This window comes from Pseudomonas fluorescens (assembly GCF_902498195.1).
In the GTDB taxonomy this organism is placed as follows: Bacteria; Pseudomonadota; Gammaproteobacteria; order Pseudomonadales; family Pseudomonadaceae; genus Aquipseudomonas; species Aquipseudomonas fluorescens_BU.
In genome coordinates, this window is record NZ_CABVIY010000008.1 from 56,483 (window position 1) to 167,732 (window position 111,250).

Annotated in this window: 116 protein-coding genes, 1 other RNA gene and 1 pseudogene (2 of these 118 cut by a window edge); 62 read left to right on the forward strand and 56 right to left on the reverse strand. The window is 61.0% G+C overall.

Going from position 1 to position 111,250, the window contains the following annotated elements:
* Both pepP and F8N66_RS26260 read right to left on the reverse strand, forming a co-directional pair.
* Positions 1-143 carry the 5' end (the start) of a Xaa-Pro aminopeptidase gene (gene pepP / locus F8N66_RS26255; RefSeq protein ID WP_150772919.1) on the reverse strand. Its footprint begins 1,192 nt before the window's first position, so only the first 143 of its 1,335 coding nucleotides appear in the window; the start codon lies at positions 141-143; its stop codon lies beyond the left edge, outside the window.
* A 26-nt stretch (positions 144-169) separates the two neighbouring features.
* A complete protein-coding gene (locus F8N66_RS26260) occupies positions 170-727 on the reverse strand; it encodes a YecA family protein (protein WP_150772920.1) in 558 nt (185 codons plus the stop codon).
* 194 nt (positions 728-921) lie between these two features.
* On the opposite strand from F8N66_RS26260, the gene F8N66_RS26270 reads away from it, so the two are divergent.
* From F8N66_RS26270 to F8N66_RS26285, 4 genes are all read left to right on the forward strand, one after another.
* Positions 922-1,131: a TIGR02449 family protein gene (locus F8N66_RS26270; RefSeq protein WP_007982902.1), complete on the forward strand. Its 210-nt coding sequence runs from the start codon at positions 922-924 to the stop codon at positions 1,129-1,131.
* Positions 1,128-1,445 (forward strand): cell division protein ZapA, encoded by a 318-nt coding sequence (locus F8N66_RS26275; protein WP_150772921.1) that lies wholly within the window; start codon positions 1,128-1,130, stop codon positions 1,443-1,445. Before F8N66_RS26270 ends, F8N66_RS26275 begins: the two co-directional genes overlap by 4 nt.
* Positions 1,446-1,476: 31 nt before the next feature.
* A non-coding RNA gene (gene ssrS / locus F8N66_RS26280) (6S RNA) lies at positions 1,477-1,655 on the forward strand.
* 84 nt (positions 1,656-1,739) lie between these two features.
* Positions 1,740-2,345, forward strand: a complete 606-nt coding sequence (locus F8N66_RS26285) for a 5-formyltetrahydrofolate cyclo-ligase (RefSeq protein ID WP_150772922.1) — start codon at positions 1,740-1,742, stop codon at positions 2,343-2,345.
* Between the two features lie 37 nt (positions 2,346-2,382).
* Here the strand turns inward: F8N66_RS26285 and F8N66_RS31565 are convergent, their stop codons facing one another.
* Positions 2,383-2,538, reverse strand: coding sequence for a hypothetical protein (locus tag F8N66_RS31565; RefSeq protein WP_191623060.1), 156 nt, complete (start codon positions 2,536-2,538; stop codon positions 2,383-2,385).
* 195 nt (positions 2,539-2,733) lie between these two features.
* On the opposite strand from F8N66_RS31565, the gene F8N66_RS26290 reads away from it, so the two are divergent.
* A complete protein-coding gene (locus tag F8N66_RS26290) occupies positions 2,734-3,186 on the forward strand; it encodes an EVE domain-containing protein (RefSeq protein ID WP_150772923.1) in 453 nt (150 codons plus the stop codon).
* A gap of 143 nt (positions 3,187-3,329) precedes the next feature.
* On the opposite strand, the gene F8N66_RS26295 is transcribed toward F8N66_RS26290, so the two are convergent.
* Entirely contained in the window at positions 3,330-3,737 is a 408-nt protein-coding gene (locus F8N66_RS26295) for a flagellar basal body-associated protein FliL (RefSeq protein WP_150772924.1), read from the reverse strand.
* Positions 3,738-3,887: 150 nt separating this feature from the next.
* On the opposite strand from F8N66_RS26295, the gene F8N66_RS26300 reads away from it, so the two are divergent.
* Positions 3,888-4,865, forward strand: a complete 978-nt coding sequence (locus F8N66_RS26300) for an NADPH:quinone oxidoreductase family protein (RefSeq protein WP_150772925.1) — start codon at positions 3,888-3,890, stop codon at positions 4,863-4,865.
* 51 nt (positions 4,866-4,916) lie between these two features.
* On the opposite strand, the gene F8N66_RS26305 is transcribed toward F8N66_RS26300, so the two are convergent.
* Positions 4,917-5,534, reverse strand: a complete 618-nt coding sequence (locus tag F8N66_RS26305; RefSeq protein ID WP_150772926.1) for an energy transducer TonB — start codon at positions 5,532-5,534, stop codon at positions 4,917-4,919.
* 331 nt (positions 5,535-5,865) lie between these two features.
* Between F8N66_RS26305 and glpT the strand changes: the two genes are divergently transcribed.
* Positions 5,866-7,215, forward strand: coding sequence for a glycerol-3-phosphate transporter (gene glpT, locus F8N66_RS26310; RefSeq protein ID WP_150772927.1), 1,350 nt, complete (start codon positions 5,866-5,868; stop codon positions 7,213-7,215).
* Here the strand turns inward: glpT and F8N66_RS26315 are convergent.
* The 6 genes from F8N66_RS26315 to F8N66_RS26345 form a co-directional block, all read right to left on the reverse strand.
* Positions 7,191-7,859, reverse strand: coding sequence for a gamma-glutamylcyclotransferase (locus F8N66_RS26315; protein ID WP_150772928.1), 669 nt, complete (start codon positions 7,857-7,859; stop codon positions 7,191-7,193). The genes glpT and F8N66_RS26315 overlap by 25 nt on opposite strands.
* Positions 7,860-8,141: 282 nt before the next feature.
* Positions 8,142-9,110, reverse strand: a complete 969-nt coding sequence (locus F8N66_RS26325; protein WP_150772929.1) for a CDP-6-deoxy-delta-3,4-glucoseen reductase — start codon at positions 9,108-9,110, stop codon at positions 8,142-8,144.
* On the reverse strand, positions 9,110-10,576 hold the full coding sequence (ubiD, locus tag F8N66_RS26330) for a 4-hydroxy-3-polyprenylbenzoate decarboxylase (protein ID WP_150772930.1): 1,467 nt from the start codon (positions 10,574-10,576) through the stop codon (positions 9,110-9,112). The genes F8N66_RS26325 and ubiD overlap by 1 nt, the downstream gene beginning before the upstream one ends.
* A gap of 141 nt (positions 10,577-10,717) precedes the next feature.
* Positions 10,718-11,977: a transcription termination factor Rho gene (gene rho, locus F8N66_RS26335; RefSeq protein WP_003206716.1), complete on the reverse strand. Its 1,260-nt coding sequence runs from the start codon at positions 11,975-11,977 to the stop codon at positions 10,718-10,720.
* A gap of 247 nt (positions 11,978-12,224) precedes the next feature.
* Complete coding sequence (gene trxA / locus F8N66_RS26340) at positions 12,225-12,554, reverse strand: thioredoxin TrxA (protein WP_003206727.1); 330 nt, start codon at positions 12,552-12,554, stop codon at positions 12,225-12,227.
* 121 nt (positions 12,555-12,675) lie between these two features.
* Positions 12,676-13,383 carry a FadR/GntR family transcriptional regulator gene (locus F8N66_RS26345; RefSeq protein WP_150772931.1) on the reverse strand — a complete coding sequence of 236 codons (708 nt, stop codon included), beginning with the start codon at positions 13,381-13,383 and terminating at the stop codon, positions 12,676-12,678.
* Between the two features lie 255 nt (positions 13,384-13,638).
* Between F8N66_RS26345 and F8N66_RS26355 the strand changes: the two genes are divergently transcribed.
* The 5 genes from F8N66_RS26355 to ppx all read left to right on the forward strand — a co-directional run bounded on the left by F8N66_RS26355 (position 13,639) and on the right by ppx (position 18,234).
* On the forward strand, positions 13,639-14,424 hold the full coding sequence (locus F8N66_RS26355; protein WP_150772933.1) for a transporter substrate-binding domain-containing protein: 786 nt from the start codon (positions 13,639-13,641) through the stop codon (positions 14,422-14,424).
* A gap of 22 nt (positions 14,425-14,446) precedes the next feature.
* A complete protein-coding gene (locus F8N66_RS26360; RefSeq protein WP_150772934.1) occupies positions 14,447-15,115 on the forward strand; it encodes an amino acid ABC transporter permease in 669 nt (222 codons plus the stop codon).
* The gene (locus F8N66_RS26365) at positions 15,112-15,762 is read left to right on the forward strand and encodes an amino acid ABC transporter permease (RefSeq protein ID WP_150772935.1); all 651 of its coding nucleotides are present in this window, start codon (positions 15,112-15,114) and stop codon (positions 15,760-15,762) included. Before F8N66_RS26360 ends, F8N66_RS26365 begins: the two co-directional genes overlap by 4 nt.
* Positions 15,749-16,486 carry an amino acid ABC transporter ATP-binding protein gene (locus F8N66_RS26370; protein ID WP_150772936.1) on the forward strand — a complete coding sequence of 246 codons (738 nt, stop codon included), beginning with the start codon at positions 15,749-15,751 and terminating at the stop codon, positions 16,484-16,486. Before F8N66_RS26365 ends, F8N66_RS26370 begins: the two co-directional genes overlap by 14 nt.
* A 245-nt stretch (positions 16,487-16,731) precedes the next feature.
* Positions 16,732-18,234, forward strand: coding sequence for an exopolyphosphatase (gene ppx, locus F8N66_RS26375; protein WP_150772937.1), 1,503 nt, complete (start codon positions 16,732-16,734; stop codon positions 18,232-18,234).
* Positions 18,235-18,389: 155 nt separating this feature from the next.
* Here ppx and ppk1 read toward each other — a convergent pair whose 3' ends face one another.
* Together ppk1 and hemB are read right to left on the reverse strand one after the other, a co-directional pair.
* Positions 18,390-20,612: a polyphosphate kinase 1 gene (ppk1, locus tag F8N66_RS26380; RefSeq protein ID WP_150772938.1), complete on the reverse strand. Its 2,223-nt coding sequence runs from the start codon at positions 20,610-20,612 to the stop codon at positions 18,390-18,392.
* Between the two features lie 18 nt (positions 20,613-20,630).
* A complete protein-coding gene (hemB, locus tag F8N66_RS26385; protein WP_150772939.1) occupies positions 20,631-21,644 on the reverse strand; it encodes a porphobilinogen synthase in 1,014 nt (337 codons plus the stop codon).
* A 207-nt stretch (positions 21,645-21,851) separates the two neighbouring features.
* Between hemB and F8N66_RS26390 the strand changes: the two genes are divergently transcribed.
* Positions 21,852-22,484 carry a DedA family protein gene (locus F8N66_RS26390; protein WP_150772940.1) on the forward strand — a complete coding sequence of 211 codons (633 nt, stop codon included), beginning with the start codon at positions 21,852-21,854 and terminating at the stop codon, positions 22,482-22,484.
* On the opposite strand, the gene F8N66_RS26395 is transcribed toward F8N66_RS26390, so the two are convergent.
* Entirely contained in the window at positions 22,465-23,700 is a 1,236-nt protein-coding gene (locus tag F8N66_RS26395; protein ID WP_150772941.1) for a sterol desaturase family protein, read from the reverse strand. The two genes, F8N66_RS26390 and F8N66_RS26395, sit on opposite strands and share 20 nt — an antisense overlap.
* A gap of 115 nt (positions 23,701-23,815) precedes the next feature.
* Between F8N66_RS26395 and elbB the strand changes: the two genes are divergently transcribed.
* Positions 23,816-24,484 (forward strand): isoprenoid biosynthesis glyoxalase ElbB, encoded by a 669-nt coding sequence (gene elbB, locus F8N66_RS26400; RefSeq protein WP_150772942.1) that lies wholly within the window; start codon positions 23,816-23,818, stop codon positions 24,482-24,484.
* 90 nt (positions 24,485-24,574) lie between these two features.
* On the opposite strand, the gene F8N66_RS26405 is transcribed toward elbB, so the two are convergent.
* A complete protein-coding gene (locus F8N66_RS26405; RefSeq protein ID WP_017341414.1) occupies positions 24,575-25,030 on the reverse strand; it encodes a YaiI/YqxD family protein in 456 nt (151 codons plus the stop codon).
* A 112-nt stretch (positions 25,031-25,142) separates the two neighbouring features.
* Positions 25,143-27,041 (reverse strand): cytochrome c/FTR1 family iron permease, encoded by a 1,899-nt coding sequence (locus tag F8N66_RS26410; RefSeq protein ID WP_150772943.1) that lies wholly within the window; start codon positions 27,039-27,041, stop codon positions 25,143-25,145.
* A gap of 325 nt (positions 27,042-27,366) precedes the next feature.
* Here F8N66_RS26410 and F8N66_RS26415 point away from each other — a divergent pair, with 325 nt between their 5' ends.
* The 4 genes from F8N66_RS26415 to F8N66_RS26430 are packed head-to-tail and all read left to right on the forward strand — an operon-like array spanning position 27,367 to position 30,521.
* Entirely contained in the window at positions 27,367-28,764 is a 1,398-nt protein-coding gene (locus F8N66_RS26415) for a COG3014 family protein (RefSeq protein WP_150772944.1), read from the forward strand.
* A gap of 15 nt (positions 28,765-28,779) precedes the next feature.
* Positions 28,780-29,151 (forward strand): YcfL family protein, encoded by a 372-nt coding sequence (locus F8N66_RS26420; protein ID WP_150772945.1) that lies wholly within the window; start codon positions 28,780-28,782, stop codon positions 29,149-29,151.
* Between the two features lie 35 nt (positions 29,152-29,186).
* Positions 29,187-29,774 carry a penicillin-binding protein activator LpoB gene (lpoB, locus tag F8N66_RS26425; RefSeq protein ID WP_150772946.1) on the forward strand — a complete coding sequence of 196 codons (588 nt, stop codon included), beginning with the start codon at positions 29,187-29,189 and terminating at the stop codon, positions 29,772-29,774.
* A gap of 3 nt (positions 29,775-29,777) precedes the next feature.
* Positions 29,778-30,521, forward strand: a complete 744-nt coding sequence (locus F8N66_RS26430; protein WP_150772947.1) for a penicillin-binding protein activator LpoB — start codon at positions 29,778-29,780, stop codon at positions 30,519-30,521.
* Between the two features lie 55 nt (positions 30,522-30,576).
* Here F8N66_RS26430 and F8N66_RS26435 read toward each other — a convergent pair whose 3' ends face one another.
* The 3 genes from F8N66_RS26435 to F8N66_RS26445 form a co-directional block, all read right to left on the reverse strand.
* Positions 30,577-31,209 carry a LysE family transporter gene (locus tag F8N66_RS26435; protein ID WP_150772948.1) on the reverse strand — a complete coding sequence of 211 codons (633 nt, stop codon included), beginning with the start codon at positions 31,207-31,209 and terminating at the stop codon, positions 30,577-30,579.
* A 196-nt stretch (positions 31,210-31,405) separates the two neighbouring features.
* Positions 31,406-31,987: a mechanosensitive ion channel family protein gene (locus F8N66_RS26440; RefSeq protein WP_150772949.1), complete on the reverse strand. Its 582-nt coding sequence runs from the start codon at positions 31,985-31,987 to the stop codon at positions 31,406-31,408.
* Positions 31,987-33,897 carry an ATP-binding cassette domain-containing protein gene (locus F8N66_RS26445; protein ID WP_150772950.1) on the reverse strand — a complete coding sequence of 637 codons (1,911 nt, stop codon included), beginning with the start codon at positions 33,895-33,897 and terminating at the stop codon, positions 31,987-31,989. Before F8N66_RS26445 ends, F8N66_RS26440 begins: the two co-directional genes overlap by 1 nt.
* A 50-nt stretch (positions 33,898-33,947) precedes the next feature.
* Here F8N66_RS26445 and F8N66_RS26450 point away from each other — a divergent pair, with 50 nt between their 5' ends.
* On the forward strand, positions 33,948-34,412 hold the full coding sequence (locus F8N66_RS26450) for a TIGR02444 family protein (protein ID WP_150772951.1): 465 nt from the start codon (positions 33,948-33,950) through the stop codon (positions 34,410-34,412).
* Here F8N66_RS26450 and F8N66_RS26455 read toward each other — a convergent pair.
* Positions 34,409-35,554 carry an AlgP family protein gene (locus F8N66_RS26455; protein WP_150772952.1) on the reverse strand — a complete coding sequence of 382 codons (1,146 nt, stop codon included), beginning with the start codon at positions 35,552-35,554 and terminating at the stop codon, positions 34,409-34,411. The genes F8N66_RS26450 and F8N66_RS26455 overlap by 4 nt on opposite strands.
* Before the next feature lie 192 nt (positions 35,555-35,746).
* Between F8N66_RS26455 and F8N66_RS26460 the strand changes: the two genes are divergently transcribed.
* Positions 35,747-36,412 carry an FKBP-type peptidyl-prolyl cis-trans isomerase gene (locus F8N66_RS26460; protein ID WP_150772953.1) on the forward strand — a complete coding sequence of 222 codons (666 nt, stop codon included), beginning with the start codon at positions 35,747-35,749 and terminating at the stop codon, positions 36,410-36,412.
* 61 nt (positions 36,413-36,473) lie between these two features.
* Here the strand turns inward: F8N66_RS26460 and rsd are convergent, their stop codons facing one another.
* From rsd to F8N66_RS26495, 7 genes are all read right to left on the reverse strand, one after another.
* Positions 36,474-36,932 (reverse strand): sigma D regulator, encoded by a 459-nt coding sequence (gene rsd / locus F8N66_RS26465; RefSeq protein WP_150772954.1) that lies wholly within the window; start codon positions 36,930-36,932, stop codon positions 36,474-36,476.
* Positions 36,933-37,109: 177 nt separating this feature from the next.
* Positions 37,110-37,661: a disulfide bond formation protein B gene (locus F8N66_RS26470; protein ID WP_150772955.1), complete on the reverse strand. Its 552-nt coding sequence runs from the start codon at positions 37,659-37,661 to the stop codon at positions 37,110-37,112.
* Positions 37,662-37,936: 275 nt separating this feature from the next.
* Positions 37,937-39,175 (reverse strand): heme biosynthesis protein HemY, encoded by a 1,239-nt coding sequence (locus F8N66_RS26475; protein WP_150772956.1) that lies wholly within the window; start codon positions 39,173-39,175, stop codon positions 37,937-37,939.
* The gene (locus F8N66_RS26480; protein ID WP_150772957.1) at positions 39,172-40,329 is read right to left on the reverse strand and encodes a uroporphyrinogen-III C-methyltransferase; all 1,158 of its coding nucleotides are present in this window, start codon (positions 40,327-40,329) and stop codon (positions 39,172-39,174) included. Before F8N66_RS26480 ends, F8N66_RS26475 begins: the two co-directional genes overlap by 4 nt.
* 16 nt (positions 40,330-40,345) lie before the next feature.
* The gene (locus F8N66_RS26485) at positions 40,346-41,113 is read right to left on the reverse strand and encodes a uroporphyrinogen-III synthase (RefSeq protein WP_150772958.1); all 768 of its coding nucleotides are present in this window, start codon (positions 41,111-41,113) and stop codon (positions 40,346-40,348) included.
* A complete protein-coding gene (hemC, locus tag F8N66_RS26490; RefSeq protein WP_150772959.1) occupies positions 41,110-42,051 on the reverse strand; it encodes a hydroxymethylbilane synthase in 942 nt (313 codons plus the stop codon). Before hemC ends, F8N66_RS26485 begins: the two co-directional genes overlap by 4 nt.
* Positions 42,052-42,189: 138 nt before the next feature.
* Positions 42,190-42,936, reverse strand: a complete 747-nt coding sequence (locus tag F8N66_RS26495; RefSeq protein WP_150772960.1) for a LytR/AlgR family response regulator transcription factor — start codon at positions 42,934-42,936, stop codon at positions 42,190-42,192.
* Positions 42,937-43,390: 454 nt separating this feature from the next.
* Here F8N66_RS26495 and argH point away from each other — a divergent pair, with 454 nt between their 5' ends.
* Entirely contained in the window at positions 43,391-44,785 is a 1,395-nt protein-coding gene (argH, locus tag F8N66_RS26500) for an argininosuccinate lyase (protein WP_150772961.1), read from the forward strand.
* A gap of 111 nt (positions 44,786-44,896) precedes the next feature.
* Here the strand turns inward: argH and F8N66_RS26505 are convergent, their stop codons facing one another.
* Complete coding sequence (locus F8N66_RS26505; RefSeq protein WP_150772962.1) at positions 44,897-45,556, reverse strand: glutathione S-transferase family protein; 660 nt, start codon at positions 45,554-45,556, stop codon at positions 44,897-44,899.
* A 125-nt stretch (positions 45,557-45,681) separates the two neighbouring features.
* Between F8N66_RS26505 and F8N66_RS26510 the strand changes: the two genes are divergently transcribed.
* The 3 genes from F8N66_RS26510 (at position 45,682) to F8N66_RS26520 (ending at position 49,505) form a co-directional block, all read left to right on the forward strand.
* Positions 45,682-45,978: a hypothetical protein gene (locus F8N66_RS26510; RefSeq protein WP_150772963.1), complete on the forward strand. Its 297-nt coding sequence runs from the start codon at positions 45,682-45,684 to the stop codon at positions 45,976-45,978.
* A 246-nt stretch (positions 45,979-46,224) separates the two neighbouring features.
* Entirely contained in the window at positions 46,225-46,470 is a 246-nt protein-coding gene (locus F8N66_RS26515) for a TIGR02647 family protein (protein WP_150772964.1), read from the forward strand.
* A 191-nt stretch (positions 46,471-46,661) separates the two neighbouring features.
* Positions 46,662-49,505 carry a class I adenylate cyclase gene (locus F8N66_RS26520; protein ID WP_150772965.1) on the forward strand — a complete coding sequence of 948 codons (2,844 nt, stop codon included), beginning with the start codon at positions 46,662-46,664 and terminating at the stop codon, positions 49,503-49,505.
* Between the two features lie 7 nt (positions 49,506-49,512).
* On the opposite strand, the gene rnk is transcribed toward F8N66_RS26520, so the two are convergent.
* From rnk to cyaY, 3 genes are all read right to left on the reverse strand, one after another.
* Positions 49,513-49,923, reverse strand: coding sequence for a nucleoside diphosphate kinase regulator (rnk, locus tag F8N66_RS26525; RefSeq protein WP_150772966.1), 411 nt, complete (start codon positions 49,921-49,923; stop codon positions 49,513-49,515).
* 214 nt (positions 49,924-50,137) lie between these two features.
* Positions 50,138-50,365, reverse strand: coding sequence for a DUF1289 domain-containing protein (locus F8N66_RS26530; RefSeq protein ID WP_150772967.1), 228 nt, complete (start codon positions 50,363-50,365; stop codon positions 50,138-50,140).
* Between the two features lie 4 nt (positions 50,366-50,369).
* On the reverse strand, positions 50,370-50,702 hold the full coding sequence (cyaY, locus tag F8N66_RS26535; RefSeq protein WP_150772968.1) for an iron donor protein CyaY: 333 nt from the start codon (positions 50,700-50,702) through the stop codon (positions 50,370-50,372).
* Positions 50,703-51,030: 328 nt separating this feature from the next.
* Between cyaY and lptM the strand changes: the two genes are divergently transcribed.
* From lptM to F8N66_RS26570, 6 genes are read left to right on the forward strand one after another with little or no spacing between them, the layout of a single operon-like run.
* Positions 51,031-51,207, forward strand: a complete 177-nt coding sequence (gene lptM / locus F8N66_RS26545; RefSeq protein ID WP_150772969.1) for an LPS translocon maturation chaperone LptM — start codon at positions 51,031-51,033, stop codon at positions 51,205-51,207.
* 9 nt (positions 51,208-51,216) lie between these two features.
* On the forward strand, positions 51,217-52,464 hold the full coding sequence (gene lysA, locus F8N66_RS26550) for a diaminopimelate decarboxylase (protein WP_150772970.1): 1,248 nt from the start codon (positions 51,217-51,219) through the stop codon (positions 52,462-52,464).
* Positions 52,465-52,468: 4 nt separating this feature from the next.
* Positions 52,469-53,299 (forward strand): diaminopimelate epimerase, encoded by an 831-nt coding sequence (gene dapF, locus F8N66_RS26555; protein WP_150772971.1) that lies wholly within the window; start codon positions 52,469-52,471, stop codon positions 53,297-53,299.
* Positions 53,300-53,312: 13 nt separating this feature from the next.
* Positions 53,313-54,038 (forward strand): DUF484 family protein, encoded by a 726-nt coding sequence (locus tag F8N66_RS26560; protein WP_150772972.1) that lies wholly within the window; start codon positions 53,313-53,315, stop codon positions 54,036-54,038.
* Between the two features lie 2 nt (positions 54,039-54,040).
* Positions 54,041-54,940, forward strand: a complete 900-nt coding sequence (xerC, locus tag F8N66_RS26565) for a tyrosine recombinase XerC (protein WP_150772973.1) — start codon at positions 54,041-54,043, stop codon at positions 54,938-54,940.
* A complete protein-coding gene (locus tag F8N66_RS26570) occupies positions 54,937-55,644 on the forward strand; it encodes an HAD family hydrolase (RefSeq protein ID WP_150772974.1) in 708 nt (235 codons plus the stop codon). Before xerC ends, F8N66_RS26570 begins: the two co-directional genes overlap by 4 nt.
* Positions 55,645-55,790: 146 nt before the next feature.
* On the opposite strand, the gene sutA is transcribed toward F8N66_RS26570, so the two are convergent.
* From sutA to glnK, 4 genes are all read right to left on the reverse strand, one after another.
* The gene (sutA, locus tag F8N66_RS26575) at positions 55,791-56,114 is read right to left on the reverse strand and encodes a transcriptional regulator SutA (RefSeq protein WP_150772975.1); all 324 of its coding nucleotides are present in this window, start codon (positions 56,112-56,114) and stop codon (positions 55,791-55,793) included.
* Positions 56,115-56,215: 101 nt separating this feature from the next.
* Positions 56,216-56,641 carry a secondary thiamine-phosphate synthase enzyme YjbQ gene (locus tag F8N66_RS26580; RefSeq protein WP_150772976.1) on the reverse strand — a complete coding sequence of 142 codons (426 nt, stop codon included), beginning with the start codon at positions 56,639-56,641 and terminating at the stop codon, positions 56,216-56,218.
* A 215-nt stretch (positions 56,642-56,856) separates the two neighbouring features.
* Entirely contained in the window at positions 56,857-58,194 is a 1,338-nt protein-coding gene (locus F8N66_RS26585; protein WP_150772977.1) for an ammonium transporter, read from the reverse strand.
* 35 nt (positions 58,195-58,229) lie between these two features.
* Positions 58,230-58,568 (reverse strand): P-II family nitrogen regulator, encoded by a 339-nt coding sequence (gene glnK / locus F8N66_RS26590; RefSeq protein ID WP_002555808.1) that lies wholly within the window; start codon positions 58,566-58,568, stop codon positions 58,230-58,232.
* A gap of 420 nt (positions 58,569-58,988) precedes the next feature.
* On the opposite strand from glnK, the gene F8N66_RS26595 reads away from it, so the two are divergent.
* Positions 58,989-59,249 carry an accessory factor UbiK family protein gene (locus tag F8N66_RS26595; protein WP_150772978.1) on the forward strand — a complete coding sequence of 87 codons (261 nt, stop codon included), beginning with the start codon at positions 58,989-58,991 and terminating at the stop codon, positions 59,247-59,249.
* Positions 59,250-59,502: 253 nt separating this feature from the next.
* Positions 59,503-60,996, forward strand: coding sequence for a YifB family Mg chelatase-like AAA ATPase (locus F8N66_RS26605; protein WP_150772980.1), 1,494 nt, complete (start codon positions 59,503-59,505; stop codon positions 60,994-60,996).
* Positions 60,997-61,125: 129 nt separating this feature from the next.
* Here F8N66_RS26605 and F8N66_RS26610 read toward each other — a convergent pair whose 3' ends face one another.
* Together F8N66_RS26610 and F8N66_RS26620 are read right to left on the reverse strand one after the other, a co-directional pair.
* A complete protein-coding gene (locus F8N66_RS26610) occupies positions 61,126-63,102 on the reverse strand; it encodes a methyl-accepting chemotaxis protein (protein WP_150772981.1) in 1,977 nt (658 codons plus the stop codon).
* Between the two features lie 188 nt (positions 63,103-63,290).
* Entirely contained in the window at positions 63,291-64,211 is a 921-nt protein-coding gene (locus tag F8N66_RS26620; RefSeq protein WP_150772982.1) for a LysR substrate-binding domain-containing protein, read from the reverse strand.
* A 158-nt stretch (positions 64,212-64,369) separates the two neighbouring features.
* Here F8N66_RS26620 and F8N66_RS26625 point away from each other — a divergent pair, with 158 nt between their 5' ends.
* Positions 64,370-65,767, forward strand: a complete 1,398-nt coding sequence (locus tag F8N66_RS26625) for a NorM family multidrug efflux MATE transporter (RefSeq protein WP_150772983.1) — start codon at positions 64,370-64,372, stop codon at positions 65,765-65,767.
* Between the two features lie 106 nt (positions 65,768-65,873).
* Here the strand turns inward: F8N66_RS26625 and F8N66_RS26635 are convergent, their stop codons facing one another.
* On the reverse strand, positions 65,874-67,547 hold the full coding sequence (locus F8N66_RS26635; RefSeq protein ID WP_150772984.1) for a putative bifunctional diguanylate cyclase/phosphodiesterase: 1,674 nt from the start codon (positions 67,545-67,547) through the stop codon (positions 65,874-65,876).
* 264 nt (positions 67,548-67,811) lie between these two features.
* Here F8N66_RS26635 and rep point away from each other — a divergent pair, with 264 nt between their 5' ends.
* Both rep and F8N66_RS26645 read left to right on the forward strand, forming a co-directional pair.
* Positions 67,812-69,821, forward strand: a complete 2,010-nt coding sequence (gene rep, locus F8N66_RS26640; protein WP_150772985.1) for a DNA helicase Rep — start codon at positions 67,812-67,814, stop codon at positions 69,819-69,821.
* Positions 69,822-69,878: 57 nt separating this feature from the next.
* The gene (locus F8N66_RS26645) at positions 69,879-70,451 is read left to right on the forward strand and encodes a xanthine phosphoribosyltransferase (RefSeq protein ID WP_020799401.1); all 573 of its coding nucleotides are present in this window, start codon (positions 69,879-69,881) and stop codon (positions 70,449-70,451) included.
* A gap of 129 nt (positions 70,452-70,580) precedes the next feature.
* Here the strand turns inward: F8N66_RS26645 and F8N66_RS26655 are convergent, their stop codons facing one another.
* From F8N66_RS26655 to dadA, 6 genes are all read right to left on the reverse strand, one after another.
* Positions 70,581-72,503 carry an acetyl-CoA hydrolase/transferase C-terminal domain-containing protein gene (locus F8N66_RS26655; RefSeq protein WP_150772986.1) on the reverse strand — a complete coding sequence of 641 codons (1,923 nt, stop codon included), beginning with the start codon at positions 72,501-72,503 and terminating at the stop codon, positions 70,581-70,583.
* A gap of 251 nt (positions 72,504-72,754) precedes the next feature.
* The gene (locus F8N66_RS26660) at positions 72,755-73,168 is read right to left on the reverse strand and encodes a c-type cytochrome (protein WP_150773211.1); all 414 of its coding nucleotides are present in this window, start codon (positions 73,166-73,168) and stop codon (positions 72,755-72,757) included.
* A 182-nt stretch (positions 73,169-73,350) separates the two neighbouring features.
* Positions 73,351-73,899 carry a cupin domain-containing protein gene (locus F8N66_RS26665; protein WP_150772987.1) on the reverse strand — a complete coding sequence of 183 codons (549 nt, stop codon included), beginning with the start codon at positions 73,897-73,899 and terminating at the stop codon, positions 73,351-73,353.
* 128 nt (positions 73,900-74,027) lie between these two features.
* The gene (gene alr / locus F8N66_RS26670) at positions 74,028-75,101 is read right to left on the reverse strand and encodes an alanine racemase (protein WP_150772988.1); all 1,074 of its coding nucleotides are present in this window, start codon (positions 75,099-75,101) and stop codon (positions 74,028-74,030) included.
* Between the two features lie 96 nt (positions 75,102-75,197).
* Complete coding sequence (locus F8N66_RS26675) at positions 75,198-75,551, reverse strand: RidA family protein (RefSeq protein ID WP_150772989.1); 354 nt, start codon at positions 75,549-75,551, stop codon at positions 75,198-75,200.
* On the reverse strand, positions 75,523-76,827 hold the full coding sequence (gene dadA, locus F8N66_RS26680; RefSeq protein ID WP_150772990.1) for a D-amino acid dehydrogenase: 1,305 nt from the start codon (positions 76,825-76,827) through the stop codon (positions 75,523-75,525). The genes F8N66_RS26675 and dadA overlap by 29 nt, the downstream gene beginning before the upstream one ends.
* 157 nt (positions 76,828-76,984) lie before the next feature.
* Between dadA and F8N66_RS26685 the strand changes: the two genes are divergently transcribed.
* The gene (locus F8N66_RS26685) at positions 76,985-77,473 is read left to right on the forward strand and encodes an Lrp/AsnC ligand binding domain-containing protein (RefSeq protein WP_095194410.1); all 489 of its coding nucleotides are present in this window, start codon (positions 76,985-76,987) and stop codon (positions 77,471-77,473) included.
* A gap of 79 nt (positions 77,474-77,552) precedes the next feature.
* Here the strand turns inward: F8N66_RS26685 and F8N66_RS26690 are convergent, their stop codons facing one another.
* Complete coding sequence (locus F8N66_RS26690; protein WP_095194411.1) at positions 77,553-77,906, reverse strand: YkgJ family cysteine cluster protein; 354 nt, start codon at positions 77,904-77,906, stop codon at positions 77,553-77,555.
* 138 nt (positions 77,907-78,044) lie between these two features.
* On the opposite strand from F8N66_RS26690, the gene F8N66_RS26695 reads away from it, so the two are divergent.
* Positions 78,045-79,346 carry an NAD(P)/FAD-dependent oxidoreductase gene (locus F8N66_RS26695; RefSeq protein WP_412070758.1) on the forward strand — a complete coding sequence of 434 codons (1,302 nt, stop codon included), beginning with the start codon at positions 78,045-78,047 and terminating at the stop codon, positions 79,344-79,346.
* Positions 79,347-79,469: 123 nt separating this feature from the next.
* Here F8N66_RS26695 and F8N66_RS26700 read toward each other — a convergent pair whose 3' ends face one another.
* Positions 79,470-79,712, reverse strand: coding sequence for a DUF1127 domain-containing protein (locus tag F8N66_RS26700; protein ID WP_150772992.1), 243 nt, complete (start codon positions 79,710-79,712; stop codon positions 79,470-79,472).
* Positions 79,713-79,891: 179 nt separating this feature from the next.
* Here F8N66_RS26700 and F8N66_RS26705 point away from each other — a divergent pair, with 179 nt between their 5' ends.
* Together F8N66_RS26705 and F8N66_RS26710 are read left to right on the forward strand one after the other, a co-directional pair.
* The gene (locus tag F8N66_RS26705) at positions 79,892-81,325 is read left to right on the forward strand and encodes a PLP-dependent aminotransferase family protein (protein WP_150772993.1); all 1,434 of its coding nucleotides are present in this window, start codon (positions 79,892-79,894) and stop codon (positions 81,323-81,325) included.
* Positions 81,326-81,385: 60 nt separating this feature from the next.
* Positions 81,386-82,954, forward strand: a complete 1,569-nt coding sequence (locus tag F8N66_RS26710) for a phospholipase D family protein (RefSeq protein ID WP_150772994.1) — start codon at positions 81,386-81,388, stop codon at positions 82,952-82,954.
* A gap of 68 nt (positions 82,955-83,022) precedes the next feature.
* On the opposite strand, the gene F8N66_RS26715 is transcribed toward F8N66_RS26710, so the two are convergent.
* Both F8N66_RS26715 and F8N66_RS26725 read right to left on the reverse strand, forming a co-directional pair.
* Entirely contained in the window at positions 83,023-84,168 is a 1,146-nt protein-coding gene (locus F8N66_RS26715; RefSeq protein WP_150772995.1) for an MFS transporter, read from the reverse strand.
* Between the two features lie 184 nt (positions 84,169-84,352).
* Complete coding sequence (locus tag F8N66_RS26725; protein WP_150772996.1) at positions 84,353-85,846, reverse strand: aldehyde dehydrogenase; 1,494 nt, start codon at positions 85,844-85,846, stop codon at positions 84,353-84,355.
* 235 nt (positions 85,847-86,081) lie between these two features.
* Here F8N66_RS26725 and F8N66_RS26730 point away from each other — a divergent pair, with 235 nt between their 5' ends.
* From F8N66_RS26730 to F8N66_RS26740, 3 genes are all read left to right on the forward strand, one after another.
* Complete coding sequence (locus F8N66_RS26730; RefSeq protein WP_150772997.1) at positions 86,082-86,444, forward strand: cupin domain-containing protein; 363 nt, start codon at positions 86,082-86,084, stop codon at positions 86,442-86,444.
* A gap of 191 nt (positions 86,445-86,635) precedes the next feature.
* Entirely contained in the window at positions 86,636-86,848 is a 213-nt protein-coding gene (locus F8N66_RS26735; protein WP_150772998.1) for an I78 family peptidase inhibitor, read from the forward strand.
* Between the two features lie 67 nt (positions 86,849-86,915).
* Positions 86,916-87,134 carry an I78 family peptidase inhibitor gene (locus F8N66_RS26740; protein ID WP_150772999.1) on the forward strand — a complete coding sequence of 73 codons (219 nt, stop codon included), beginning with the start codon at positions 86,916-86,918 and terminating at the stop codon, positions 87,132-87,134.
* Positions 87,135-87,228: 94 nt separating this feature from the next.
* Here the strand turns inward: F8N66_RS26740 and rpmG are convergent, their stop codons facing one another.
* Positions 87,229-87,384 (reverse strand): 50S ribosomal protein L33, encoded by a 156-nt coding sequence (rpmG, locus tag F8N66_RS26745; RefSeq protein ID WP_003177274.1) that lies wholly within the window; start codon positions 87,382-87,384, stop codon positions 87,229-87,231.
* Positions 87,385-87,395: 11 nt separating this feature from the next.
* The gene (rpmB, locus tag F8N66_RS26750; protein ID WP_034147715.1) at positions 87,396-87,629 is read right to left on the reverse strand and encodes a 50S ribosomal protein L28; all 234 of its coding nucleotides are present in this window, start codon (positions 87,627-87,629) and stop codon (positions 87,396-87,398) included.
* Positions 87,630-88,075: 446 nt separating this feature from the next.
* On the opposite strand from rpmB, the gene F8N66_RS26755 reads away from it, so the two are divergent.
* Positions 88,076-89,662 carry an ABC transporter substrate-binding protein gene (locus F8N66_RS26755; protein WP_150773000.1) on the forward strand — a complete coding sequence of 529 codons (1,587 nt, stop codon included), beginning with the start codon at positions 88,076-88,078 and terminating at the stop codon, positions 89,660-89,662.
* Positions 89,663-89,781: 119 nt separating this feature from the next.
* Here F8N66_RS26755 and radC read toward each other — a convergent pair whose 3' ends face one another.
* Positions 89,782-90,456, reverse strand: coding sequence for a RadC family protein (gene radC, locus F8N66_RS26760; protein WP_150773001.1), 675 nt, complete (start codon positions 90,454-90,456; stop codon positions 89,782-89,784).
* 135 nt (positions 90,457-90,591) lie between these two features.
* Here radC and coaBC point away from each other — a divergent pair, with 135 nt between their 5' ends.
* The 7 genes and pseudogenes from coaBC (at position 90,592) to F8N66_RS26800 (ending at position 96,327) form a co-directional block, all read left to right on the forward strand.
* Positions 90,592-91,800 (forward strand): bifunctional phosphopantothenoylcysteine decarboxylase/phosphopantothenate--cysteine ligase CoaBC, encoded by a 1,209-nt coding sequence (coaBC, locus tag F8N66_RS26765; RefSeq protein ID WP_150773002.1) that lies wholly within the window; start codon positions 90,592-90,594, stop codon positions 91,798-91,800.
* A 5-nt stretch (positions 91,801-91,805) separates the two neighbouring features.
* Entirely contained in the window at positions 91,806-92,261 is a 456-nt protein-coding gene (gene dut, locus F8N66_RS26770) for a dUTP diphosphatase (RefSeq protein WP_150773003.1), read from the forward strand.
* Between the two features lie 336 nt (positions 92,262-92,597).
* Positions 92,598-93,974: pseudogene (locus tag F8N66_RS26780) on the forward strand (phosphomannomutase/phosphoglucomutase); the annotation flags it as partial.
* Between the two features lie 24 nt (positions 93,975-93,998).
* Positions 93,999-94,904: an acetylglutamate kinase gene (argB, locus tag F8N66_RS26785; RefSeq protein WP_150773006.1), complete on the forward strand. Its 906-nt coding sequence runs from the start codon at positions 93,999-94,001 to the stop codon at positions 94,902-94,904.
* 203 nt (positions 94,905-95,107) lie between these two features.
* Positions 95,108-95,365, forward strand: a complete 258-nt coding sequence (locus F8N66_RS26790; protein WP_150773007.1) for a hypothetical protein — start codon at positions 95,108-95,110, stop codon at positions 95,363-95,365.
* A gap of 19 nt (positions 95,366-95,384) precedes the next feature.
* Complete coding sequence (locus F8N66_RS26795; RefSeq protein WP_150773008.1) at positions 95,385-95,957, forward strand: hypothetical protein; 573 nt, start codon at positions 95,385-95,387, stop codon at positions 95,955-95,957.
* A complete protein-coding gene (locus tag F8N66_RS26800; RefSeq protein WP_150773009.1) occupies positions 95,944-96,327 on the forward strand; it encodes a hypothetical protein in 384 nt (127 codons plus the stop codon). Before F8N66_RS26795 ends, F8N66_RS26800 begins: the two co-directional genes overlap by 14 nt.
* A 39-nt stretch (positions 96,328-96,366) precedes the next feature.
* On the opposite strand, the gene pyrE is transcribed toward F8N66_RS26800, so the two are convergent.
* A complete protein-coding gene (gene pyrE / locus F8N66_RS26805) occupies positions 96,367-97,011 on the reverse strand; it encodes an orotate phosphoribosyltransferase (RefSeq protein WP_008047079.1) in 645 nt (214 codons plus the stop codon).
* 82 nt (positions 97,012-97,093) lie between these two features.
* On the opposite strand from pyrE, the gene F8N66_RS26810 reads away from it, so the two are divergent.
* The gene (locus tag F8N66_RS26810) at positions 97,094-97,873 is read left to right on the forward strand and encodes an exodeoxyribonuclease III (protein WP_150773010.1); all 780 of its coding nucleotides are present in this window, start codon (positions 97,094-97,096) and stop codon (positions 97,871-97,873) included.
* Between the two features lie 78 nt (positions 97,874-97,951).
* On the opposite strand, the gene gltS is transcribed toward F8N66_RS26810, so the two are convergent.
* From gltS to rph, 3 genes are all read right to left on the reverse strand, one after another.
* Entirely contained in the window at positions 97,952-99,160 is a 1,209-nt protein-coding gene (gene gltS / locus F8N66_RS26815) for a sodium/glutamate symporter (RefSeq protein ID WP_150773011.1), read from the reverse strand.
* A 389-nt stretch (positions 99,161-99,549) separates the two neighbouring features.
* A complete protein-coding gene (locus F8N66_RS26820) occupies positions 99,550-99,918 on the reverse strand; it encodes a DUF4870 domain-containing protein (protein WP_150773012.1) in 369 nt (122 codons plus the stop codon).
* Between the two features lie 28 nt (positions 99,919-99,946).
* Positions 99,947-100,669, reverse strand: coding sequence for a ribonuclease PH (gene rph, locus F8N66_RS26825; RefSeq protein WP_047535109.1), 723 nt, complete (start codon positions 100,667-100,669; stop codon positions 99,947-99,949).
* A gap of 267 nt (positions 100,670-100,936) precedes the next feature.
* On the opposite strand from rph, the gene F8N66_RS26830 reads away from it, so the two are divergent.
* The 6 genes from F8N66_RS26830 to F8N66_RS26855 all read left to right on the forward strand — a co-directional run bounded on the left by F8N66_RS26830 (position 100,937) and on the right by F8N66_RS26855 (position 106,244).
* Positions 100,937-101,800: a YicC/YloC family endoribonuclease gene (locus F8N66_RS26830; RefSeq protein WP_150773013.1), complete on the forward strand. Its 864-nt coding sequence runs from the start codon at positions 100,937-100,939 to the stop codon at positions 101,798-101,800.
* A gap of 12 nt (positions 101,801-101,812) precedes the next feature.
* Complete coding sequence (gene gmk, locus F8N66_RS26835) at positions 101,813-102,433, forward strand: guanylate kinase (protein WP_150773014.1); 621 nt, start codon at positions 101,813-101,815, stop codon at positions 102,431-102,433.
* A gap of 167 nt (positions 102,434-102,600) precedes the next feature.
* The gene (rpoZ, locus tag F8N66_RS26840) at positions 102,601-102,864 is read left to right on the forward strand and encodes a DNA-directed RNA polymerase subunit omega (RefSeq protein WP_007921129.1); all 264 of its coding nucleotides are present in this window, start codon (positions 102,601-102,603) and stop codon (positions 102,862-102,864) included.
* Between the two features lie 57 nt (positions 102,865-102,921).
* Positions 102,922-105,027 (forward strand): bifunctional GTP diphosphokinase/guanosine-3',5'-bis pyrophosphate 3'-pyrophosphohydrolase, encoded by a 2,106-nt coding sequence (gene spoT, locus F8N66_RS26845; protein WP_150773015.1) that lies wholly within the window; start codon positions 102,922-102,924, stop codon positions 105,025-105,027.
* A gap of 27 nt (positions 105,028-105,054) precedes the next feature.
* The gene (locus F8N66_RS26850) at positions 105,055-105,435 is read left to right on the forward strand and encodes a RidA family protein (RefSeq protein ID WP_003229509.1); all 381 of its coding nucleotides are present in this window, start codon (positions 105,055-105,057) and stop codon (positions 105,433-105,435) included.
* Positions 105,436-105,503: 68 nt separating this feature from the next.
* A complete protein-coding gene (locus F8N66_RS26855) occupies positions 105,504-106,244 on the forward strand; it encodes a hypothetical protein (RefSeq protein ID WP_150773016.1) in 741 nt (246 codons plus the stop codon).
* Between the two features lie 128 nt (positions 106,245-106,372).
* Here F8N66_RS26855 and F8N66_RS26860 read toward each other — a convergent pair whose 3' ends face one another.
* Positions 106,373-107,230 carry an SDR family oxidoreductase gene (locus F8N66_RS26860; RefSeq protein WP_150773017.1) on the reverse strand — a complete coding sequence of 286 codons (858 nt, stop codon included), beginning with the start codon at positions 107,228-107,230 and terminating at the stop codon, positions 106,373-106,375.
* A gap of 188 nt (positions 107,231-107,418) precedes the next feature.
* Here F8N66_RS26860 and exbB point away from each other — a divergent pair, with 188 nt between their 5' ends.
* The 5 genes from exbB to recG form a co-directional block, all read left to right on the forward strand.
* Positions 107,419-108,384 carry a tonB-system energizer ExbB gene (gene exbB / locus F8N66_RS26865; RefSeq protein WP_150773018.1) on the forward strand — a complete coding sequence of 322 codons (966 nt, stop codon included), beginning with the start codon at positions 107,419-107,421 and terminating at the stop codon, positions 108,382-108,384.
* A 6-nt stretch (positions 108,385-108,390) separates the two neighbouring features.
* The gene (gene exbD / locus F8N66_RS26870; RefSeq protein ID WP_150773019.1) at positions 108,391-108,819 is read left to right on the forward strand and encodes a TonB system transport protein ExbD; all 429 of its coding nucleotides are present in this window, start codon (positions 108,391-108,393) and stop codon (positions 108,817-108,819) included.
* Positions 108,816-109,565, forward strand: a complete 750-nt coding sequence (locus F8N66_RS26875; protein ID WP_150773020.1) for an energy transducer TonB — start codon at positions 108,816-108,818, stop codon at positions 109,563-109,565. The genes exbD and F8N66_RS26875 overlap by 4 nt, the downstream gene beginning before the upstream one ends.
* 257 nt (positions 109,566-109,822) lie before the next feature.
* Complete coding sequence (locus F8N66_RS26880; RefSeq protein ID WP_150773021.1) at positions 109,823-110,752, forward strand: hydrogen peroxide-inducible genes activator; 930 nt, start codon at positions 109,823-109,825, stop codon at positions 110,750-110,752.
* Between the two features lie 9 nt (positions 110,753-110,761).
* A protein-coding gene (gene recG, locus F8N66_RS26885; RefSeq protein ID WP_150773022.1) for an ATP-dependent DNA helicase RecG crosses the window boundary here: on the forward strand, positions 110,762-111,250 show its 5' portion. It continues 1,587 nt past the right edge of the window; only the first 489 of its 2,076 coding nucleotides appear in the window; the start codon lies at positions 110,762-110,764; its stop codon lies beyond the right edge, outside the window.

Genomic DNA, 111,250 nt, shown 5'->3' on the forward strand with positions numbered 1-111,250 from the left:
CTGTCCTGGCGGTAGACATGCTCGACATCACGATTGCGGATGGCCACTGCGGCAGCGGGCAGGATGGCGATGCTGTTGGGTTCCATCTGCGCCATCAGGGCCTTGCGGCGACGGCCGTATTCCGATTTCGGGATATGAATCATGGGCAGATGGCGTTCCCTGGCTTAGATTAATGCAACGACGGCTTGGCAGCCGGGGCGTCCGGCTTTCTGGTTTCGGAAAACAGCAGCAGCGGCGCGACGCGCAGGTACTCCATGACTTCCATGTAGTCGCTTTCACCGTCGTCGGACTCTTCCAGGGCGTCTTGCACCTGGGAAATGGCGGCCAGGTCCTGCAACACTTCGGTCGCCTCGGTGCTCAGCGTGCTGCTGTCGCGGCAATTCAAGCCGAAGCCACTGAGGAAGCCCTGGCACCACTGGCCCAGTGCCTCGGCGCGTTCAGCCAGTGGGGCATCGTCGGTCGGCAGTAACAGGACGACGGTCACGTCGTCGCCGGTCAGCTCGCCCTTGACCATTTCCTGCAAGCCGATCAAGGCATTGCGGACGTTGTCCTGCGGCTCGCTTTCGAGCAGTTCGGCCGCATCGATCAGCCAACCCTCGGCGTCGAAACCGGCACCGGCGCAGCTGCGACCGAGCAGCAGGCCGTGCAATTCGGCAGGCGAAACGGGATGACCGCTGGACGTCAGCAGGGTGGCGAAGGCTTGGTACGGAGAATTCTGAATGGGCATGGGCAGCTAGGCGCCAGACGGCGCTATGTCTAGAATGAAGGCCTTGTATCCTACATCGACTACCCCTGTAGGAGCGAGCACGCTCGCGATGGTCGTCAACGATAACGCCGGGGCCCTGACACCCGGTGGCGTTCTCAGGTTCATCGCGAGCAGGCTGGCTCCTACAGTCCGACTCCCATCAGACAGTGAAGACAATGGAAGACACCGACCTGCAAGCGCTGATGGCCAGACTCGAACTGCTGATTACCCGAGTCGAGCAACTTAAGAGCCAGAATGGACTCTTACTAGCTCAGGAAAAGACCTGGCGCGAGGAACGCGCTCACCTCATTGAAAAAAACGAAATCGCCCGGCGTAAGGTCGAATCGATGATTTCGCGCCTCAAGGCCCTGGAGCAAGACTCATGAGTTCAAGCAATAGCGTCACCGTGCAGATCCTCGACAAAGAATATTCGATCATTTGCCCCCAGGAAGAACGCAGCAACCTGGTGAGCGCCGCCCGATACCTGGACGCAAAGATGCGCGAAATCCGCAGCAGCGGCAAAGTCATCGGCGCTGATCGCATTGCCGTCATGGCCGCGCTGAACATCACCCACGACCTGCTGCACAAGGAAGAACGCCCGGATATCCAGGCCAGCGGATCGACCCGCGAACAGGTGCGCGACCTGCTCGATCGCGTCGATCTGGTGCTCGCCACCGATCCGGACGTCACCAAAGGCTGATTCGCGTCACCGCTTGCGTTATACTCCCAATCACTCCCTGGGGTGCTTGCCAGTTGGCGATGTCCCTGAGCCGATTTGCTATACCCTGGAGGTTGCACGTTGGGCTGGTGTGCATGTCCGCTAGACGGAAAGCCTTAAAGCCTACTGCATCTTCCACCTTGAACTTTCGGGTTCAAGGGCTAAGTCGACAGCGGCACATTCGGGGAGCCTGATTCCAGCCGATGCCGGTTTTGATACCGGCATCGGCTTTTTTACGGGTACGATTTACCTTTCCGTACTTTGAAGCCCGAATTCATGAACGAACCTGCGCTGCTTCCCCGCCCGCAACTTCGACGCATGCTGCGCAAGGCCCGCCGCGCATTGACACCGAGTCAGCAGCGCCAGGCCGCGCGCGGGCTCTACAAACAATTGGCCCAGCAACCGCTGTTCCGCCGCGCCAGGCACATCTCCCTTTACCTGCCGACCGACGGCGAAATCGATCCACGCCTGTTGCTGCGTGCCGCTCAGCGCCGGGGCAAGGCCACGTATCTACCCGTGCTCAGCGCCTGGCCGCGAACCAAAATGGTGTTCCAGCGCATTCGCCCCGGCGAAAAACTCAAGCCCAACCGTTTCCGTATTCTCGAACCCAGGCATAACCTCGCCCGGCAACGCAAAGTCTGGGCGCTGGACCTGGTGCTGCTACCGCTGGTGGGGTTTGACGATGTCGGCGGACGCCTGGGCATGGGCGGCGGCTTCTATGATCGAAGCCTGGCGTACCTGGCGCGACGTAAAGACTGGCGCAAGCCAACGCTGCTGGGACTGGCCCATGAATGTCAGAAAGTGGAGCGACTGGCTCAAGCGAGCTGGGATGTACCGTTGCAAGGAACGGTGACGGACAAGGCCTGGTACTTCGCGGGCTAGACGCCACTGCACGTCAGCGGCGCCGAAAAGCCGGGTGTCAGCGCTTGAAGGCTGTCGACTGTTGCTGCAACGGTGAGATTTCAACCGGCGCATCGATCTTGTTGGCCCACAGGCTTTGGGCATAGCCGGTGGTCACGACGCCGAGGCCGAACAAAATAACCAAAATCCATAGTAAATCCGGTTTGCGTTTCATCGATTGCCCCCCAAAGGCATCTCTACACGATGACAGCAGCGGTTTCCGTTTGTAGGCCGTGCAGCAGCGTCAAGCTTTAAAGGCCGGCATTTTGCGACAACGTGAACCGGCACGCAAATGCTGGCGTCAACCGACTGTCGGTTTGTCATAAAATTGCCGGACAACCTCACCACACACTTCGCAAGGAGCCAGACGATGGCCTATTGGCTGATGAAATCCGAGCCCGACGAACTCTCGATCAAAGGCCTGGAGAAGCTCGGCAAAGCGCGCTGGGACGGGGTTCGTAACTATCAGGCGCGTAATTTTCTAAGGGCCATGGCGGTCGGCGACGAGTTCTTCTTCTACCACTCCAGCTGTCCAGAGCCTGGTATTGCCGGGATCGGCAGGATTGTCGAAGCCGCGTACCCCGACCCGACGGCGCTGGAGCCTGAAAGTCATTATTACGACCCGAAGGCCACCGCCGAGAAAAACGCCTGGAGCGCAATTGATGTCGCGCATGTCGAGACGTTTTCCAGGGTGCTGAAGCTGGACTATCTGAAACAGCAGACGGCGCTGGCGGAAATGCCGCTGGTGCAGAAAGGATCGCGGCTGTCGGTGATGCCGGTGACGGCGGAGCAATGGGCGGCGGTGATCGCGCTCAAGCCGTAAGACGCTCTGCGACGATCAGAATGCTTTCGCGAGCAAGCCCGCTCCCACATTGGATCTCCAGTGGATGCTGATTTTGCATTCAGCACTGGACCAATGTGGGAGCGGGCTTGCTCGCGAAGAGGCCTGCCCGAACAGCGAAAGTCTTACTGGATGATCAGGTTGTTGAACAACAGATCCTCAACCACCGGCTTGCCGGTTTCGTCGTTCATGACCTGCTGGGTCTGCTTCAGCGCTTCCTGCCGCAGTTTTTCCTTGGCCTCGACGTTGTTCATCGTCTCGTTGGTCTGCTGGGCGAACAGTGCCACCAGCTGATTACGGATCAGGGGCTCGTTGGCCTTGACCGCCTTGGTCGCCTCGTCACCGGTAACCCGCAACGCGACGTCGGCCTTGTAGACCTTGAGCTTGGGCGTGCCGTCCAGCCCATAGTTACCGACGAATGGCGGGCTCAGGGTGATGTAGTTCACCTTCGGCGCTGCATCTTCTTTGGCTTCTTCGGCCACCGCTGCCACAGGCAGAGACAGGGCCAGCATCAACACGATCCACGCTTTCACAATTCGCTCCTTATCCGGTTTGCGGCCTAGCATAACGACCCGCCGCTCAAGCACAAGCTTATGGCTGACTATCAGGGCCGGGCATGCTCGTTGACCCGTCGACTCACACACCTACACTTATCGGCCATCACTCTCAAAGGAATAGCCCTGATGAAAGCCGTGCTGTGCAAAGCCTTCGGTCCTGCCGAATCGCTGGTGCTGGAAGACGTCGCCAGTCCTGTCGCGAAGAAGAACGAAATCCTGCTGGACGTGCACGCCGCCGGGGTGAACTTCCCGGACACGCTGATCATCGAGGGCAAGTATCAGTTCAAGCCGCCCTTCCCGTTTTCCCCGGGCGGCGAAGCGGCCGGCGTGGTCAGCGCGGTGGGCGAAAAAGCCGGTCACCTGAAAGTCGGTGATCGGGTCATGGCCCTGACCGGCTGGGGCAGCTTCGCCGAACAGGTCGCGGTGCCAGGCTACAACGTGCTGCCGATCCCGCCTTCCATGGACTTCAACACCGCCGCCGCCTTCAGCATGACCTACGGCACCTCGATGCACGCGCTCAAGCAGCGCGGCAACCTGCAGCCCGGTGAAACCCTGCTGGTACTCGGCGCATCCGGCGGTGTCGGCCTGGCTGCCGTGGAAATCGGCAAGGCCATGGGCGCCCGGGTGATCGCCGCCGCCAGCAGCGCGGAAAAACTGGCCGTGGCCAAGGCCGCGGGTGCCGACGAGTTGATCAACTACAGCGAAACCAGCCTCAAGGACGAAATCAAGCGCCTGACCGACGGCCAGGGCGCTGACGTGATCTACGACCCGGTGGGCGGCGACCTGTTCGACCAGGCCATCCGTTCCATCGCCTGGAACGGCCGCTTGTTGGTGGTCGGCTTCGCCAGCGGGCGCATCCCTGAACTCCCGGTGAACCTCGCCCTGCTTAAAGGCGCCGCCGTGGTCGGCGTGTTCTGGGGCTCGTTTGCCCAGCGCCAGCCTCAGGACAACGCGGCGAACTTCCAGCAACTGTTCGGCTGGTTTGCCGAAGGCAAATTGAAGCCACTGGTGTCGCAGGTGTATCCGCTGAGCAATGCCGCGCAGGCGATCAATGATCTTGGCCAGCGCAAGGCGGTGGGCAAGGTGGTCGTGCAGGTTCGCTGAGCCCACCGCAAGGTCTGGACGTCGATCAATGTCGTCCAGACCTGACTCGCGCTACAGCAACTTGCGGATGTCCGGCGGCAAATACCTCACATACCTGGAAACCGGATTGTTCAGACACTCCCTGACTATGATCGGTACTTTCCTGTTCATTTGGGCTATCAGTGCCAGGCGACGCTCGTTCGGCAAGGTGGTCGTGGAAAAGGCATTCGATAGATAGGCACGGGTGTAGTGAAAGGCGGCGGAATCCACCCAGGCCTGTTCCGGGGTGTTCACGATGACTTCGTTGAGATCGCGGCACTTCAGCTTCTTCAGCCATTCATTGAGGTGAAGCGGCAGGTCCGTATCAAATCTGAAGACCATCGGCGCAATCACTTCCTGCTCGGCAGGCTTGTCCCCCTCAACCGTCCATGGTTTGAATCGCCATTGAGCTATCGCAACCCGGGTGGCCTCGGCCAGATCAGGATGTTCACTTTGCAAAATTTTCACCTGGCTGACCGACCCGTTGGCATGGACCATAAAGCTGACCCGCACATCACCGATGATCCCGGCTCGTTGCAGCGCCGGTGGATAAACCGGCTTGGGGTTGTTCTCCGGGATCAGGAAAACTTCCTCCGCCCAGCTTTCGACTGACAGCACCATCACAAGCACCACACACACAACCCACCGCATAACGCCTCCCCTTTGCACCTATAAATGGCCAGAACTGGCAGCCGGACAAAGGGTAAAGACCGGCGAGTTTGAGCTGAAGGTCATGGCTTCCGGAAGCCACGCAGGACCTTTCCCAAAAACCTGACGCCTGGCGCAAAGATCAGGCTTTTTATAGAGGCCGTAGGTAACCCTTCCTACACCACCCTTCATTTATGTCTGCGCGACATGTTCATAAAGGAATGCTCGACTTCCAACATTTCCGCTATTTGGTCGATGGGAATCGGTGCTATTTTCGGTAACGAAACTGTAATATTCGCATCCGCAGTCAAAACAAGAAAACTGGAGCTCTTGAATGTTTGCTTTCTTTCGTCCTGCCGCTCATCAGGCTCCAATGCCTGAAGAAAAAATAGACAGCACCTATCGACGCCTGCGCTGGCAGATTTTCGCCGGTATCTTCATCGGCTACGCCGGCTACTACCTGCTGCGCAAGAACTTCTCCCTGGCCATGCCTTACCTGATCGAAGAGGGTTACACCCGCGGCGAGCTGGGCGTGGCGTTGTCGGCGATTGCCATTGCCTATGGCCTGTCCAAGTTTTTGATGGGCATCGTGTCCGACCGTTCCAACCCGCGCTTCTTCCTGCCGTTCGGCCTGATGGTCTCGGCGGCGGTGATGTTCGTTTTCGGCTTTTCGCACTGGGCGACCTCCAGCGTGACCATCATGTTCGTCCTGCTGTTCATCAATGGCTGGGCGCAAGGCATGGGATGGCCGCCGAGCGGGCGGACGATGGTGCACTGGTGGTCGCAGAAGGAACGCGGCGGCGTGGTGTCCCTGTGGAACGTCGCGCACAACGTGGGCGGCGGCTTGATCGGCCCGCTGTTCCTGCTCGGCATGGGCCTGTTCAACGACTGGCATGCGGCGTTCTATGTGCCGGCGGCAGTGGCCATGGCGGTCGCGGTGTTTGCTTTCATCACCATGCGCGACACCCCGCAATCGGTCGGCCTGCCGCCGATCGAGAAGTACAAGAATGACTACCCGGAGGGCTACGACGCCAGCCACGAAAACGAATTCAGTGCCAAGGAAATCTTCGTCAAGTACGTGCTGCGCAACAAGATGCTCTGGTACATCGCCCTGGCCAACGTCTTTGTCTATCTGCTGCGTTATGGCGTGCTGGACTGGGCACCGACCTACCTCAAGGAAGCCAAGGGCTTCACCGTGGACAAGACGTCCTGGGCGTACTTCTTCTATGAGTGGGCCGGCATTCCGGGCACGCTGCTCTGCGGCTGGATGTCGGACAAGATCTTCCGTGGCAACCGTGGCCTGACCGGCATGGTGTTCATGGCACTGGTGACCGTGGCGACGCTGGTGTACTGGCTCAACCCTGCCGGCAACCCGACCGTCGACATGATCGCGCTGGTTTCGATTGGTTTCCTGATCTACGGCCCGGTGATGTTGATCGGCCTGCAGGCGCTGGAACTGGCACCGAAGAAAGCGGCCGGTACGGCTGCAGGTTTCACCGGCCTGTTCGGTTACCTGGGCGGTTCGGTGGCGGCCAGTGCGGCGATGGGCTACACCGTGGACCATTTCGGTTGGGACGGCGGTTTCGTGCTGCTGATCGGCGCCTGCCTGCTGGCGATGGCCTTCCTTGCGCCAACGCTGTGGCACAAGCAAGTCGCCAGTCAAAGCCGCGAAGCGATCGCTTGATCATCCTTTGATTTACAGCGCTTGAGCCGCGCCTCCAGATTCCGGTCTGGCATGGCGTGGCTACGCAGGGCGTGGGCGGTCTGCTCGACATAATCGCGAGTGGTGCCGTAACGCCCGCAAGCGTTTTCAAACACGTGACTCAACACGTGATCCGGCAGGTTGCCCGCGTAGCTGGGCAAATGCCGCTCCAGCACAAAACCCAATGCCTGAACCTGGCTGCCGTCTTCAAGTCGGCAATTGAGCCAGTGCGGGCGATAGGACGGGAACGGCATTTCCCGTTTCCAGAGTGCGTAGAGCGAAGCGTCCAGCTGTTCTTCCGGCAAGCGATAAGCGAAACCGCTGCAGGAGCCGCCCCGATCCAGGCCGAAGACCAGCCCGGGCATTTCCGGCGTACCACGATGTTCGTGGGACCACAGGTACAAACCGCGATGGTAGCCATGGACTCGCCCGCGAACGCGCTCGACCGCCGTGCACTCGGGACGCCAGATCAGCGACCCATACGCGAACAACCACACCGGCCCGCCCTTGTGGCGCGCCATGGTCGATTGCATCGAGCTGAGCAATTGTTCATGCGTGAGTTGCGGCCCCAGATCGAGCTGCGGAGGGTAAGCCAGGTTCAAAAACGAAGATTCAATGGCGCTCATGGCGAATAGCGTTCAGCTCCCCGCGGGTAAACAGTTACTAAATAGAACGCACCGATGAAACAATAAGGCACATATGTATTCAAGTAATTGAAGCGCATTGGCGCAACTCTTAATTAATCACTTGAACGAGATATAACCTACCGACATTTATAAGATTTTATAAATACCGATGGGCTATATAGAGGGTTATAACCTGTAGGAGCTGCCGCAGGCTGCGATCTTTTGATTTTTCAAAGCAAGATCAAAAGATCGCAGCCTTCGGCAGCTCCTACAGGGACAGGCTCAAGATCGTGGGGCGTAGGCGAATACGTCGGCGCGCATCTGGTGCGCGTCCATCCCCGCCTCGACCAGCGCATCCAGCGTGCCGTAGACCATCGCCGGCGAGCCACTGGCGTACACATGCAAGGACTTGAGGTCGGGGAAGTCTTCGCACACCGCTTCGTGCAGCATGCCGAAACGCCCCTGCCAGCCGCATTGATCACTGACGACTTTATGCAGGAACAGGTTGGGCAGTTTCAGCCACTCATCCCAATGTTCGACTTCATAAAAGTCTTCAGGACGGCGTACACCCCAATACAGGTGCACCGGATGCTTGAAGCCTTCGGCACGGCAATGTTCGATCAGGCCATGGATCTGGCCCATGCCGGTGCCTGCGGCAATCAGCACCAATGGCGCGTCCGGCAACTCGGCCAGGTGCGCATCGCCGAACGGCATGTCGATCCGCACCATCGAGTCGCGCTGCAGTTGCTTGATCAGGTTTTGCGCACTGGCCTCGCGGGCCAGCACGTGGATTTCCAGATCTCGCCCGCCCGAAGGCGCCGACGCCAGGGAAAAGGACGACTTCTCGCCATTGTCCCGATGAATCATCAGGTACTGGCCGGCGTGATAGCGCGGCGGCTTGCCGGCTGGCGCCCGCAGTCGCACCCGCCAGGTGTCACCACCGACCTCGGTGCAACTGGTGACCTGACACGACAGACTGCGCACCGGCAATTCTCCCAGCGCGAGCACGCCATCCCACAGCACGATGCAGTCTTCCAGCGGCTCTGCAATGCAAGTGTAGAACTCGCCATGGTCACGCACATGGCCCGCCTGTTCCACCCGGCCTTCCACCAGCAGCGCGGCGCACACGTGACAGTTGCCGTTGCGACAGCTTTGCGGGCATTCATAGCCCAGGCGGCGTGCGCCATCGAGAATCCGCTCGCCGGGCAAAAGGTCCAACACGGCTCCGGAGGGCTGCAAGGTTACACGCATCAATCTATTCCTAACTGATTCCAGATGGCATCGATCCGCTGGGTCACGGCCTCATCCTTGACGATCACCCGACCCCATTCGCGCGTGGTTTCGCCTGGCCATTTATGCGTGGCATCGAGCCCCATCTTCGACCCCAGGCCGGACACCGGCGAGGCGAAGTCGAGGTAGTCGATCGGCGTGTTCTCGATCATCACCGTGTCGCGCTTGGGGTCCATGCGCGTGGTGATGGCCCAGATCACATCGTTCCAGTCCCGCGCGTTGATATCGTCGTCAGTGACGATAACGAACTTGGTGTACATGAACTGTCGCAAAAACGACCAGACGCCGAGCATTACCCGCTTGGCATGCCCCGGATACGACTTCTTCATGGTCACGACGGCCATGCGGTACGAGCAGCCTTCGGGCGGCAGGTAGAAGTCGGTGATTTCCGGGAACTGCTTCTGCAGGATCGGCACGAACACTTCGTTCAGCGCTACACCGAGAATCGCCGGCTCATCCGGCGGACGGCCGGTGTAAGTGCTGTGATAGATCGGCTTGATGCGATGGGTAATGCGCTCGACCGTGAACACCGGGAAGCTGTCGACTTCGTTGTAGTAGCCGGTGTGGTCGCCGTACGGTCCTTCATCGGCCATTTCGCCCGGATGGATCACGCCTTCCAGGATGATCTCGGCGGTGGCCGGCACTTGCAGGTCGTTGCCGCGGCACTTCACCAGTTCGGTGCGGTTGCCACGCAGCAGACCGGCGAAGGCGTATTCGGAGAGGCTGTCCGGTACCGGGGTCACGGCACCAAGAATGGTCGCCGGATCGGCGCCCAGCGCCACGGCAACCGGGAACGGCTGGCCGGGATGTTTTTCGCACCACTCACGGTAATCCAGCGCGCCGCCACGGTGGCTCAACCAGCGCATGATGACCTTGTTGCGGCCAATCACCTGCTGGCGATAGATACCGAGGTTCTGACGGTCCTTGTTCGGACCCTTGGTGACGGTCAGGCCCCAGGTGATCAGCGGAGCGACATCGCCCGGCCAGCAGGTCTGCACCGGCAGCGTGGAGAGGTCGACGTCTTCGCCTTCGATGACCACTTCCTGGCAGATCGCGTCTTTGACGACCTTGGGCGCCATCGAGATGATCTTGCGGAAGATCGGCAGCTTGGACCAGGCGTCTTTCAGCCCCTTCGGTGGCTCGGGTTCCTTGAGGAACGCCAGCAGCTTGCCGATTTCGCGCAACTCGCTGACCGCTTCGGCGCCCATGCCCAGCGCGACGCGCTCGGGCGTGCCGAACAGGTTGCCGAGTACGGGAATGTCAAAACCGGTGGGCTTTTCGAAGAGCAGGGCCGGGCCCTTGGCGCGCAAGGTGCGGTCGCAGACCTCGGTCATTTCGAGGACGGGGGACACCGGAACCTGGATGCGCTTGAGTTCACCGCGCTGTTCCAGCCCGCTGATAAAGTCGCGCAAGTCGCGATACTGCATGCGTGAGCCTCGTGTTGGCCGTGGCGTTCGGGGGGAGGCAGTTTAGCGCCGAACACCGTGGTTCAGAACCATAAACTACGGGTTGATCAAACATCAGATAGCAAAAAGCCGGGTTTCCCCGGCTTTCTATTGCTGTTCGACTTACTTGCGCTTCATCGACAGGAAGAACTCATCGTTGGTCTTGGTCGTTTTCAGCTTGTCGACCAGGAACTCGATGGCAGCCACTTCGTCCATCGGGTGCAGCAGCTTGCGCAGGATCCACATGCGCTGCAGCTCGTCGTCGGCGGTCAGCAACTCTTCGCGACGGGTACCCGAACGGTTGATGTTGATGGCCGGGAACACGCGTTTTTCAGCGATACGGCGATCCAGCGGCAGCTCCATGTTGCCGGTGCCCTTGAATTCCTCGTAGATCACTTCGTCCATCTTCGAGCCGGTTTCAACCAGCGCGGTGGCAATGATGGTCAGCGAGCCGCCTTCCTCGATGTTCCGCGCGGCGCCGAAGAAACGCTTCGGTTTCTCCAGGGCGTGGGCATCGACACCACCAGTGAGCACTTTGCCGGAGCTCGGGATCACGGTGTTGTAGGCACGGGCCAGACGGGTGATGGAGTCGAGCAGGATCACCACGTCTTTCTTGTGCTCGACCAGGCGCTTGGCCTTCTCGATCACCATTTCGGCAACCTGCACGTGGCGGGTTGGCGGCTCGTCGAACGTCGAGGCAACCACTTCGCCGCGCACGGTGCGCTGCATTTCGGTCACTTCTTCCGGACGCTCGTCGATCAGCAGCACGATCAGATGAACTTCAGGATTGTTACGCGCGATGTTCGCGGCGATGTTCTGCAGCATGATCGTCTTGCCGGCTTTCGGCGGTGCAACGATCAGACCGCGCTGGCCTTTACCGATCGGCGCGCACAGGTCGATCACACGACCGGTCAGGTCTTCGGTGGAACCGTTACCGGCTTCCATCTTCATGCGCACGGTCGGGAACAGCGGGGTCAGGTTCTCGAAGAGAATCTTGTTTTTCGCGTTTTCCGGACGGTCGAAGTTGATCGTGTCGACCTTGAGCAGCGCGAAATAACGCTCGCCTTCCTTTGGAGGGCGGATCTTGCCAACGATGGTGTCACCGGTGCGCAAGTTGAAGCGACGGATCTGGCTCGGCGAGACGTAGATATCGTCTGGGCCGGCAAGATAGGAAGCGTCAGCGGAGCGAAGAAAGCCGAAGCCGTCCTGGAGAATCTCCAGCACGCCATCACCGGAGATTTCCTCGCCGCTTTTAGCGTGCTTTTTGAGCAGGGAGAAAATCACGTCCTGCTTGCGCGAACGGGCCATATTTTCTATGCCCATCTGTTCGGCCAATTCGAGCAGTTCGGTAATCGGCTTTTGCTTGAGTTCAGTCAGATTCATATAGGAATGACGTAATCATTTATGGAGGGGGGAAATTAAGCTTTTGGCTTAATGAGGCCGCGCCGCGGAGAAGGCGACAGGATCGCGTACTTATTCGAAAAGGAGAGCGTCGGCGACGGCTAGCAGGGGGCAATGGAGAAACCAGTGCGGGGCCGAATGTACCACCTGAGTTTCGGAGCGTCTAGCCCTCAATAACGAAAAAGCCCCGCAATATGCGGGGCCTTTTTCGGACACTTTGCAGCGACGCTTAGATGTTGGCGTCGAGGAAAGCCGCCAGTTGCGACTTCGACAGTGCGCCGACCTTGGTCGCTTCAACATTGCCGTTCTTGAACAGCATCAGGGTCGGGATACCACGCACGCCATGCTTGGCCGGGGTTTCCTGGTTTTCGTCGATGTTCAGTTTGGCAACGGTCAGCTTGCCTTTGTAGGTTTCGGCAATTTCGTCCAGAACAGGAGCGATCATTTTGCAAGGGCCGCACCACTCAGCCCAGTAATCGACCAGTACAGCGCCTTCAGCCTTGAGTACGTCGGCCTCGAAGCTAGCGTCGCTAACGTGTTTGATAAGATCGCTGCTCATGGAATTCTCCAGGGTTGTAAGCAAAAAAACGTGGCCCATCATAGCGGCCCTTCCTTCGTTCAGGAAGGTGCAGATGATTGAGTCTCGCTATGGTGGTCCATGAGTTTGGGTATAGCCCAGGTTACGCCGTGGCGGGAGCGACGAAGGCGATTGCGGTGCGCAGCGCTGCGTTGCGCACGTGCTCTTGCATGGCCTTCTGCGCGGCAACAGAGGCACGGCGCGTCAGTGCGCGCAGGATTTTGCGATGCTCCTGCCAGGTTTCCATGGCCCGCTCGGCCCGGATGAACGGTAGCTTCTGACTTTCCAGGAAGATGTCGGCGCTGGCCGTCAGGATGCTCAGCATCGCCTGATTGCCGCTGGCCAGCAGGATGCGCCGGTGAAATTCGAAGTCCAGGCGCGCCGCCGCGTCGAAGTCGCCGGCCTTCAGTTCGTTGCGCATGGCGGCGACGTTGTCTTCCAGGGCATCCAGCTCCTCGGTGCTCAAGGTCACGGCGGCCAATCCAGCGGCGAACCCCTCCAGCGCATAACGCAACTGGAAGATGTCCAGGGGCGATGCCTGCGCCGCGAACGGCCAGCCCGGCGGCGCTTCGCCTCGCGGCAGGTCCACCGGCGACTGTACGAATACGCCCTTGCCCGGCTGGATGCTGATGACGCCCAGCGCACTGAGCGACGACAACGCCTCGCGCAACGACGCCCGACTGACCCCCAGTTGCAGCGCCAGGTCCCGTTGCGAAGGCAACGCATCGCCCGGACCGAAGCCCTGTTCGTTGATCAGTTTGCGGATGGCTTGCAGCGCCACTTCGGGTACGGCGCGGGAGATCGAGTTCATGGTTTTCCAGACGAACCAGGCCAATGTGCGCCCAGTTGTAAAGCTATTCACGGCGCCCGGCAAGTCGTGCCCCATGGGGGTTCGGCGATTCTGACGGCTGCGCTATCGAGGTGCGAAAGCCCTCGCCACTGTTCAGACCAGTAAGACCTAGCAACCCCAGCAAAACCGTGGCCTGCGCCCTGTACTTGCGCATATTGGCATGGCCCGTGCTCTGTCGAATCGCAGAAATCATTCCCGCCGATTCGGAGATTTGCCATGACCCAGCGTTACAGCGCCCTCCTCGCTGCCCTGTTCGCCAGCCTGATGCTGAGCCAGGCGCCCGCCCACGCCGACGCGCTGGAGGACGTGGTCAAGCGCGGCACCCTCAAGGTCGCCGTGCCCCAGGACTTCCCGCCCTTCGGCTCGGTCGGACCGGACATGAAACCCCGTGGCCTGGACATCGACACCGCGAAACTGCTGGCCGACCAGCTCAAGGTCAAACTCGAACTGACGCCAGTCAACAGCACCAACCGCATCCCGTTTCTCACCACCGGCAAGGTCGACCTGGTGATTTCCAGCCTCGGCAAAAACCCCGAGCGCGAAAAAGTCATCGACTTCTCCCGGGCCTACGCCCCGTTCTACCTCGCCGTGTTCGGTCCGCCAGATGCCGACGTCAAGGGCCTGGACGACCTCAAGGGTAAAACCATCAGCGTCACCCGTGGCGCCATCGAAGACATCGAACTGACCAAAGTCGCGCCCGAAGGCGTGACCATCAAGCGCTTCGAAGACAACAACTCGACCATCGCCGCTTACCTGGCCGGCCAGGTCGATCTGATCGCCAGCGGCAACGTGGTGATGGTCGCGATCAGCGAGAAGAGTCCGAAACGCGTACCGGCGCTGAAAGTGAAACTCAAGGATTCACCGGTCTACGTCGGCGTGAACAAGAACGAGCCGGCGCTGCTGGACAAGGTCAACCAGATCCTCGTCAGTGCCAAGAGCGACGGCGCGCTGGAGAAAAACGCCCTGACCTGGTTGAAAGAACCGCTGCCGGCCGACCTCTGATCCGGCGCGCAGGAGACACGCTATGGCCTATCAATTCGATTTCCTGCCCGTGGTGCACAACACCGACCTGCTGTTGCGCGGCGCGTTGTTCACCCTTGAGCTGACGGCCATCGGCGCCGTGCTCGGGGTGGGCCTGGGCATCATAGGGGCACTGGTGCGGGCGTGGAACATTCGTCCGTTCGCGGGCTTCTTCGGCGTCTATGTCGAGTTGATCCGCAACACGCCCTTCCTGGTTCAGCTGTTTTTTATCTTCTTCGGCCTGCCGTCCCTGGGCGTGCAGATCTCCGAATGGCAGGCAGCGGTGCTGGCGATGGTGATCAACCTCGGCGCCTATTCCACTGAAATCATCCGCGCCGGCATCCAGGCGATCCCCCGGGGCCAACTGGAAGCGGCTGCGGCATTGGCGATGACGCGCTTTGAAGCCTTCCGCCACGTGGTGCTGCTGCCGGCGCTGAGCAAGGTCTGGCCGGCCCTGAGCAGCCAGATCATTATCGTCATGCTCGGTTCGGCGGTGTGTTCGCAGATCGCCACCGAAGAGCTGAGCTTCGCGGCCAACTTCATACAATCGCGCAACTTCCGCGCCTTTGAAACCTACGCCCTGACCACGCTGATCTACCTGTGCATGGCGCTGCTGATCCGTCAGTTACTGAACTGGATCGGCCATCGATTCATAGCGAGGAGCGCACGATGAGCGATTTCACCCTCTGGGACATCGTGCGCAACTTGCTGACCGGCCTGCAATGGACGCTGGCGCTGTCGTTGGTGGCGTTCATGGGCGGCGGGCTGATCGGCTTGCTGATCATGGTCATGCGTATTTCTAAAAAGGCCTTCCCCCGCAGCTTCGCGCGTACCTGGATCGAACTGTTCCAGGGCACGCCCTTGCTGATGCAGCTGTTCCTGGTGTTCTTCGGGGTGTCCCTGGCCGGGGTCGAGATTTCACCCTGGCTGGCGGCGGCGATTGCCTTGACGCTGTTCACCAGCGCTTACCTGGCGGAGATCTGGCGCGGCTGCGTCGAGTCGATCCCCAATGGCCAGTGGGAAGCCTCGTCGAGCCTGGCGCTGAGCCCGCTGGAACAGCTGCGCCATGTGATCCTGCCGCAGGCCTTGCGTATCGCCGTGGCGCCGACCGTGGGGTTCTCGGTGCAAGTGGTCAAAGGCACCGCTGTCACTTCGATCATCGGTTTTACCGAGCTGACCAAGACCGGCGGCATGCTCGCCAACGCGACCTTCGAACCCTTCATGGTCTACGGCCTCGTGGCCCTGGGCTATTTCCTGCTCTGCTACCCCTTGTCCCTCAGTGCGCGCTACCTGGAAAGGAGACTGCATGCCTCTGCTTAGAATTTCCGCCCTGCATAAATACTACGGCGATCACCATGTACTCAAAGGCATCGACCTGAGTGTCGAGGAAGGCCAGGTGGTGGCGATCATCGGGCGCAGCGGCTCGGGCAAGTCGACCTTGCTGCGCACGCTCAACGGCCTGGAGTCGATCAACGACGGCGTGATCGAAGTCGACGGCGAATACCTCGACGCCGCTCGCGCCGACCTGCGCAGCCTGCGGCAGAAAGTCGGCATGGTGTTCCAGCAGTTCAACCTGTTCCCGCACCTGACCGTGGGCGAAAACGTGATGCTCGCGCCGCAAGTGGTGCAAAAAGTCCCGAAAGCCAAGGCCGCCGAACTGGCGCGACAGATGCTCGAACGCGTGGGTCTGGGGGAGAAATTTGATGCGTTCCCCGATCGCTTGTCCGGCGGCCAGCAGCAGCGCGTCGCGATTGCCCGCGCGCTGGCGATGTCGCCCAAGGTGCTGCTGTGCGATGAAATCACCTCGGCGCTGGACCCGGAGCTGGTCAACGAAGTGCTGAGCGTGGTTCGTCAGCTGGCCAAGGAAGGCATGACCTTGATCATGGTCACCCACGAGATGCGCTTTGCCCGGGAGGTTGGGGACAAGCTGGTGTTCATGCATCAAGGGCTGGTGCATGAAGTGGGGGATCCGAAAACCTTGTTTGCCAATCCGCAGACGGCGGAGCTGGCGAATTTCATCGGGACGGTTGAGGCGGCGGGCTGAAGGCTTTTCGGTGCCTGTCAGGCCGTCTTCGCGGGCAAGCCCGCTCCCACAGGTTTTTGTGTCGATCACAGAAGGGTGAATTTACACCGATCACTGTGGGAGCGGGCTTGCCCGCGAAGCGGCCAGTGCCAGCACCGCAAATTCGCCCCGAGGTAAAAGATCGCGGCCTTCGGTAGCTCCTGCGCGTTGGCGCCAGCCTTTGATCGTGGCACGATGTCAGGGTTATCGACCGAGACCCCCTGACCATGCCGCAATCCCAAGCCAAGAATCTGTCCCTGATCGCCGCAATCGACCTGGGCTCCAACAGCTTTCATATGGTCGTGGCCAAGGCCCAGAACGGCGAGATCCGCATTCTCGAACGTCTCGGGGAAAAGGTTCAGCTGGCCGCCGGCATCAATGAAGAGCGCCAACTCAGCGAAGAATCCATGCAACGCGGGCTCGATTGCCTGAAGCGCTTCGCCCAACTGATCAACGGTATGCCCCTGGGCGCCGTGCGCATCGTAGGCACCAACGCCCTGCGTGAAGCGCGTAACCGAGCCGAATTCATCCGCCGCGCCGAAGAAATCCTCGGCCATCCGGTGGAGGTCATCTCCGGCCGTGAAGAAGCGCGCCTGATCTACCTCGGCGTGTCCCACACCCTCGCCGACACCCCGGGCAAGCGCCTGGTGGCCGACATCGGCGGCGGCAGTACAGAATTCATCATCGGCCAGCGCTTCGAACCGTTGCTGCGCGAAAGCCTGCAGATGGGTTGCGTCAGCTTTACCCAACGCTATTTCAAGGACGGCAAGATCACCCCGGCCCGCTATGCCCAGGCCTACACGGCGGCGCGGCTGGAGATCATGAGCATCGAACACGCCCTGCACCGCCTGACCTGGGATGAAGCCATCGGCTCCTCGGGCACCATCCGCGCCATCGGCCTGGCGCTGAAGGCCGGCGGGCATGGCACTGGCGAGGTCAACGCTGAAGGCCTGGCCTGGCTCAAACGCAAGCTGATCAAACTCGGTGACGTCGAGAAAATCGACTTCGAAGGCATCAAACCTGACCGCCGCGCGATTTTCCCGGCAGGCCTGGCGATTCTCGAAGCCATCTTCGACTCGCTCGAACTGCAACGCATGGACCACTGCGAGGGCGCCCTGCGCGAAGGCGTGCTCTACGACCTGCTGGGCCGCCACCACCACGAAGACGTACGCGAGCGCACCCTGACTTCGTTGATGGAACGCTATCACGTCGACCTGGAACAGGCGGCACGGGTCGAACGCAAGGCCCTGCACGCCTTCGACCAGGTGGCCAAGGACTGGGATCTGGAAGACGGCGTCTGGCGCGAGTTGCTGGGCTGGGCGGCCAAGGTCCATGAAGTGGGCCTGGACATCGCCCACTATCAGTACCACAAACACGGCGCCTACCTGATCGAGCACTCGGACCTTGCCGGTTTCTCCCGGGAAGACCAGTTGATGCTCGCGCTGCTGGTGCGCGGCCATCGCCGCAACATACCCAAGGACAAGTTCGCCGAGTTCGGCGATGACGGCATCAAGCTGATTCGCCTGTGCGTACTGCTGCGCTTTGCGATCCTGTTCCATCACATCCGCGGCACCCAGCAAATGCCTCAGGTGGAATTGAATGCCAATGGCAACAGCCTGGAAGTGGTGTTCCCGGAACATTGGCTGGACGACAACCAATTGACCCAGGCCGACTTCGAGATCGAAGCGCAATGGCTCACTCGCGTTGATATCGTCCTGAGCGTGCGCTAACACCCTGTAGGAGCTGCCGAAGGCTGCGATCTTTTGATCTTGATCTTAAACAACAAGATCAAAAGATCGCAGCCTTCGGCAGCTCCTACAGGGGGCCGCGGCGGAAACAAAAATGGCGATCCGCAGGGATCGCCATTTTTTATTGCCCGGCGTTTCTAGCGCACGGCAAGGATCGGACTGCCCAACCGCTCCAGCAACGTCGCCTGCGCACTGCGCGGGTTCTGGTTGCCGGTTGGCGTGTTGCGGATGTAGCGGCCGTCCGACTGCAGGCTCCAGCTGTGGGTGTTATCGGTCAGGTACAGCTCCAGCTCTTTCTTGACCCGCATGATCAGCTTCTTGCCTTCCACCGGGAAGCAAGTCTCGACGCGCTTGTCGAGGTTGCGCTCCATCCAGTCGGCGCTGGAGAGGAACATCTGCTCTTCGCCGCCATTGAGGAAGTAGAAGACCCGGGTGTGCTCCAGGAAGCGGCCAATGATCGAGCGCACGTGGATGTTGTGGGAAACCCCGGCAATGCCCGGTCGCAGGCAGCACATGCCGCGCACCACCAGATCGATGCGCACGCCCGACTGGCTGGCCTTGTACAACGCGCGGATGATCTTCGGATCGGTCAGCGAGTTGAACTTGGCGATGATGTGCGCCGGTTTGCCGTCCAGGGCGAACTGGGTCTCGCGGGCAATCATGTCGAGCATGCCCTTCTTCAGGGTAAACGGCGCATGCAACAGCTTTTTCATGCGCAGCGTCTTGCCCATGCCGATCAACTGGCTGAACAATTTACCGACGTCTTCGCACAAGGCGTCGTCGGACGTCAGCAGGCTGTAGTCGGTGTACAGGCGGGCGTTGCCGGCGTGGTAGTTACCCGTGCCCAAGTGCGCGTAACGCACGATCTCACCGGCCTCGCGGCGCAGGATCAGCATCATCTTGGCGTGGGTCTTGAAGCCGACCACGCCGTAGATCACCACCGCACCGGCCGCTTGCAGGCGGCTGGCCAGTTGCAGGTTGGACTCTTCGTCGAACCGCGCACGCAATTCGATCACCGCCGTGACCTCCTTGCCGTTACGCGCCGCATCCACCAGCGCATCGACGATTTCCGAGTTGGCGCCGGAGCGGTACAAGGTCTGGCGCACCGCCAGCACATGCGGGTCCTTGGCGGCCTGGCGCAGCAGGTCGACCACCGGGGTGAACGACTCGAACGGGTGCAGCAACAGGATGTCCTGCTTGCTGATCACGCTGAATATGTTTTCGCTGTTTTGCAGCAGTTTCGGGATCTGCGGGGTGAATGGCAGGTATTGCAGCTCGCGCTGGCTGTCCAGGCCGGTGATGCTGAACAGACGCGTCAGGTTCACCGGGCCATTGACCTGATACAGCTCGGTCTCGCTCAGGTTGAACTGCTTGAGCAGGTAGTCCGACAGGTGTTTCGGGCAGGTGTCGGCCACTTCCAGGCGCACCGCATCGCCATAGCGACGGGAGAACAACTCGCCGCGCAGGGCGCGGGCCAGGTCTTCGACGTCTTCGGAGTCCAGCGCCAGGTCGGCGTTTCGGGTCAGGCGGAACTGGTAGCAGCCTTTAACCTTCATGCCCTGGAACAGGTCATCGGCGTGGGCGTGGATCATCGACGACAGGAACACGTAGTTGTCGCCAGGACCACCGACTTCCTCCGGGACCTTGATGACACGCGGCAACAGGCGCGGCGCCGGGATGATCGCCAGGCCGGAATCGCGACCGAAGGCATCGATACCTTCGAGCTCGACGATAAAGTTCAGGCTCTTGTTCACCAGCAACGGGAACGGGTGCGTCGGGTCGAGGCCGATCGGGGTGATGATCGGGGCGATTTCGTCGCGGAAATAGCGGCGGACCCAGGTTTTGAGCTTGGTCGTCCAATGGCGGCGACGGATGAAGCGGACCTGATGTTTCTCCAGTTCCGGCAACAGAATGTCATTGAGGATCGCGTACTGGCGGTCAACGTGACCGTGTACCAGTTCGCTGATGCGCGCCAGCGCCTGGTGCGGCTGCAAGCCATCGGCACCGGCCTGTTCACGGGCGAAGGTGATCTGTTTCTTCAGGCCGGCGACGCGAATCTCGAAGAACTCGTCCAGGTTGCTGGAGAAGATCAGCAGGAACTTCAGCCGCTCCAGCAATGGGTAGGACTCGTCCAGCGCCTGTTCCAGCACGCGGATGTTGAACTGCAGTTGCGAAAGCTCGCGATGGATGTACAGGCTGCTGTCATCCAGGCCGGGAATGGCAATCGCCGGTGCCGCCGGGGCGGCCTCGGCTACCACCGCGGGTGGAGCAGGCTCCAGCTCCGGCGGGGTTTCGGCGATTTGCTCCACCACGGGTTGAGCGTCTTGTACGGCAACTTCAGTGAGTCCTTCGGTATTCATCGACTGTTCCTGGGAGGGCTATTTTTGCTCTCGTAACAATTGAGCTGCGCGAACGGCAAAGTAAGTGAGGATGCCATCAGCGCCTGCACGTTTAAAAGCGGTCAGGGATTCGAGGATAACCCCTTCGCTCAACCAGCCATTCTGGATCGCCGCCATGTGCATGGCGTATTCGCCGCTGACTTGATAAACAAATGTCGGCACTTTGAATTCTTCTTTCACCCGGCAAAGGATGTCCAGATAGGGCATGCCTGGCTTGACCATGACCATGTCTGCGCCTTCTGACAAGTCAGCCGCCACTTCGTGCAGGGCTTCGTTGCTGTTGGCCGGGTCCATCTGATAGGAGGCCTTGTTGGCCTTGCCCAGGTTCAGCGCCGACCCGACCGCGTCGCGGAACGGACCGTAATACGCACTGGCGTACTTCGCCGAGTAGGCCATGATCCGCACGTTGACGTGACCGGCCACTTCGAGGGCCTCGCGGATCGCCTGGATGCGGCCGTCCATCATGTCCGACGGCGCCACGACCTGGGCACCGGCTTCGGCATGGGACAGGGCTTGCCTGACCAGTGCGTCGACAGTGATGTCGTTCTGCACATAGCCTTCTTCGTCGAGAATGCCGTCCTGGCCGTGGGTGGTGAACGGGTCCAGCGCGACGTCGGTGATCACACCCAGCTCGGGGAACCGGGCCCGCAGGGCACGGGTGGCACGCTGGGCAATGCCTTCAGGGTTCCAGGCTTCGGCGGCATCCAGCGACTTGAGCGCCGACGGGGTCACCGGGAACAGCGCCAGCGCCGGAATCCCCAACTCGACCCACCTGGCCGCCTCTTCCAGCAACAGATCGATGGTCAGGCGTTCGACGCCCGGCATCGAGGCCACCGCTTCGCGACGGTTTTCACCGTCCAGCACGAACACCGGCAGGATCAGGTCATCGACGGTCAGCACGTTTTCACGGACCAGTCGACGCGAGAAATCATCACGACGATTGCGGCGCAGGCGGGTTGCAGGGAACAAACGGTTGGCGGGGGTAAAGCTCACGGCAGACTCCTGAGCCCGCGCAGGTGGGCGAGCGTGACAGTTATAAGCGGCCATTATGACGAACACATTACAGTTGTGTGCAACCTGTGACACGTAGCCGCATTCCATTGTCCTTGTAGGAAATGTTCACGTCGAGACACATTTGGACACTTTCCTGAATGTGTACGAAGGGTTAGGCTGCGCGTTCATTTCGCCAGCACCCAGACAATGCTCCAACAATTTCTGCATGACTTCGGCTACTTTGCCCTGTTTCTCGGCACGTTCTTCGAAGGCGAAACCATCCTGGTGCTCGCAGGCTTCCTCGCGTTCCGTGGATACATGGACATTAACGTAGTGGTGGTCGTGGCGTTCTGCGGCAGCTATGCCGGCGACCAGCTGTGGTACTTCCTGGGGCGCAAGCACGGGCGCAAATTGCTGGCGCGCAAGCCCCGCTGGCAGTTGATGGGCGACCGGGCGCTGGAGCACATCCGCAAGCACCCGGACATCTGGGTCCTGAGCTTTCGCTTTGTCTACGGCCTGCGCACGGTGATGCCAGTGGCGATCGGCCTGTCGGGCTATCCACCGGGCCGCTACCTGCTGCTCAACGGCATTGGCGCGGCGATCTGGGCCACCGCGCTGGCGGCGGCGGCGTACCACTTCGGCGCGGTGCTGGAAGGCATGCTCGGCAGCATCAAGAAATATGAGTTGTGGGTGCTCGGCGCCCTGCTCGTCCTGGGCCTGGGCCTGTGGCTGCGCCGGCGCTTCAAGAATGCGCGCCTGGCCAAGCAGGTCTACGCCGACGAGCAAGCCCTGAAAGCCAGACAGGCCAATACCGGCGAACCTAAGACGCCAGTCGAGTGAAGCGGTTTCTGCAACAGTAGAGACCGATTGCGCTGAGCAGGCTGTAGCTGAGCAGGCCAACCCAGCCCACTGTGCTGGCGGGCCACAGCCCCGCCACCGGCGCCAGCCACACCAGCGGCACATTCGATGCCAGCCGCAGCAGTTCCAGCTTCAGCGCCCACGGGCGATTCTCCAGGGCCACGCCCAGCACGAACAACCCCAGCGCCACGGCACCCCAGCCCAGAATCAGGGCGGAGGCCGACAGGCGTGGCTCCAGGTTCATCAAATAGCTGCCCAGTGCGATGTACACGCAGAACTGCAACGCCACATACAGTTGCTGACGCCCGTCCAAAGGCACTTCGAATTTACGGAACTGGCTCAGGTCCGGCTTGTGCAGCGGGTATTTGGCCGCCACATCCGCCGGCCGCCAACCGGTGCGCATGAACCAGATCCGCAGCTTGTCCCAGGTGCTTTCGGTGCGCCGCGCATCCGCCCACAACTGCGCGTAGAACTGCACATTCGCCCACAGCGGATTCCAGCTTGCCAGCGGTGTGGTGACGCCGAAAATCACCGGTTCATTGTCGTCTTCTTCCTGGAACGAGCCGAATAGACGGTCCCAAATAATGAACACCCCGCCGTAGTTGCGATCCATGTAGAGAGCGTTCTGTGCATGGTGGGCCCGATGATTGGATGGCGTGACGAAGAACCACTCGAACCAGCCGAGCTTGGGAATGTGCCGGGTGTGCACCCAGAACTGGTACAGCAGGTTCAGCGCGGCGACACTGACAAACACCAGCAGCGGCACGCCGGCCACGGCCATGGGCAGGTAGAAGATCCAGCTCAACAAAAACCCGGTGCTGGTCTGCCGCAGGGCGGTGGAGAGGTTGTAATCCTCGCTCTGGTGATGCACCGAATGCGCGGCCCAGAGGATGTTGCGCTCATGCCCCATGCGATGCAGCCAGTAGTAGCAGAAGTCATAGAAGACAAAGGCGAAGACCCAGACCCAGACGCTGTCGGCCGAGAGTTCGAACAGCGCCAGGTGCTTGAGGGCAAATGCATAGGTGACCAGGCCCACGCCCTTGGTCAAAAGGCCGGTGGTGGTCGACAGCACGCCGGTGCTGATGCTGTTGATCGCGTCCGCCACCCGATAATTGCTGACCCCGCGCCAACGGTCGGCCAACAGTTCGACGGCGATCAGCACAAAGAAAAACGGCACCGCATACAGAATGAAGTCCATGGTGCGCCCTGGTCGGAATTTGTAGGACAGATCCTATGTGTAGCCGCGAATTAACCCTATGGCAACGAGTGACAAATTAGTGGACATTTAACGCCATGAATCTGGAGAAAAGCCCATGAGCAAAAAAGTTGCAGTGATCCTTTCCGGCTGTGGCGTGTACGACGGCGCCGAAATTTACGAGAGCGTGATTACCCTGTTGCGCCTGGACCAGCGTGGCGCGCAGGTGCAGTGTTTCGCACCGGATATTGCGCAGTTGCACGTGATCAATCACCTGACGGGCGAAGAAATGCCCGAATCGCGCAATGTCCTGGTGGAGTCGGCGCGCATTGCCCGTGGCGAGATCAAGGACATTCGTGAGGCCGACGCCGAGGACTTCGATGCGCTGATCATTCCTGGCGGCTTCGGCTCGGCCAAGAACCTGTCCAACTTCGCCGTGGAAGGCACCGCCTGCACCGTGCAACCCGATGTCCTGGCCTTGACCGAAGCCTTTGCCGAGGCGGGCAAACCGGTCGGCCTGATCTGCATCTCGCCGGCCCTGGCGGCAAAAATCTATGGCCCGGGCGTGACCTGCACCATCGGCAATGACGCCGACACCGCCGCCGCGCTGAACAAGATGGGCGCCACCCACCAAGAGTGCGCCGTGAGCGACATCGTCGAAGACAAGGCGCGCAAACTGGTGAGCACTCCGGCGTACATGCTGGCCGCAAGCATCAGCGAAGCGGCGTCGGGCATCAACAAACTGGTCGACCGCGTACTCGAACTGACCCACGAAAACGATGCGTAACTAACAGTAAGATCAAAAGATCGCAGCCTTCGGCAGCTCCTACGGGCGTACGCCGATCCTTTGTAGGAGCTGCCGAAGGCTGCGATCTTTTCAGGGTTTGCGCGTCAGCCGCGTCAAGATCCTATCCAGCGCATTGGCAAACGCCTGCTTCTCCCGCTCGCCAAACGGCGCCGGCCCACCACTCATCTGCCCTTGCTCGCGCAAGTCCGTGAACAGGTTTCGCACCGCCAGCCGGTCACCCATGTTCTGCGCATCGAACTCCTTGCCCCGTGGGTCCAGCGCCGCAACCCCCTTTTTCACCAGACGGTCAGCCAGCGGCACATCGCTGCAAATCACCAGCTCTCCAGGCACGGCGTGTTCCACCAGGTAGTCGTCGGCGGCGTCCGGACCACTGGGCACCACGATCAGCTTCACCAGGGCCAGGCCCGGCTTGATCTGTGGCTGGCCCGCCACCAGCACCACCTCAAACTGGCGCTTGAGGGCGAATTTCACCACCAGATCCTTGGCCGCCCGGGGGCAGGCGTCGGCATCGATCCATACGCGCATGTTCTTTACCTCTCTAAAAGCAAAAGATCGCAGCCTTCGGCAGCGCCTACATGGGGTTAACGTACACCTGTAGGAGCTGCCGAAGGCTGCGATCTTTCAAAGGATCAGTCGATCAGGAAACCTGCACCCGCCGCTTCTCAGCCACCCAACTGCGGCCATACAGCACCACAATCGCAATGATCGCCACCGCCTGCGCACTCAACGAGTAAGCATCGGCATGAATCCCCAGCCAATCGAACTCGAAGAACGGCACCGGCCGCGTACCGAAGATCCCCGCTTCCTGCAACGCCTTCACACCATGCCCGGCGAACACCACCGACAACGCGCACAGCAGACCGGCGTTGATGCTGAAGAACAGCGTCAACGGCAACTTCGCCGAGCCGCGCAAAATCACCCACGCCAGACCCACCAGCAGCACCAGTGCCGTCGCACCGCCGGCCAGCACCGCGTCGTGACCCGCAGGGCCCGCCTGCAACCACAGGGTTTCGTAGAACAGGATCACTTCGAAAAGCTCGCGATACACCGAGAAGAACGCCAGGATCGCAAAGCCGAACCGCCCACCACCGCCCACCAGGCTGCTCTTGATGTAATCCTGCCAGGCCGCGGCATGGCGACGGTCGTGCATCCACACGCCCAGCCACAACACCATGACGCTGGCGAACAAGGCCGTCGCGCCTTCCAGCAACTCACGCTGTGAGCCGCTGACATCGATCACATACGCCGCCAACGCCCAGGTTCCCAAACCGGCCAGCAGCGCCAGGCCCCAACCGACGTTGACGCTGCGCACCGCCGATTGCTGGCCGGTGTTACGCAGGAAGGCGAGGATCGCCGCCAGCACCAGAATCGCTTCCAGGCCTTCGCGCAGCAGAATCAACAGGCCGGAAATGTAGCTCAGCGACCAGCTCAAACCATCGCTGCCCAACAGGCCGGCCGAGGTCTTCAATTTGGCCTTGGCCGCTTCCAGACGCTGCTCGACCTGCTCCACCGGCAAGCCATCCTGCAACGACTGACGGTAGGCCATCAGGGATTTTTCCGTGTCCTTGCGCACCTCGGCGTCGACGTTATCGAGGGAGCTTTCGACCAGTTCGAAGCCTTCCAGGTACGCCGCCACCGACAAGTCATAGGCCTGATCGTGGTCACCGGCACGGTAGGCCGCGACACTCTTGTCCAGGGTCGCGGCGGTGTAATCGAGCAATTGCGCCGGGCCGCGCTTGACCTGGGGCGGCTGTGCCCGTTGCGCACGGAAGGTCGCTGCGGCTTGCGGGCCATCGGTGGCCTGCACTTCGGCCGGGGTCTGGCGGGCCAGGTCGGCGATGTTGAACACTTTGTCACCGCCTGCGGTTGCCGAATCGGCACTGAAGCTGGCGATGTAGGTGGCCAGGTCCCAACGCTGGCGATCATCCAGCTGATCGGCGAACGCCGGCATGTCGGTGCCTTCAACGCCCAGGCCCAGGGTGTTGTAGATCGCGTACAGGCTCAGGTGATCCAGGCGCGCGTTATCACGCAGATTGGCCGGTGGCGGCGTCAGGCCGACACCCGCCGGACCGTCACCCGCCCCGGTATCGCCGTGGCACACCGAACAGTGCTGCGCGTACAGCGGCGCGCCACGGGTCGGGTCCGGGGTAATGATCGGGGCCTGGGTCACCTCATAGGCCACGGCCAGCCGGGCCCCGAGCTGCCGCGCCTGACGGGCGACATCCGCGCCGTCCTGACGTGCCGCGATTGCACTGCGCAGCGTGCCGATGCCCTGCTCCAGCCCGGCCTTTTCCGGCTGGGCCGGCATCGCGGCCACCAGGCCTTGCAACGCCTGGACGAATTCCAGTTGCTCGCGGTATTCAGACTCGTTGACGACCTTGCCGGCCTGCACCGCTTGCGGGTAATCCGCACCGATGTAGTCGAGTAAGTGCAGGGCTTGCGGCGCGCCTTCCACCGTGTCGGCCAGCAGGTTGACGCTGCATAGGGCAAACACCGGCGCTATCAGCCAGGCCAGGAAACGGGACGGGGCAATCATGAATGAATCTCAATTGGAAACACGAAGTAACATATTGTTCCCTCCCAATGACTTTCACTCAAGCTTTGTTGTGGATTAACGGCCTATCCCCGTGAGCCTGAACACAACTCCTGCGGGTGGTGATGGCTCCCTCTGATAACTAGCTATTAAAAAGCCATTACTTAGCCAGCACTTATCCTTATAATGCGCCGCCCTTTTATTTCGAAACGGCATTAAGCGTCTCACCCCCGATGAGGCATTGGCAGGAAGCCTGAATCCCTGGCAATGGGTCCCCACAGCCCGACCTGCGACAGCGGCTGCTTATGTTCAGGGAAGAAGTAACCTCATGGCCTCCCGTGCCCTTACCGTGATTGCACTCAGCGCCGTCACGTTGCTCTCCGGCTGTTCCGCTTTTCGCAACTACGATTCCGAACTGGCGCAAACCAACCAGCAACTGGCCACCGGCAATGTCGATGCCGCACTGACCCTGCTGGAAAAGAACAACCGGGGCGAAGACAAAGACCTGCTCTATTACTTCGAGAAAGGCGAATTGCTGCGCGCCAAGGGTGATTTGTCCGCCAGCCAGCACGCCTGGAACAACGCCGACCAGGTGGTGGGCCAGTGGGAAGACTCGGTCAAGCTCGATACCGCCAAGTACCTGGCTCAGTTCGGCAGCCTCCTGGTGAACGACAAGGTGCGTCGCTACGAGGGCTATGACTACGAAAAAGTCATGCTGACCACGCAGATGGCCCTTAACTTCACGGCGATGAACGACTTTGACGGCGCCCGCACCGCGATCAAGAAAACCCACGAACGCGAAGCGGTGATCGCTGACCTGCGCGACCAGCAATACCTCAAGAGCGAAGAAGAAGCCGAGAAAGAAGGCATCACCACCCAGTACAAGGACTTGCAGGGCTACCCGGTCGACAGCCTCGATGCTCCCGAGGTGGTCGGCCTGAAAAACAGCTACCAGAGCGCCTTCAGCCATTACCTGGCGGGCTTCATCTATGAAGCCCTGGGTGAAAAAGACCTGGCGGCGCCGGGCTATCGCAAAGCCGCCGAACTGCGGCCAAACACGCCGCTGCTGGAGCAGGCACTGGTCAATCTCGACAAGCCCGGCGGCAAGGACGATGACAGCGATATCCTGATCGTGGTGCAAAGCGGCCTGGCACCGGCCCGGGATTCGATCCGCATCCCGCTGCCCCTGCCGATCAGCGGCAACGTCGTCATCACCCCGCTGTCGTTCCCGATCATCAAGCCTGACACCTCCACCGCAGTGCTGGCACAGATCTGCGTGGATGGACAGCCACGGGACCTGACCCCGCTCAACAGCACCACGGCCATGTCCCGACGCGCCCTGCGCGACGACATGCCGGGCATCATCGTGCGCACCACCGTGCGCGCCGTGACCCGTGGCGTGGCGCAGAAGCAGATCAACGAAACCAACCCGCTGGCCGGCCTGGCCGTCGGCATCACTTCAGCCGTACTCGAAGGCGCCGACACCCGTACGTGGCGCACGCTGCCCGACAACACCCAAGTGGTGCGCCTGCGTCTGAAGAAAGGCGAACACCAGTTCACCCTTTCGAACGTGATGGGTGGCTCGACGGTGAAGGTCACCGTCGATCAGCGCTACCAGGTGATCAGCCTGCGCACCGTGGGCAACCAGGTGTTCGCCAGCGGCGTGGCCGCCCACGTCATCCCGAGTGTCAGCCCGACCGCCGTGGCCAGCCTCGTCACCCCTTAAGCACGGAGTCTTTTCATGCGTTTCAAATTCATCGCTGTCCTCGGCCTGGCCCTGCTGGCCGGCTGCGCCACACCGCCACCACCGGAGCCGGGCAGCGCCGCCAGTAAAGTCGTGGCCATGGGCAAGCTCAATAACATTGTGGTCGGCGCCATGCGCGTGGCCCGGGAAAACGGCTTCATGACGGTCAACACGCAGCTGAGCAACACCAGCTACAACAACAAGACCTTCTACTACCGCTTCGCCTGGCTCGGCCCTGAAGGCTTCCCGATTGCCGAAGAGGAAACCTGGAAAAGCCAGCTGATGTACGGCGAGCAGACAAGCTTCATCCAGGCCATCGCCCCGACCGCCAAAGCCGTGGATTTCCGCCTGGAAATCAAGACGCCTTAAGCCTTTCCATTCGATCCGTTCCAGAGAGTACCCTCATGTTTGCTCGCTTCTCCTTCATCGCCGTCATCGCCCTGCTCGCCAGTGGTTGCGCCAACACCTCGCCAACCCTGGGCAGCAAGAACATCGGCTACGGCGATACCAAGGCGGTTGAAACCGTGACCAACGAATTCGGCTCGACCGACCTGCAAATGATTGCCGAGTCCATGACCCGCTCCCTGGCCCAGTCCGGCATTCTGCAGGGCCGCCCGGTGGTACAGGTCTACGACGTGAAGAACAAGACCAGCGAGTACATCGATACCCGCGAAATCACCACCAGCATCAAGACCCAGCTGATGAAGACCGGCACCGCCCGCTTCGCCAGCGACAACACCCAGATGCAGAGCCAGGTCGACCAGCTCAAGCTACAAAACCAGAGCGGCTTGTACAAAAAGAGCACCGTGGCCAAGACCGGCAACATGATCGCCGCCCAGTATCGCCTCGAAGGTTCGATCAGCTCGATCGTCAAGCGCAGCGCCGACTACAAGGACGTCTTCTACAAATTCAGCCTGCAACTGATCGACGTTGAAAGCGGCCTGGCCGAATGGATGGACGAAAAAGAAATCCGCAAGACCACGGAGCGTTAAGCCATGCGCACATGGATCGGCATGATGGCCCTGGCTTGCGCGTTCAGCGTGCAAGCGGCCCCGAAAATTGCGGTGACGGACCTGGCGTACCAGGAGCGGGTGGAGCAGTACATCCACATCGTTTCCGCGCAGAGCAATTTCCAGGCAAGCCCCTACAGCGCCAGCGGCTCGTCGAGCTACAACGAAATCGAAGCCACCAGCAGCTACATCGAACAGGGCGAGCTGCGTAAATTCACCGGTGACATCAAGGGTGAGATTCTGCGCACCGGCCTGTTCCAACTGGTGCAGGGCACGCCTTACACGGCGGCCTCCAAAGGTGATGTCTACGACGTAATCAAGCGCATCAAGGCCGGTAACTTCAAAGGTGCCGACTATGTGCTGTTCGGCACAGTGTCGGACATCGACTTCACCCGCGACGTGACCGAGCTGGCCAATACCGACAGCCATTCGGCAGTGCTGGGGCTGACCCTGGTGGCCGACTTCAGCCTGATCAACACCCGGACCTATGAAATCACTTCGGCGTTCACGGCGATGGGCGAAGGCCAGGACACCAAACTGGTCAACGGCCGGGACATCAAAGTGTCGCTGAACCGCCCACGGGTGGTGCGAGAGGTGTCCAAGGCGCTGGGCGAGGACGTAGCCGCGCAGATGAGCCAGCAGCTCGGTGGCGGTGGTTACGAGCAGCCCGGGCAAGCACCGTTGCGCAACAACCTGCCCGCGGACACGGCGCCGGTCATCCTGCGCTGACACGGGGAAACAAAAAGGCGACCTGAAAAGGTCGCCTTTTTTGTGCCTGGCTCTTTTACACGGCCGCTTTGCGAAGCGTTGCCATGAACGCCGCCGCACCAATGAACAGCCCGGCAAACGTTCGGTTCATGCGTCTTTGCTGTTTCGGCGTGCGCAACAGACGCAGGACCTTGGACGCCAGCCCGGTGTAACCGGCCATGACGATCAGATCGACGCAAATCATGGTCGCACCGATGATCAGGTACTGGATCACCAGCGGTGCGTGCGGGTCGATGAACTGCGGCAGCACCGCAAGCATGAACACCAGTGCCTTGGGGTTACTGATGTTCACCAGAAAACCACGGAACACCAGGACCAGCGGCTTGCCGATCGGGCGGATGGCCGCGTCATCGCTCATGTCGCTGGGCAGTGCACGCCATTGCTTGATCGCGAGGTACACCAGGTACGCCACGCCGAACCACTTGATCGCATAAAAGGCCGTGGCCGACGCCGTAAGGATCGCGCCCACGCCCGCGCCGACAATGGCGATTTGCACCGCCAGGCCCAATTGCAGGCCCAGGGCGTTCCAGTAACCCCGCCAGAAACCGTATTGAAGACCGCTGGACATCGACGCAATGGCACCGGCACCGGGAGACAGGCTGATCACCCAGCAGGCGGCAAAAAACGCCAGCCATGTTTGAAGCTCCATTACACACCTCGACTCAGACTCGTGACAAATGTCTAAGCTAATGCGGCTTTGGGTGGATGACTACCGATTTTTTGCCGGATGTAACTTGAGCCGATGAATGCCAATAGCAAAAGATCGCAGCCTTCGGCAGCTCCTACAGAGAACACGATCCCTGTAGGAGCTGCCGATGAATGCGATCTTTCAAGCTTGAAGAGTCTTACTTCTCAAACCCGCTCGAAGGAAACACATCAGTCCCCCGCCAACGCCGCACCGAACGCTGGAAGAACAGGCTATTGGGCACCTGCACCATGGCGCTGCCCGTCCCAAGTTCTTCAGCCTCGATCAGCGTGGTGTACAGCAGATTGATCGCCACCACCCGCCCTTTCACACCAGGCTTATCGGTGGTATCCACCAGTTCCACCACATCGCCCAGGCGAAACGGGCCAACGGTAAAAATCAGGATCGCGCACAGCAGATTGGAGAGCACGCTCCACATGGCGAAAAACGCCACCGCAGCGACCGCGACAAAACCGGACAACGCCGTCCAGAGCACCGTGGCCGACACCCCGAGGCGCTCGAGCACAAAGATCAGCGCACTGCCCATGATCAGCCAGCGCAGACCGCCGCGCAGCGGCATCAGCAACTGCGGCGGAAACGGGTAGCGCTCGCCGAGACGGGTCAGGCATTTGGCGACAAAGCGCTGGGCGACGTAACCGGCCAGCAGAATCAGCAGGATTTGCACACCCAGCCAGATCGGCTCTACCCACATCGCCGGCAACGGCAGCTTGAACGCGTCCATCAGGACAGCGCCTCCAGCTCCGCCTGCATGCTCTCCAGCAATTCCAGGGCTTCCATCCAGGCTTCTTCCAGTTCGGCTTCACGCACCTTCAGCCTGGCTTGCTCGGCCAACAGATCGCGCAATTCGTTCTTGCGCGCCGGCTCGTAGATATCGCTGTCACCAAGGCTGGTGTCGATCTTCGCCAGCTTCTCGTGCAGCTTGCCCAGCTCGGCTTCGAGCTTTTCCGCTTCGCGCTTGTGGGGAGCCAGTTGCTGGCGCAAGGCAGCCGCAGCCTGACGCTGGGCTTTCTTGTCGGTCTTGTCCGGGTTGACCGGGGTGTTACTGACCGGGGCATTGCGCTGACGGTACTCCACCAGCCAACGGGTGTAGTCCTCCAGGTCGCCGTCGAATTCTTCGACCTTGCCGTCCGCCACCAGATAGAAGTTATCGGTGGTGCTCTTGAGCAGGTGACGGTCGTGGGAGACCACCAGGACTGCACCACTGAATTCCTGCAAGGCCATGGTCAGTGCCAGGCGCATTTCCAGGTCCAGGTGGTTGGTCGGTTCGTCGAGCAGCAACAGGTTCGGCCGGTCCCAGGCGATCAACGCCAGGGCCAGACGCGCTTTCTCGCCACCGGAGAAATTCAGCACCGGCTCGTCGATTCGCGCGCCACGGAAGTCGAAGCCGCCGAGGAAGTCACGCAGGGTCTGCTCGCGCTCGGTCGGGGCCAAGCGCTGCAAGTGCAGCAACGGGCTGGCCTTGGCGTCCAGGGAATCGAGCTGATGCTGGGCGAAGTAGCCGACGACGGTGTTCTCGCCACGGGTCAACCGGCCGGCCAGCGGCTCGAGTTCACCCGCGAGGTTTTTGATCAGGGTCGACTTGCCCGCGCCGTTGGGGCCGAGCAAACCGATCCGTGCGCCGGGGGTCAGTTGCAGCTTGACCTTCTCCAGCACGGTTTTCTCGCCGTAGCCCAGACGGGCATCGGACAGGTCGATCAGCGGGCTGGAAATTTTCTGCGATTCGCGGAACACGAAATCGAACGGCGAATCGACGTGGGCGGCGGTCAGCTCCTCCATCCGCTCCAGCGCCTTGATCCGGCTCTGGGCCTGGCGGGCCTTGGTGGCCTGGGCCTTGAAACGGGCGATGTAGCTTTCCATGTGCGCACGTTGCGCCTGCTGCTTCTCGTAGGCCTGCTGTTGCTGGGCCAGGCGCTCGGCGCGGGCACGCTCGAAAGCGCTGTAGCCACCGCGATACAGGGTGATCTTGCGCTGATCGACGTGGGCCACGTGATCGACCACGGCATCGAGGAAATCCCGGTCGTGGGAGATCAGCATCAAGGTGCCGGGATAGCTTTTGAGCCATTCTTCCAGCCAGATGATGGCGTCGAGGTCCAGGTGGTTGGTCGGTTCGTCGAGCAACAGCAGGTCCGAAGGACACATCAGGGCCTGCGCCAGATTCAGACGCATCCGCCAGCCACCGGAGAAATCTCCTACCGGCCGATCCATCTGCTCGTTGGTGAACCCCAGGCCTGCCAGCAGCTTGCGCGCCCGGGCATCGGCGGTGTAACCGTCGGCACTGTCGAGTTCTGAGTGCAGGCGGGCCTGTGCGGCACCGTCATGGGCCGCTTCGGCTGCCGCCAGGTCGCGTTGCACCTGGCGCAGGCGCAGGTCGCCATCGAGCACGTAGTCGACCGCCAGGCGATCGAGCGTGTCGACCTCCTGGCGCATGTGGGCGATACGCCAGTCGGCCGGCAGGAAGCAGTCGCCCGAATCCGGGTGCAGTTCACCCCGGAGCAAGGCGAACAGGCTCGATTTGCCGGCGCCATTGGCACCGATGAGGCCGGCTTTCTGGCCGGCGTGCAGGGTCAGCTCGGCGTCTTCTAGCAGACGTTGCGGGCCACGCTGTAAAGTCAGGTTCTGAAGTCGAATCATAATGGCGGCGGAGTCTACCAGCTTCGCTCGCAACTGGCGCGAGTAGCACTATGTCCTCTGACCTGTGGAGCTTTTCCGTAGAAACCTATTCCAGACGCGGCGTTGAACCCGCGTGCCTGCTGTTGCAGTCGAACGGCGCGAACGTGTGCCTGCTGCTGTGCGGGCTGTGGCTGGGGAAACGTGGCGTTAGCTGCGACGAACAGCGATTGCAGCGGCTTCGCGATGTCGCAGGCCCCTGGGACGCTGAGGTCGTGCAACCGGTGCGCGCTTTGCGACAACGATGGAAAGTCGCCGCGGGCGAGGATGCCGGCCTGAACAATTTGCGCGAGGAAGTGAAGAACCTGGAAATGGAAGCTGAGCGGGTTCTGTTAGTGCGCCTGGAGCAATCGGCGCAGGACTGGCCGCAGGATGAGGCGAGGGATTTATCAGCCTGGCTGGACGGCGTTGTGGCGGGGGTCGCCCTCCCGGACCGCGACGCGCTGCATCAGCTGCGCGTCGCGGTATCCGGCACTTAGGAAGCGCTGGTTGGGGTGGAGGCAGTGCTCGACGGTGCAACTGGCGTTGGCGCAGTGGTGGCTGTCGAGGTTGTTGCCGCTGGCGCAGGAGCAGCCGAAGCGGATGGCGCTGGCGTCGCTGGCTTGGCGGCAGGCGCCGGGGTCGGCTTGGCCGCTGCGGCCGGTTTCTTCACCGCGGGTTTTGCGGCTGGCTTGGCGGCTGGTTTGGCAGCGGCAGGTTTTGCGGCTGGTTTTGCTGCGGGTTTGGCAGCAGCAGGTTTGGCGGCAGGTTTCGCTGCGGCTGGTTTTGCGGCAGCGGCTGGTTTCGCGGCGACAGGTTTTGCAGCAGCCGTTTTCGCAGCTGGTTTAGCGGCTGGTTTTGCAGCTGGCTTGGCAGCGGTTTTAGCCGCGACAGGTTTTGCAGCGGGCTTGGCAGCGGCGGTTCTGGCAGCTGGTTTTGCGGCCGGCTTGGCGGCTGGTTTTGCAGCAGCGGTTTTCGCCACGGCCGGTTTCGCGGCAGCCGTTCTTGCAGCTGGTTTTGCAGCTGGTTTTGCAGCAGCCGTTTTAGCTACGGCAGGTTTTGCAGCCGCCGTTTTCGCAGCCGGTTTGGCAGCGCTCGCAGCAACCGGTTTTTTCACCGCGGGTTTTGCTGCGGCTTTCACCGGTGCTTTGGCAACCGGTTTGGCGGCAGGCTTGGCCGGTGCTTTCACAGCAGCCGGTTTGGCAGCGGCTTTCTTCGCAGGGGCCGCAGCAGGCTTGGCCGCACGCAGGGACAACGCCTTGCCGACAGCCTCTTGAACACGACCAACGCCCTGGGCCAGTTTCAGGCTTTCCTGAGCGTCACGCTTGAGTTGCAGGATGTAGCCGCGAGTGTCCGACTGACGCTCCTTGAGGGCATCCAGCAGGTCTTCGAGTTCCTTCACGCCACCCTTGGCTTTTGCTTGTGCCTTGGCCTTACCGGCCGCTGCGGCGTCCTGCAATTTGATGCGGGATTTGTGCAATTTTTCCTGCGCTTTTCCGCGCTGCTTTTCCAGTTTGGCGAGCAGTTTTTCAGCATCAGCCAGGGCTTCTGAACAAGCGGTTTCCAGATGCTCGAGCAGGCTGCCCGAGAGTTGTTGGAGTAAGTGCAACGGGGTATTTACAGGCTTCTTGGTGGCCGACATGGTTTACCTCCTGGATGACGTGGGTGCGGCTCATACTAGACCTCTGCTGCTACCGCCGCTAGGGCATCTTGACAGTATCCAAAGCGTTGCGTTGCAACGAATGGAAAATGTTCTGCGCCCGAGCAAAACCAGTTCACCGTTATGCGCATTCACACTGGCATAATCGCCCGCATCCCAGGTCGGAGAGTGCCCATGTCGCGCTACCTTTTTTTATCGCTGTGCGTGATTTTTTCCGTGGCCCAGGCCGACGAAAAAACCCAGGCAAATGATGCTCGCGATCTCGCTTACAGTTTGGGTGCGAGCCTCGGTGAACGCTTGCGCCAGGAGGTCCCCGACCTGCAACTCAAAGCGTTGGTCGAAGGTTTGCAGCAAGCCTACCAAGGCAAGCCGCTGGCGCTGAAAGACGAGCAGATCGAACAGATCCTGACCGAACACGAAGCCCGGATTGCCATGCAAACACCTGCGCCGCAAAGCGAGCTCGCGCTGGAGAACGAGCAGCGTTTTCTCGCCGGTGAAAAAGCCCGGCCCGGCGTTCGTGAACTGGCGGATGGAATATTGCTGACGGAGTTGGTGCCGGGCAACGGCGCCAAGGCCGGACCGAACGGAAAAGTGCAGGTGCTATATATCGGCCGCCTGCCTGACGGTACCGTGTTCGACCAGAACAACCAGCCACAATGGTTCAGTCTCGATAGCGTGATCAGCGGCTGGCGCAGCGCACTGCAAGACATGCCGGTCGGGGCCAAATGGCGCCTGGTGATCCCATCGGCGCAAGCCTATGGCGCCGACGGTGCCGGCGACCTGATCGCACCGTTCACCCCCCTGGTGTTTGAAGTCGAATTGCGCGGCGCCACCAGCTGAAACAAGAAATGAAAAACGGTGCGCCATGGCGCACCGTTTTCAGGTCTTGCGAGGAGAACGATCAGGCCTGAACCGAATCTTCTTCCTTGTGAGCGGTGTGCAGCACTTCGATCAGGCAGTCTTCCAGTTCGAAGCGTTCGTGCAGCAGGCCACCCAATGTCTTGAACTCCTCGGCAACACACTTCCCGGCATCACACAGGTCGTTGAACGCGAGGAGTTTTTCAGTGATGACGTCGATGCGTGGGTAGAGGGTCTCGGCGAGTTCCAGGCCACGCTTGTCGTTGAAGGCCTTGGCCTCCCCCGTCAGCTGCTCGTAGATCTCGAAATGACCGGCGGATACGTAATCGACCAGCACACCGCAGAACTCCTGCAAGGGCTTGCGGTTTTCACCCAGAGCCTCAGGCTTCGCGCCGAGTGCGTCATAGGCCCCGATCAGTTCTCGACGCTCCTGCAACCAGCGATCGATCAGCAGATGTACTCCACCCCAACGTTCCTGAGCATTCTGACAACTTTCGAGCATGGCGGTCTCTCTTCCCTTGTGGGTCATGCTGCTCTACACCCGTCGCACCCTTGAAGACCAAGAATCGATCAGGCAGAGCGTCATCGAGCAACATAAATCCAATGACACGTGCGGGCCAGATTATGCCCGCGCGACTGTGGCTTCAAGGTACGCAGGCGATAAAGTTCATACAAGTGTTTAATCGCCCGCCAAAGCCCGGTGCGACGACTCGCCGCCGAGCGGTCGTCGTACAGCGCTCCAGACAAGACGCAACAGCTGGCAAATACACAGAATCATCATCGCGACGAAGTACAGCAAGCTCCACTCGGGAAGGCTCAAATCGAACAGCGTCCAGGAGATCTGAGCGCAGTCGAGGGAGCCGTTGAACATCTGCTGCAGCACACTGAACCACGGCGCGCTGGCGAACAGATCCGCAAGACCGGGCGCACAGGTCGCCAGGTGATGTACCGGATCACTTTGCAGCAGTACCTGCCGCCATGCCGTGACCGTACCTGCCAGGCTGCACAGAAGGCCGAGCAGCCAATACAGGAAAGAACCGGATCGACCGGGTCCCTGCACCGCCGCCATCAGGCAGACACCGGTCAGCAGCGCCAGGCAAACCCGCTGCAGCAGACACAAGCCACATGGTGTGAGGCCAACGGAGTACTCCAGATAGTAGGACCCGCCCAGGACCAGGGCGCCCACAACGAAAACCGTGAAAAACAAGGAACGCGAGCAGTCCGAAGACATGGCTTTTCCGTAACAGTTATGACCGACGGCTACGGTAGAGGAAAGCGCTCCGGCGTTTCAAGGCAGGCCGGCAGGGACACTTCAACAGGGATGTAGGGAATTCCCGACAATGAACAGAGGATTTGGTGTTGTCCTTTGTAGGATTCGGCTGAAGACGATGCAGGTCGAAAAAAAACAAGGCGGATTCCGCTGATCTGCATCGCCATTTCAGACAGCGGCTTGTAGCAGCTGGCACAGCCTGCGTTCGGCTGCGCCAGTGGACGGGTACGCAATCATCACGCGTGAGCCGGCACCGGCAAGGGCGCTGCCAGCAAGCGCTCATCCAGCATGCCCAGACCTTCCTGGAACAGCTGATTGCTACGCTCGGTGTCACCCATTTGCGCCAGCAGCCGCGCCAGTTCGGCACAGGCTTCCGGGTTGCGCTGGACGCGCAAACTGCTTTCCAGATAGTCCCGGGCCTTGCCCCAGAGACTGCTTTGCAGGCACAGCCGCCCCAGGGTCAACAACAGGCTCGGGTCGGCCGGATGATCCTTGAGCCAACCTTCGGCGAGTTGCAGCTGACGAGCCGGATCACTGCCGCGAACCAACCCGTAGAGACGTGCCAGGTGAGAGTCATAACTGCGCTTGAGGGCAGTGCGCAATACCTCTTCAGCCTCCGCCTGCGCCCCCAGTTGCCGCAGCTGATCGGCATAGGCCAGCACCAGTTGCGGTTCCTGGCGCTGGGCCGACGTCAGCTGCTGCCAGGCGCGATTGAGCGATTGCAGGCCGACGGTCCCGTCCTCTTCCTGCTGTGCCGCCAGGGAAAGATTCTTGCCCCAGGCACGACGTTCCAGCTCGGCCAGTTCAGCCGCCGGCAAGACTTTGTCCTTGCGCAGTTCCGGCAGCAGGCGAATGATCGCCGACCAGTCGCCCCGCTGCTGGTGCAAACGCTGCAGCTGGCGCAGGGTCTGTGCGTTATGCGGGTGACGCTCGTGCATCGCTTGCAGCGTCGCCAGGGCGCCGTCGGTATCGCCACGGTCGGTCTGCAATTGCGCGTGGTTCAAGGCAATCGCCAACTCGGCCTGAGGCTGGCGCTCCAGCGCACGCTCCAGCAGGTTGTCGCTCTCTTCGTAATGCCCCTGCTCGTTCGCGGCGCGGGCAGCACCGAGGTAATAGAGCAATGGTTGGCGCTCGGCTTCCGCAGCCCGATGCAGATGACGCTGCGCACTGGCCCAACGCCCCTCGGCCAGGTCCAGCTGGCCATGCTCGATCGCCACCTGTACCCGGCGACTGCGATTGCGGCGCGACCAGGGATTGACCACGCCACCGGAAGTGGTCACCAGTTCGATCAGTGCCTTGATGCCCCAGAACACCAGCCAGAGCACCGCCACCAGGGCCAGGGTCGCCCACAGGCTCGACTCGTACCGGAAGCTTTTGTACGCGATCAGCACGTAGCCGGAATGTTCGGCAATCGCCAGTCCCAGCGCAGCCGCAGCGGCGATGACCAGAAACACGATCACATACAGGCGCTTCATGGGGTGGCCTCCTGCGCGGTATTAGCGGCAGGCTTGGCCAGTGGCTTGATCGAATCCTCGGCGTTGACATTGCGCCGCTCCAGATACCCCTGGACCGCGCTCAGCGTGCCGGTCAGGTCCGGGGTGACCACGGTGACCGGCTGCTTGCTCAGTTCGGCGACCTGCTCAAGCATCACCTTGCTTTGCAGGTTGTCCGGGTTGAAGTTGCCTTTGAGCACGTCACGCGCCTCGTCCAGGGCCTGGCTGTAAACCGCGGCCTGGCCATTGAGCGCGGCCCATTGCGCCTGCTCCAGCGCCAGACTCAAAGCCAGGCGCACCTGACTCAAGCTCTGACCGGCGAGCAACGGGCGGACATTTTTATCGGCGTTGAAATCGATGCGGATGTAGCGCGAGATCTGATCCCACCACTGCGCCCAGCGACTGGCACCGTCGCCGTCGGCGGTCAGGCCCAGCAGGGATTCGCCACGGTCCTTGTACTCGGGCGCCAGCTCGGTGAGGCCGGTGACCTGTTCGCGCAGCGCGCCCAGGCGCAGGAACAGCCCGGTGCGATCCGGCTGCTCGGTGCTGCGCAACGCCGCCAGGGTTTTGGCCACCTGTTCGCGGGCGGCAAAGGCGCCCGGATCATTTTGTTCGCGCAGGATTTCGTCGGCGCCCTGCACCAGGGCCTGGGCGCTGCTGATGTCCTGCAAGGCGGACAGTCGCAGGCTGGCCAGGCGCAGCAAGTGCTCGGCCTCGGCCAGTCGCCAGTCCTTTCGGCTGGCGCCGAGGACGGTTTCCAGGCGTTGATTGAGCCGCTGCTGATCGCCCTGAAGCTGAATCACCAGGCGACTGCGTTCTTCCAGCACGTCGGCGCCGGGCAACTGTTCCAGGCGTGCGCTCAGGCGTTGCTCATTGAGCTTGAGGCTTTGCGCCTCGTCGCTCAGCGACTGAACCTGGCTCACCTGCTGTTGGTGGGTCGCTTGCAGGTGCCGCACCTGCCAGACGCCCCAACCGCCCACCGCAATACCGGCAGCGCCCAGCAGCAGCGCGACGATTGCCAGCCCATTGCCTCGTTGCTGCGTTGCAGCTGGTGGCGGTGCTTGATCAACAAGTGCATCGACCGGCGCATCAAGCACGGGTCGCACGTCATCTTTTGGCAAGGCTGTTTCGCTCACGTATCCATCCTTTGCATTAGAGAACGGGCACGGGATGCTCCCGTAACGCCGTCAGCAAAGCCGCGGCACTCGCGCCACGACAATCCACAACTGTCAGGGCGCCGGCAGCACGTGCCAGCTCGGCGACCCTGGGGCTTGGTACAAACAACGGCAACCGCGCCAATTGCGGCCAGGCATCGCCAGCCAATTGATGCAGGTGCTCGAAACCCTGTCCACTGCTGACCACCAGTGCATTCAGGCGTTCCGCTTCGATCCGTCCTGGCAGTGCTGCCGGCGCGTATGACGGCAGCTCGCGGCGATACAGTTCCAGATACTCGACACTAGCACCTCGCTCGCGCAAACGCTCAGCCAGCAGCTCGCGCCCGCCCTCCCCACGCAGGATCAGAACCTGCGGATCAGGCCGGGCGATGGCCTGGCGTAAATTCGCCAGCTCAAGCAAGGCTTCGCTGTCATCGCCCTCCTCCGGGAAGCTCACGTCCAGGCCGTGTTCCTCCAGGATTTGCGCCGTTGCCGCACCGACGCTGAACCACTTCACCTGCGGAGTGTGCGAACAAAACCGCTCAAGCAGTTCGACACCGATTCGCGCGGCGGGCTTGCTCACCACGATCACTGCGCAGTAGCGATCCACTTTGCGGATCACGTCGCGCATTGTGGCAGAGGCGGGGATCGGCACGATGTCCAAAAGCGGCAGGCTGCTGCTGAAAATCCCCTGCTCCGCCAGCAGACTGCCCAGCGCCGCCGACTCATCCGCCGGACGCGTCAGCAGCAGACGCCAGCCTGTCACTCGTGACCTGCCTCGCCGTAGACCGCTTTCAAGATTTCGGCGGCACCCTGGCTCAAAAGGTCTTCGGCCACTCGCACCCCCAGGGCTTCGGCGTCACCACGCGGCGCACGCGCCTGGGCACTGAGCAGCAGGCCACCGCCCGGATCACCCACCAGGCCGCGCAACCAGACCTGTTCGCCCTCAAGCACGGCGTAGCAGGCGATGGGAACCTGGCAGCCACCATTGAGGTGTTTGTTCAGGGCTCGTTCGGCCGTCACGCGCGTGGCGGTGTCCTGGTGATGCAACGGCGCCAGCAGTGCATGAATTTCGCTGTCGGCACTGCGGCATTCGATCCCCACCGCGCCCTGGCCACCGGCCGGCAGGCTGTCGTCGACACTGATGGCCGAGGTGATGCGATCTTCAAAGCCCAGCCGGATCAAACCGGCGGACGCGAGGATGATGGCGTCGTATTCGCCGGCATCGAGCTTGGCCAGGCGAGTGTTGACGTTGCCGCGCAGGAAGCGGATTTCCAGGTCCGGGCGACGGGTCAGCAACTGGGCCTGGCGACGCAGGCTCGACGTGCCGACAATGCTGCCGGGCGGCAACGCTTCCAGGCTGGCATAGGTATTGGAGACGAAGGCATCGCGCGGGTCTTCGCGCTCGCAGATGCAGAACAGGCCAAGGCCTTCGGGGAAGTCCATCGGCACGTCTTTCATGGAATGCACGGCGATGTCGGCTTCGTTTTCCAGCAGCGCGGTTTCCAGTTCCTTGACGAACAAGCCCTTGCCGCCGATTTTCGACAATGGCGAGTCGAGCAGCTTGTCGCCGCGACTGACCATCGGGACCAGCGTCACGAGCAGGCCGGGATGGGCCTCTTCCAGACGGGCTTTGACGTATTCGGCCTGCCACAGGGCGAGAGCACTTTTGCGGGTGGCGATGCGGATTTGGCGAGAGGACATGGATCAATCCGTACTGAATAGATACGGCGGATGATAACAGCTCAGCCAAATCCACTTTGACTTGTATCAGAAACTACTCGGCCTCCCTGGCCCCGGATCTCCGGCAATCGGGTGTGAAAATCGCCTGCGACCAGCGATTTAAAGCTGCTGCATCATTTTCCGTACGCCGGCCACATGACGCCGGCTGACGATCAATGCGTCGCCGTTGAGGCCTTTGAGGAATAGCTGGAAATGCCCCAGGGGCGTTCGCTGCAAGCGTTCGATGCGCTCTCGGGCGACCAGTGCGTTGCGGTGGATGCGCACGAAACGGTCACCAAATTCGTCTTCAAGGGCTTTGAGCGGCTCATCGAGCAGCACTTCGCCGGCTTCGTGGCGCAAGGTCACGTATTTGTGGTCGGCGATAAAGTAGACCACCTGATCCAGTGGAATCAGTTCGATCCCTTTACGGGTGCGTGCGCTGATATGGCTGCGGGGGCCGCTGCCACTTTCGGCGGCCGGACGCGTCAGGGCCGCGAGTTGAACACGGTTGGGGCGCTCGGCTTTTTTTAACGCGTCATGTAAATGTTCAGTTCTCACCGGTTTCACCAGATAGCCTACGGCGCTGGCCTGCAAGGCTTCCACGGCAAATTCATCGGGTCCTGTGCAAAACACCACGGCGGGCGGGGTTTCGCGCTCGCACAATCGCGCGGCCACTTGCAGGCCATCGAGGCCTGGCATGCGGATATCGAGCAACACGATATCCGGCTTGTGGCTGTCGATCAGTGCCAACGCTTCTTCGCCGTTCGTGGCGCTGGGCTCCAGGACACTGTATCCCTCGAGTTCGCCAACCATTCGGCTCAGGCGCTCGCGGGCAAGGGGGTCGTCATCAACGATCAGGACATTCATATTGCGCTGGATTCCTGCGTGAGTCTCGCACAAGGATAGCGTAGACAGGTGAAGTGACGTCCGTCACCGCGATCCACGCTAAGACTAGCGCGAGCGTCAAAAAGTGCCGCTCGTCCGACGGCTAAATTTTCATACGCCGGGTAATTGGCGGCCCAGGCCCGCTTTGGCGACACATCGCCACAGGGTTTGCTGATACGCAATATGGACACCCCTCTTCTTATAGTCCGCTTGCGCACCGAGAAGTGCGCCGATCCTTCTGTCCAACTGTAGACGGTTGCCGGGACGATATTGCTCAATTGGAAAATATCGTTGTGCAAATACGCCCGGACTTGCGCCGGGCCTGCGCCCGCGCCCGGAAAAACCAGTCGACCAGTGTCAGCGACAGGGTTGGCAACCCTGTTATTATCCGCCGCAGTTTCAACGCCATCTTTTTTCAGCCGATACGAGCGAATTCATGAGCACTGACAAGACCAATCAGTCCTGGGGCGGCCGCTTCAGTGAACCCGTCGACGCCTTCGTCGCCCGCTTCACCGCCTCCGTCACCTTCGACCAGCGCCTGTATCGCCACGACATCATGGGTTCGATCGCCCACGCCACCATGCTGGCCAAGGTCGGTGTGCTGACCGATGCCGAGCGCGACAGCATCATCGATGGCCTGAAGACCATCCAGGGTGAAATCGAAGCTGGCCAGTTCGACTGGCGCGTCGACCTCGAAGACGTGCACATGAACATCGAGGCGCGCCTGACCGACCGGATCGGCGTGACCGGTAAAAAGCTGCACACCGGCCGCAGCCGTAACGACCAGGTCGCCACCGACATCCGCCTGTGGCTGCGCGACGAAATCGACCTGATCCTGGGCGAAATCACCCGCCTGCAAAAAGGCTTGCTGGAACAGGCCGAGCGCGAAGCGGGCAGCATCATGCCGGGCTTCACCCACCTGCAAACCGCGCAGCCGGTGACCTTCGGGCACCACATGCTGGCCTGGTTCGAAATGCTCAGCCGCGACTACGAGCGCCTCGTCGACTGCCGCAAGCGCACCAACCGCATGCCACTGGGCAGCGCCGCGCTGGCCGGCACCACCTACCCGATCGACCGCGAATACACCGCCCGGCTGCTGGGCTTCGACGCGGTCGGCGGCAACTCGCTGGACAACGTGTCCGATCGCGACTTCGCCATCGAATTCTGCTCCGCCGCGAGCATTGCGATGATGCACCTGTCGCGGTTCTCCGAGGAGCTGGTGTTGTGGACCAGCGCGCAATTCCAGTTCATCGATCTGCCGGACCGTTTCTGCACCGGCAGCTCGATCATGCCGCAAAAGAAAAACCCGGACGTGCCGGAGCTGGTGCGTGGCAAATCCGGTCGTGTATTCGGCGCGTTGATGGGCCTGCTGACCCTGATGAAAGGCCAGCCCCTGGCCTACAACAAGGACAACCAGGAAGACAAGGAGCCGCTGTTCGACGCCGCCGATACCCTGCGCGATTCGCTGCGCGCCTTTGCCGACATGATCCCGGCGATCAAGCCCAAGCACGCCATGATGCGCGAAGCGGCCCTGCGCGGTTTCTCCACCGCCACCGACCTGGCCGACTACCTGGTGCGCCGTGGCCTGCCGTTCCGTGATTGCCACGAGATCGTTGGCCATGCCGTGAAATACGGTGTGGAAAGCGGCAAGGACCTGGCGGAAATGAGCCTGGAAGAACTGCGCAAGTTCAGCGACCAGATCGATCAGGACGTGTTTGCCGTATTGACCCTGGAAGGTTCGGTCAACGCCCGTGACCACATTGGCGGGACGGCGCCAGCGCAGGTGAAGGCTGCTGTAGCCCGCGGCCAGGCCCTGCTCGCCAGCCGCTAAATCGCCAAAAGCTTCGCGAGCAAGCCTGCTCCCACATTGGATGGTGTTCACACATCAAACCATGTGGGAGCGGGCTTGTTCGCGAAAGCACTCCCAAGATCGCTACAAAACCTACTTCTTGGACGCGACCATGGCCATGAACGCCGGCATCGCCGCTTCCTTGTCCGCCGCGACCCGCTGAACGTTCGGATTCTGCTCCAGTCGCGCCAGCAACGCCTTGGCCGCCGGCATTTCAGCCAACAGGTCGATATCAAACAGCTTTTTCGCCACCCCACAGGCCAACGGCACGCTGTACAGGAAGTACAGATCCGCCACGCTCAGACTGTCGCCGGCCACGTAAGGGCTGAATTTGCCGTGCCGTGCCAACGAGGCAAAACCCAGCAGCAACTCGGCCTTGGTCTTTTCCTTGATCGCATCCGGTAGCGTCATGCCGAAAAACGCTTCGGGATAACAGGCACGGGCCGGCAGTTCGATGTACAACTCGATTTCCTTGGCCAGGGCCAGCACCTGTGCCCGCTCAAAAGGATCGCCCGGCAGCAGCGGCGTGCCCTTCTGGCTTTGCTCGATGTATTCGAGAATCACACTGGTTTCATTGATGAAACCCTGCTCGACACCCAAGACCGGCACCTTGCCGCGCGGGCTGATGGCCAACGCTTCGGCGCTCTGGCCGGCGTAAAACGGTACTTCCTCAAACGGCAGTCCCTTTTCCAGCAGCGCCAGCTTGACCATGTTGTAGTAGTTGCTGACGGAAAATCCATAAAGCTTGAGCATCACATAGCCTCCAGGCCGTGCAGGGGTTGGCAGTGCCCTGTTATAGAACGCCATCGGTATTCTCGCCAGCAGCATCACGGCCTTGAATGCAGGTAAACTGGCCGTCTTTCCTAGAGGAGCCTGCCATGAGCGAGCCAACCCCCGGCACCAACCAAGATGATCTCGATGACGAAGAATTCGCCGAGAACACGCTGATCGAAGCCATCGAGAACCAGATCGAAAGCGACAACCCGCCAGCGGCCAAGGCGACCTTCAACAAGCTGACCTTGGTAGGCTACGAGCGGGAGGAAATCCTCAACCTGATGGCCCACGTTCTCGCGGTAGAAATCGACGCGATCCTCGAAGAAGACCGCGCGTTCAACACCGAATGGTACGAAGCCGCCTTGCGTGCACTGCCCGAACTGCCACCAGAAAAGAAATAAGCCACACCCCCACCCCATGTAGGAGCGAGCATGCTCGCGAAAAACCAGAGATCACCACCGGCCTCTGTTTTTACGCGCAATCGTTCACGACCATCGCGAGCAGAGCTCGCCCCTACAGAAAACCACCCGGAATCCGGGGAATGCATCGCCCGGCGAAAAAAGGCTGTCGCGAGCACTGGACATGCCGCACCAGCGGGTTCACCTTAGGGGCGCTGTCGTCCAATTCCTAGAAAGTCTGGAGTCCTTATGTCGCTTACCCCTGAGCTGGTTGCCGAACTGGAAATCCTCGCACTCTTCAACCTGGACAGTTCCCAGGAAGGCCTGAAAATTCATCAGACCGCTGCCCCGAAAGCCATTGCCGCCGCCCAACGCCTGTACGAAAAAGAACTGATTGACCAGCCTGATGGTGGTTATCTGACCAGCCTGGGTCGTGATGCCGCGCAAAATGTACAAACCGTGCTCACTATTCTGAAAGCCGAAGAAACAGCCTGAATTCCAGCGCATCGCCCACGGAAACCCCGGCACGGGATTTCCGCGGGCACTCTCTGCGGCCTGGCGTCGCCATGTGATCTAAATCTGACGCCAGAAAAACAAAATCAGCTTAAGTATCCCAGGTACGAGACGCTAAACTTCCCTCACCTGAGAGTCCCTGTGTCCGAGCCTGCGAGCCGGTTAGAGCTGACATGACCCGCACCCACGAAATTCGCCCCGATCTGGACGAGGGAATCGATCGCAAGGTTCTCAGCCAGCTGCGCGCACGTTTTCTGAAGCTCAACGAAGGCCGCATGGCGCGCGCCATGGAGGGTTTGTCGACCCGCCAGCAAGGGGTGCTCAACCTCCTGCCGCTGTTTTTCCACGTCAATCACCCGCTGTTGCCGGGTTACGTATCGGGCAGCACGCCGGCCGGGGTGTCGAACTTCGAGCCGGACGCCAACGTCCTCGCCGAAGCCCAGCGCCTGACCCGCTCGTTTTCCTACAAGCCACGCCACGGCAGCAACCCGCCACGCCCGATCCATGGCCTGTTCCTGATGGGCAGCCTCGGCACCCTGGCCCAGGCCGACCAGAGCGATATGGACGTGTGGGTGTGTCACGCAGGCGACTTGAGTGAGCAGGAGCTCACCGAACTACGCAAGAAGTGCCATTTGCTGGAATCCTGGGCCGCCAGCCAGGGCGCGGAAGCCCACTTCTTCCTGATCGACACCGCGCGCTTCGTTCTGGGGGAGCGCGACAATCAGCTCAGTTCCGAAAATTGCGGCACGACCCAGCACTATCTGTTGCTGGACGAGTTCTACCGCACCGCAATCTGGCTGGCCGGGCGCACGCCCATCTGGTGGCTGGTGCCGGTCTATGAAGAAGCCAATTACGACCGCTACACCCACACGCTGATTTCCAAGCGCTTCATCCGCGCCGACGAAGCGCTCGACCTGGGGCATCTGGCATTCATTCCGCCCGGGGAGTTTATCGGCGCCGGGCTCTGGCAGTTATTCAAAGGCATCGAGTCACCTTACAAATCGGTGCTCAAGCTGTTGTTGACCGAGGTGTATGCCAGCGAACATCCCAAGGTCCAGTGCCTGAGCCTGCGCTTCAAGCAAGCGGTGTTCGCCAACCGGCTCGACCTCGATGAGCTGGACCCCTACATCGTGGTTTACCGGCGCATCGAGGAATACCTGATTGCCCGCAACGAACCGGAACGCCTGGAACTGGTACGGCGCGCGCTGTACCTGAAGGTCAATCGCAAACTCACCGGCCACAGCCGCAGCCAAAGCTGGCAGCGCTCGCTGCTTGAGCGCCTGGCCCACGAATGGCACTGGGATCATCGCCAACTGGCCCTGCTCGACAGCCGCAGCCAGTGGAAAGTCCGCCAGGTCAGCTCCGAACGCCGGGCCCTGGTCAACGAGCTGAATTACAGCTATCGCTTCCTGACCCAGTTTGCCCGCCACGAACAAACCGTCAGCCTGATCAACAAACGCGACCTCAGCATATTGGGCCGACGCCTGTACGCCGCCTTCGAGCGCAAGGCGGACAAGGTCGAGTTCATTAACCCGGGCATCGCCCCGGACCTGGCCGAAGACACCCTGACGCTGGTGCACGCGGCGAACAAGCAAGAAGCGGGGCCGTCACAGTGGGGCCTTTACAACGGCAGCCTGACCGCCCTTGAGTGGGAGCATTTCGCGCCCATCAAACGCAGCCGCCAATTACTTGAATTGCTTACCTGGTGCCACCGCAACGGCGTGATCGACAGCAGCACCCGCCTGGCCCTGCACCCAGGCAGCAGCGACCTGAGCGAATTCGAACTGTTCAACCTGCTCGGCAGCCTGCAACAGAGTATTGCCCTGCCTCTGCCAACCGTCGCCGAAGAACCCCTCTTGCGGCCCAGTGTGCCCAGCGAAGTGCTGATCCTGGTCAACATCGGCGTGGATCCGCTCAAGCACCACCGTGACCTGAACATCCTGATGACCACCGAGCGCACCGACTCCCTGAGTTACGCCGGTGTCAGGGAAAACCTGGTACTGACCCTGGACCAGGTCACGCTCAACAGCTGGAACGAAGTGCTGGTCAATCGCTTCGACGGCCCCCATGCCCTGCTCGACTGCCTGCGCGATTACCTCGGCAACCTGCCGGATGGTCCGCGGCAACCCCGGTTGCGCGTGCGTTGCTTCTGCCACAACCGTGCGCAGTTCATCGCCCAGCGTGTCGAAGACATCCTCGACACGGCGCAAAACCTGCTGCTGAGCAAACTCAATCACCGCTACCTGATTCAGGTCCAGCAGTACTACCACGTGCTGGAACTGGTGCCCGGCCAGGTCAAGCATGTCGCCCTGGCGACCTTGCCGGCGCTGGTCGACTACCTCAGCGAGGAGCGGGCGAGCTACAGCCCGCTGCACCTGGATCCGATGGCGCTGGAAGACCACGACCTCGCGCTGCTGTTGCCCATGGGCCAGCCGGAGTGCATTCAAGTGTTCTACCGGATCAACGAAGACCAGGCCGATCTGTACGTACTCGACGAGTTCAACGCCTTGTGGCGGCAGCATTTGCCGTGGCATGACGAGCAAAGCCTGCTGATGCCGCTGCAACGCTTCCTGCAATCGATCCAGTATCGGCGCGATGCCTTGCTGCCAATGGATGTGGCTCAGCCGCGGAGCCTGGACATCCTGTATTACCAGCTCCTGCCTTCCGGGACGGGCCGGGCACGCCGGGTCGACACCCGCCCGGCGCCGCAAACCCTGGGTAACAAACCCTTCTACGACGTACAGGCGATCGTCGGCAAGGCCGCACCAGGCAAGGTGCAGGTGACGCTGTATTGCAATCAGCGGGAGTTTTCTGAGCTGGAGCATGGCGACCAACTGTTCAGTGTGGTCGCCCGGGAAATCGTCGAACAACGCCGCGAGACCCAACGCTACCGCTGCTACATCACCGACCTGGACCTTTCTGGCCTGCTCGGTGATGGTCAGGGCTCAAGCAATTTGTATCTGCGCTACAAGGCCGACCTGGAGCGCGCATTGAACGAGGCGCTCGAGCAGGTCTGAGCGGTCGTCACTCGGGGAAGTCGCCGCCGTGGGCTGGCTGCGATTCGACTTCAAGAAGCGTCAGTTTCAAGGTCTTGCCGCCGGGTGCCGGCCAGTCGATGTGCTGACCCACCTTCAGGCCAAGCAATGCACTGCCCACCGGCGCCAGGACGGAAATCCTGCCTTCGTCGGCATTGGCGTCCTTCGGATAAACCAGCGTCAGGTGATAGTCCTTGCCACTGCTCTCTTCTCGGCAGTGAACGCGCGAATTCATAGTCACGACATCGGCGGGCACTTCATCGTGACCGACCAGCGTATCGGCGCGGTCCAGCTCGGTTTGCAGCGCGATAACGCCCGGCAGCGTTTCGTCCAGGCTGTCGATCAGACGCTCCAGACGCTGAACGTCCAGACGGGTAAGGGTGATGGAAGGTGCGGTCATGATCAGGGCAGACTCCTTTCTTCTGCACGAAAAAAGCAAAACCCCGCCAGAAAAAGGCGGGGTTTTCACAAGCCTCGATGGGTTGAGGCGTATCCGGACACTATCACAGCTCAAAAAATATACAAGCCGCCGCCAAGCGGCGTAGGAGCTGCCGCAGGCTGCGATCTTTTGATCTTGTTCTTACAAATCAAAAGATCGCAGCCTGCGGCAGCTCCTACAGTGGATTTGCGTTGTCCTTGCGATTTGAGGCCTGCGCGCAAATCACTCGCCGGCGCTCATCATCGGCCGAGCGCCATTCGCGGATGTCTTCGACATGCCGGAAACAACCGAGGCAGACTTTCTGTTCATCCAGCCGGCAGACACCGCTGCACGGTGAGGGCACCGCCGGGCTGACATTGCTGTAGAGCGGCTTGGGCGGGCGGACAGGCGCAGTCTGGGTCACGGCGTTACAGGCCTTCGAAATCGAGTTCGACGCCGGCCTGCTGCTGGACGATGCGCTCAAGCATTTCGCCCAGCTGCTCTTCGCTCTTGTCGCACATCCAGCGCTCGCTTTCTTCGTCGTAATCGAAGTGGAAACCACCGGACACGGCGGCCAGCCACAGCTGCCGCAATGGCTCCTGGCGACTGAAGATCAATTGAGTGCCGTTTTCGAACTTGACGGTCAGCACACCGGCCGAGCTCTCCAGATCGATATCCAGGTCGCTGTCGTCAAAGATGTCTTCCAGGGTTTGCTGGGTGGCATCGACCAGATCGTGGAAACGGGCTTCGGACAAACTCATTACGGCAACCTCAAAAAGTGTCTGATCAGGTTCAAGCGCCGCAAGATACGGGCGAGCCTCGGTGATTGCAAAGGATAACGACCAAGCGCCGATATCGGTACTCCAAACACAGTACCTGTGGGAGCGGGCTCGCTCGCGAAGGCGGCGTGTCAGGCAGCATCAATACCGACTGAGCCACCGCATTCGCGAGCAAGCCCGCTCCCACAGTGAATTGCGCAAGGCTGCCGCATCGCGCGAAGGCCCGCCGGACGGGAGCCCCATCACATAGGCAAGCTGCCGGGTGGCCGGTATACTCCGGCGCAATTAATGCATTTTCAAGGATTTCGCCATGAAGCGCCTGATCTCTTCCCTTGCTGCGATCGTCGCGGTTGCCTGCCTGGTGTCGGCCTGTGGTCAAAAAGGCCCGCTGTACCTGCCCGATCCCGACCAGGACCCTGCCGAGCAGGCCCAGTCCTCGCAAAAGCAGCCTGCCTCCAAGGCGCACAAGCACGACGTCTACCAATAAGGGAACATCATGGACGCTTTTAACTACCGTGACGGTGAACTGTTCGCGGAAGGTGTTGCCCTGTCTGCCATCGCCGAACGCTTTGGCACACCCACCTACGTTTATTCCCGTGCCCACATCGAAGCCCAATACCTGGCTTACGCCGATGCGCTGGCCGGCACACCGCACCTGGTCTGCTTCGCGGTCAAGGCCAACGCCAACCTGGGCGTGCTGAATGTCCTGGCCCGCCTGGGTGCCGGTTTCGACATCGTCTCCCGTGGCGAGCTGGAACGCGTCCTGGCCGCTGGCGGCAGCGCCGACAAGATCGTGTTCTCCGGCGTCGGCAAGACCCGTGACGACATGCGTCGCGCCCTGGAAGTCGGCGTGCATTGCTTCAACGTCGAATCCACCGACGAGCTGGAGCGCCTGCAAGTGGTGGCCGCCGAGCTGGGCGTTCGCGCGCCGATCTCGCTGCGTGTGAACCCGGACGTCGATGCCGGCACACACCCGTACATTTCCACCGGTCTCAAAGAGAACAAGTTCGGCATCGCCATCGCCGACGCCGAAGATGTGTACGTGCGCGCGGCACAGCTGCCGAACCTGGAAGTGGTCGGCGTCGACTGCCATATCGGTTCGCAACTAACCACCCTGCCACCGTTCATCGACGCCCTCGACCGCCTGCTGGGCCTGGTCGACCGCCTCGGCGACTGCGGCATCTACCTGCGCCACATCGATCTCGGTGGGGGCCTGGGCGTGCGTTATCGCGATGAAGAGCCGCCATTGGCTGCCGACTACATCAAGGCCGTGCGCGAGCGTCTCGACGGTCGCGACCTGGCACTGGTGTTCGAACCAGGCCGCTTCATCGTCGCCAACGCCGGCGTGTTGCTGACCCAGGTCGAGTACCTCAAGCACACCGAACACAAAGACTTCGCCATCGTCGATGCCGCCATGAACGACCTGATCCGCCCGGCGCTGTATCAAGCCTGGATGGACGTCACCGCCGTGCGCCCGCGCAACACCGCCGCGCGCGCCTACGACATCGTCGGCCCGATCTGCGAGACCGGCGACTTCCTGGCCAAGGAACGTGAGCTGGCCCTGGAAGAAGGCGACCTGCTGGCCGTGCATTCGGCCGGCGCCTATGGGTTTGTCATGAGTTCCAACTACAACACCCGTGGCCGTGCCGCTGAAGTGTTGGTGGACGGTGATCAGGCATTTGAAGTGCGTCGCCGTGAGACGGTAGCCGAGTTGTTCGCTGGCGAAAGCCTGCTGCCGGAGTAAAACCATGCTGCTGCGTTTTACCAAAATGCACGGCCTGGGCAATGACTTCATGGTCCTCGACCTGGTCAGCCAGCACGCGCATATTCTGCCCAAGCACGCCAAGCTGTGGGGCGACCGGCACACCGGCATCGGTTTCGACCAGTTGCTGATCGTCGAGGCGCCGAGCAACCCGGACGTGGATTTCCGCTACCGGATCTTCAATTCCGACGGCTCGGAGGTGGAACAGTGCGGCAACGGTGCGCGCTGTTTCGCCCGCTTCGTGCTCGACAAGCGCCTGACCGCAAAGCGGCTGATCCGCGTCGAAACCAAAAGCGGCATCATCGAACTGGATGTGCGCAGCGACGGGCAGATCGGCGTGAACATGGGCGCTCCGCGCCTGGTGCCGGCCGACATTCCGTTCCAGGCGCCCGAGCAGGCGCTGAGCTATCAGGTCGACGTCGACGGCACGCCGGTGGAATTGGCGGCGGTCTCCATGGGCAATCCCCATGCGGTACTGCGGGTCAGCGATATCAACAATGCACCGGTGCATGAGCTGGGACCGAAAATCGAACATCACCCGCGCTTCCCGGCGCGGGTCAACGTCGGTTTTCTCCAGGTCATCGACCGTAACCGCGCGCAGTTGCGCGTCTGGGAGCGCGGCGCCGGGGAAACCCAGGCCTGCGGTACCGGCGCCTGTGCCGCCGCAGTGGCCGCGATCAGCCAGGGGTGGATGGATTCGCCGCTATTGATCGACCTGCCTGGCGGGCGTCTGTCCATTGAATGGGCAGGCCCGGGCCAACCGGTCTTGATGACGGGTCCGGCAGTGCGCGTATATGAAGGACAAGTGCGTCTTTGAGTGAGCCCAAGCCATGACCGATAAGCCACAGGTACCCGCCCGACAGCCCGACGAATCTGCGTCCGAAAGCCTGGAGGCGGCGGCGGTTGCCGCGTACCTGGAGGCTCATCCGGACTTTTTCGTCGAGCACGAAGAACTGCTCCCTGCCTTGCGCATCCCCCATCGGCGCGGCGACACCGTGTCCCTGGTCGAGCGGCAGATGACCATCCTGCGCGACCGCAATATCGAATTGCGGCACCGCCTCTCGCACTTGATGGACGTGGCCCGCGACAACGACCGCCTCTTCGACAAGACCCGTCGCCTGATTCTCGCGCTGATGGACGCAGGCACCCTGGAAGACGTGGTGATGTGCGTTGAAGACAGCCTGCGCCAGGATTTCCAGGTGCCCTTCGTCAGTCTCATCCTGCTCGGCGACAACCCTATGCCGGTCGGCCGCTGGGTCACCCACGCCGAGGCCCAAGTGGCCATTGGCGGTTTGCTGCAGGAAGAAAAAAGTGTCAGCGGCACCCTGCGCGAGCATGAACTGGACTTCCTGTTCGGCGAAGAACAGCGCAAGCAGATCGGCTCCACCGCCGTCGTTGCCATCAGCCACGAGGGCATCCACGGCATCCTGGCCATCGCCAGCCGTGATCCGCAGCACTACAAAAGCTCGGTGGGCACGCTGTTCCTGAGCTACATCGCCGAAGTCATGGGCCGCGTGCTGCCACGGATCAACAGCTCCCTGCGCTCGGTACGCTGATCATGGAACGGCAACTGGACGCTTACTGCGAACACCTGCGCAGTGAGCGGCAGGTGTCGCCGCACACGCTGTCGGCCTACCGTCGCGACCTGGACAAAGTGCTGGGCTGGTGCGTCAAACAGAACATCGGCAGTTGGGCTGCGCTGGACATCCAGCGCCTGCGCAGCCTGATCGCCCGCCTGCACTCACAGGGCCAATCCTCCCGCAGTCTGGCGCGATTGCTCTCGGCGGTGCGCGGGCTCTATCACTATCTGAACCGCGAAGGCCTCTGCGACCACGACCCGGCCAATGGCCTGGCGCCGCCCAAAGGCGAACGCCGCCTGCCGAAAACCCTCGACACCGACCGCGCGCTGCAACTGCTTGAGGGCGGGGTCGAAGACGATTTTCTTGCACGCCGGGATCAGGCGATTCTCGAACTCTTCTATTCCTCCGGGTTGCGCCTGTCCGAGCTGACCGGGCTGAATCTCGATCAGCTTGATCTGGCCGATGGCATGGTTCAGGTGCTCGGTAAAGGCAGCAAGACGCGTCTGCTGCCGGTGGGCAAGAAGGCTCGCGAGGCGCTGGAGCTGTGGCTGCCCTTGCGCGCCATGACCAACCCGGCGGACGACGCGGTCTTTGTCAGCCAACAGGGCCGGCGTCTGGGGCCACGGTCGATCCAGCTTCGGGTCAAGGCCGCTGGCGAGCGCGAACTGGGGCAAAACCTGCACCCGCACATGCTGCGGCACTCCTTCGCCAGCCATTTGCTGGAGTCCTCCCAGGACCTGCGCGCGGTGCAAGAGCTGCTCGGCCATTCGGACATCAAGACCACGCAGATCTACACCCATCTGGACTTCCAGCACCTGGCCACCGTCTACGACAGCGCCCATCCACGGGCCAAACGCATTAAGGGCGATGATTCATGACTATCCAATTGATCACCTTCGACCTCGACGACACCTTGTGGGACACCGCCCCGGTGATTGTCAGTGCCGAAGCGGTACTGCGCGAATGGCTGACCGAACATGCGCCCAACCTGGGTGCCGTTCCGGTGGAACACTTGTGGGCCATTCGCGAGCGCATCCTGAGCGGCGAACCGGGTCTCAAGCACCGCATCAGCGCCCTGCGCCGGCGCGTGTTGTTCCATGCCCTGGAAGAAGCCGGTTATACCCATGCAGAAGCATCGGACCTGGCCGACCAGAGTTTCGAAGTGTTCCTGCACGCCCGCCATCAGCTGGAAGTCTTCCCGGAGGTGCAACCGACTCTGCGAGTACTGGCCAACCACTACGCCCTTGGCGTGGTCACCAACGGCAACGCCGATGTGCGGCGGCTGGGGCTGGCGGATTACTTCAAGTTTGCGTTGTGCGCCGAAGACATCGGCATCGCCAAACCCGATGCGCGTCTGTTCCATGAGGCTTTGCAGCGTGGTGGCGCAACCGCCGAGACCGCGGTGCACATCGGCGATCATCCGGGCGACGACATCGCTGGCGCCCAGCAGGCGGGGCTGCGGGCGATCTGGTTCAACCCGGCGGGCAAAGTCTGGGAGGCCGAGCGCCTGCCCGATGCCGAGATTCGCAGCCTGACCGAGTTGCCGGCGTTGTTGGCCCTCTGGAATGCATCCAAAATTTGAGGTGCCCCTGAAAAGATCGCAGCCTTCGGCAGCTCCTACAGGGTGTACACAGCCAAATGTAGGAGCTGCCGAAGGCTGCGATCTTTGTTTCTGGCATGAAAAAGCCCGCAGCGACGGCGGGCTTTTTCAGCAAGCGCGAAGCAGGCTCAGATAGGCCGGCTGCCGTACTTGTTGTCAGGCTTCTTTGGCGGATCGGCGACCACATTGGCCTCCACTTCCTGCACCTTGCCACCACGCGCCAGGAACTCTTCCATGGCCTTGGCCAGGGCATCACGTTCCTTGTTCTTGGCTTCGACACTCGGCAGCTCATCGACCGATACCGCAGCCTTGGCCTTGCCTTTGGCGGTCGGGGCGGGTGCATCGCCGCCGTCGTCTTCAGCGACGTCTTCGGCCGCTGCTTCCAGACCTTCTTCGGTTTCGTCGTCGTCGCCTACTTCGAGGTCGTCGTTTTCCAGATCATCGTCGCTCATGTTCTACCTCATGACTTTCGAAAAGCAGATTAGTTATAGCCCAGCTTTGCCCTCTGTCGAAGGCTGCCGGAAAAATTCAATAACCACTGGTGACCAGCGGTTCATGCCTCTTCACCGTGCACGGTGGCGAGGACTTTACGGGCACCGCCAAAATCACGGTGCTCGCCCAGGTAAACGCCTTGCCAGGTCCCTAACGCCAGTCGACCTGCCGAGATCGGCAGACTGAGCTGACAGCCAAGCACGCTGGCCTTGAAGTGCGCCGGGAGGTCGTCCAGGCCTTCGTCGTTATGCTCATAGCCGTCTGTTCCTTGTGGGATCAGACGATTGAAAAATCGTTCGAAGTCGCGACGTACCGCCGGATCGGCGTTCTCGTTGATGCTCAACGACGCCGAGGTATGCTGTAGCCACAAATGCAGCAGACCGACCCGACACGCCTTGAGTTCAGGCAAGCCGGCGAGTAACTCGTCCGTTACCAGATGAAAGCCCCTGGGCCTCGCCCGAAGGGTTATCAGAGTCTGCTGCCACATACAGTTCTCCGCACGTTCGGGGCGCATTCTAGCGCGCTCTGGGAAAAAACAAAGGCCCTAATAAACCTTCCATCCTGTAAGTCCGCGGCGGCACAAAAACAGGCGTCGTAAACGTTGATAAAGCTGTCAGAAAAAACCTTTCAGCTGCACTTTCAATCATAAATCGCGGGCAAAAAAATGCCCGGCAAGCCGGGCAAGTTTTTACATGCGCGTGCTTACAAGTTGTAGCCGCGTTCGTTGTGAAGTGCCAGATCGATACCCACCGATTCTTCTTCCTCAGTGATGCGCAGGCCCATGACCGCATCCAGGACCTTGAGGATGATGAAGGTGACGATCGCGGTGTAGATCACCGTGAAGCCGACGCCTTTGCACTGAATCCAGACTTGTGCGGCGATATCGGTCACGGTGCCGAAGCCACCCAGGGACGGCGCGGCGAAGACGCCGGTCAGGATCGCGCCGAGGATGCCGCCGATGCCGTGCACGCCGAAGGCGTCCAGGGAGTCGTCATAGCCGAGTTTGCGTTTCAGGGTGGTCGCGCAGAAGAAGCACACCACGCCAGCAGCCAGACCAATCACCAGCGCGCCCATCGGGCCCACCGTGCCAGCGGCCGGGGTAATGGCGACCAGGCCGGCCACCACACCCGAAGCAATGCCCAGTGCGCTTGGCTTGCCGTGGGTGACCCACTCGGCGAACATCCAGCCCAGTGCGGCAGCGGCGGTCGCGATCTGGGTCACCAGCATCGCCATGCCGGCAGTGCCGTTGGCGGCGGCGGCGGAGCCGGCATTGAAGCCGAACCAGCCGACCCACAGCATCGCGGCGCCCATCAGGGTGTAGCCGAGGTTATGCGGCGCCATCGGGGTGGTCGGGAAACCTTTGCGCTTGCCCAGTACCAGGCAGGCAATCAGGCCAGCTACACCGGCGTTGATGTGCACCACGGTGCCGCCAGCAAAGTCCAGCACGCCCCAGTCCCACATCAGGCCGCCGTTGCCGGACCAGACCATGTGCGCAATCGGTGCATAAACCAGGGTGAACCAGATGCCCATGAAGATCAGCATCGCGGAGAACTTCATGCGCTCGGCGAAGGCACCGACGATCAGCGCCGGAGTAATGATGGCGAACGTCATCTGGAAGGTGATGAACACCGCTTCAGGAAACAGCGCCGCCGGGCCAGTCAGGCTGGATGGCGTGACACCGGCGAGGAATGCCTTGCCCATGCCGCCGAAGAAGGAGTTGAAGTTGACGACGCCCTGCTCCATGCCGGTGGTGTCGAACGCGATGCTGTAGCCATAAATGACCCACAGGACGCTGATCAGACCGGTAATGGCGAAGCACTGCATCATCACGGAAAGAATATTTTTCGACCGAACCATGCCGCCGTAGAACAGCGCGAGGCCGGGAATGGTCATGAACAGCACGAGGGCTGTCGAGGTCAACATCCAGGCGGTATCGCCGGAGTTGAGGACTGGGGCCGCCACTTCGTCTGCCGCCAAAGCCAGGCCGGGCATTACGAGGGACAACAGGGCTCCTAGCCCTGCGAATTTACGCAGAGTCATATTGTTTTCTCCTGGGGCGTTGGGTTTGTGGCGGCTTAGATTGCGTCGGTATCGGTTTCGCCGGTACGGATGCGAATCGCCTGTTCCAGATTGACCACGAAGATCTTGCCGTCACCGATCTTGCCGGTGTTGGCGGCCTTGGTTATCGCCTCGATAACCCGGTCGAGATCCTTGTCGTCAATGGCGACATCAATCTTCACCTTTGGCAGGAAATCGACCACGTATTCCGCGCCGCGGTACAGCTCGGTGTGACCCTTCTGCCGACCGAAGCCTTTGACTTCAGTGACGGTAATGCCCTGCACGCCGATCTCGGACAACGACTCGCGCACGTCGTCCAACTTGAACGGCTTGATGATGGCAGTGACTAGCTTCATGAAAACTCTCTCCCGAATTGGTGGACTTGCCCCAGGAAAACAAACCCGTCTCAAGTCTAAGCGCAGTGCCTGGCTTTGTAACGCATCGTCGGCCTTACCTGCCCGTCCGACGCCAGCTAACCGCTCCTTGCGAAACACTCCCCGCGTTTCGCTCGGCGCACTGCATTCGTCACGGTGACTGCATCAGTGCATGGGTCATGAGGGTCTAAGCAGAAAGCTTGCCATCTCCACAAAACTCATTGAATTCAAGCCTTTGTCAGTTGATGGCCGCCACTTCGCCACAACACCCGACACGTTACGCACAACAACGGTGCGATGCCGTCCATCCGCATGCGCGAAAAGCGTGCATCCCTTGCCCGCGAAATTGACTATAGACACTGCGTGATACACTGCCCGCCATCGTTACCAGGACATTCCCCCATGCTCGCGCCAAAAGACTTCCTCGACGCCCTGAGCGGCACCGCCTCCCGTCTCTTCAGCGGCGATACGCCCCTGCCGAAAGCCGAAATCGAAAGCCAGTTCAAGATGCTGCTGCAAAGCGCCTTCAGCAAACTGGACCTGGTGAGCCGTGAAGAGTTTGATAGTCAGATGGTTGTGTTGGCGCGCACCCGGGCACGGCTGGAGGCGCTCGAGACGAAGGTGGCGGAGATGGAAGCGAAGCTCAATCCGCCAACCGAGTAACACGGCAATACCTGTAGGGGCAGCCGGTCGACGCTCGATTACTCGCGAAGGTCGTGAACGATACTGCGAAGATCCAGATGGCCAATGGCGCCTGTGAATTTTTCGCGAGCGAGCTCGCTCCTACAATCGGTACTTCTCCATCCCCGCAACATCCTGTGAAGGTTTGCCCTTTCAGCCATCCCGCCAGAATCCCCTCCCCCGACTACCCTTCTCAAACCGCAGGAAGCGGCCTCCGTCATCTCAAGGAACGACCATGTCCCTCTCCATCGTCCACAGCCGCGCCCAGATTGGCGTGGATGCGCCCGCTGTCACCGTTGAAGTCCACCTCGCCAATGGCTTGCCGTCGCTGACCATGGTCGGCCTGCCTGAAGCGGCGGTGAAGGAGAGCAAGGACCGGGTGCGTAGCGCGATCATCAATTCCGGGCTGCAATTTCCGGCGCGGCGGATCACGTTAAATCTGGCGCCGGCGGATTTGCCGAAGGATGGCGGGCGGTTCGATCTGGCGATTGCCTTGGGGATTCTCTCGGCCAGTGTGCAGGTGCCGACGTTGACGCTCGATGACGTGGAATGCCTTGGGGAGTTGGCGCTGTCAGGTGCGGTCCGGGCCGTTCGCGGGGTGTTGCCGGCTGCGCTGGCGGCGCGCAAGGCGGGGCGCTGGCTGATGGTGCCGCGGGCGAATGCCGAGGAAGCGTGCCTGGCGTCGGGGTTGAAGGTGATTGCGGTGGATCATTTGCTGGAGGCGGTGGCGCATTTCAATGGGCATACGCCGATCGAGCCTTATCTATCCAATGGCCTGCTGTACGCCAGCAAACCCTATCCCGACCTGAATGAGGTGCAGGGACAACTCTCGGCCAAGCGTGCACTGCTGATTGCCGCGGCCGGCGCTCACAATCTGTTGTTCAGCGGGCCGCCGGGGACGGGGAAAACGCTGTTGGCGAGCCGCCTGCCAGGCCTGTTGCCGCCACTGGCCGAAAGTGAGGCGCTGGAGGTGGCCGCCATTCAATCGGTCGCCAGTTGCGTGCCGCTGAGCCATTGGCCGCAACGGCCTTTTCGCCAGCCGCATCACTCGGCGTCCGGGCCTGCGCTGGTGGGTGGAGGCTCGAAACCGCAGCCCGGTGAAATCACCCTCGCCCACCATGGCGTCCTCTTCCTGGACGAACTCCCGGAGTTTGATCGCAAGGTCTTGGAGGTGCTGCGCGAGCCGCTGGAGTCTGGACACATCGTGATCTCGCGGGCCAAGGATCGCGTGCGGTTCCCGGCGCGCTTCCAGTTGGTCGCGGCCATGAATCCTTGCCCCTGTGGATATCTTGGCGAGCCCAGCGGTAAATGTTCGTGTACGCCGGACATGGTGCAGCGCTATCGCAACAAGCTGTCGGGGCCGCTGCTCGATCGTATCGACTTGCACCTGACCGTCGCCCGCGAAGCCACGGCGCTGAATCCGACGCCGAAACCCGGAGAGAACACGGCATCGGCGGCGGTGCAGGTTGCCGAAGCCCGCGAACGACAGCACGGCCGTCAGGGATGCGCGAATGCGTTTCTGGATTTGCCTGGGCTGCGGCGCCACTGCACGCTATCCACAGTGGATGAGACCTGGCTGGAAACAGCCTGTGAGCGACTGACGTTGTCGCTCAGGTCAGCTCATCGATTGCTCAAGGTGGCGCGCACGCTGGCTGATCTGGAGAAGGTTGAGGGTATCAATCGAGCGCATTTGGCAGAGGCGTTGCAGTATCGGCCGGCGACACAGTGAAGGCTGGATAAGTGTCGGAACCGGGTCGCTCCCTTCGCGAGCAAGCCCGCTCCCACATTAGATCTGCAATGTTCACCGCCGATCTAATGTGGGAGCGGGCTTGCTCGCGAATGCTATTTCACGGACACCTCAACGAAACCGGTCAACCTCGGACCGCAAATCCGCCGCCAGCTTCTCCAGCTCCTTGGCCGTCACAGCCAGGTTCGACACCACCTCCCGCTGCTCACTGTTTGCCAGGGCAATGCTTTGCAAGTTGCTGCTCAGTAACGTCGCGGTGCTGCTCTGCTCCTGGGTGGCGGTGGTGATCGCGGCAAACTGCTGACCCGCCGAACGGCTCTGCTCATCGATCCGAGCCAGCGCCGCAGCGACGTTGGCATTGCGCGACAGACCTTCCTGCATCAGCACGTTGCCCTGCTCCATGGTGCTGATGGCGTTGCCGGTCTCTTGCTGAATGCTCTGGATCATGCCGGAAATTTCGTCGGTGGCTTCGCGGGTGCGGGAGGCCAGGTTGCGCACTTCATCGGCCACCACCGCAAAACCACGGCCCTGTTCACCGGCACGGGCCGCTTCGATCGCGGCGTTGAGCGCCAGCAGGTTGGTCTGATCGGCGATCGAGGTAATCACACCGACGATACCGCCGATTTCCTGGGAACGTTGACCCAACGTATTGATCACCGTCGCCGTACTGTTCAACGCACCGGCGATCTGCTCCAGCGACGAAGACGCTTCGTCCATGGACGTGCGACCGATCTGTGTCTGCTGGGCGTTTTCCTGGGCCAGGCGCTGGGTATTGCCCATGTTGTCAGCAATGTTCAACGAGGTGGCGCTGAATTCTTCGACGGCCCCGGCCATGCTGGTGATTTCACCCGACTGCTGCTCCATCCCTTCATAGGCGCCACCGGACAAACCGGACAGTGCCTGGGCGCGGCTGTTGACCTCCAGCGAGGCCGTGCGGATGTGCTCGACCATGGTCGACAACGCCTGGCTCATCTGGTTGAAAGCCCGGGCCAACTGGCCAATCTCGTCGTTGCTCGACACGCTCAGGCGCACGCTTAAATCGCCAGCACCCAAGGCTTCGGCCTGGCGCACCAGGTCACCCAGCGGCGCCAGCTTGCTGCGCAACAGCCAGACCGCCGAACCCACCGCCAACAACATCGCCAGCAAACTGCCGATGGCCAACTGGATACCGACACTCCAGGTCACGGCGCTGATTTCCGCTTTCGGCATGCTCGCCACCACCGACCACGGCCCGCCTTCGAACGGCACGGCCACGCTGTAGAAATCTTCGGACGTGTCGCTCCAGAAATCACCCTTGCCCGGCGTTTTCGCCAGGCTGACAACGGCCGGGACCGCTTGATCCAGCGCTTGCACCCCGGCAATCGGCACCAGCCATTTGTTCTGCTCGTCCAAAAGCGCCAGGGAACCGGTCTGGCCGATGCGGAAGCGCGTGAGGTTTTCGAACTGCGCTTTCTGCGCGTCGGTGTAATCGAAGCCTACATACAAAACGGCAATGACCTTACCGCTGCTGTCGCGCACGGGCGTGTACTGCGACATGTAGAAGCGTTCGAACAGCAAGGCGCGCCCCACGTAGCTCTGCCCCGCCAACAAACGGGCGTAAGCCGGGTTCGCGTGGTCAAGCAGTGTGCCGATGGCACGGCTGCCGTCCTGCTTGCTGACATTGGTGCTGACCCGAATGAACTCCTCGCCGCTGCGTACGAACACCGTCGCAACGCCTGCGGTCATTTGCTTGAACTCGTCCACTTCCTTGAAGTTGTTGTTCAGCACTTCGCTGCCCAGGTGCAGGCCCGGGGTCTGCGTACCCGCCACGGTCACCGGCTCATCCGGGTGCACGCTCAGGCCCGCGCCGAAGCGCTTCTCGAACAGTCCGGCCAGGCGTTGGGTGCTTTCACGCAAGGTGCCGTGGAAAGTGCTCAACTGATCGGCCAGCAACCGCGCCTCGCTGGCCAGGTGCTCTTCACGAGTGGCGAGGTTGGCGGTGTCCAGCGAGCGCAAGGCAAACAAGGTACTGCCGGTGATGACAATCGCCAGAATCACGGCAAGCGCAAGACCAAGCTGTGAGGCGATCCGGGCACGGGGTTGAGACATGACGGCTCCTGGCCGAGTGACCGGATCATCCTGATCGCGACGCACACTCAGCAAAATTTCTAATAATTAGGGGGGTAGCGTCGAACCTGCACGAAGGTCCCACGTGCAGATTTTCGGCGGCTCCCGGGAATACTTGAGTAAATAACCGGGGTATAGCTCAAGGCCGCCATTGCAGAAGCTTCATCGATTCAGCTCAGGTGCACCACATCCGGCAATTCCATGGCCCGGACTTCACTTTGCAGGAAGTCGCTGAGCCGCCGCATGCGCTCACCGCCGGGGCGGGTTTTCGGCCAGACCAGGTAATATTTCTCACCGCTGGCGACGGCCGTCGGCCACGGCAGGCTCAGCCGTCCCTGGGCCACATCTTCGGCCACCATCAGCAAATCGCCCATGGACACGCCATAGCCCCGCGCGGCGGCGATCATCCCCAGCTCCAGCGTGTCGAACACCTGCCCGCCCTTGAGCGACACCTGTTCAGCCAGGCCCATGCGTTCCAGCCAGTTGCGCCAGTCGCGCCGATCCGGCGTCGGGTGCAGCAGTTCGGTGTGGGTCAGCCGCGCCAGATCCCAGGGCTGATCGTTGAGGAGGTTGGGTGCACCCACCGGAATCAACTCCTCGGGGAACAGGTAGCTCGCCTCCCAGTCCGGCGGGAAATGCCCGTTGCTCAGCAACACCGCGCAATCGAACGGCTCATCGTTGAAGTCCACCGAATCGACGTCCATCCAGGCGCTGGTCAATTGCACCTCGTTGCCCGGCTGCAAATGACGGAACCGGCTCAGGCGCGCCAGCAACCAGCGCATGGTCAGCGTTGAAGGGGCTTTCATGCGCAGGATGTCGTCTTCGGCGCGCAAGGTATTGCAGGCGCGCTCCAGGGCGGTGAAGCCCTCGCGAATGCCCGGCAACAGCAAGCGGGCTGATTCGGTCAACTGCAGGTTGCGGCCACTGCGGTGAAACAAGCGGCAGGCAAAATGCTCTTCGAGGGTACGAATATGCCGGCTGACCGCACTTTGGGTGATCGACAATTCTTCGGCGGCACGGGTAAAGGAACTGTGCCGCGCCGCCGCTTCGAATGCGCGCAGAGCATACAAGGGAGGCAGACGACGTGACATGGGAAAAGCTCCTGTAGCGGGAGTTGGTCACCCTAACAGAAACCCGGCAGCATGAGTTTAAATCATGCTACCCATCCTTTTTATCCCTTTGTGCAAACCCTGCATAGCGCCGAAAATCGACGGCTTCCTGTCGACTTTTCCTACAGAGCGTGATGACCATGCAGCATCCAGCACGTATTGAACTCTGGGCCATTTTGCGGCTGGCGGGGCCGTTGATTGCCTCGCAGCTGGCGCACATGCTGATGGTCCTCACCGACACCCTGATGATGGCGCGCCTGAGTCCCGAAGCGCTGGCCGGTGGCTCACTGGGTGCAGCGAGCTATTCGTTCGTGTCGATTTTTTGTATCGGCGTGATTGCCGCGGTCGGCACCCTGGTGGCGATCCGGCGCGGGGCGGGCGATATCCTCGGCGCCACCCAGCTGACTCAGGCGGGAGTCTGGCTGGCGTGGCTGATGGCGCTGGCCGGCGGGTTGCTGTTGTGGAACCTCAAGCCGGCCCTGTTGCTGTTCGGCCAGACCGAAAGCAACGTTCAGGCCGCCGGGCAGTTCCTGTTGTTCCTGCCCTTCGCCCTGCCCGGCTACCTGACGTTCATGGCCTTGCGTGGCTTCACCAGTGCCATCGGCCGCGCCACGCCGGTGATGGTCATCAGCCTGGGCGGCACAGTGGCCAACTTCCTGCTCAATTACGCGCTGATCACCGGCATGTTCGGTCTGCCGAAGATGGGCCTGGCGGGCATCGGCCTGGTCACGGCGGTGGTGGCCAACCTGATGGCATTGGCGCTGGCCTGGCACATCCGCCGGCACCCGGCTTACGACGCCTATCCACTGCGCCGGGGCCTGTCGCGGCTCAACCGTCAGTACCTGAAGGAGTTGTGGCGCCTGGGCCTGCCGATTGGCGGCACCTACGCGGTGGAGGTCGGGCTGTTTGCGTTCGCGGCGCTGTGCATGGGCACCATGGGCAGTACGCAATTGGCGGCTCACCAGATTGCCCTGCAAATCGTCTCGGTGGCGTTCATGGTCCCGGCGGGGATTTCCTATGCGATCACCATGCGCATCGGCCAGCACTATGGCGCCGGGCAACTGCTGGATGCCCGACTGGCCGGACGGGTCGGCATCGCCTTCGGTGCGGCGTCGATGCTGGCCTTTGCGATGGTGTTCTGGCTGCTGCCGAATCAGTTGATCGGCCTGTTCCTGGACCACAACGACCCGGCGTTCCGCGAGGTCATCAACCTGGCGGTGAGCCTGCTGGCGGTGGCGGCGTGGTTCGAGCTGTTCGACGGCACGCAGACCATCGCCATGGGCTGTATCCGTGGGCTCAAGGATGCCAAGACCACCTTCCTGGTCGGCCTGACTTGCTATTGGCTGATTGGCGCGCCGGCCGCGTGGTGGATGGCGTTCCATTTGCACTGGGGGCCAACGGGCGTCTGGTGGGGTCTGGCGCTGGGTCTGGCGTGTTCGGCGGTGAGTTTGACGTGGGCGTTTGAATGGAAGATGAAGCGGATGATTCGGCGCGAGCCGGCGACAGCTCAGGCGTTCGGTAACGTCCAAATAGAATGAGATCCTGTGGAAGCGGGCTTGCTCGCGAATGCGGTGCAGCAGTCAACATTGATGTCGACTGACACACCGCTTTCGCGAGCAAGCCCGCTCCCACAATGGGTCCGCGTTAAACCACGACTTCCAGCGGCGCTTGTTGGCTGCTGTCGAACGTCAGGTACTCCACCAGATCCGCCAACGCCAACGGCTTGCTGATCAGATACCCCTGCACCTGATCGCACTCAAACCCGCGCAACAGCTCCAGTTGCTCCGGCGTCTCCACCCCTTCGGCCACCACTTCGAGGTTGAGGTTGTGCGCCAGGTTGATCATCGCGTGGACCAGTTTGCGGTTTTCTTCCCGTTGCTCCATGCCGCCGACAAAGCTCTTGTCGATCTTCAGCAAGGTGATCGGCAGGCTGTTGAGGTGCACGAACGATGAGAAGCCGGTGCCGAAGTCGTCGAGGGAGAAGCGCACGCCCAGGCGCCCGAGGGCATCCATGGTCTGCTTGACCAGGTCGCTGCGGCGCATGACCGCGGTTTCCGTCAATTCGAACTCCAGCCATTGCGCCTCGACGCCGCGCTCGGCAATCAACCGGCTCAGGGTCGACAGCAGCTGGCTGTCCTGGAACTGGCGGAACGACAGGTTGATCGCCATGTGCAGCGGCGGCAAACCGCGTTCGCGCAATGCCTGCATGTCGCGCAGGGCCCGGGAAATGACCCAGTAGCCAAGCGGCACGATCAGGCCGCTTTGCTCGGCCAGCGGCACGAATTCGCTGGGCGGCAGCAGGCCACGCTCGGCATGGCGCCAGCGCACCAGGGCTTCGAGGCCGACAATTTGCCCGTCCTCAAGATTCAGACGGGGCTGGTAATGCAGTTCCAGTTCATCACGGCGCAACGCCCGGCGCAGCTCGGTCTCGAGATCGGCGATGCTGCGGGCATTCCGGTTGATGCGTTCGTTGAAGATGTGAAAGGTGCAGCCCTGGGTGCTCTTGGCCTGTTGCATGGCAATGTGCGCATGCCACATCAACGGGTCTGCACCGGCCTGGGCGCGGGCGTGGGCGATGCCCAGGCTGGAGCCGATCAGCAGGCTTTCGCCATCGACCCAATAGGGCTCGGCCAAGGCTTCGGTGATGCGCTCGGCCATCCATTCGGCGCGCTGCGGTGCGCGGCGGGTGTCGATCAACAGGGCGAATTCATCGCTGCCCAAGCGCGCCAGTTGATCGCCGGCCTCAAGCTGGCTTTTGAGCCGCGCGACCACTTGCAGGATCAGGCGGTCACCGGCCTGGTGGCCGAGCGCATCGTTGGCGTGGCGGAAGTTGTCGAGATCGAGGTGGCCCAGCGCCAGGCCGCGACCGTCATTTTCGGCCAGGCGCGCTGTCAGCAAGGTCTGGAACCCCTGGCGATTGGCAATGCCGGTCAGCGGATCCTGCTCGGCCAGGCGCTGCAGCGTGGTTTCCAGCACACCTCGTTCACGCACGTGGCGCAGGCAACGGCGCAGCATCCCGGGATCGAGATGGTCGCGCACCAGCCAGTCGCTCACGCCGTCGGGCGGCGCCAGCGGTTCATGTTCGAGCAGCAACACCGTTGGCAGACAGCAACGGCCAGGCGCCGGCTGAAGGGCCGGGATCGTCAACAACACCGCGCTGCGGCTGTCATCGAACAGACTGCTGACCGACTCCCAACTCGGAGCGCTGATGAGCACGGCCGAGCTCCCCATCGGAGCCAGACACTCGCGCAACAACGCTGCCCACGCTGGCTCTTCGGCCAGTAGCAGCAAACGCAAGGGTTCGACAGGCGTAGACAAGCTAGCTCCCTAGACTCTGCAAAGATGTAGGCGACGGGCATTATGCCGTGCTGATATCCAATGACCAATGACATCAGTTATCAAACGAGGCCTTTGTATCCGGAATTACGAACATTAGCCGCTAATTCGTTGCGCATCCTGCGTGAAAGTAACAAAACCGGCAATTAGAGATCGCGTTGTACGTCACAAGTCGGAGAGAGCAGCACAATTCTGCGAGCCTGTTAAAATGCCGGCCCATTTCGTGACTGACTCCTGAATTTACCTATGTCCCGACTCAATCCCCGGCAGCAAGAAGCCGTGAGCTACGTCGGCGGCCCTCTTTTGGTGCTCGCCGGTGCTGGCTCCGGCAAGACCAGCGTGATCACGCGCAAGATTGCCCACCTGATCCAGAACTGCGGCATCCGCGCCCAGTACATCGTCGCCATGACCTTCACCAACAAGGCCGCGCGCGAGATGAAGGAACGGGTCGGGACCCTGCTGCGCGCCGGCGAAGGCCGCGGCCTGACGGTGTGCACCTTCCACAACCTGGGCCTGAACATCATCCGCAAGGAGCACGTGCGGCTGGGCTACAAACCGGGGTTTTCGATCTTTGACGAGACGGACGTCAAGGCCCTGATGACCGACATCATGCAGAAGGAATACTCGGGCGACGACGGCGTCGACGAGATCAAGAACATGATCGGCGCCTGGAAAAACGACCTGATCCTGCCGGCCCAGGCCCTGGAAAACGCCCGCAACCCCAAGGAACAGACCGCCGCCATCGTCTACACCCACTATCAACGCACGCTCAAGGCGTTCAACGCGGTGGACTTCGACGACCTGATCCTGTTGCCGGTGAAGCTGTTCGAAGAACACGCCGACATCCTGGAAAAGTGGCAGAACAAGGTGCGTTACCTGCTGGTCGATGAATACCAGGACACCAACGCCAGCCAGTACCTGCTGGTGAAAATGCTCATCGGCCAGCGCAACCAGTTCACAGTCGTGGGCGACGACGACCAGTCGATCTACGCCTGGCGTGGCGCACGCCCGGAAAACCTGATGCTGCTCAAGGACGACTATCCGTCCCTGAAAGTGGTGATGCTGGAGCAGAACTATCGCTCCACCAGCCGCATCCTGCGCTGCGCCAACGTGCTGATCTCGAACAACCCGCACGAGTTCGAAAAGCAGCTGTGGAGTGAAATGGGCCACGGCGACGAGATCCGCGTGATCCGTTGCCGCAACGAAGACGCCGAGGCCGAGCGCGTGGCCATGGAAATCCTCAGCCTGCACCTGCGCACCGACCGGCCCTACAGCGATTTCGCGATCCTCTATCGCGGCAACTACCAGGCCAAGCTGATCGAGCTGAAATTGCAGCACCACCAGGTGCCGTATCGTTTGTCCGGCGGTAACAGCTTCTTCGGGCGCCAGGAAGTGAAGGACCTGATGGCCTACTTCCGCCTGATCGTGAACCCGGACGATGACAACGCCTTCCTGCGGGTGATCAACGTCCCCCGCCGGGAAATCGGCTCGACCACGCTGGAGAAGCTGGGCAACTACGCCACCGAGCGCAAAATCTCGATGTACGCCGCCACCGACGAAATCGGCCTGGGCGAGCACCTCGACAGCCGCTTCACCGATCGCCTGTCGCGCTTCAAGCGCTTCATGGACAGGGTCCGCGAGCAATGCGCCGGCGAAGACCCGATCTCGGCACTGCGCAGCATGGTCATGGACATCGATTACGAGAACTGGCTGCGCACCAACAGCTCCAGCGACAAGGCCGCCGATTACCGCATGGGCAACGTCTGGTTCCTGATTGAGGCGCTGAAGAACACCCTGGAAAAAGACGAAGACGGCGAAATGACCGTCGAGGACGCCATCGGCAAACTGGTGCTGCGCGACATGCTGGAGCGCCAGCAGGAAGAGGAAGACGGCGCCGAAGGCGTGCAGATGATGACCTTGCACGCCTCCAAGGGTCTGGAATTCCCCTACGTGTTCATCATGGGCATGGAAGAGGAAATCCTCCCGCACCGCTCCAGCATCGAAGCCGACACCATCGAAGAGGAGCGACGCCTGGCCTACGTGGGCATCACCCGCGCACGCCAGACCCTGGCCTTTACCTTCGCCGCCAAGCGCAAGCAATACGGCGAGATCATCGACTGCGCGCCCAGCCGCTTCCTCGATGAGCTGCCACCGGACGACCTGGCCTGGGAAGGCAACGACGACACCCCGACCGAAGTCAAAGCCGTGCGCGGCAATAACGCATTGGCAGATATACGCGCGATGTTAAAGCGCTAGAATTGACCACTTTTACATAGACCTTCGGCGCCAAGGGCGCCAACTGAGGACAGCTTCATGGAAGCCCTGCACAAGAAAATCCGCGAAGAAGGCATCGTGCTTTCCGACCAGGTCCTGAAAGTCGACGCCTTTCTGAACCACCAGATCGACCCGGCCCTGATGAAGCTGATCGGCGACGAATTCGCCACGCTGTTCAAGGACTCGGGCATCACCAAGATCGTCACCATCGAAGCCTCGGGCATCGCCCCGGCGATCATGACCGGTCTGAACCTCGGCGTGCCGGTGATTTTCGCTCGCAAGCACCAGTCCCTGACCCTGACCGAAAACCTGCTGTCGGCGACCGTGTACTCGTTCACCAAGCAGACCGAAAGCACCGTGGCGATCTCCCCGCGCCACCTGACCAGCAGCGACCGCGTGCTGATCATCGACGACTTCCTGGCCAACGGTAAGGCGTCCCAGGCACTGATTTCGATCATCAAGCAGGCCGGCGCCACCGTGGCGGGCCTGGGCATCGTGATCGAGAAATCGTTCCAGGGCGGTCGCGCGGAGCTGGATGCGCAGGGTTATCGGGTTGAGTCGCTGGCGCGTGTTCAGTCGCTGGCCGGTGGCGTCGTGACCTTCATCGAGTAATCCGTCACACCGCCTTGTCCCTGTGGGAGCGGGCTTGCTCGCGAAGGCGGCGTGTCAGTCGACATCAACCTTGACTGGCACACCACTTTCGCGAGCAAGCCCGCTCCCACAGTGGTTTTGGGTCAACCGTTATTGCGCAGTGGCCTTAAGGCCGGTGAGCAGCAATCGCTGATACAGGTCTTCTTTCAGGCCATCCGGGTTGCTCAGCTGCATCCGCTCCAGATGCGCGGGAAACTGCGAAGCAGGCGGCGCATCCAGCGCAGCCTTGCCCAATTCCAGTATCTCGCTCAGCTTGAACTTGCTCTTGAGCCAGTTCAGCGCCCGCAACAAATCCCGCTCCACCTCGCTGAAATCACAACCCAACGGATATTCCGGAAACAGATGCGCATGGCGCCCCTGAATCGCCTGCAAACGCTGCGGATGGTTGTCGCTGAAACGCGGATCGAGATGAAAATCCCCGGGCAATTTACCGACCTTCTGCGCCTGTTCGATCAGCCCCGGCTGAAAGCGTGAGTCACTGATGTTCAACAGGGCTTCGATCACCGCCGCATCGGTCTTGCCCCGCAGATCGGCAATGCCGTACTCGGTGACCACGATGTCCCGCAGGTGGCGGGGGATCGTGCAGTGGCCGTACTCCCAGACAATGTTGGAACTGACGTCACCGCCCGACTCGCGCCAGCTGCGCAGCAGCAACACCGAGCGCGCACCGTGCAGGGCGTGGCCCTGCGCCACGAAGTTGTACTGCCCGCCGACGCCGCTGAGCACCCGCCCGTCTTCGAGCTGATCCGCCACGCCAGCACCCAGCAGGGTCATGGTGAACGCCGTGTTGATGAACCGCGCATCGAGGCGCTGCAAGCGCTTGAGTTCTTCCTGCCCGTAAAGCTCGTTGATGTAGCTGATGCGCGTCATGTTGAATTCGCGCCGCTTGCTCTGTGGCAACTCGCGCAGCCGCGCATAGAAGCTGCGCGGCCCGAGGAAGAAGCCGCCATGCACGCTGATGCCGTCGGTCTGCGCGGCCTCATCGAGGGTCCCGGCATTGGCCTGTTGTTGCGTCTGCACATCCGGGTAGACCTTGCGCCGAACGATCCCGGCATCGGCCAGCACCAGGAGGCCGTTGACGAACATTTCGCTGCAACCGTAGAGGCCCTTCGCAAAGGGTTCGAGGCCACCTTCTCGCTCGATCAGTTGCGCCCATGGGGTTAGGTTTATGTCCGCCAGCAGCGCCTTGTAACCGTCATTGTCAGCCTGACGCGCCAGCAACGCCGCTGTCAGCGCATCACCCATAGCGCCGATGCCGATCTGCAATGTGCCGCCATCGCGCACCAGCGTACTGGCGTGCAAACCGATGAAATGGTCCTGGAACCCCACCGGCATGTTCGGCGTGGAAAATAGCGTGGTGACGTCCTTCTCGTGGATCAGCAGGTCGAACGCATCGATGCCGAGTTCGGCGTCACCGGGCATGTAGGGCAAGTCGCTGTGCACCTGGCCGACCATCAGGATCGTCTCGCCGGCAGCCCGGCGCCTGGCGATCATGGGCAGCAAGTCGAGGGTGATGTCCGGGTTGCAACTGAGGCTCAGGCGATCGGGGTGTTCCGAATGGCTTGCCACCATTTGCGCCACCAGGTTCAAGCCCGCGGCGTTGATGTCCCGCGCGGCATGGCTGTAGTTGCTGCTGACATAGTCCTGCTGGGCTGGCGCGCTGTTCAGCAAGCTGCCGGGCTGCATGAAGAATTGCTGGACATGAACATTGCCCGGCAGGTTGTCGCGGTGCAGGTCGGCAAGGAAGTCCAGCTCCGGATAATCGCCGAAGACCTGTTCGATGAAGGGTTCGAGGAAGCGCTTTTGCAGCCCATCGCCCAGTGCGGGGCGGCCCAGGCACAGTGCGGTATAGATCGTCAGCTGACGCTCGGGCAACTGCGCCATGCGCCGATACAGCGCGTTGACGAACGGGTTGGGTTTGCCCAGGCCCAGGGGCAGGCCCATGTGGACATGCGCCGGCAAACGCGCCAGCACCTCATCGACCGCTTGCTCGATGGAACACAGCTGCACCATAGGATCCTCCCTTACATTCCATTATCTGGGGTTGGACCGAGCTTGCCGGGGATTTGCTGCGATGAACAGCCTGTCACACACAATGGGGGCGCCACAAAAACCTGGCAGGTGCTGCCGCAGGCCGCGATCTTGTGATTTTGATTTTTAAAAACAAGATCAAAAGATCGCAGCCTTCGGCAGCGCCTACCGGGAAATCGGCAGGCACAAAAAAGCCGCTCGCAAGCGGCTTTTTTGCGAAAGAGGCGGGCCTGTTACAGACCGGACATCTCTTTGATGGCGCCCTTCAGCTCGTCATCGGAGCAATCGGCGCAGGTGCCTTTTGGCGGCATCGAGTTGATGCCGGTAATGGCTTTGGCCAGGATGCCGTCGAGGCCGCCCTGGTGATCGGCACGCTCTTTCCAGGCTGCCTTGTCGCCGATTTTCGGCGCGCCCAACAGGCCGGTGCCGTGGCAAGCGTTGCAATGTTTTGCAATAACATCTTTAGGCGCCTTGGCACCGCCAGCACCGCCGGCAGCAGCGGCGACTTCCATGCCCTTACATTCTTTACCTGTTACACAGACCTGGCCGACTGGCTCAAGGCGCTTGGCAATTTCGTCGTTGGTCGCAGCTTGAGCGCTGGCAGCCCAGAGGGCCAATACGGTTGCTGGTACGGCCAGCATTTTCATAATTAGGTTCACGCGTTCACCCTCAATGGTGGCTAGTCACGCCTACGGCCACGGTTCGCAGGCGGGCGCAAGTATAGCGGTAAGCCCGCGACACTGAAACAACCCCAAAGTCGAAGGGGTCTTGTTGCGCAACGTCAAAACAGCTCGGGTGCCGCGGCCATGCTGGCAGGGCGCCTCTTCTCTTAAAAATTCGCGGGTGTCGCTGCGCTGATTAGTCGCGCCGGCGCATCGAACGGATTACGGAAACGATGCGGCTTGGTACTTTCAAAGTAGTAGCTATCGCCGGCTTCGAGCACAAATGTTTCAAGCCCGACGACCAATTCAAGCCGGCCCTCCACCAGAATCCCGGTTTCCTCGCCTTCGTGGGTCAGCATTTCGTCACCGGTGTCGGCGCCTGGCGGGTAGATTTCATTGAGGAATGCGATAGCCCGGCTCGGGTGCGCCCGGCCGACCAGTTTCATGGTCACTGCACCATCGGAAATGTCGATCAGCTCGTTAGCCTTGTAGACGATCTGAGTCGGTACTTCCTGCAGGATCTCTTCGGAAAAGAACTCGACCATGGACATGGGAATCCCGCCCAACACTTTCCTCAGCGAACTGATCGAGGGGCTGACGCTGTTCTTCTCGATCATCGAAATGGTGCTGTTGGTGACGCCCGCGCGCTTGGCGAGTTCACGCTGGGAAAGACCTTTGAGCTTACGGATCGATTGCAGTCGTTCACCGACGTCCAAAGCTTGCGCCTCCAGGGATTCAGGTTGTTGGAATATTGAGCGTTATCATGGCGACAGCGTTCAGTATTTACAACACCTTGACCTGAATCCTGTTCGGCGAGGCGACTTCCGGTCCGTGCGGCCCGGCGTCAGCTCCCGGAATAGAGCAGTGGCACCCGGCGCAGGTTGCAGAAAATCTGGTAAGGAATCGTGCCCGCCGCGATGGCCACGTCGCTGGCCAGGATGTTTTTGCCCCACAACTCGACGGTCGAACCCAGGCCGGCTTGTGGAATATCGGTCAGGTCGACGCACAGCATGTCCATCGACACCCGGCCGATCAACTGGCTGCGTTGCCCGGCCACCAGCACCGGCGTACCGGTGGGCGCCAGGCGCGGGTAGCCATCGGCGTACCCCATGGCGACCACGCCTACGCGCATCGGCTTCTGGGTGATGAATTTGGCGCCATAGCCGATCGGCTCGCCGGCCGGCAGTTCGCGCACGCTGATCACCTTCGACTCAAGGGTCATCACCGGCTGCAGGCGCGCCGCCACGGCGTTGGCTTCTTCGAACGGGGTGGCGCCGTAAAGCATGATGCCCGGACGCACCCAATCGCTCGGAATCTGCGGCCAACCCAGCACCGCTGGCGAATTGCGCAAGCTGACCTCGGCCGACAAGCCCTGGCGCGCGGCTTCGAACACCGCGACCTGTTCGGCGCTGGCCTGGCAGTTCAGTTCGTCGGCGCGGGCGAAATGGCTCATCAGCACGATCTTCGCCACGTTGCCGCTGGCCAGCAGCCGTTGATACCCCGCCTGGTAGTCCTTCGGATGCAGGCCGACGCGGTGCATGCCCGAGTCGAGCTTGAGCCAGACCGTGATCGGCTTGCCCAGTGCTGCTTTCTCGATCGCTTCGAGTTGCCACAGCGAGTGCACCACGCACCAGAAATCATGCTCGACGATCAGCGCCAGTTCATCGGCTTCAAAAAAGCCTTCCAGCAGCAACACCGGCGCGCGAATGCCGGCGGCGCGCAGCTCCAGGGCCTCTTCGATGCAGGCCACGGCGAAACCATCCGCCTCGGCTTCGAGCGCCTGGGCGCAACGCACCGCGCCATGACCATAGGCGTCGGCCTTGATCACCGCGAGGGCACGGGCACCCGTGACTTCACGGGCGATCTGGTAGTTGTGACGCAGGGCTTGAAGGTCGATCAGGGCACGGGCAGGACGCATGGCGGCAGACTTCTGGTCGGTCGTTGGGAAGAAAAACCGGCACTGATTGACGGCGTGAACCGCCAGTAATGCCGGGAGAGGGATCTTTCAGAGCCGTTATGGCAGAGCGGCTACAACCGACAGCTCTACCAGGATGTGCGGCTCGCACAACTTCGCTTCGACCGTGGCGCGGGCCGGTGCGACGCCTTTCGGCAGCCACTGGTCCCATACCGCGTTCATGCCTTCGAAGTGCGCATCAATGTCTTTCAGGTAAATCGTCACCGACAGCAGACGGTTCTTGTCGGTCCCGGCCAGATCAAGCAGACGCTCGATGTTGGCCAGGGTTTCACGGGTCTGCTGTTCAATCCCGGCGTTCATGTCGTCGCCAACCTGTCCGGCCAGGTACACCGTGCCGTTGTGGGTGACGATCTGACTCATGCGCTCATTGGTGAGCTGGCGCTGGACTGACATGTTTTGCGGACTCCTGTCGTTTGTTGCCGTAGCGGGAAATATCGAGGCCTTCGGCGCTGATCTGCGGCGTTTTCTTCGCCATCAGGTCGGCCAGCAAGCGACCCGAGCCACAGGCCATGGTCCAGCCGAGCGTGCCGTGGCCGGTGTTCAGGAACAGATTCTTGAACGGTGTGGCGCCAACGATTGGCGTGCCGTCCGGAGTAGTTGGACGCAGGCCGGTCCAGAAACTGGCCTGGGCCAGATCGCCGCCCTGAGGATAAAGGTCGTTGACGATCATCTCCAGGGTTTCGCGCCGACGCGGGTTCAGCGACAGGTCAAAACCGGCGATCTCCGCCATGCCGCCAACGCGGATGCGGTTGTCGAAACGGGTAATCGCGACCTTGTAGGTCTCGTCGAGAATGGTCGAAGTCGGGGCCATCGCCGGGTTGGTGATCGGCACGGTCATGGAGTAACCCTTGAGCGGATACACCGGCGCCTTGATCCCCAGCGGCTTGAGCAGTTGCGGCGAATAGCTGCCGAGGGCCAGCACGTAACGGTCCGCGGTTTCCAGCTTGCCGTCGATCCACACGCCGTTGATACGATCGCCGGCGAAGTCGAGGCGCTGGATGTCCTGGCCAAAACGGAATTGCACACCCAGCTTCGCGGCCATTTCCGCGAGTTTGGTGGTGAACATCTGGCAATCGCCGGTCTGGTCGTTCGGCAGACGCAGGGCGCCGGACAGGATATCGGTGACGCTGGCCAGGGCCGGCTCGACGCGGGCAATGCCTTCGCGGTCGAGCAGTTCGAACGGCACGCCGGACTCTTTCAACACGGCGATGTCTTTCGCGGCGCCATCGAGCTGAGCCTGGGTGCGGAACAATTGGGTGGTTCCGAGGCTGCGGCCTTCGTAGGCAATGCCGGTTTCGGCGCGCAGTTCGTCGAGGCAGTCACGGCTGTACTCGGACAGACGGACCATGCGTTCCTTGTTCACCGCATAACGGCTGGCGGTGCAGTTGCGCAGCATCTGCGCCATCCACAGGTACTGGTCGATGTCGCCGGTGAGCTTGATTGCCAGGGGTGCATGGCGCTCCAACAGCCACTTGATGGCCTTGAGCGGCACACCCGGTGCGGCCCACGGCGAGGCATAACCCGGCGACACCTGGCCGGCGTTGGCGAAACTGGTCTCCATGGCAGCGGCTGGCTGCCGGTCGACCACCACCACTTCAAACCCGGCACGCGCCAGATAATAAGCACTGGTGGTACCGATGACGCCGCTACCCAAGACCATGACGCGCATTTTTATATCCCTCATCGCGGCTGACCGCTGACGTGTGAAGTTCAGAGCTTTAGATGTGCGCAGTGTAAAAAAGAATAGGCAGTGATTTTCACTATATAAACGCCTATATTTGGCGACAATTCTCGGCAAAAACCCTTTTCACGGAGGCGCATCCCCTATGCGTACCAACACTCAAACCAAACGTGAGCTGGACAAGATCGACCGCAGCATCCTGCGGATCCTGCAAGCGGACGGGCGCATTTCGTTCACCGAGCTTGGGGAAAAGGTCGGGCTCTCGACCACGCCCTGCACCGAGCGGGTCCGGCGCCTTGAGCGCGAAGGGATCATCATGGGCTACAACGCGCGGCTCAACCCGCAGCACCTCAAGGGGAGCCTGCTGGTGTTCGTCGAGATCAGCCTCGACTACAAGTCCGGCGATACTTTCGAGGAATTCCGGCGTGCGGTGCTGAAGTTGCCCCACGTGCTGGAATGCCACCTGGTTTCAGGGGATTTCGACTACCTGGTGAAAGCGCGGATTTCCGAGATGGCCTCGTACCGCAAGCTGCTGGGCGACATCCTGCTCAAGCTGCCCCATGTACGCGAATCCAAGAGCTACATCGTGATGGAAGAGGTGAAGGAAAGTTTGAGTCTGCCGATTCCGGATTGAAAATCAAAAGATCGCAGCCTTCGGCAGCTCCTACATTGGATTGCGTACTTCTGTAGGAGCTGCCGCAGGCTGCGATCTTTCAAACCAGCACCTGCCTATTCGAAGCCATGTACTCAAACACCTGCTTTTCCACCCGCGGATGAATCAATTCCACCGGCCGCCGCCCATTCGGGCACGGCAACGTCTGGGTGGTGCCGAACAACCGGCAGATCAACGGGCGCTCGTCATACACGGTGCAACCGTTCGGCCCAAGATGCACACAGTTGAGTTCGTCCATCGCCGCTTCCTGTTCGGCTCGGGTCTTGCGCGGCAGGCGCGACATTTCTTCCGGCGACGTGGTCACCGGGCCACAGCAGTCATGGCAGCCGGGCACGCACTCGAACGAGGGAATCTGCTGGCGCAGCGTGCGAATTTTCTGACTGTTGCAGCTCATCGAAGCGATTACCGATATCGGAATAGAGTCGAAGTCTGACGCATTAGCCCCGATCCAGACAGCGGCAGCCGACCAATGTTGCCCGTGCGGGAAGGTCCGGCTTATGCTCCGTCAAATTTTCTAGACACAGCAATCAGGATGACGCGCATGAACGCCCCTGCCCAGCACACGGCCTCCTACTACGCCGCCAGCAGCCTGCCGCAGCCGGATTATCCGACGCTCAAAGGTGAAGTGGTGGCCGATGTGTGCGTGGTCGGCGGTGGGTTTTCGGGTCTGAACACGGCACTGGAACTGGCCGAGCGCGGGCTCAGCGTGGTGCTGCTCGAAGCCCGCAAAATCGGCTGGGGCGCCAGCGGTCGCAACGGCGGGCAGTTGATTCGCGGGGTGGGCCACGGGCTCGATCAGTTCGCCAACGTCATCGGCGCCGACGGTGTGCGCCAGATGAAACTCATGGGCCTGGAAGCCGTGGAAATCGTCCGACAGCGGGTCGAGCGTTTCCAGATCCCTTGCGACCTGACCTGGGGTTACTGCGACCTGGCCAACAAGCCCCGCGACCTCGAAGGTTTCGCCGAAGACGCCGCAGAACTGCGCAGCCTCGGTTACCGCTACGAAACCCGCCTGCTGCAACCCCACGAAATGCACACCGTGGTGGGTTCCGATCGCTATGTGGGCGGCCTGATCGACATGGGCTCCGGGCATCTGCACCCGCTGAACCTGGCCTTGGGCGAAGCCGCCGCCGCGCAGCAATTGGGCGCCAAGCTGTTCGAACAATCGGCGGTCACCCGCATCGATTACGGGCCGGAGGTCAAAGTGCATACCGCCCAGGGCACGGTCCGCGCCAAAACCCTGGTACTGGGGTGCAACGCGTACCTCAATGAACTCAATGCCGAGCTGAGCGGCAAAGTGCTTGCGGCCGGCAGTTACATCATCGCCACCGAGCCCTTGAGCGAAGAACTGGCGCACTTGCTGCTGCCGCAAAACATGGCGGTCTGCGATCAGAGGGTGGCGCTGGATTACTACCGACTCTCGGCCGACCGCCGCTTGCTATTCGGCGGCGCCTGCCATTACTCAGGACGGGACCCGAAAGACATCGCGGCCTATATGCGGCCAAAGATGCTGGAGGTCTTTCCGCGATTGGCCGCGGTGAAGATCGATTATCAGTGGGGCGGCATGATCGGCATCGGCGCCAACCGCCTGCCGCAGATTGGCCGGCTCAAGGACCAGCCGAACGTGTATTACGCCCAGGCTTATTCCGGTCACGGGGTGAATGCCACGCATCTGGCCGGCAAGTTGCTGGCCGAGGCCATCAGCGGCCAGCAGAGTGGCGGGTTCGATCTGTTTGCCAGGGTGCCGCACATGACTTTCCCGGGCGGCAGGCATTTGCGTTCGCCACTGTTGGCGTTGGGGATGTTGTGGCATCGGCTTAAAGAGTGGGTCTAAGTCTCCATCAACACCGCCCACCTGTAGGAGCTGCCGAAGGCTGCGATCTTTTGATTTTGATTTCAAAAACAAGATCAAAAGATCGCAGCCTTCGGCAGCTCCTACAGAGGGCGGCGGTTCAACTCAGATCCGCCAAAAGGGCTTGAGCCCCTCCTCCCGCGCCTGCTCCCGGGTCATCCCGATATCCTTGAGCTGCTCCGGCGTCAGCCCCAGCAACGCCTTGCGCGTGTTTAGACGATGCCAGAACAGGTCCCAGCGACTCAGGGATAGCGCTTTGCGCATGGAGCCATGGCGCGCATTGTCCTTTTGCCCTGTCTCCAGTTCCTGACTGTGTAACGTCAGCCGCACATCGCTCAAGCCGTTCATTTTGATTGCTCCTGTTTACTTGGGTAGCCAGAGCTTTCATGATGCGTAAACGGCGAAAAGCATTACAGATCCAACCAAACTGTATTATTTCCATACAGATTTGCCGATCTGATCTCTGAATCCTGAATTTCTGCCCGATCTGTACTGGTTCACCGAAAAACCTCAACCGAGACTGCGCCATGACCCTCTACGTCAACCTCGCCGAACTGCTCGGCACGCGTATCGAACAAGGCTTCTATCGCCCCGGTGACCGACTGCCGTCGGTGCGGGCGCTGAGCATCGAACACGGGGTCAGCCTGAGCACGGTGCAGCAGGCCTATCGTGTGCTGGAAGACAGTGGACTGGCCACGCCAAAGCCCAAGTCCGGGTATTTCGTACCGGTCGGCCGGGAACTGCCGGAGCTGCCCGCCGTGGGCCGCCCGGCGCAGCGGCCGGTGGACATTTCCCAGTGGGATCAGGTGCTGGAGTTGATCCGCGCGGTGCCGCGCAAGGATGTGGTGCAACTGGGCCGAGGCATGCCGGACATCACCACCCCGACCCTCAAGCCCCTGCTGCGTGGCCTGGCGCAACTCAGCCGCCGGCAAGACATGCCGGGCCTGTATTACGACAACATTCACGGGCACCTCGAACTGCGCGAACAGATCGCCCGCCTGATGCTCGATTCCGGGTGCCAGTTGGGCCCCGGCGACCTGGTAGTGACAACCGGTTGTCATGAGGCGCTGTCCACCAGCATCCGCTCGATCTGCAACCCGGGAGACATCGTGGCCGTGGATTCGCCGAGCTTTCATGGTGCCATGCAGACCCTCAAGGGCCTGGGCATGAAAGCCCTGGAAATCCCCACCGACCCCCTCACCGGGATCAGCCTCGACGCCCTCGAACTGGCCCTGGAGCAATGGCCGATCAAGGCCATACAGTTGACCCCCAATTGCAACAACCCGCTGGGCTACATCATGCCGGAGTCGCGCAAGCGCTCGCTGTTGACCCTCGCACAGCGTTTCGACGTGGCGATCATCGAAGACGATGTGTATGGCGAACTGTCCTACACCTATCCGCGCCCTCGCACGATCAAATCCTTCGACGAAGACGGCCGCGTCCTGCTGTGCAGTTCCTTCTCCAAGACCCTCGCCCCCGGCCTGCGCATCGGCTGGGTCGCGCCCGGTCGCTATCTGGAGCGGGTGCTGCACATGAAATACATCAGCACCGGCTCCACCGCGCCACAACCACAGATTGCCATCGCCGAGTTCATCAAGGCCGGTCACTTCGAGCCGCATTTACGGCGGATGCGCACCCAATACCAGCGTAATCGCGACATGATGATCGATTGGGTCACCCGCTATTTTCCCGCTGGCACCCGCGCCAGTCGTCCGCAAGGCAGCTTCATGCTGTGGGTCGAGCTACCGGAAGGCTTCGACACCCTGAAACTGAATCGTGCCTTGCATGACCAGGGCGTACAGATTGCCGTCGGCAGCATCTTTTCCGCCTCGGGCAAGTACCGCAATTGCCTGCGCATGAACTACGCTGCCAAACCAACGGCACAGATCGAAGAGGCCGTGCGCAAGGTCGGCGCTGCCGCCATCAAACTGCTGGCGGAAACCGACGGGCTGAGCGACTGACCTTTCTGCGGAGTCCAGCGTCCATATGCCATCACCTGCCGCCAATCGGAACGATCCCACGTGAGAGTCAGAAAGCCCCTGCTTGCTCTGGTACTACTTGCTTCGTTCCTTGGCGGCTGCGCCAGCCTCGATGTGCAGCGCGAACCGAGCCAGGCACTGCCGGCGAGCGATTCGGCCTTTGGCCGTTCGGTCCAGGCCCAGGCGGCACCCCATGAAGGAAAGTCGGGCTTTCGCCTGCTGTCCGACAGCACCGAGGCTTTCACCGCCCGCGCCGAGCTGATTCGCAACGCGCAAAGCAGCCTCGATTTGCAGTACTACATCGTGCATGACGGCATCAGTACGCGAATGCTGGTCGAGGAGCTGCTCAAGGCTGCCGACCGTGGCGTGCGTGTGCGCATTCTTCTCGACGACACCACCAGCGATGGCCTGGACCGCACCATCGCCACCCTCGCGGCACACCCACACATCCAGATTCGCGTGTTCAACCCCCTGCACCTGGGCCGCAGCACCGGCGTGACGCGCACCATGGGCCGCCTGTTCAATCTGTCCCTGCAACACCGGCGCATGCACAACAAGCTGTGGCTGGCCGACAACAGCATGGCCATCGTCGGCGGACGCAATCTGGGGGACGAATATTTCGATGCCGAGCCTGACCTGAACTTCACCGACATCGACATTCTGGGTGTCGGCCCGGTGGCCGAGCAGCTGGGACACAGTTTCGACCAATACTGGAACAGTGCCCTGAGCAAACCGATCGATGCGTTCGTCTCCAGCAAACCGACCGCCGAGGACCTGGAAAACACCCGGACCCGGCTGGAACAATCCCTGGAGGAATCCCGCCAGCAGAACCATGCGCTCTACCAGCAGCTGATGAAGTTCGCCACCGACCCGCGCCTGGACATCTGGCGCAAGGAGTTGATCTGGGCCTGGAACCAGGCGCTGTGGGATGCACCGAGCAAGGTGCTGGCCAAGGATGAGCCCGACCCGCAGTTGCTGCTGACCACCCAATTGGCGCCTGAACTCAATAGCGTCAGCAAAGAGCTGATCATGGTGTCGGCCTACTTCGTGCCTGGCCAGCCGGGGTTGGTGTACCTGACCGGTCGCGCAGATGCCGGGGTGTCGGTACGGCTGCTGACCAACGCCCTGGAAGCCACGGACGTGCCGGCGGTGCATGGTGGCTATGCACCCTATCGCCGGGCGTTGCTGGAGCATGGCGTGCAGTTGTTTGAGTTGCGTCGCCAGCCCGGCGATGAAAGCGGCAGCGGGCCTCGCCTGTTTTCCACCAAGTCCTATGGCGATTCCGACTCCAGCCTGCACAGCAAGGCGATCATTTTCGACCAGCAGAAATCCTTCATCGGCTCGTTCAACTTTGATCCGCGCTCGACGCTGTGGAATACCGAAGTCGGGGTATTGGTGGACAGCCCGGAGCTCGCTGCCCACGTGCGCGAACTGGCGTTACAGGGTATGGCGCCGCCCCTGAGTTATCAGGTGCGGCTGGAACATGACCAGGTCGTCTGGGTGACCGAAGACGATGGAAAAATGCACACCCTGACCAAAGAACCGGGCAGTTGGTGGCGTCGCTTCAATGCCTGGTTGAGCAACACCGTGGGGCTTGAACGCATGCTTTGAAAAATCGCAGCCCTGACAGAACATCACGTTTCAACTGTAAGAGCTGCCGAAGGCTGCGATCTTTGCTTTCAGGCTGGCTCGGCAACCGCGCCAAACGCCCCCTGACGCGAAACCAGAATCACCAACCCGAACGCCCCTGCCGCCATCAGCAACGGTAACGCGTGCCCGCTGATCCACTGGCTGCCGGCACCGGCGATCAACGGCCCCAGCAGGCATCCGATCCCCCACAGCTGCGCGATGTGCGCATTCGCCCGAACCAGCGCATCGTCGCGATAGCGCTCGCCGATCAGGATCAGCGACAACGTAAACAGACCGCCGGCACTGGCGCCGAACAGCACCCACAACGGCCAGATCAGCAGCGTATCGATCAGCAACGGGATCGCCAGGCTTGATGCCAGCAGGACCATCGCGCAGCCGGTAAACAGCGTACGTCGCGACACCCGATCCGCCAGCGCGCCAATCGGTAATTGCAGCAGGGCATCCCCGACCACTACCGTACTGACCATCGCCAGGGCGATTTCCGTGGTGAAGCCCTGGCGCAGGCAATACACCGGCAACAAGGTCAGGATCATCGCTTCGAACGCCGCAAACAACGAAACGCCCCAGGCAATCGCCGGCAAGCCACGACAGAAGGTCAGCAGGTCGCCGAAGGTCACGCTGCAGGCTTCACTGGCGGGCGCGCCGCTGCGGCCCAGCAACAGGAGCGGTGCCAGCACCAGTAAACCGACGCCAACCCAGAAACCGTAATCGTGATCGGTGCCCAGGACGCCCAGCAGTATCGGCCCGGCCAATTGGCTCAACGCGTAACTGCTGCCGTACAGCGCCACCAGGCGTCCGCGCCACTCCTCGATCACCAATTGATTGATCCAGCTCTCGCCGAGGATGAACACCAGCGTCAGGACCACGCCGATCATCAGGCGCAGCACCAGCCAGATCGGGTAGCTGGGCAACAGCGCCAACAAACCGATGGACAGGGCCCCGCCCCACAAACACAGGCGCATCAGGTTGGCCGTGCCAAGTCGTGCCGCCAGATGGCTGGAGATCTTCGCGCCCAGCAGCACGCCAATGGCCGGCATGGCCGCCATGACGCCGATGGCAAACGACCCGTAGCCCCAGCTCTCCAGCCGAAACGACACCAGCGGCATACTGACGCCCAAGGCCAGGCCGACACTCAAGACAGACGCCAACACGGCGAAATACGTCGCCCAACGCATGTTCCACGCTCCTGTGGATAATTTTTGTGCACCACAAAACACTGTGGGAGCGGGCTTGCTCGCGAAGTGGCCATCACATCCAACATCAATGTTGACTGTTATGGCGCCTTCGCGAGCAAGCCCGCTCCCACAAGGGATCTGCGTCGTTCAGGAGTCCGGCTCGCCACCGGACTCCCTCACTGGCTTACAACTTGATCCAGGTCGCCTTCAGCTCGGTGTACTTGTCGAACGCGTGCAGCGACTTGTCGCGACCGTTGCCGGACTGCTTGAAGCCACCGAACGGTGCCGTCATGTCGCCGCCATCGTACTGGTTGACCCAGACGCTGCCGGCACGCAGTGCCTTGGCGGTCAGGTGAGCCTTGGAGATATCGGCAGTCCACACCGCAGCGGCCAGGCCGTAAGGCGTGTCGTTGGCGATGGCGACGGCTTCTTCGGCGGTGTCGAAGGTGATGACCGACAGCACGGGCCCGAAGATTTCTTCCTGGGCAATTTTCATCGCGTTGCTTACGCCGTCGAAAATCGTCGGCTCGACGTAGGTTCCGCCGGTTTCCTGCAAGGTACGCTTGCCACCGGCCACCAGCTTGGCGCCATCACTGTGACCGGACTCGATGTAGGACAGTACGGTGTTCATCTGCTGGGTATCCACCAGCGCACCGACGTTGGTCGCCGGGTCCAGCGGGTTGCCCGGCTTCCAGGCTTTCAGGGCCTCGATCACCAGCGGCAGGAATGTGTCCTTGATGGAGCGCTCCACCAGCAGGCGCGAGCCGGCGGTGCAGACTTCGCCCTGGTTGAATGCGATGGCGCCGGCAGCGGCCTCGGCTGCCGCTTGCAGGTCCGGTGCATCGGCGAACACGATGTTCGGGCTCTTGCCGCCGGCTTCGAGCCAGACGCGCTTCATGTTCGACTCACCGGAGTAGATCAGCAGTTGCTTGGCGATCTTGGTCGAACCGGTGAACACCAGGGTGTCGACATCGTTGTGCAGGGCCAAGGCCTTGCCGACGGTATGACCGTAACCTGGCAGCACGTTCAGCACGCCTTTCGGAATACCGGCCTCGACGGCCAGCGCGGCGATGCGGATGGCCGTCAGCGGCGATTTTTCCGACGGCTTGAGGATGACCGAGTTACCGGTCGACAGCGCCGGGCCGAGTTTCCAGCAGGCCATCATCAACGGGAAGTTCCACGGCACGATGGCGCCCACCACGCCAACCGGCTCGCGGGTGACCAGGCCCAGCTGATCGTGTGGAGTCGCGGCCACTTCATCGTAAATCTTGTCGATGGCTTCGCCGCTCCAGCTCAGGGCTTGCGCCGCGCCGGGAACGTCGATGTACAGGGAATCGCTGATCGGCTTGCCCATGTCCAGGGTTTCAAGCAGCGCCAGCTCTTCGGCGTGCTGCTTGAGCAGGCCGGCGAAACGGATCATGGTGGATTTGCGCTTGGTCGGCGCCAGTCGCGACCAGACACCGGAGTTGAAGGTGGCGCGAGCGTTTTCCACGGCGCGCTGGGCGTCGGCGGCGTCACAGCTGGCAATCTTGCCCAGCAGACGGCCATCGACCGGGCTGATGCACTCGAAGGTCTCGCCGGAGACGGCATCGGTGTATTCGCCATTGAGGTAAGCGCGGCCTTCGATCTTCAGGTCGCGGGCCTTTTGTTCCCAGTCGGCACGAGTCAGGGTGGTCATACGAGTGTCCTCCTCTTATTGAATACGACACCCGCGTTCTTCGCGGGCGCTGTCAGGAATTCTGCCCGGCCAGCCTGCCTTTCGGCCCAGGGCAACCGCCACCCTAAACCAGCGGCAGGTGAAGTTTCAATATATTTGACATAGCACCGTCAAACGGCCTTGCGATGTGCATTTTAATAAACATAGACTTTGGTGCAATCAACCACTCGCACCGCAATGACGGGGGAATACAACAATGAGCATCCAGAATATCGTCGACTTCAGCCAGGCCACCACCGCCGCCGAGCGCTATCGCCCGGACCCGACCAAAGTGCTCAAGGGCGACCCCGAGCAAGCGGTGTACAACCACTACAACAGCCCTTGCGGCCAATTGAACGCGGGCGTCTGGGAAGGGGCTGTCGGCCAGTGGACGGTGAACTTCACCGAACACGAATATTGCGAAATCGTGCAGGGCGTTTCCGTACTGCGTGACCATGACGGCAACGCGAAGACCCTGCGCGTGGGCGACCGCTTCGTGATTCCCGCAGGCTTCCGTGGCACCTGGGAGGTGCTGGAGCCTTGCCGCAAAATCTATGTGGCGTTTGAACAAAAGGCCTGAAGCCAGGCCAGCGAGCCACCAAAAGCCCATCCCTGGTGATGGGCTTTTTTATGGCCGCGCGATAGGCAAACATCGCGACACAGTCCCATAGGTGATTAATGGCCGACGTTATCCGAGTATTTTCCACGCGTCATCCATGACGGATTGGCGCGAGCACATTCGCTCATTCCACCTAACGCAAGGAAGCCATCATGACCACTGACTTGAAACAACACCTGGAGACTGCGACTCAGTACATCGGCCAACAATACTCCGAAGGTCTGCGTGAAGAACTCGCCAACAAGACCGGCCTGGCGGTACGCCCCCGAGGCACCGGGTTCATCATGACCAAGGACTACAACCCGGCACGTATCAACTTGCTGGTCGAAAACGGAATCATCACCCAGGTGGCCATGGGCAATTGATTTGCCCGTACCCAACACCAAACACCCGATGGTTTACATCGGCCGTTTCACATGCCAAGGAGGCACCATGCCGAACAATCCAGATCAATGCGACGTCTCGGTCGCTCAGTACACCCTCGGCCAGAAATGCACACCCGAGTTGCTCGAAGAAGTTCGCGCCCTGGCCAACGGAGCCCCCGTGCGGGCCACCGGGCCAACGTATCCCTCGACTTTCGACCGGCGCCCGCGACGCATCAATCTGCACACCAATGCCGACCGAATCATCATCAGCATCCACTGCGGCTGAACCGCGTCGCGCTAACGAAAGACCTTGATCAGCGCGCAACAAAAAAGGCCCGTATCTCGCGATACGGGCCTTTTTCGTAAGAGGGAAAAATCAATTACTTGATTTTGCCTTCTTTGTAGATCACGTGCTTGCGAACAACCGGATCATATTTCTTGATCTCGATTTTGTCCGGGGTAGTACGCTTGTTCTTGTCGGTAGTGTAGAAGTGACCAGTACCGGCGCTCGAAATCAAACGAATCAATTCACGCATGATTAGCTCCCTTAGATCTTGCCGGCTTTGCGGATTTCGGCCAGCACGGCAGTGATGCCACGCTTGTCGATGATACGCATGCCTTTGGCAGATACGCGCAGACGCACGAAACGTTTCTCTTCTTCAACCCAGAAGCGGTGATGCTGCAGGTTCGGCAGGAAACGACGACGGGTTTTGTTGTTTGCGTGGGAAATGTTATTCCCAGTCACCGGACCCTTACCGGTAACTTGACAGACTCTAGACATGCCTCAGCCCTCTAAAACCACATGCCCAACCCGGCATGGGTTGGCCGCTTAATCTCTCAGTCATTTGGCGCCAGGCGCCGCGTTTCTTTAGGGGTCTTACCGGTTACACCTACAAGCGAAGGAACCGGGCCCCTAGAAAAGAGCGCTGCTTTATACCAGAAAGACTAGAGAGCAACAACATTCGCTGTGCGTTGAGTTGATAAAAACCCCACTTTTCGCGCGTCAGGCGCTTTGGATAAGGGCTGTCGTCGATTTCGACCGCTCGTCGCAGAGAATCTGCCCGACACCCAAACCCAGGGGTTTTCCACCCGAGCACAGCAAAATCAATCGCCTATAGTCCACGCAAAATGAAAAAGGGGATAGTCATTTGCAAAAGAGCCTACTAGGGTAAGCCCTTTCCAGACTGCACTTGCAGATGGGCCTTCGATCTGTAAAGGAATCCGACCATGCGCCTCGCTGCCCTACCGTTGTTGCTCGCCCCACTTCTGCTCAGCCCACAGGCTATGGCGGCCGCCCTGAGCGTCTGCACCGAGGCCAGCCCCGAAGGTTTCGACGTGGTGCAATACAACTCGCTGACCACCACCAACGCCTCGGCGGACGTGCTGATGAATCGCCTGGTGGACTTCGACACGGCCAGCGGCAAAGTGGTCGCCAGCCTCGCCGACAGCTGGGAAGTCAGCCCTGATGGCCTGACCTATGTGTTCAAGCTGCACCCGAAGGTGAAATTCCACGGCACCGACTACTTCAGCCCGACGCGCGAAATGACTGCCGAAGACGTCAAGTTCAGCTTCGACCGCATGCTCGATCCGGCCAACCCGTGGCACAAAGTCGCCCAAAGTGGCTTCCCGCATGCGCAATCCATGCAGTTGCCGGCGCTGATCAAGAAAATCGATGCCCTCGACCCATTGACCGTGCGCTTTACCCTCGATCACCCGGACTCGACGTTCCTCGCGACGTTGAGCATGGGCTTCGCCTCGATCTATTCGGCTGAATATGCCGACAAATTATTGAAGGCCGGCACCCCGGAGAAGCTCAACAGCCAGCCGATCGGCAGCGGCCCGTTTGTGTTCACCCGCTTCCAGAAGGACGCGTCGATCCGCTACAAGGCCAACCCAGACTACTTCGGCGGCAAGCCATCGGTGGACCCGCTGATCTTCGCGATCACCCCGGACGCCAACGTGCGCCTGCAGAAGTTGCGCCGCAACGAATGCCAGATCGCCCTGTCGCCCAAGCCCCTGGACGTGCAGGCCGCGCTGAAAGAACCGACCTTGAAAGTGGAAAAGACTGACGCGTTCATGACGGCATTTGTTGGCATCAACAGCCAACATCCACCTCTGGACAAGCCTGAAGTGCGCCAGGCGATCAACCTCGCCTTCGACAAGGCCAATTACGTCAAGGCCGTGTTCGAAGACACCGCCGAGCCCGCCAACGGACCGTACCCGCCAAACACCTGGAGCTACGCCAAAAGCCTGCCGGGCTATCCCCACGACGTGGAAAAAGCCAAGGCGCTGATGGCCAAGGCCGGGCTCAAGGACGGCTTCCAGACCACCATCTGGACCCGCCCGTCGGGCAGCCTGCTGAACCCGAACCCGAGCCTTGGCGCCCAGCTGTTGCAGGCCGACCTCGCGGAAATCGGCATACAGGCCGAAATTCGCGTGATCGAATGGGGCGAGCTGATTCGCCGCGCCAAGGCTGGCGAGCATGACTTGCTGTTCATGGGCTGGGCCGGTGACAACGGTGACCCGGACAACTTCCTCACACCGCAATTCTCCTGCGCCGCGGTCAAGTCCGGCACTAACTTCGCCCGCTACTGCAACCAGGACCTGGACAAGCTCATCAGCGCCGGCAAGACCACCGGCGAACAAGGCGTGCGTACCAAACTCTACGAACAGGCACAAACGCAGATCCAGCAACAGGCGCTGTGGCTACCCCTGGCCCACCCGACCGCTTTTGCGCTGACGCGCAAGGATGTCGAGGGTTATTCGGTCAGCCCGTTCGGTCGCCAGGATTACTCCAAAGTGACCCTGAAATAAGCGACTGAAACCCTGTAGGAGCGAGCCCTGCTCGCGATGGACTTCAACGATGACGATGGCTGCCTGAATGAACGCGGTGTCCATACAACCATCGCGAGCAAGCTCGCTCCTACAATGATTCACATCCAGCCGTACTCCGCCATCGACAGCGGATCGCCGTCACCGATGATGAAATGGTCGAGTACCCGCACATCAATCAGCTCCAGCGCCTTTTGCAGGCGCTTGGTCAACACCCGGTCTGCCTGGCTTGGATCCGAGTTGCCTGACGGGTGGTTGTGGCAGAGGATCAGGGCCGCGGCGTTATGCGCCAAGGCGCGCTTGACCACCTCCCGCGGATGCACGCTGGTGTTGTCGATGGAGCCGCGAAACAGCGCTTCAAACCCCAACACCTGATGTTTTGAATCGAGGAACAGGCAGCCGAACACCTCATGAGGTTCGTGGCGCAGCATCGATTTCAGGTATTCGCGAACCGCGTGCGGATTTTCCAGTACGGATCTGTGGCGCAGGCGCTCGGCCAGATGCCGGCGCCCCATTTCCAGCACGGCCTGCAACTGCGCGAACTTTGCCGGCCCCAAACCCAAATGACCGCTGAACGTCAGCTGGTCAGCCTCCAGCAGCGATCGCAAACTGCCGAATTGGCCGAGCAGATAACGCGCCAGGTCCACGGCGCTTTTGCCGGACACACCGGTTCGTAGAAAGATCGCCAGCAACTCGGCGTCCGAAAGGCTCGCCGATCCCTGCTCAAGAAGCTTCTCCCGCGGGCGTTCAGCCGCAGGCCAATCGCGAATACTCATAGCACTTCCCTGTCTGTGGGCGCCGCTGTTCCGTCGCGGTCGCTGTGATATCGTAGCCCATCTTTTTTGCGAGCGATTTCACTCCTGGGGAGGGGGTATCGCCACGCAGTCACTAACGAATTGAAAGGCAGGCCTATGCAGCGGCTGTATCGGAAACGCATTGTTCTGGGCGTCGGCGGCGGCATTGCTGCCTACAAGAGCGCCGATCTGGTTCGCCGCCTGATGGACCAGGGCGCCGAAGTGCGCGTGGTCATGACCCGTGGCGGTGCCGAGTTCATCACCCCTCTGACCATGCAGGCCCTGTCCGGGCACCCTGTGCACCTGGACCTGCTGGACCCGGCGGCCGAAGCGGCCATGGGTCATATCGAGCTGGCCAAGTGGGCTGACCTGGTGCTGATCGCCCCCGCCACCGCAGACTTGATCGCCCGGCTGGCCCAAGGCATTGCCGATGACCTGCTGACCACGCTGGTGCTGGCCACCGATGCGGTGGTCGCCGTTGCCCCGGCGATGAACCAGGCCATGTGGCGCGATCCGGCCACCCAGGCCAACCTGCAAACCCTAGAAAGCCGCGACCTCAAGGTCTTCGGCCCAGCCTCCGGCAGCCAGGCCTGCGGCGACGTTGGCCTGGGTCGTATGCTCGAAGCTACCGACCTGGCGCAACTGGCCGCGGATTGCTTCAAGCGCCAGGCGCTGACCGGCAAACACGTGCTGATCACCGCCGGTCCGACCCAGGAAAACATCGACCCGGTGCGCTACATCACCAATCACAGCTCCGGAAAAATGGGCTTCGCCCTGGCCGAAGCCGCCGTGGAAGCCGGCGCCCGCGTGACGCTGATCACCGGCCCGGTGCACCTGCCGACCCCGGATCGCGTCACTCGCATCGATGTGGTCAGTGCCCGTGACATGCTCGCCGCCTGTGAAGCCGCGATCCCCTGCGACCTGTTCATCGCCTCGGCAGCGGTCGCGGACTACAGACCGGAAGTCGTCGCACCCCAGAAACTCAAGAAAGATCCTACGAACGGCGACGGCTTGTTGCTACAAATGGTGCGCAACCCGGATATCCTGGCCAGCATCGCCACGCGCCCCGACCGTCCATTCAGTGTCGGTTTCGCCGCCGAAACCGAACACCTGCTCGACTACGCCGCCCGCAAGCTGAAAGACAAGAATCTCGACTTGATCGTCGCCAACGACGTTGCCAACCCGAGCATCGGCTTCAATAGCGAAGAGAACGCCTGCAGCGTGATCGACCGCCAGCTACACGCCACACTTTTCGCCCAGACCAGCAAGAGCAAGATTGCTCGCCAGCTGATCACTTTCATCGCTGAACGACTGAACCAGGTTTAATTTACATGCACGCTTTGCAAGCCAAGATCCTCGACCCTCGCATCGGTACCGAATTCCCGCTGCCACAGTACGCCACCCCAGGCTCCGCCGGCCTCGACCTGCGTGCCATGCTGGAAAATGACATCGTGATCAAACCGGGCGAGACCGTGCTGATCCCCACCGGGCTGTCGGTCTATATCGGTGACCCGAATCTCGCGGCGCTGATCCTGCCACGCTCCGGCCTGGGCCATAAGCACGGCATCGTGCTGGGCAACCTGGTCGGCCTGATCGACTCGGACTACCAGGGCCCACTGATGGTTTCGTGCTGGAACCGCGGCCAGACCGACTTCACCATGACGGTTGGCGAACGCCTGGCCCAGCTGGTGTTGGTGCCGGTGGTTCAAGCACATTTCGAGATGGTCGAGGAGTTTGTCGAGACCCAGCGCGGCACCGGTGGCTTCGGCCATTCCGGCAGCAACTGATCCGGTAGAGACGCCCTCCCCTGCAGGAGCTGCCGAAGGCTGCGGTCTTTTGATTTTTCAAGATCAAAAGATCGCAGCCTTCGGCAGCTCCTACAGAAAACGAGCGCCCTCACCACGCAATGTGCAGGCCCATCTGCAAGGCGTAGCGCGGAAAATCAAGGCCTTGGATGAGCCAAGCCACGTCGGATGCTGCGTCATGGCCCTTTCACACCACGAACTCTGCGCGGAAAACGCCGTCATACTTTCCAGTTTGAGCCTGCCGATGAGTGATTCGCAGCCAGGTCCAGTCACTTTCAAGATGGAGCATTTCCACAGATGACCACCCCCGCCCGCGTCGCCCCCAAGTTCCCCGACAGCATTTTCCGCGCCTATGACATACGCGGCACTGTCCCGGAATTCCTGAACGCTGAAACCGCTTACTGGCTCGGTCGCGCCATCGGTGCCCAGAGCCTGTCCCAAGGCGAACCCAACGTATCCGTTGGCCGTGACGGGCGCCTGTCCGGCCCTGAACTGGTCGAGCAATTGATCCAGGGCCTGGCCGACAGCGGCTGCCACGTCAGCGACGTCGGCCTGGTGCCAACCCCGGCGCTGTACTACGCCGCCAACGTACTTGCCGGTAAATCCGGTGTAATGCTGACCGGTAGCCACAACCCGTCGAACTACAACGGCTTCAAGATCGTCATCGCGGGCGACACCCTGGCCAACGAACAGATCCAGGCCCTGCACGACCGCCTCAAGAGCAACGACCTGAGCAGCGGCGAAGGCAGCATCACCCAGGTCGAGATCCTCGACCGCTACACCACTGAAATCGTCCAGGACATCAAACTGGCCCGACGCCTGAAAGTCGTGGTGGACTGCGGCAACGGCGCGGCCGGTGTGATTGCCCCGCAACTGATCGAAGCGCTCAACTGCGAAGTCATCCCGCTGTTCTGCGAAGTCGACGGCAATTTCCCGAACCACCACCCGGACCCGGGCAAGCCTGAAAACCTCGTCGACCTGATCGACAAGGTCAAGGAAACCAACGCCGACATCGGCCTGGCCTTTGACGGCGACGGCGACCGCGTAGGCGTGGTGACCAACACCGGCAGCATCGTCTTCCCCGATCGCCTGCTGATGCTGTTTGCCCGCGACGTGGTGGCGCGCAACCCGGACGCGGAAATCATCTTCGACGTCAAATGCACCCGCCGCCTGACCCCGCTGATCAAGGAATACGGTGGTCGCCCGCTCATGTGGAAGACCGGTCATTCGTTGATCAAAAAGAAAATGAAACAGTCCGGCGCGCTGCTGGCCGGTGAAATGAGCGGGCACATCTTCTTCAAGGAGCGCTGGTTCGGTTTCGACGACGGCATTTACAGCGCCGCGCGGTTGCTGGAGATCCTCAGCAAGGAAAAATCCACCGCCGAAGAGCTCTTCGAGACCTTCCCGAACGATATTTCTACGCCGGAAATCAATATCCATGTGACCGAAGAGAGCAAATTCAGCATCATTGATGCATTGCACGACGCACAATGGGGCGAAGGCGCCGACCTGACCACCATTGACGGCGTGCGAGTCGACTACGCCAAAGGCTGGGGCCTGGTTCGCGCCTCCAACACCACGCCGGTGCTGGTGCTGCGCTTCGAGGCCGATGACGAGGCTGAATTGCAGCGCATCAAGGACGTCTTCCATGTCCAGTTGAAGCGTGTTGCACCTGATCTCCAACTACCGTTTTGATTTCTTGAAGCACCGGAGCCCTGAATGACCCTCGAACGCGATGCCGCCGCTAATACCGCCAAGGTCCTGTCCGAAGCGCTGCCTTACATTCGCCGCTATGTCGGCAAGACACTGGTGATCAAATACGGCGGCAACGCGATGGAAAGCGAGGAGCTGAAAACCGGCTTCGCCCGCGACATCGTTTTGATGAAAGCCGTCGGCATCAACCCGGTGGTGGTTCACGGTGGCGGTCCGCAAATCGGTGATCTGCTCAAGCGCCTGTCGATCGAAAGCCACTTTGTCGATGGCATGCGCGTCACCGACGCCGCGACCATGGACGTGGTGGAAATGGTCCTCGGTGGCCAGGTCAACAAGGACATCGTCAACCTGATCAACCGTCACGGCGGCAGCGCCATCGGCCTGACCGGTAAAGACGCCGAGCTGATTCGTGCGAAGAAGCTCACCGTCACCCGCCAGACACCGGAGATGACCCAGCCGGAAATCATCGACATCGGCCACGTCGGCGAAGTGGTCGGGATCAACACCGACCTGCTGAACCTGCTGGTCAAGGGCGATTTCATCCCGGTGATCGCGCCTATCGGCGTCGGCGCCAACGGCGAGTCGTACAACATCAACGCTGACCTGGTGGCCGGTAAAGTGGCCGAAGCATTGAAAGCCGAGAAGCTGATGCTACTGACCAACATCGCCGGCCTGATGGACAAGTCGGGCACGGTCCTGACCGGCCTGAGCACCCAGCAGGTCGACGATCTGATCGCCGACGGCACCATCTACGGCGGCATGCTGCCGAAGATCCGTTGCGCGCTGGAAGCGGTCCAGGGTGGCGTGGGCAGCTCGCTGATCATCGACGGACGCGTACCGAACGCGATCCTGCTGGAGATTTTCACCGACACCGGCGTGGGCACCCTGATCAGCAACCGCAAGCGTCACTGATTCAAAACCTTAAAGAGATCGCCGCCTTCGGCCACTCCTGCGACAGATGATTTTTCGGATGTACGAAATGTCTGTAGGAGCTGACGAAATCGGCGATCTTTTTTATGCGCGCAGGAAATGCCTGACTCAACTAAGCGAAACGTCTGACATCGCAAAGGAATCAATCTGCATAGGATCGTCTCCGTATCCACAGGAGACTTACCATGCAAAAAGACTACGTCCCTTACGGCAGCGATGTTTCAGCGGGCACCTATGCCTGCGTCGACTGCGGTCACGAGTATTCGAACCAGGCCAAGACGTCGATGCCCCCTTGCCCGCAACTGCGCAAAACCGCGCACACCCGTCATGGCTGGAAAATCCTGACCGGCCAGGGCGATGCAGTAAAAGATCCGTATCCGAACGCCGACAAACCGGTCGAGCGTAAAAAAGCCGAGACCGCTGTTCCTGCCAGCAAAAAATGACCTCGGGAGTGATTGAGCCATGCAGATCTCGTTCACGATAGACGCCGAGACTTTCGAGCAGGAGCAAAAGGAGCCGGTCAAAAAGACCTTGCGCATTTCTGACCCTGAAATTGCCCACGCCCTTCAGCGTATTGCCAAGGCCAGTTTGACCGAATACTTGAAGATGCTGGTCGAAGGCGGCATGCCGAGCAGGGCCGACGAGGCGAAGCAGGATCGCTTGCTGTATCTGATTCAGAGTTACTTCGGGCAAACATTGCCGACCGAATCGCAGATATCGACCATTTTCCAGCTGACCCAAAGCCAGAGCAAAACCCTGCTGAAAAACACGGTCTCACGCTTCCGCAATCAACTGGATGACATTCTGCAACACAGCATGCGGACCGTTATCGAGTCAGCCGAACACGCGCAGACGGTGTACCTCGTGGTCATCAGCTCGGATGTGATCCGTGATGAGCTGAACATGCTGATCACCCAAAACCAGCCGACCTTCAAACCCATCATCAAGCGCAAAGGCAGCGCCGGCCAGTTCGAGATCAGCGAGGACTCCCACGCCCTGCTGTGCCAGACGCTTGGCCTCAATGCCGTTGAGTGACGTCGTCGCGGTCAGCGGCTTGCTGCTGACCTTGACCACCTTCCTGTTCAACCTGGCCTGGCCAAAGTTGCAAGCAGCCCTGGAGCTGGACGAAAAACAACCAGGTCCGCTCGCCAGAAAGCGCAGCCGGAAACAAGTGATCACTGCTTTTTTCAGCCGTGCATTGCCGTTGACAGCCACCTTTGTGGCGCTGTTTTACGTCAACCTGCCGGCAACGGTGCGGATCATGCGCGGCAGCAGGCTGGACCTGTGGGACTTCGATGTGGGTCTGACGCTTTATGTACTGGTGGACTACGCACTTCTGGCCTTTGCACTGCTCAACGTTTGGCTGACCGCGCGGCTCATCGTCAAATGGCGCCATCTGCGCTGAATGCCGGCAAAAAAAGGCCCTGTAAACAGGGCCTTCTCATCAGACGCCGAACTGTGCCCGATAGGCTTCCACCGCCGGCAAATGCTGCTTGAGCTGCGGATCGTCAGCCAGGAATTCGAGTACCTGGTTCAACGAAACAATGCTGATCACCGGGATCCCGAAGTCGCGCTCCACTTCCTGGATCGCCGACAACTCACCGTTGCCGCGCTCCTGACGGTTCAGGGCGATAAGTACACCGGCTGCCTTGGCGCCGTCCTGGGAAGCGATGATTTGCATCACTTCGCGAATGGCGGTGCCCGCGGTAATTACATCGTCGATGATCAGCACGTCGCCGGTCAGCGGTGCGCCAACCAGACTGCCGCCTTCACCGTGGGCCTTGGCTTCCTTGCGGTTGAAGCACCATGGCAGATCACGGTTGTGATGTTCGGCCAGCGCCACGGCGGTGGTTGCCGCCAGAGGGATGCCCTTGTAGGCCGGGCCGAACAACACGTCGAACGCAATACCGCTCTCGGCAATGGCTGCGGCGTAGAAACGCCCCAGCTGCGCCAGGGCCGAACCCGAGTTGAACAGGCCCGCATTGAAGAAGTAAGGACTGGTGCGCCCGGACTTCAGGGTGAACTCACCGAAGCGCAAAACGCCGCGATCGATGGCAAAACGAATGAAATCGCGCTGATACGCTTGCATGAAAAAAACCCCAAATACCACGGATTTAGCTAATTAGCTTGACGCCGTGTATCATACACGCACGCGATTTTTGGGGCCATTTATGCGGATCATCAGTGTGAACGTCAATGGTATTCAGGCTGCAGTCGAGCGAGGTTTGCTCAGTTGGCTGCAAGCACAGAATGCCGACGTCATCTGCCTGCAGGACACCCGTGCCTCCGCCTTTGAACTGGACGATCCAGCCTTCCAACTGGATGGATACTTCCTTTATGCCTGCGACGCCGAAGTCCCCACCCAAGGTGGTGTGGCTTTGTACTCGCGGTTGCAACCGAAGGCTGTCATCAGCGGTCTCGGTTTCGAGACGGCCGACCGCTACGGGCGCTACCTGCAAGCCGATTTCGACAAAGTCAGTATTGCAACCCTGCTGCTTCCGTCAGGTATGAACGGCGATGAGGACTTGAACCAGAAATTCAAGCTCATGGACGACTTCGCCAAGTACCTGGACAAGCAGCGGCGCAAACGCCGCGAGTACATTTATTGTGGCTCGCTGTACGTGGCGCAACAGAAACTGGATATCAAGAACTGGCGCGACAGCCAGCAATCTCCGGGCTTCCTGGCACCTGAGCGGGCCTGGATGGACGAGATTGTCGGCAACATGGGTTACGTTGATGCCCTGCGCGAAGTCAGCCGTGAAGGCGACCAGTACAGCTGGTGGCCGGATAACGAACAGGCCGAAATGCTCAACCTCGGCTGGCGCTTCGACTATCAGCTGCTGACCCCGGGCCTGCGCCGCTTTGTACGCAGCGCACGCCTGCCACGCCAGCCGCGGTTCTCGCAACACGCGCCGTTGATCGTGGATTACGACTGGACGCTGACCATCTAAACGCCGCTACACATAAAAAATGCCCGTATCGCGAGATACGGGCATTTTTTATGCGGCAGTTCGCGCCAGCCATGCGTCTCAGGTTACGGCAAAAAACGGCAGGGCCAGGTACAACTTGATCACGATGACATTGATAATGTCGATGAAGAACGCGCCCACCATCGGTACGACCAGAAACGAGATCTGCGACGGCCCATAGCGCTGCGTCACCGCCTGCATGTTTGCGATGGCCGTTGGCGTCGCACCCAGCCCGAAACCACAGTGCCCTGCCGCCAACACCGCCGCATCGTAGTTGCTGCCCATCACTCTGAACGTCACGAAAATCGCGAAAAGCGCCATGACCAACGCCTGCAAGGCCAGGATGATGAAGATTGGCAATGCCAACGCCGCCAGGTCCCACAACTTGAGCGACATCAGCGCGATGGCAAGAAACAGCGACAGGCTGACATTTCCCAGCACCGAGACTTCACGCTCGAATACCTGATACAACCCAAATGCCGAAAGACCGTTGCGCAGCAACACGCCCACGAACAGCACACAAACGAATGTCGGCAACTCGAATGCCGTTCCGTGCAGCAGCCCATTCAAAAGATTTCCAGCCAGCAAGCTGACTGCGATCAATGCCAGGGTTTCGATAAACGTAAAGGGCGTGATTGAACGCTCTTTGTTCGGCTGCTCAAAACCTTTCGGCAGGCGCGGCGCCTCCTGCATGTTGCAACCGGGCACCTCCACGCGCTTGATGAGCAGACGCGCAACCGGACCACCGATCAATCCACCCAACACCAGGCCGAACGTCGCGGAGGCTATCGCCAGTTCAGAGGCGGAAGCCAGACCGTATTGTTCATTGAATACGGTTCCCCACGCAGCGCCAGTTCCGTGTCCACCCGCCAGGCTAATCGAGCCCGTCAACAACCCCATCAGCGGATCCAGCCCCAGTAGGGTCGCCAGTCCGATGCCTATGGCGTTCTGCAGCAAAAGAAGCCCGATGACTGCCATGAGGAATACCGCTACTACGCGACCGCCTTTCTTAAGGCTGGCGAAGTCTGCACTCAGACCGATAGTGGCAAAAAACGCCAGCATCAGAGGCGTTTGCAGCGAGGTATCGAAACGAACTTCGATATCAAGTGTTCGCAACAGCAAAAGTACGAGTGCGACCAACAGACCGCCCGCTACTGGCTCGGGGATATTGAAATTGCGCAGGACAGCAACACGGGCAATAAGGCCGCGCCCCAGAAGAAGCACAAGGGAGGCGGCCACGAGCGTTCCATAAAAATCGAGCTGAATCATTTGGATTATTCTTGGCTATATATTCATAGGCGAACTTTTCCCTAAGCGCACCTTATGAAACGGCTGATTGTCTCAACACTGACTACTCTGGAATTCAAGAACCTTCGATGGCTTGAACCTATAGAAATATTTTTGAATGAATATTTCGCGCGCGGACTTTAGCAATCGCAAAGTCTTGCTGCCAAGGGCATATAGCAACGCTCTGACTTAACAGTTGTGACTAAATATGTAAGAGCAGTTATATATAAAATTTTCCCTGCCATACATCGAAGACAGATTAGTCCTACACGTATCAGAGATTAATTTAGTTGAAAAAAAGCCCCGACAAGTCAGGGCTTTTTTTAAATATCAGGAACTGCATCTTTCAACATGGAAGTTCTGAATTGACACTATTTGATCAAACGCCACGTAAAAGGATAACGGTAAGGAATACCTTCATTGGCTTTCACACCACCGATGATCGTCAGCACCAGCGCGCCAATGGCGATCAAGCCAAACAGGAAAAACCCGATAATCACCACCATCAGCAGGAAGCTGATGGCGGACGCGATGGCCACGGTGATCTGAAAATTCAGCGCTTCCTTGCCCTGGGCGTCGATGAACGGGTCCATCTCGCGTTTCATTTGCCACAGAATCAAAGGGCCGATCAACGTGCCGAACGGAATCCAGATCCCCAGCAAGGCGGACAAGTGACAAAACATCGCCCACTGCCGAACTTCTTTGCTCGGGGTGGGTAGCAGCTGTTGCTCGTCACTCATGGCGTCCTCCTTGCCTGGGCTTATCCAATCAGTCAGCCAGTGCAGCCTTTTGCAGATCGAAAATTTCGTTCATGCCTTTCTTCGCCAGCTCCAGCATGGCATTCAGCTCTTCAGGCTGGAACGGTGCGCCTTCGGCGGTGCCCTGGACTTCGATGAAGCCACCGGTGCTGGTCATCACCACGTTTAGGTCGGTCTCGGCTGCCGAGTCTTCCAGGTAGTCGAGGTCGAGCACAGGCTCGCCCTGGTACATGCCGACCGAAACGGCACCGATCATTTGCTTGAGCGGGTCGCCGCCTTTCAGGCCGCCGCGCTTCTTGATCACTTTCAACGCATCGACCAGTGCAACCATGGCGCCGGTGATGGAGGCGGTGCGAGTGCCGCCGTCGGCCTGGATCACGTCGCAGTCGACGTACAGGGTGACGTCGCCCAGCTTGGACATGTCCAGCGCAGCGCGCAGGGAACGGCCGATAAGACGCTGGATTTCCAGGGTACGCCCGCCTTGCTTGCCACGACTGGCTTCACGCTGGTTACGCTCGCCGGTGGCGCGCGGCAGCATGCCGTACTCGGCGGTCAACCAGCCCTGACCCTGCCCCTTGAGGAAACGCGGCACGCCGTTTTCGACGCTGACGGTGCAGATGACTTTGGTATCACCGAACTCGACCAGTACGGATCCCTCGGCGTGTTTGGTGTAGTTGCGGGTAATGCGGATCGAGCGGAGCTGATCGGCAGCGCGACCACTTGGACGTTTCATAAGGGATACCTGTACGGGGACGGAAAACTGCGGAGCATTATAGAGCCGCCGGCCACGACTGGGCACTTCTAAAAAAATCCTCCGACGACCGAAGGCTCTGAACGGCCCGTTGCCGACAGCCCGCAGCCGTTTGTGACACCGTGTGTTTGGGCGCATCCGCCCCACTGCGCTACAATCCTGCGCCTTTGCTGCCAGTCGGCTTAAATTCATTGATATCGGATTGCCGGAGCCTCGGTTCCGCACCGATCCGCATTGCGAGGTACCTCCATGGTGCACAGCATGACCGCCTTCGCCCGCGTCGAGAAAGCCGGCGTCCAGGGCACCCTGAGCTGGGAACTGCGCTCGGTCAACAGCCGCTACCTGGAACCCCACCTGCGTTTGCCGGAGTCCTTTCGCGACCTCGAAGGCGCGGTCCGCGAGGCCCTGCGCCAGGGCGTGTCCCGGGGCAAGCTCGAATGCACCCTGCGCTTCACCGAAGAAAACACCGGCAAACCCCTGCAAGTGGACCAGGCGCGCGCCGCCCAGCTGGTTGCTGCCGCCGAGACCATTGCCGGCCTGATTAAAAATCCGGCAGCGCTGAACCCGCTCGAAGTGCTGGCCTGGCCCGGCGTGCTGGTGGGTGACGCGACCGACCCGCAAGCCTTGAATGCCGAAGCACTGGCACTGTTCAACCAGGGCCTCAAGGAACTCAAGGCCGGCCGCGAGCGCGAAGGCGCGGAGCTGGCACGGCTGATCAATGATCGCCTGACGTCGATTGAAGAAGACGTAGTGACCCTGCGTGAACTGGTTCCACAGATGCTTGCCACCCAGCGCCAGAAAGTGCTCGACCGCTTTGCCGACATGAAGGCCGACATGGACCCGCAACGCCTGGAGCAGGAAATGGTCATGCTCGCGCAAAAAAGCGACGTCGCCGAAGAACTGGATCGCCTGAGCACTCACATCATCGAAGTTCGCCGGGTGCTCAAATCCGGCGGCGCTGCCGGGCGGCGCCTGGACTTCCTGATGCAGGAACTCAACCGCGAAGCCAACACACTGGGCTCCAAAGCCTTCGATCCGCGCAGCACCCAGGCGGCGGTCAACCTCAAGGTGTTGATCGAGCAGATGCGCGAACAAGTGCAGAATATTGAGTAAGGCATACCCGACATGACCCACACCACCGGCACCCTGTACATCATTTCCGCCCCCTCGGGCGCAGGCAAGAGCAGCCTGGTCAAGGCCCTGACCGACGCCAATCCGGAGATCCGCGTTTCGGTCTCCCACACCACCCGCGCCATGCGTCCCGGTGAAGTGGACGGCGTGAACTATCACTTCGTCGAGCGCAGCGAGTTCGTGAAGATGATCGAACACGGGGATTTCCTCGAGCGCGCCGAAGTGTTCGGCAATCTCTATGGCACCTCGCAAAGCCACTTGCAGCAGACCCTGGACGAAGGCCACGACCTGATTCTGGAGATCGATTGGCAAGGCGCCGAGCAAGTGCGCAAACTGATGCCCCAGGCGCGCTCGATCTTCATTCTGCCCCCGTCTCTGGAGGCTTTGCACCAACGCCTGACCAATCGCGGCCAGGACAGCGACGAGATCATCGCCGGCCGGATGCGCGAAGCGGTCAGCGAGATGAGCCACTACGTCGACTACGACTACCTGATCATCAACGACAATTTCGCCCATGCGCTGGACGATCTGAAAGCGATTTTCCGCGCCAATCAGCTGCAACAGAAGCGCCAGCAACAACGATTCGGCAAGCTTTTGGCTGAACTGCTCGATTAACCGACACTTCCCAAAACCGCTGCAAGGGCTTTACATTGGCACTTGCAGCGCGTTGAAGGGCTTGATCAAAAAATCAGCGCTTCCCTAATCGCTGGTGATTTTTTAAACTGTTGAGTCCGCTCGCCCATCCGGGCAGCGCGCATATTGCATTTGCTACGAGGAAGACCATGGCCCGCGTAACCGTTGAAGACTGCCTAGAACACGTGGATAACCGCTTTGAGCTGGTCATGCTCTCTACCAAGCGTGCCCGTCAACTGGCCACCGGCGGCAAAGAGCCGAAAGTAGCCTGGGAAAACGACAAGCCTACCGTCGTCGCCCTGCGTGAAATCGCTGAAGGCCTGATCGACTACGCAGCTATCGCCGAAGCCGAAATCGTTGAAGATGAACCGCTTTTTGCTGCATTCGAGGACGAGTCCAACGAGGCCGTCTAAGCCTATGCCTGGTCGACGTAGCACGGCGCGGGATCACAGCTTCTGGCAGGAGTCATCATGCCGAGCATAGACGCCCTCGCCGATCGCTTATCGACCTACCTCGGCAATGACCAGGTCAACCTGGTCCGCCGAGCGTATTTCTACGCCGAACAAGCCCACGACGGCCAGCGCCGCCGCAGCGGCGAGGCGTACGTCACGCACCCACTCGCGGTTGCGAATATTCTTGCCGACATGCATATGGACCATCAGAGCCTGATGGCGGCCATGCTGCATGACGTGATCGAAGACACCGGTATTGCCAAGGAAGCACTGCAGGCGCAGTTCGGCGAGACCGTGGCCGAACTGGTCGACGGGGTCAGTAAACTGACCCAGATGAATTTCGAGACCAAGGCCGAGGCCCAGGCCGAAAACTTCCAGAAAATGGCCATGGCCATGGCCCGCGACATTCGCGTGATCCTGGTCAAGCTGGCCGACCGCCTGCACAACATGCGCACGCTGGAAGTGCTGTCCGGCGAAAAACGCCGGCGCATCGCCAAGGAAACCCTGGAAATCTATGCGCCCATCGCCAACCGGCTGGGCATGCACGCCATCCGCATAGAATTCGAAGACCTCGGCTTCAAGGCCATGCACCCGATGCGTTCCGCGCGGATCTACCAGGCCGTCAAACGCGCCCGGGGCAACCGCAAGGAAATCGTCAACAAGATCGAAGAGTCCCTCAGTCACTGCCTGGCCATCGATGGCATCCAGGGCGAGGTCAGCGGTCGCCAGAAACACCTCTACGGCATCTACAAGAAAATGCGTGGAAAGCGTCGGGCCTTCAACGAGATCATGGACGTCTACGCGTTCCGGATCATCGTCGACAAGGTCGATACCTGCTACCGCGTGCTGGGCGCTGTACATAATTTGTACAAACCGTTGCCGGGTCGCTTCAAGGACTACATCGCGATCCCCAAGGCCAACGGCTATCAGTCGCTGCACACCACGCTGTTCGGCATGCACGGTGTTCCGATCGAGATCCAGATCCGCACCCGCGAAATGGAAGAGATGGCCAACAACGGCATCGCCGCCCACTGGCTGTACAAATCCAGCGGCGACGAGCAGCCCAAAGGCACCCATGCACGCGCCCGCCAGTGGGTCAAAGGCGTGCTGGAGATGCAGCAACGCGCCGGCAACTCGCTGGAATTCATCGAGAGCGTGAAGATCGACCTGTTCCCGGACGAGGTCTACGTGTTCACGCCCAAAGGCCGGATCATGGAGCTGCCCAAAGGCTCCACGGCGGTCGACTTCGCTTACGCGGTGCACACCGACGTGGGTAACAGCTGCATTGCCTGCCGGATCAACCGGCGTCTCGCACCGCTGTCCGAACCGCTGCAAAGCGGCTCCACGGTCGAGATCGTCAGCGCACCGGGCGCGCGGCCGAACCCGGCGTGGCTCAACTTCGTGGTCACCGGCAAGGCACGCACGCACATCCGCCATGCGCTGAAACTGCAACGCCGCTCCGAGTCCATCAGCCTGGGCGAGCGCCTGCTCAACAAAGTCCTTAACGGTTTCGACAGCTCGCTGGAAAAAATCCAGGCCGAGCGCATCAAGGCCATGCTCACCGAGTACCGCCTTGAACTGGTCGAAGACCTGCTCGAAGACATCGGCCTTGGAAATCGCATGGCCTATGTGGTGGCGCGTCGTCTGCTGGGCGAAGGCGAACAGTTGCCAAGCCCCGAAGGTCCGCTGGCCATTCGCGGCACCGAAGGCCTGGTGCTCAGCTATGCCAAATGTTGCACGCCGATCCCGGGCGACCCGATTGTCGGCCACCTGTCGGCAGGCAAAGGCATGGTCGTGCACCTGGACAACTGCCGCAACATCAGCGAAATCCGCCACAACCCGGAAAAATGCATCCAGCTCTCCTGGGCCAAGGATGTCACCGGCGAATTCAATGTCGAACTGCGCGTCGAGCTGGAACACCAGCGCGGCTTGATCGCCCTGCTGGCCAGCAGCGTCAACGCGGCCGACGGCAACATCGAAAAAATCAGCATGGACGAACGCGATGGTCGCATCAGCGTGGTCCAACTGGTGGTCAGCGTCCACGACCGTGTGCACCTGGCCCGCGTGATCAAGAAACTGCGCGCCCTGACCGGGGTGATCCGCATCACCCGCATGCGCGCGTAGCCCTCCATCCATTACAAGGAGTCATTCATGACCAAGACTGTTATCACCAGCGACAAGGCCCCGGCCGCCATCGGCACTTACTCCCAGGCGATCAAGGCAGGCAACACCGTCTACATGTCGGGTCAAATTCCTCTGGACCCAAAAACCATGGAACTGGTCGAAGGCTTCGAAGCCCAGACCGTCCAGGTGTTCGAGAACCTCAAGGCCGTGGCTGAAGCCGCCGGTGGTTCGTTCAAGGACATCGTCAAGCTGAACATCTTCCTCACCGACCTGAGCCACTTCGCCAAGGTCAACGAGATCATGGGCAAGTACTTCGACCAGCCTTACCCAGCCCGCGCCGCCATCGGCGTAGCGGCCCTGCCGAAGGGTTCGCAGGTTGAAATGGATGCCATCCTGGTCATCGAGTAAGGCGTGCGGCGCAGCCTCGGGCTGCGCCGACTGCTCTGCTGTAAAGTAAAGCTTGAAAGGATTCCACCATGCGCAAAGCGCTTGCTCTCTCGCTGCTCGCCCTGCTTCTGGGCGGTTGTGCCAGCAACCCTGCCGACCGTGATATCAGCGGCACCTGGATCAATCAGGTGGCGATCGATGCTGCCTCCAAGGGCGTCCCCCTGCGTGAAGCGCTCCAGGCCTACGGTCCGAACCTGGAATGGGACGTCAACACCAAGGCCGGTCAGGCCCGCTACACCAATGGTTTTGAGAATGTCGACGGCAAGCTGCTGGGCGAAGAGTCCGGTGCGTGGAAAATCGACTTTTATGGCAGTTCCGGCAGTGAACTGAAGCGCGACGGCAAACAATTAAGCCAGGCCGCGACTGAAAACGAACCGGCCCAGGTCTTCGACCGCGCCCTGATTCCGGTTCCCGATGGCGCGCCGATGGGCGCCAGCTTCGAACGGGCGCTGTATTCGGCCTACATGGGCGGTAGCTGGAAAGTCGTCAGCGGCCCTGGCGAAGGCAACACCGTGCAGTTCCAGGCCGACGGCCAGGTGACCGGCCTGCCGGGGACAGATCGTTATGCGCTGTGCCTGGCCGGCGACTGCGCTTCGATGAGTGGCGGCAACGACAACATGTGGCTGCAGCTCAACGGGCAGGGAAACGCCTGGATCTTTACGCGCAAAGGCAAAGAGCTGGAGATTTTCCAGACGGTGAACACCGCATTGGCTGACGAACAGCCACAGTTCACGCCGGGTAATCGCAAGTGGTTGCTCGAAAAGCAGTAAGCAACGCATGACCAATGTGGGAGCGGGCTTGCTCGCGAAAGCAAATTATCATTCGACATTAATGTCGACTGATACACCACTTTCGCGAGCAAGCCCGCTCCCACATTGGGGATTGCGCTAACCGGAGGTCAGCAGCGTCCTTCAAGGATCGCGGCATAGCCTTCGCGGAAACTGGGATAACGAGGCACCCAGCCCAACGCCTTCGCCCTCGCATTGCTGCAACGCTTGCTCCCGGTGCGGCGCACGCTGTCGTCCTCCGCCCACTCGGTCACGCCCAGGTACTCGCGCAGCCAGGCCACCACATCCGCCAGCGCTGCCGGCGCGTCGTCGACGCCGATGTAGACATCGTCCAGCGCCACGCCACGACGATCCGCCTCAAGCAGGCACGCCATCAACCCGGCGGCGTCGTCCGCGTGAATCCGATTGGCATACAGCGGCGGATCGACTGCCACGCGATAGCCTCGCCGTACCTGGGTCAGCAGCCACTCGCGGCCCGGGCCGTAAATGCCGGTCAAACGCACAATGCTCGCCGGGATGCCGCTATCGAGGGCAATCTGCTCGGCTTCGAGCATCACACGCCCGGAATAACCCGCGGCCACGGCCGGCGAAGTCTCGTCGACCCACTCGCCATTCTGCTGTCCGTAGACGCTGCTACTGGAAACGAACAACAGGCGATTGGGCACCTGTCCGTAGTCCTCCAGCCATTCCAGCACATGCTCCAATCCCTGGACGTAAGCGGCGCGATAGCCGGCCTCGTCGTGATCGGTGGCGGCTGCGCAATACACCAGGTAATCGACTGCGCCGACCGGCCAGGTCGCCGGACAGTCCTTGTCGAACAAGTCGCCTGCAACGCCAATCACCCCTTCGGGCAGCCGGGAGACGTCACGCCGCAGGCCATGAACCTCCCAGCCGGCCGACAACAATTGCGTGGCCAGGCGGCTACCGACATCACCGCAACCGGCGATCAAAACAGATGGCGCGGACATCAGAAAACTCCCCTTGGAAACTCACAGACTAGCTCTGGCAATGGACGAGCGGCTAGCAATACAGGAAAAAAAGATACTCTATTACTTCTGTTAACAAGAATTACTTGCAATAATACGCGCCACTTTTGTTCTCGGCCTCACGAGGCCTGGAAGAGCATTACCGTTTTTCTATCTCAGGTCCGGCCAGCATGACACCTAATCAAATCCCCGCTTCGCCAACCAAACGACCTCGCGCCTGGAGCGCTGTGGCCGCCCTGCTGCTCAGCTTGATGCTGGCACCGACCGCGGCGTTCGCTGACGCACAAACCCCTGCCACACCGGCCGCCACTGCAGCGGCTCCGGCTGACCACGCTGCTGCGCCTGCCGCGACCGACCCGGCCCACGCAACGCCTGCTCCAGAAGCCCTCGGCGAAGACGTCCCTGAAGTCCTGGAAGCCGACAACAGCCTGGGCATGGCCCATGACCTGTCGCCGTGGGGCATGTACCAGAACGCTGACATCATCGTGAAAATCGTGATGATCGGCCTGGCGATCGCCTCGATCATCACCTGGACCATCTGGATTGCCAAAGGCTTCGAGCTGATGGGCGCCAAGCGCCGCCTGCGCACCGAAATCGCGCACCTGAAGAAGGCCGCCACGCTCAAGGAAGCCAGCGCCTCGGCGACCAAGCCCGGCACCCTGGCCAACCTGCTGGTTCACGACGCACTGGAAGAAATGCACTTGTCGGCCAGCAGCCGCGAGAAAGAAGGCATCAAGGAACGCGTCAGCTTCCGTCTTGAGCGCCTGGTGGCCGCCTGTGGCCGCAACATGAGCAGCGGCACCGGCGTGCTTGCCACCATCGGTTCCACCGCGCCCTTCGTCGGCCTGTTCGGTACCGTATGGGGCATCATGAACAGCTTCATCGGCATCGCCAAAACCCAGACCACCAACCTTGCCGTCGTGGCTCCCGGCATCGCCGAAGCCCTGCTGGCGACTGCCCTGGGCCTGGTCGCGGCGATTCCTGCGGTCGTGATCTACAACGTGTTTGCCCGCTCCATCGCCGGTTACAAGGCGCAGGTGTCCGACGCGTCGGCAGAAGTCCTGCTGCTGGTCAGCCGCGACCTCGACCACCAGCCTGAGCGCAGCTCGCAACCGCACATGGTGAAAGTGGGGTAATCGGCCATGGGCCTGCATTTGAAAGAAGGGGCAGACGACGATCTGTCCGAAAACCACGAAATCAACGTCACGCCTTTCATCGACGTGATGCTGGTGCTGTTGATCATCTTCATGGTGGCGGCACCGCTGGCCACCGTGGACATCAAGGTCGACCTGCCCGCGTCCACCGCCAAACCGGCGCCGCGGCCGGAGAAACCGGTGTTCCTCAGCGTCAAGGCTGACCAGCGCCTGTACCTGGGCGAAGAAGAGGTGAAGGCCGAGGCACTCGGCGCCACACTCGATGCCAGGACCCAGGGCAAGAAAGACACGACGATCTTTTTCCAGGCCGATAAAGGCGTGGATTACGGAGACCTGATGAACGTGATGGACAACCTGCGTTCGGCCGGTTACCTGAAGGTCGGTTTGGTTGGACTCGAGTCGGCAGTCAAGAAATGATCACGACGCGCCATAAACTGACGCGTTACAGCGGTAGCCTGGCCGTGGTGCTGGGCGTTCACGCGCTGGCCATCGCGCTGGCCGTGAACTGGACGGCCCGCCCGCCCATCGAGTTGCCGCCTCAGGCCATGATGGTCGAGCTGGCACCGGTTCCCGCCCCGCCACCGCCTGCACCGCCGAAAGTCGTCACACCGCCGCAGCCACCGGCTCCGGTCGAAGAACTGCCGATACCGAAACTCGCCGAAGCCCCCAAGGCCGAGATTGCGGTGCCGAAACCGGTCAAGCCCAAGCCCAAGCCTCAACCGCCCAAGCCGGTGGAGAAAAAGCCGGAGCCGCCGAAGGAAAAGCCATCCGAGGCAAAACCGAGCGAAGCACCACCGACGCCCGCGCCGACTGAGAAATCCGCTCAGCCCGCACCAGGTCCGTCGGCCGCTCAAGTGGCGGCCAAGGCCAGTTGGCAAGGCACCCTGCTCGCGCACCTGGCCAAGTACAAAAAGTACCCGGCGAGTGCACAGGCGCGGGGCAAGCAAGGTACCAACCGCCTGCGTTTCGTGGTGGATGCCGAAGGCAACGTATTGTCGTTCGAACTGGTGGGGGCCTCCGGCACTGCCGATCTGGACCGGGCGACGCTCGACATGATCCGCCGCGCCCAGCCACTGCCCAAGCCGCCGGCTGACATGCTCACCAACGGCTCCATCGAAATCGTTGCACCCTTTGTTTATTCGCTGGAAAAAGGCCGGCGCTAAACGCACCACTGACTCCATGTGGACCGGGCTTGCTCGCGAAGAGGCCATCGCATTCAACGTCCTGGTTGACTGTCATACCGCTTTCGCGAGCAAGCCCGCTCCCACAAGGATCACGATAAGGCACCGAAAGGTGCCTTTCGCCTATCCGCCAGCGGCAAACCGGCATTGGCCAGTGTCACTCGACACACACTCTCTGATAACGTGCGTCTATCGATTGCAGCCGGTATGCTTGGCCCGCAACTTCATGGACGCTTGCTATGACCCTCACAGAATTACGCTACATCGTTACCCTCGCCCAAGAGCAGCACTTCGGCCATGCGGCCGAGCGTTGCCACGTCAGCCAGCCGACCCTGTCGGTGGGCGTGAAAAAGCTTGAAGACGAACTCGGTGTGCTGATTTTCGAGCGCAGCAAAAGCGCCGTGCGCCTGACCCCGGTCGGCGAAGGCATCGTGGCCCAGGCGCAAAAAGTCCTGGAGCAGGCCCAAGGCATTCGCGAACTGGCCCAGGCGGGCAAGAACCAGCTGACTGCGCCGCTGAAAGTCGGCGCGATCTACACCGTCGGCCCCTACCTGTTTCCACACCTGATTCCGCAACTGCACCGGGTCGCCCCGCAGATGCCGTTGTATATCGAAGAAAACTTCACCCATGTGCTGCGCGACAAATTGCGCAATGGCGAGCTCGACGCGATCATCATCGCCCTGCCGTTCAACGAAGCCGACGTGCTGACCCTGCAACTCTACGACGAGCCGTTCTACGTCCTGATGCCGGCCCAGCACCCCTGGACGCAAAAGGAAACCATCGACGCCAGCCTGCTCAACGACAAGAGCCTGCTGCTGCTCGGCGAAGGCCACTGCTTCCGCGACCAGGTACTGGAAGCCTGCCCCACCCTGGCCAAAGGCAACGACGGCGCCAAACACACCACCGTAGAATCCAGTTCGCTGGAAACCATTCGCCACATGGTGGCGTCCGGCCTCGGGATTTCGATCCTGCCGCTGTCAGCGGTCGACAGCCATCACTATGCCCCTGGCGTCATCGAAGTCCGCCCGCTGACGCCGCCGACGCCCTTTCGCACGGTGGCCATCGCCTGGCGTGCCAGCTTCCCGCGCCCCAAGGCCATTGAAATCCTCGCTGACTCCATTCGCCTGTGCTCGGTCGCCAAACCGACCGCGCCGGTGGTGGCGGGCTAAGCAAGCGTCATGACCGAGTTGTCGCAGGTGTCGGTGACGGCACTCAAGGGTGTCGGCGAAGCCATGGCCGAGAAACTGGCCAAGGTGGGCCTGGAAAATCTCCAGGACGTACTGTTTCACCTGCCGCTGCGTTATCAGGACCGCACACGTGTGGTTCCGATAGGGGCGCTTCGGCCTGGGCAGGACGCCGTGATCGAAGGCACCGTCAGTGGCGCCGACGTGGTCATGGGCCGGCGCCGCAGCCTGGTGGTGCGCCTGCAGGACGGCACCGGCGGGCTCAGCTTGCGCTTTTACCATTTCAGCAATGCGCAGAAGGAAGGCCTTAAACGCGGCACACGCATACGCTGTTATGGCGAAGCACGGCCCGGTGCGTCGGGTCTGGAAATCTACCACCCCGAATACCGCGCTATAACCGGCGACGAACCGCCGCCCGTGGACGAAACCCTGACCCCGGTCTACCCGCTGACCGAAGGCCTGACCCAACAACGTTTGCGCCAA

Bases quoted from the DNA above. Each gene is read 5' to 3' on its own strand.
- F8N66_RS26260 (WP_150772920.1), bottom strand. From the start codon at position 727: ATGCCCATTCAGAATTCTCCGTACCAAGCCTTCGCCACCCTGCTGACG.
- F8N66_RS26270 (WP_007982902.1), top strand. From the start codon at position 922: ATGGAAGACACCGACCTGCAAGCGCTGATGGCCAGACTCGAACTGCTG.
- F8N66_RS26275 (WP_150772921.1), top strand. From the start codon at position 1,128: ATGAGTTCAAGCAATAGCGTCACCGTGCAGATCCTCGACAAAGAATAT.
- F8N66_RS26285 (WP_150772922.1), top strand. From the start codon at position 1,740: ATGAACGAACCTGCGCTGCTTCCCCGCCCGCAACTTCGACGCATGCTG.
- F8N66_RS31565 (WP_191623060.1), bottom strand. From the start codon at position 2,538: ATGAAACGCAAACCGGATTTACTATGGATTTTGGTTATTTTGTTCGGC.
- F8N66_RS26290 (WP_150772923.1), top strand. From the start codon at position 2,734: ATGGCCTATTGGCTGATGAAATCCGAGCCCGACGAACTCTCGATCAAA.
- F8N66_RS26300 (WP_150772925.1), top strand. From the start codon at position 3,888: ATGAAAGCCGTGCTGTGCAAAGCCTTCGGTCCTGCCGAATCGCTGGTG.
- F8N66_RS26305 (WP_150772926.1), bottom strand. From the start codon at position 5,534: ATGCGGTGGGTTGTGTGTGTGGTGCTTGTGATGGTGCTGTCAGTCGAA.
- glpT (WP_150772927.1), top strand. From the start codon at position 5,866: ATGTTTGCTTTCTTTCGTCCTGCCGCTCATCAGGCTCCAATGCCTGAA.
- F8N66_RS26315 (WP_150772928.1), bottom strand. From the start codon at position 7,859: ATGAGCGCCATTGAATCTTCGTTTTTGAACCTGGCTTACCCTCCGCAG.
- F8N66_RS26325 (WP_150772929.1), bottom strand. From the start codon at position 9,110: ATGCGTGTAACCTTGCAGCCCTCCGGAGCCGTGTTGGACCTTTTGCCC.
- ubiD (WP_150772930.1), bottom strand. From the start codon at position 10,576: ATGCAGTATCGCGACTTGCGCGACTTTATCAGCGGGCTGGAACAGCGC.
- rho (WP_003206716.1), bottom strand. From the start codon at position 11,977: ATGAATCTGACTGAACTCAAGCAAAAGCCGATTACCGAACTGCTCGAA.
- trxA (WP_003206727.1), bottom strand. From the start codon at position 12,554: ATGAGCAGCGATCTTATCAAACACGTTAGCGACGCTAGCTTCGAGGCC.
- F8N66_RS26345 (WP_150772931.1), bottom strand. From the start codon at position 13,383: ATGAACTCGATCTCCCGCGCCGTACCCGAAGTGGCGCTGCAAGCCATC.
- F8N66_RS26355 (WP_150772933.1), top strand. From the start codon at position 13,639: ATGACCCAGCGTTACAGCGCCCTCCTCGCTGCCCTGTTCGCCAGCCTG.
- F8N66_RS26360 (WP_150772934.1), top strand. From the start codon at position 14,447: ATGGCCTATCAATTCGATTTCCTGCCCGTGGTGCACAACACCGACCTG.
- F8N66_RS26365 (WP_150772935.1), top strand. From the start codon at position 15,112: ATGAGCGATTTCACCCTCTGGGACATCGTGCGCAACTTGCTGACCGGC.
- F8N66_RS26370 (WP_150772936.1), top strand. From the start codon at position 15,749: ATGCCTCTGCTTAGAATTTCCGCCCTGCATAAATACTACGGCGATCAC.
- ppx (WP_150772937.1), top strand. From the start codon at position 16,732: ATGCCGCAATCCCAAGCCAAGAATCTGTCCCTGATCGCCGCAATCGAC.
- ppk1 (WP_150772938.1), bottom strand. From the start codon at position 20,612: ATGAATACCGAAGGACTCACTGAAGTTGCCGTACAAGACGCTCAACCC.
- F8N66_RS26390 (WP_150772940.1), top strand. From the start codon at position 21,852: ATGCTCCAACAATTTCTGCATGACTTCGGCTACTTTGCCCTGTTTCTC.
- F8N66_RS26395 (WP_150772941.1), bottom strand. From the start codon at position 23,700: ATGGACTTCATTCTGTATGCGGTGCCGTTTTTCTTTGTGCTGATCGCC.
- elbB (WP_150772942.1), top strand. From the start codon at position 23,816: ATGAGCAAAAAAGTTGCAGTGATCCTTTCCGGCTGTGGCGTGTACGAC.
- F8N66_RS26405 (WP_017341414.1), bottom strand. From the start codon at position 25,030: ATGCGCGTATGGATCGATGCCGACGCCTGCCCCCGGGCGGCCAAGGAT.
- F8N66_RS26410 (WP_150772943.1), bottom strand. From the start codon at position 27,041: ATGATTGCCCCGTCCCGTTTCCTGGCCTGGCTGATAGCGCCGGTGTTT.
- F8N66_RS26415 (WP_150772944.1), top strand. From the start codon at position 27,367: ATGGCCTCCCGTGCCCTTACCGTGATTGCACTCAGCGCCGTCACGTTG.
- F8N66_RS26420 (WP_150772945.1), top strand. From the start codon at position 28,780: ATGCGTTTCAAATTCATCGCTGTCCTCGGCCTGGCCCTGCTGGCCGGC.
- lpoB (WP_150772946.1), top strand. From the start codon at position 29,187: ATGTTTGCTCGCTTCTCCTTCATCGCCGTCATCGCCCTGCTCGCCAGT.
- F8N66_RS26430 (WP_150772947.1), top strand. From the start codon at position 29,778: ATGCGCACATGGATCGGCATGATGGCCCTGGCTTGCGCGTTCAGCGTG.
- F8N66_RS26435 (WP_150772948.1), bottom strand. From the start codon at position 31,209: ATGGAGCTTCAAACATGGCTGGCGTTTTTTGCCGCCTGCTGGGTGATC.
- F8N66_RS26440 (WP_150772949.1), bottom strand. From the start codon at position 31,987: ATGGACGCGTTCAAGCTGCCGTTGCCGGCGATGTGGGTAGAGCCGATC.
- F8N66_RS26445 (WP_150772950.1), bottom strand. From the start codon at position 33,897: ATGATTCGACTTCAGAACCTGACTTTACAGCGTGGCCCGCAACGTCTG.
- F8N66_RS26450 (WP_150772951.1), top strand. From the start codon at position 33,948: ATGTCCTCTGACCTGTGGAGCTTTTCCGTAGAAACCTATTCCAGACGC.
- F8N66_RS26455 (WP_150772952.1), bottom strand. From the start codon at position 35,554: ATGTCGGCCACCAAGAAGCCTGTAAATACCCCGTTGCACTTACTCCAA.
- F8N66_RS26460 (WP_150772953.1), top strand. From the start codon at position 35,747: ATGTCGCGCTACCTTTTTTTATCGCTGTGCGTGATTTTTTCCGTGGCC.
- rsd (WP_150772954.1), bottom strand. From the start codon at position 36,932: ATGCTCGAAAGTTGTCAGAATGCTCAGGAACGTTGGGGTGGAGTACAT.
- F8N66_RS26470 (WP_150772955.1), bottom strand. From the start codon at position 37,661: ATGTCTTCGGACTGCTCGCGTTCCTTGTTTTTCACGGTTTTCGTTGTG.
- F8N66_RS26475 (WP_150772956.1), bottom strand. From the start codon at position 39,175: ATGAAGCGCCTGTATGTGATCGTGTTTCTGGTCATCGCCGCTGCGGCT.
- hemC (WP_150772959.1), bottom strand. From the start codon at position 42,051: ATGTCCTCTCGCCAAATCCGCATCGCCACCCGCAAAAGTGCTCTCGCC.
- F8N66_RS26495 (WP_150772960.1), bottom strand. From the start codon at position 42,936: ATGAATGTCCTGATCGTTGATGACGACCCCCTTGCCCGCGAGCGCCTG.
- argH (WP_150772961.1), top strand. From the start codon at position 43,391: ATGAGCACTGACAAGACCAATCAGTCCTGGGGCGGCCGCTTCAGTGAA.
- F8N66_RS26505 (WP_150772962.1), bottom strand. From the start codon at position 45,556: ATGCTCAAGCTTTATGGATTTTCCGTCAGCAACTACTACAACATGGTC.
- F8N66_RS26510 (WP_150772963.1), top strand. From the start codon at position 45,682: ATGAGCGAGCCAACCCCCGGCACCAACCAAGATGATCTCGATGACGAA.
- F8N66_RS26515 (WP_150772964.1), top strand. From the start codon at position 46,225: ATGTCGCTTACCCCTGAGCTGGTTGCCGAACTGGAAATCCTCGCACTC.
- F8N66_RS26520 (WP_150772965.1), top strand. From the start codon at position 46,662: ATGACCCGCACCCACGAAATTCGCCCCGATCTGGACGAGGGAATCGAT.
- rnk (WP_150772966.1), bottom strand. From the start codon at position 49,923: ATGACCGCACCTTCCATCACCCTTACCCGTCTGGACGTTCAGCGTCTG.
- cyaY (WP_150772968.1), bottom strand. From the start codon at position 50,702: ATGAGTTTGTCCGAAGCCCGTTTCCACGATCTGGTCGATGCCACCCAG.
- lptM (WP_150772969.1), top strand. From the start codon at position 51,031: ATGAAGCGCCTGATCTCTTCCCTTGCTGCGATCGTCGCGGTTGCCTGC.
- lysA (WP_150772970.1), top strand. From the start codon at position 51,217: ATGGACGCTTTTAACTACCGTGACGGTGAACTGTTCGCGGAAGGTGTT.
- dapF (WP_150772971.1), top strand. From the start codon at position 52,469: ATGCTGCTGCGTTTTACCAAAATGCACGGCCTGGGCAATGACTTCATG.
- F8N66_RS26560 (WP_150772972.1), top strand. From the start codon at position 53,313: ATGACCGATAAGCCACAGGTACCCGCCCGACAGCCCGACGAATCTGCG.
- xerC (WP_150772973.1), top strand. From the start codon at position 54,041: ATGGAACGGCAACTGGACGCTTACTGCGAACACCTGCGCAGTGAGCGG.
- F8N66_RS26570 (WP_150772974.1), top strand. From the start codon at position 54,937: ATGACTATCCAATTGATCACCTTCGACCTCGACGACACCTTGTGGGAC.
- sutA (WP_150772975.1), bottom strand. From the start codon at position 56,114: ATGAGCGACGATGATCTGGAAAACGACGACCTCGAAGTAGGCGACGAC.
- F8N66_RS26580 (WP_150772976.1), bottom strand. From the start codon at position 56,641: ATGTGGCAGCAGACTCTGATAACCCTTCGGGCGAGGCCCAGGGGCTTT.
- F8N66_RS26585 (WP_150772977.1), bottom strand. From the start codon at position 58,194: ATGACTCTGCGTAAATTCGCAGGGCTAGGAGCCCTGTTGTCCCTCGTA.
- glnK (WP_002555808.1), bottom strand. From the start codon at position 58,568: ATGAAGCTAGTCACTGCCATCATCAAGCCGTTCAAGTTGGACGACGTG.
- F8N66_RS26595 (WP_150772978.1), top strand. From the start codon at position 58,989: ATGCTCGCGCCAAAAGACTTCCTCGACGCCCTGAGCGGCACCGCCTCC.
- F8N66_RS26605 (WP_150772980.1), top strand. From the start codon at position 59,503: ATGTCCCTCTCCATCGTCCACAGCCGCGCCCAGATTGGCGTGGATGCG.
- F8N66_RS26610 (WP_150772981.1), bottom strand. From the start codon at position 63,102: ATGTCTCAACCCCGTGCCCGGATCGCCTCACAGCTTGGTCTTGCGCTT.
- F8N66_RS26620 (WP_150772982.1), bottom strand. From the start codon at position 64,211: ATGTCACGTCGTCTGCCTCCCTTGTATGCTCTGCGCGCATTCGAAGCG.
- F8N66_RS26625 (WP_150772983.1), top strand. From the start codon at position 64,370: ATGCAGCATCCAGCACGTATTGAACTCTGGGCCATTTTGCGGCTGGCG.
- rep (WP_150772985.1), top strand. From the start codon at position 67,812: ATGTCCCGACTCAATCCCCGGCAGCAAGAAGCCGTGAGCTACGTCGGC.
- F8N66_RS26645 (WP_020799401.1), top strand. From the start codon at position 69,879: ATGGAAGCCCTGCACAAGAAAATCCGCGAAGAAGGCATCGTGCTTTCC.
- F8N66_RS26655 (WP_150772986.1), bottom strand. From the start codon at position 72,503: ATGGTGCAGCTGTGTTCCATCGAGCAAGCGGTCGATGAGGTGCTGGCG.
- F8N66_RS26660 (WP_150773211.1), bottom strand. From the start codon at position 73,168: ATGAAAATGCTGGCCGTACCAGCAACCGTATTGGCCCTCTGGGCTGCC.
- alr (WP_150772988.1), bottom strand. From the start codon at position 75,101: ATGCGTCCTGCCCGTGCCCTGATCGACCTTCAAGCCCTGCGTCACAAC.
- F8N66_RS26675 (WP_150772989.1), bottom strand. From the start codon at position 75,551: ATGTCAGTCCAGCGCCAGCTCACCAATGAGCGCATGAGTCAGATCGTC.
- dadA (WP_150772990.1), bottom strand. From the start codon at position 76,827: ATGCGCGTCATGGTCTTGGGTAGCGGCGTCATCGGTACCACCAGTGCT.
- F8N66_RS26685 (WP_095194410.1), top strand. From the start codon at position 76,985: ATGCGTACCAACACTCAAACCAAACGTGAGCTGGACAAGATCGACCGC.
- F8N66_RS26690 (WP_095194411.1), bottom strand. From the start codon at position 77,906: ATGAGCTGCAACAGTCAGAAAATTCGCACGCTGCGCCAGCAGATTCCC.
- F8N66_RS26695 (WP_412070758.1), top strand. From the start codon at position 78,045: ATGACGCGCATGAACGCCCCTGCCCAGCACACGGCCTCCTACTACGCC.
- F8N66_RS26700 (WP_150772992.1), bottom strand. From the start codon at position 79,712: ATGAACGGCTTGAGCGATGTGCGGCTGACGTTACACAGTCAGGAACTG.
- F8N66_RS26705 (WP_150772993.1), top strand. From the start codon at position 79,892: ATGACCCTCTACGTCAACCTCGCCGAACTGCTCGGCACGCGTATCGAA.
- F8N66_RS26715 (WP_150772995.1), bottom strand. From the start codon at position 84,168: ATGCGTTGGGCGACGTATTTCGCCGTGTTGGCGTCTGTCTTGAGTGTC.
- F8N66_RS26725 (WP_150772996.1), bottom strand. From the start codon at position 85,846: ATGACCACCCTGACTCGTGCCGACTGGGAACAAAAGGCCCGCGACCTG.
- F8N66_RS26730 (WP_150772997.1), top strand. From the start codon at position 86,082: ATGAGCATCCAGAATATCGTCGACTTCAGCCAGGCCACCACCGCCGCC.
- F8N66_RS26735 (WP_150772998.1), top strand. From the start codon at position 86,636: ATGACCACTGACTTGAAACAACACCTGGAGACTGCGACTCAGTACATC.
- F8N66_RS26740 (WP_150772999.1), top strand. From the start codon at position 86,916: ATGCCGAACAATCCAGATCAATGCGACGTCTCGGTCGCTCAGTACACC.
- rpmG (WP_003177274.1), bottom strand. From the start codon at position 87,384: ATGCGTGAATTGATTCGTTTGATTTCGAGCGCCGGTACTGGTCACTTC.
- rpmB (WP_034147715.1), bottom strand. From the start codon at position 87,629: ATGTCTAGAGTCTGTCAAGTTACCGGTAAGGGTCCGGTGACTGGGAAT.
- F8N66_RS26755 (WP_150773000.1), top strand. From the start codon at position 88,076: ATGCGCCTCGCTGCCCTACCGTTGTTGCTCGCCCCACTTCTGCTCAGC.
- radC (WP_150773001.1), bottom strand. From the start codon at position 90,456: ATGAGTATTCGCGATTGGCCTGCGGCTGAACGCCCGCGGGAGAAGCTT.
- coaBC (WP_150773002.1), top strand. From the start codon at position 90,592: ATGCAGCGGCTGTATCGGAAACGCATTGTTCTGGGCGTCGGCGGCGGC.
- dut (WP_150773003.1), top strand. From the start codon at position 91,806: ATGCACGCTTTGCAAGCCAAGATCCTCGACCCTCGCATCGGTACCGAA.
- argB (WP_150773006.1), top strand. From the start codon at position 93,999: ATGACCCTCGAACGCGATGCCGCCGCTAATACCGCCAAGGTCCTGTCC.
- F8N66_RS26790 (WP_150773007.1), top strand. From the start codon at position 95,108: ATGCAAAAAGACTACGTCCCTTACGGCAGCGATGTTTCAGCGGGCACC.
- F8N66_RS26795 (WP_150773008.1), top strand. From the start codon at position 95,385: ATGCAGATCTCGTTCACGATAGACGCCGAGACTTTCGAGCAGGAGCAA.
- F8N66_RS26800 (WP_150773009.1), top strand. From the start codon at position 95,944: ATGCCGTTGAGTGACGTCGTCGCGGTCAGCGGCTTGCTGCTGACCTTG.
- pyrE (WP_008047079.1), bottom strand. From the start codon at position 97,011: ATGCAAGCGTATCAGCGCGATTTCATTCGTTTTGCCATCGATCGCGGC.
- F8N66_RS26810 (WP_150773010.1), top strand. From the start codon at position 97,094: ATGCGGATCATCAGTGTGAACGTCAATGGTATTCAGGCTGCAGTCGAG.
- gltS (WP_150773011.1), bottom strand. From the start codon at position 99,160: ATGATTCAGCTCGATTTTTATGGAACGCTCGTGGCCGCCTCCCTTGTG.
- F8N66_RS26820 (WP_150773012.1), bottom strand. From the start codon at position 99,918: ATGAGTGACGAGCAACAGCTGCTACCCACCCCGAGCAAAGAAGTTCGG.
- rph (WP_047535109.1), bottom strand. From the start codon at position 100,669: ATGAAACGTCCAAGTGGTCGCGCTGCCGATCAGCTCCGCTCGATCCGC.
- F8N66_RS26830 (WP_150773013.1), top strand. From the start codon at position 100,937: ATGGTGCACAGCATGACCGCCTTCGCCCGCGTCGAGAAAGCCGGCGTC.
- gmk (WP_150773014.1), top strand. From the start codon at position 101,813: ATGACCCACACCACCGGCACCCTGTACATCATTTCCGCCCCCTCGGGC.
- rpoZ (WP_007921129.1), top strand. From the start codon at position 102,601: ATGGCCCGCGTAACCGTTGAAGACTGCCTAGAACACGTGGATAACCGC.
- spoT (WP_150773015.1), top strand. From the start codon at position 102,922: ATGCCGAGCATAGACGCCCTCGCCGATCGCTTATCGACCTACCTCGGC.
- F8N66_RS26850 (WP_003229509.1), top strand. From the start codon at position 105,055: ATGACCAAGACTGTTATCACCAGCGACAAGGCCCCGGCCGCCATCGGC.
- F8N66_RS26855 (WP_150773016.1), top strand. From the start codon at position 105,504: ATGCGCAAAGCGCTTGCTCTCTCGCTGCTCGCCCTGCTTCTGGGCGGT.
- F8N66_RS26860 (WP_150773017.1), bottom strand. From the start codon at position 107,230: ATGTCCGCGCCATCTGTTTTGATCGCCGGTTGCGGTGATGTCGGTAGC.
- exbB (WP_150773018.1), top strand. From the start codon at position 107,419: ATGACACCTAATCAAATCCCCGCTTCGCCAACCAAACGACCTCGCGCC.
- exbD (WP_150773019.1), top strand. From the start codon at position 108,391: ATGGGCCTGCATTTGAAAGAAGGGGCAGACGACGATCTGTCCGAAAAC.
- F8N66_RS26875 (WP_150773020.1), top strand. From the start codon at position 108,816: ATGATCACGACGCGCCATAAACTGACGCGTTACAGCGGTAGCCTGGCC.
- F8N66_RS26880 (WP_150773021.1), top strand. From the start codon at position 109,823: ATGACCCTCACAGAATTACGCTACATCGTTACCCTCGCCCAAGAGCAG.